We start from the raw sequence: 114,024 nt of genomic DNA, 5'->3' as shown, positions 1-114,024 counted from the left end.
GTCGTTGCCGGCCGGGCCAGCTTCTACTCGACCGCCTTCCATGGCCGCCGGACGGCATCGGGCGAGGCCTATCAGCACCAAGTCATCTCGGCGGCCAGCAACCGCTTTCCCCTCGGAACCGTGGTGGCAGTGCGGCGGGTTCCTTCCGCGCGTTGCGTCGTTGTCCGCATCAACGACCGCATGGGACACCGCAAGCGGGTCATCGACCTGTCGCGCGAGGCGGCGGTCGCTCTCGGCATGATCGACGCCGGTGTCGTCGATGTCGAAGTGACGCCGTTGCCGAAGTTCCTGATCGGCCACGAGAGCGCCTGCATGCTCGCTTTCCAGCCGCCGGCGCATCTGCAGGCTGAGGACGGTCCCGGACTGCGTGGTGCAGCGCGCTGAGGCGCGCTGCGGCAGCGGGAGGTCCGCGCCCGACGCGGGCGCCGGCAGATCGGCGCTGCGCGCGCGGGCAGCGCTGCAGTTGACCTGGCCCGGCAAAGTCAGGAATACTCGCGCGCACGGTCGGCGCGTGTTGGCGCGGCGACTGCGCGAAGGGGAGGGGGAAGACAATGAACGACGCGTTGCAGGCCGATATCCCCAGGACCAAGAAGTCGGTCGCCCTGTCGGGCGTGGTCGCCGGCAATACCGCCATCTGCTCGGTCGGACGCCGCGGCAACGACCTGCACTACCGTGGCTACGACGTCATCGCGCTCGCCGAGGATGCGGGTTTCGAGGAGGTCGCCTACCTTCTGCTTTACGGGCGCCTGCCCAGTCCGACGCAGCTCAGTCAGTACCGCAAGAAACTGAAGACCCTGCGCGGTCTGCCGGTGATGCTGCGGCCGATGCTCGAGAATCTGCCCGCCTCGGCGCATCCGATGGATGTCCTGCGCAGCGGCTGTTCGGCGCTGGGAACCATCCTGCCCGAAGCGCAGGACCACAATCCCGGGGCGGCGCGCGAGATTGCCAACCGACTGATCGCCGGCTTCGCCTCGATGCTGCTCTACTGGTATCACTGGTCGCACAACGGCCGGCGTATCGACACCGAGACCGACGACGACTCGATCGCCGCCCATTTCCTCCACCTCCTGCGCGGCAAGGCGCCGCCACCGTTGCATGCACGCAGCCTCGACAAGTCGCTGGTGCTGTACGCCGAGCACGAGTTCAACGCCTCGGCCTTCACCGCCCGCACCATCACCGGCACCGGCGCCGATCTGTATGCGGCGATCAGCGGCGCCATCGGCGCGCTCAGCGGCCGCCGGCACGGTGGCGCCAACGAGGTGGCCTTCGAGATCCAGAGTCGCTACGACGATGCGGCACAGGCCGAACACGATATCCGCCGCCGTCTCGAGAACCGGGAGATCATCACCGGCTTCGGTCATCCGCTCTACACCATTGCCGACCCACGCAGCAAGGTGATCCGTTCGGTTGCGCAGCAGCTGTGCATCGATGGGGACAACCTCGTCCTGTTCGACATCGCCAGCCGCATCGAGTCCGTGATGTGGGAGCAGAAGCGGATCTTTCCGAACGTCGACTGGTTTTCGGCAGTCGCCTACCACATGCTCGCCGTGCCGACGCCGATGTTCACGCCGCTCTTCGTGATCGCCCGCACCAGCGGCTGGGCGGCGCACGTCATCGAGCAGCGGATCGACGGCAAGCTCATCCGGCCGTCGGCCAACTACATCGGGCCGGAGGTGCAGGAATACGTCCCCCTTGCCCGGCGTTGCTGAGCCCGAGCAACCCTGAGCCAACGAAGCAAAGCGATGAGCACGCGAATTCCCGCCAGCCGCCCCGATCCCGACCGCGTCCTGGTCGACATCGCCGACTACGTCCTCGATTACCGGATCGACTCGCGTGCAGCGCTCGAGACGGCGCGCTACTGCCTGATCGATGCGCTCGGCTGCGCGCTCGAAGCGCTCGACTACGCGGCCTGCAGCAGCTTGCTCGGACCCATCGTTGCCGGCACCGGGGTGCCGCACGGTGCCTGCGTTCCCGGTACCGAGCACCGGCTCGATCCGGTGCGGGCGGCCTTCAACATCGGCACCATGATCCGCTGGCTCGACTTCAACGACACCTGGCTGGCCGCTGAATGGGGCCACCCATCCGACAACCTCGGCGGCATTCTCGCCACGGCCGACTGGCTGTCGCGGACGCGCGTCGCGCAGGGCGAGCAGCCGCTGCGCATGCAGCGGGTGCTCGAGGCGATGGTCAAGGCCTACGAGATCCAGGGCATCCTGGCGCTCGAGAACAGCTTCAATCGCGTCGGCCTCGATCACGTGCTGCTGGTCAAGGTCGCCACTGCGGCCGTCTGTACCTGGCTGCTCGGTGGCGATCGCGAACAGATCATCAATGCGCTCTCGCAGGCATTCGTCGATGGTCAGCCACTGCGCACCTACCGCCACGCGCCGAACACCGGCTCGCGCAAGTCCTGGGCGGCCGGTGACGCGACGGCGCGCGGCGTGCAGTTCGCCCTGCTGTCACGCCAGGCCGAGATGGGCTACCCGACGGTGCTGACGGCGCCGAACTGGGGTTTCTATGACGTGCTCTTTCGCGGTCAGGCGTTTCGCCTGCCACGCGCCTACGGCAGTTACGTCATCGAGAACATACTTTTCAAGATCAGCTTTCCGGCCGAGTTTCACGCACAGACAGCGGTCGAGTGCGCTCTCGAGCTGCAGCCGCAGGTCGCCGGGCGGTGGGAGGCGATCGAGCGCGTGTTCATCCGCACGCACGAGTCGGCGCTGCGCATCATCGACAAGCGGGGCCCACTGCACAATCCAGCAGACCGCGACCACTGCCTGCAGTACATGGTCGCCGTCGCGCTGCTGCGGGGCCGCCTGACGGCCGCCGATTACGAGGATGAGGCGGCGGCGGATGCACGCATCGACCTGTTGCGGTCCAGGATGGTGGTGAGCGAGGAGCCGAGGTTTTCGGCAGACTATCTCGACCCGGGCAAACGTTCGATCGCCAATGCGCTGCAGATCTTCTTCACCGACGGCAGCCGGACGCCGGAAGTGACGATCGAGTATCCGCTGGGTCACTGCCGGCGGCGCGCCGAAGGCATTCCGGTACTGGTCGACAAGTTCAGGACCAATCTCGCCCGCCGCTTTCCGCCCGCGCAGCAGGAGCGGATCCACGCATCGTCACGGGATGTCCGCCTGCTTGGGGAGATGGCGGTGCACACCTACCTCGATCAGTATGTACCCTGACCGGCGGCGCGCGTGTCGTCGGCGGGCGGGTCGCCCTGCCGCCATCCCGGCGGCGTCGGGATGGCCATCAGCGGAGAATGGAGAATGAGAGGCAACCTTGGCGCAATCGCATTGATCCTGATCGGTGTGCTGGCCCTGGCCATCAACCTGGGCCTGTTGCAGGTCGATTTCGCGCGCCTGCTGAGTACCTGGTGGCCATTGCTGTTGATCCTGCTGGGTATCGGCATGTTTCTCGCTCCGGGTACGGGCGACCGCGGCCGGGGGCAGCGCTAGTGGCGGCATGGGCGCAGGCCGACTGCTGCGCCGGCAGCGGGTTGCCGACGCCGCGGCCACCACAGCTCTCGCTGATCCGCCAGCCCGTGCCGGGATCGTCGCGAGCAGTCGCGGACGCAGGGCGCGGGCGAGCAACACCGCAGACTCGCCGCATGGCCGATCCCTTCACCACAGCTGAACCGCAGCCATGCAGCTTGCCGTCCGCGCCACCCTGACCTCCGCCATGCAGCGCCTGCGTGGCCGCCGCCGGATTCTGGGGATCGGCGGCCTGCCAGGTATCGCGCTGACAGCGGAAGACGTGCGCATCCTTGCCGGTCCGGCGGAGTTCCGCAGCACGCTGCTCGAGCAGATTGCCCAGGCGCGCAGGCGGATCGTCCTCGCCGCCCTCTACTTGCAGGACGATGCTGCCGGGCGTGAGGTGCTCGAGGCTCTGCATGCCGCCAAGGCTCGGCATCCCGGGTTGCAGATCGCCGTCTTCGTCGATTGGCACCGGGCGCAGCGCGGCCTGATCGGCAAGGCGGCCTGTACCGGCAATGCCGCCCTGTACACCGAGATGGCGCGTCGGCATGGGCCGGGGGTGCCGATCCGCGGTGTGCCGGTGCAGACGCGCGAGTGGATGGGCGTCATGCACCTCAAGGGCTTCGTCATCGACGACTGCGTTCTCTACAGCGGTGCCAGCCTCAATGACGTCTACCTGCATCGTGGCGATCGCTATCGGCTCGATCGTTACCATCTGATCAGCAGCCGCGCGCTGGCCGACAGCATGGCCGCCCTGATGACGCGCGTGCTCGGCAACAGCGCCGCGGTGTCGGCGCTGGATTGCGAGTCGCGGCAGAAGACTGCCGCGCTGCGTCCTGCCATCGGCCGCTTTCGCCGCCAACTGGCGACGGCTCGCTACGGCGCCCCGGCGACGGCGGGCGTGGGCGATTTGAGCATCACGCCGCTGCTCGGCTTCGGCGGCCGGGACAACGAACTCAATCGCGCCATCCTGCAACTCGTTCAGCGCGCGCGGCGGCACCTGCTCCTGTTCACTCCCTACTTCAATCTGCCGGGGCCGCTGCGGCGGGCGATCGAAGCGCGGATCAGGCAGGGCTGCCGGGTAACGATCATCGTCGGCGACAAGACGGCCAACGATTTCTACATCCCTGTCGACGAAGCTTTCACGACGATTGGTGCGCTGCCCTATCTCTACGAAGCCAACCTGCGTCGCTTCTGCAAGCAGCATCAGGACGCGGTCGATCGTGGTCTGCTCGACCTCTACCTCTGGCGGCACGAAAACCACAGCTATCACCTCAAGGGGCTGCTGGTCGACGACGACTACGCACTGCTGACCGGCAGCAACCTCAACCCTCGTGCTTGGCGCCTGGACCTTGAAAACGGCTTGCTGATCCACGACCCGCAGGGTCGGTTGGCCAGCCAGCACCGGGCCGAAGTCGATCGCATCCTGCAGCATTGCCGCCGCCTCGACCACCATCGCTCGCTCGAGTCGGTAGCCAGCTACCCCGAGCCGGTGCAGCGAATACTCAGGCGCCTGGCGCGTACCCGCGCCGACCGGCTGCTCAACCAGGTTCTCTGAACGGCTGGTTGCCGTTCATGCGCTCTTGGACAAGCGGCGGCGGCGCTGCCGCCGCGCCTGCCGTTCCACTCGCGTCGCCCTGGCCCGCCTGCCGTTGCCGGCCGCCGGCCATGCGGGCGCAGTCGCACCGTGGCGGCACGGCGGGTCAGCGCTGTCGCAGCGGATCGAGCAGCGCCGTCAGGCCGTTGTGGTCCAGCTCATGCAGCAGCGCCAGCAACTGGCCGAGCCGGCTTGGCGGGAAGCCGCGACGGGCGAACCAGTGCAGGTAGCGGCCGGGCAGGTCGGCGAGCGGCCGCCCGTGGTATTTGCCGTAGGGCATGCGGCAGCTCAGCAGCAACGGCAGATCGTCGCTGTTCATCGCCGCGGCACCGCGGTTACCGACGCCTCATCGGGTACGGCAGCGACGGCGGCGAGGATCGCCTGCAGCAGCCGCCAGCAATGGCCGACGGTGGCGATCTCGACGCGCTCGCCCGGCGCGTGTGCGCCGCGGATCGTCGGCCCGAAGGAAACCATGTCGACGCCCGGGTAACGGGCAGCGATCAGGCCGCATTCGAGGCCGGCGTGGATCACCTGCACCTTCGACTCGACGCCGAATTCGCGTGCGTAGACGGAGCGGCAGAGGGCGAGCAGCGGCGATTCGGGATTCGGTTCCCAGCCCGGATAATGGCCAGCCTTTTCGGCAACCGTTCCCGAGAGGGCGAAGAGGCTGACGATCTCGTCGGCCAGGGACTCGCTGCCGCTGGCGAGCAAGGAGCGCACCATGAAACTGCAAGAACCCCCGTCAGCGGTGATCGCCACCACGCCGAGGTTGTTCGACGTCTCGACGACTCCCGGCAGTTGCACGCTGTGCCGGCGCACGCCGTGCGGTGCGGCGTGCAGCGAGGCGAGCCAGATCGCCTGCTCTGCGGCGGACAGCGCGCGTTCGGCGGTGGCGGCCGTGCAGTCGATGCGCAGTCGATCATCGACGCCGAGCAACTCCTGCCGCAGCCGCGCCTGCCAGTCGCGCAGGCAGGCGGCCAGCGCAGCACCGTGGCCGACCGGCAGCGCCACCGTCGCCGCAGCCTCGCGCGGCAGCGCGTTGCGCGCCGAGCCGCCGGTCAGTTCGACCAGGCGCAGTGGCCAGCGACGCTCGAGGTCGCGCAGCACCTTCACCAGCAGCTTGACGGCATTGCCGTGCTGGGCATGGATGTCGACGCCCGAGTGCCCGCCGCGCAGGCCATGCAGTTCGATTCGCCACACTTCGCAGGCGGCCGGCAGTTCCTGTGCCGCACCCGGCCGGTGGACATTCACGTCGAGGCCGCCGGCGCAGCCGACGAAGAACTCGCCCCACTCCTCGGTGTCGAGGTTGAGCAGCAGTCGCCCCTGCAGGAGTCCGGGCTCCAGGCCATGCGCGCCACCCATGCCGGCCTCCTCATCGACGGTCAGCAGGGCTTCGAGTGGCCCGTGTGGCAGCGAGGAATCCGCCAGGGCGGCGAGGATCAGCGCGACGCCGATGCCGTTGTCGGCACCCAGCGTCGTCTCTTCGGCGACCAGCCAGCCGTCGCGGCGCTGCGGCCGGATCGGGTCGCGGGCAAAGTCGTGCGCGCTCGCGGGGATCTTCTGGCAGACCATGTCGAGGTGCGCCTGCAGCACGACTCCGGGTGCGCGCTCGCGGCCGCGGCAGGCCGCCTTGCGGATCAGCAGGTTGCCGGCCGCATCGACGATCGTTTCCAGACGGCGGTCGCTGGCCCAGCGCCGGAGTCCGTCGCGCAGCGGCCCCTCACGCTTTGGCTGGCGCGGGGTACGGCAAAGCGTCGCGAAGTGCTGCCAGACGGCAGCCGGCTCAAGCTCGGAGAGGTCGGGGTCGATGGCGGCAGGCATCATGCTCGGGTTTCGCTCGAAGGTGCCGGCAGCGGCAGGCTGCCGGGCGGCGGACAGGATACGCAAAAGGGCGCTTCGCTGCCAGCCCGGGCATTGAGGTCGCGCGACTGCAGACTTGCCGGCGTGCAGCGGTTGTCGCCTGGGGGCACTGCCGTGGCGCTTCGTCGAGGCCGGCATCGCCATGGCGCCGCGGTCTGTGGCAACATGCGTTGCCCGCAGCCGACGCCGGCGGCCGCTGGCAGTGGCTGCCACACCCGGTCGCACGTCCCTTGTCCCGGAGCCCGCCTTGCCCGCCAGCCTCTCGCTCAGCAGCAGCCCGTCGGCCAGTGCCATTCCGCGTCTGGTCTGGCAGCGGCTCTGTCCGGCCGGCGACCCGTTCCTCAACGCCGATTACCTGACGATCCTCGAAACGCACGGGGCGGCGGCTGCCGGAGCGGGCTGGACGCCGTGCCATCTGCTGGCGACCGCTGCCAACGGTGAGGTCGTCGGGCTGCTGCCGCTGTACGGCAAGCATCATTCGCACGGCGACTTCATCTACGATTGGGCGTGGGCCGCGGCCTGGCGTCAGCTCGGCCGTCCGTACTATCCGAAGCTGATGAGCTGCCTGCCGCACACGCCGGTCGGCGGGCCGCGGCTGCTGGTCGCCGACGGGGTGCCGGCAAGGGCCGTCCGGCAGGCACTGGTTGCCGGCGCGAAGGCGCTGGTCGGCCGGCTTGGTGCTTCATCATGGCATGTCGCCCTGCCGACCGACGACGAGGCCCAACTGCTGCAGGGCGAGGGCCTGTTGCTCAGCCACGATGTCCAGTTCCACTGGCTCGACCCGGGTTGTGGCGATTTCGACGGCCATCTGGCGACCTTCAGCGCCGCCAAGCGGCGCAAGGTTCGCGCCGAGCGCCGGCGCGTCGCCGAGAGCGGACTGACGATCGAGACGCGGCACGGCGACCAGGTCGACCCCGCCGAATGGCCGCTGCTGCACGCCCTTTACGCCAGTACCTTCGAGCGCTTCAACAATCACGCCGCCTTCTCGGCCGATTGCTTCGCCGATCTGGCGGTGGCGCTGGGCCGCCGGATGGTGGTCTTCATCGCTCGCGCGCAGCGTGCCCCGGTCGCGGTGGCGATCTGCTTTCGCAGCGATGAGGCCCTGTTCGGGCGTTACTGGGGCTGCCGCGGCAACCACCCCGGCCTGCACTTCGAACTCTGCTTCCATCAGGGAATCGACTACTGCCTGCGTCACGGGCTGCGCCGTTTCGAGCCCGGTGCCGGCGGCGAGCACAAGCTCGCGCGCGGCTTCCAGCCAACGCTCGTCCGTTCGGCGCACTGGATAGCCGATCCCGGCATGCGCCAGATGCTTGCCCGCCATCTGACGGCGCAGAAGGAATCGGTGGTCGGATACCGCGACGAGGCTGCCACCCACCTGCCGTTCCGCCGCGACGGTCCCCGCCGGGAAGACTGAAGGAGGCGTCGTCGCAGCTAAGGCCGCGCCGGAAAGCTGCAGTCGACCTGCCTGCCCGCGCCATCCAGGCGGCAGCGGCTGATCGTCCTGCCGTCGGCATCGATCAGCGTGCCCTCCCAGCCGTCGTTCGCATGTTCCAGCAGCAGGAAGCTGTAGCGGTTGAGGACGATGCCGCTGCTGGCGGCGATGCCATCATGGAGCCTGCCGTCGGGCTCTGTCTGCTCCCTGCTGCCGGGCGCTGCACCTTCGTACAGGGGCGACTGGGGATCGAAGGCTTCGAGCTGCGTGCCGCTGGCGCCGACGATGACCTGCGCGGGCCGCCCGGTGCTGCCGGCGAAGTTGAGCGTCGCGAAGGCGTGCTCGTGGCCCGAGAAGACGAACTGCAGGCTCGCCGGCAGGCCGCTGCGAGCCAGGCTCTGCAGCGCGTTCGGCGGCGCTGCCGCCGGCAGCAGGTCGTACCACAGTGGCTTGTGGATCAGCAGCCAGAGCGGCCGTCCGGCCGGCGCAGTCGTCAGCGCACGCAGCGTTCGCTGCAGGATGGCGAGATCGTCCGCTGCTGGTGCCAGCGGCAGGTAGTCGGCGAACGCGGCATTGTCGGCGACGACCAGCGTCAGTCGCTCCCCCAACTCGATGCGGTACGCGTCGGCAGTCAGGTTGTCGCCGAGCACCGACTGGCTGGCGGTCCGGTAGGCCTGGTTTGTGCATTGCTGGTAGGGCAGTGGTGACAGAAAACGCATCCACCCCTCACCGCCGCGGTCGCAGTTCTCGTGGTTGCCACGGACGACGATCCAGGGTGCGGCTGCCAGCAGCGGCTGTGACGGGGCGAGAAAGTCGGCCTGCCAGCCCGCCCAGCCGTAGCCGATGACGACACCCTGCGCGCGCAATGGCGCGCAGCGTGCCGGATCGTCGCAGTATTCACGGTAGTGATAGTCGCCGAGGTGAATCACCAGATCGGGCCGCGTCGCTGCCGCGGCGGCAGCCAGTCGCGGCCACGGCCAGTCGCTCGCACTGGCGCAATTCTGAATCGGATCCGCGGTGCCGCGGGCCGGCACCTGGATCCGACAGCCGGTGTCGCCGACAATGACGATGCGGCGTGGGTCGGCGGCAGGCATCGGTAGCGCATCGTTGCCGATACTCGCCTGGCGTGCAGCGGCCGGCAGCGTCGCCTCGCAGGCGGTGACGGCGAACTCCGGCCGGAAAGCCGGGTTGTCCGGCAGCTGCCTTGGCGCCTCGCTCGCCGTCGCGCCGGCGCGCACCTGCAACGGCACGCCGGCGCCGTCCACGATTGCCGTCGGGCAGTCGCCCGTGCCGTCGACGATGCTGCGCAGGCTGATGTGGCCGTCCGGCCCGAGCTGCGTCCAGCGGTGGAGGGTGGCTCCCTCGCCAGCGGGCCGCGCGGCGCAGCCGACAAGCAGGCAGAGCGTCGCCAGCAGCGTCGCGCTGCGGCAACCGGCACGATTGGCGGCAAGCGGCCGCGGCAGGTTGGGGAGCTTGGGCATGCGGCTTCCTTCCGGTGTTCGCCGTGGTGGGGTGGCATCGGGCGTTGCAGTCATTCAAGGCAGGCGGCGATGGCGCGCAGCCCGGCGAGGCCGCCGGCAGCGAGCGCCACTCCCTTGCCGGGTGGCAGTTGCGGCTCGCTCGGGTTGATGCGGATCAGCCTGCCGCGGCTCCGCTCACCGAGCAGGCGCACCGTCGGGATGTTCGTGCCGGCACCGATCTCGATCACGACCAGGCGGTTTACCTGGCGCAGCCAGTCGTGCAGGCGGGTTTCCTGGGCGTCGGTGCGTTCGGGCAGCCATCCGCAGTCGCCGAACATGAGGATGTTCGGCCGCGCGATTGCCCGGCAGCGCGGGCAGCGCGGAAAGTCCGAGCGGAGCAGGCATTCCTCCTCGTCCACCTGCGGCTGGTAGTCGTCGGCCGGCCAGATGCCGTCGTGACAGCCGTCAAGGCATTGCAGGTGATGGATCGATCCGTGACACTCGACGATCCGTTCGGCGGCGAAACCCGCCTTCTGGAACTGGCCGTCTACGTTGCTGGTGAACACGAAAGTGCCCTGCGGCAGGCCGTCGCCGATCCGGCGCAGGATGGCGAAGCCGGCGTGCGGCACGGTGCGTCGGTAGAGATTCAGGCGATGGCCGTAGAAACCCCAGGCGAGCGCCGGCCGGGCGGCGAAGGCGGCCGGATTGGCGATCTGCTCGAAGCCGATGCGGGCGCGGCCGAGTGCCGGGTAAACGCCCCAGAATCCCCCAGGTCCGCGAAAGTCCGGCAGGCCGGAATCGACGCCGATGCCGGCGCCGGCAGTGACCAGCAGCCCATCGGCCTGGCGGATCAGTTCGCCACAGGCAGCAGCGGTGTCCATCTACAGTCCGCGCGCCCACGCCGGCCGCAGCGGCGCTGCTGCCGGGTCGTCGATCGCCTGCCGCAACTGGCGCAGCAGGCGCGGCTTGTCGGTGTCGAGGGTGCCCTTGAGTACCAGCCAGTTCGATGCGTGGTCGCTGCGAAACACTGTCCGCTGAAGTTCCAGCCGCTCGAGAAAGCGCTCCATCTCGACGAACAGTTCGCGCTGGTCGAGTGGTCGCCACCCCGGGAAGGCGCCGCGGAAGCGTTCCTCGCCGAGTGGAAAGCTGACGACCAGCGTCGCCAGGTACTCGGGCTGTGTTGCGTTTGCCAGGCGCGCCGAGTTCTCGGCGTGGCGCAGCGAGAGCTGTGGGCCGGCGAGGCCGTTCAGGATCATCACCGAGCGCGTTATGCCCGCTTGGCCAAGCCGGTCGAGCGCGTCTGCCGTCGAGGCGAAGGTCTCGCCCTTGTGCACGCGCTCGAGGACCTCGTCGTCGCCCGATTCGGCGCCGACGTAGGCGATCGACAGCCCGGCGGCAGCCAGTTGGCACAATTCGTCGGTCGACTTGCGTCGCAAGTTGCGTGGCAGGCAGTAGCTCGAGACGCGCCGGACCGCCGGCAGATGGCTGCGGATGGCCTCGAGGACGCGCAGCAGTCGACGGGTCGGCAGCACCAGCGCATCGCCGTCGGCGAGGAAGACCCGCCGCACGGCATGGCCGCAGCGCTCGCCGGTGAGCCGGATGCTCTCCAGGACCTCCTCCTCGGCGCGGGCGCGGAACTGCTTCTGTGGCGCGGTGTACATCTCGCAGAAGGTGCAACGGTTCCACGAGCACCCGTCGGTCAGCGGCAGGATCAGCGACGCGGCTTCGCTCGGTGGTCTATAGACGGGTTCGACGTAGCGGATCGGGATCGGCGGCAGCATGGTCGGTGGGTCCGGAAAACGCGGCGACAGGCGAATACTAGCGCGCTTTCGCTGCCTGGCGAGGTGCCGCAGCGACGCCCGCCAGGGAATCCGTCTCTCAGTCCGCTGTCGGCGGCTTTGGCTGCGGCGCCGCCTCCGGTCCTGCGCGGACCAGCGCATAGTCGGTGCTGCGAACGCCGCGCAGCAGCATGCCGGTTTCGTCGGACGAGATGCCCAGCGCTTCGAGGCTCTCCGCCGCCAGGCGCAGGCTCGCTTCGAGCGTTTCCGGAAAGGCCAGGGTCACTCCCGCCTGCAGCAGTGCGTCGCAGGTGCTCAGGTCGCGCGCGCGGGCAACGATCTTCGTCGCCGGCGCGTGCACGCGGATCAGCGTCGCGGCGCGCAGCGCCGTGTGCTGATCGTCGATCGTCAGCACGAAGAGCTCGACCAGTTGCAGCGAGGCGTTCGCCAGCAGTTCCGGATTGCCGATGTCACCATAGAAGACAGGATGACCCTCGCTGCGCCACTTGGCGACGAGTACTGCGTCGGCGTCGAAAGCGAGGAAGGGGATGCCGAGCGACGACATGATCGTTCCCACCGTGTGGCCGACGCGGCCGTAGCCCGCGATCACCACCCGCGGCGGCGACTCGTCTCCGCCAGTTGGGTAGTCGGGCTGCTGGTCGACAGCGAGCGACCGGTCGTCCATCCGCTGCGCCAGCCGGTTGCCGATCTTGACCAGCACCGGCGTCAGCAGCATCGTCAGCGAGATGACCGCCACCGCCATGACGAACACCAGGTCGTCGATGACCCCGAGCGCCTTGGCCGCGCCGAAGACGACGAAGCCGAACTCGCCACCCTGGGCGAGCATGAAGGCGACCCGCACCGCGGTGCCGCGGCCGTTGCCGAACATGCGGCACAGTCCGTAGAGCACGACCACCTTCAGGCTGACGATCGCCAGCACGTGCAGGGCGAAGGTGAAGGGGTGCTGCGCGAGCGCCGCGAGGTCGACCGACATGCCGACGGCGACGAAGAAGAGGCTCATCAGCAACCCCTTGTGCGGTTCCAGTGTCGCCTCGATCTGCAGGCTGTAGCGCGAGGTCGACAGCATCATTCCCATCAGGAAGGCGCCGAGGGCCATCGACATGCCGGCGCGGTCCATCGCCATGGCGGCAGCGAAGACCGCCGCCATGGCGGCGAGAAAGAAGGCCTCGCGGTTGTTCTGCCGCGCCAGCCGGTCGAGCAGCCGGGGTACCAGGTAGCGCCCGGCGGTGATCACCAGGGCCACCATCGTCACCGCCACGGCGAGCTGCTTCCACAGAGCCATCTCGCCGGGCAGCGGTCCCGTGTCGGCGAGTACCGGTACCACGGCCAGCAGCGGCACCACCGCCAGATCCTGCATCAGCAGGATCGCGAAAGCGGTCTGCCCGTGGCGGCTCGCGAGTTCCCCCTGATCGCGCAACATCTGGATGACGAAGGCGGTCGAGGAGAGCGCGAAGCTGGCGCCGAGCAGCAGCGCCACCGACCAGCTTGCCATGAACTGGCTGAAGTAGGCGGCGATCACCAGCGCCGAGACGACGATCTGCAGCGATCCGAGCCCGAACAGCGTCCGCCGCAAATCCCACAGTCGCCGCGGTTTCATTTCGAGGCCGATCAGGAAGAGCAGCAGCACCACCCCGAGTTCGGTAAAGTGACGCACGTCCTCCACCTCGGTGGTGACGAACGGACCCGGCGTGTGCGGGCCGACGATGACGCCGGTCACCAGCAGCCCGAGAATCGACCCCAGACCGAAATGCCGGAAGACGGCGACGGCGATCGACGCGACGACCAGGAGGAGCACCGCGGAATAGACGAAAGATTTCGGGTCCATGCTTCAACCTCCTGTTTCGGGGACAGTACATTGATTGCGCCGTGTCCCCACGTTCTGCATTGCGGACGCGCCCGGGTGCCGATCCGCAACCTGTCCCGATGCTAGCATCCTCGTGCCACTGCACCAACACGAGGCAAGACGGCGAGAGTATCCTGGATTGCCGAATCCGGTGCCACGAGCGGGCGCCGGCAGGCGTTGGTTGCCAAGACCGGGGGACGACACTGCCGCCGGTCTCGGCCCCGGCAGGCGGGGGGGTAGCCGGACAGCGCATTGCGGGCGGACCGGACGACGGACGGTCCGGTCTTCCTTCAGACGTGCGGCCGGCGCGAGGGGCGGGCGAGGACGGCCACGGGCCAGAACGGCCGGCCCCGGGTACCGGGCGACGAGCCGCCGGGATTGAAACTTTGTTCTCCTTTCGCTAGTCTTAGTCGCGTAATCGCATTTCGACACTCAGGAGGAAGAACATGCAACCCCAGTATCAGATGAGCGCTCAGCAGACTGCGACCCTGTCGCTACAGCAGAACCGCGTGCTGCGCAACACCTTCATGCTGCTCGCACTGACCATGCTGCCGACGGTGGTTGGCGCACTGGTCGGCGTACAACTGCAATTCTCGTTCCTTGCCGGCAGTCCGCTCCTGTCGTTCCTGCTCTTTCTCGCGATCGCCTTCGGTTTCATGTGGGGCATCGAGCGAACCAAGAACAGTGGCATGGGGGTCGTGCTGCTGCTGGCTTTCACCTTCTTCATGGGGCTGATGCTGTCGCGCATCCTGCAGGTGGCGCTGGGCTTCAGCAATGGCGGTTCTCTGATCGCCATGGCGGCCGGTGGAACGGGCGTGATCTTCTTCTCCCTTGCCGGGATCGCGACGGTCACGAAGAAGGACTTCAGCTTCATGGGCAAGTTTCTCTTCATCGGCATGATCGTCGTCCTGCTGGCAGCGGTGGCCAACATCTTCTTCCAGATTCCGGCTCTGTCGCTGACCATTTCAGCGATCGCCGTGATGGTGTTCTCGGCCTACATCCTCTACGACATCAGCCGCATCGTCACCGGTGGCGAGGACAACTACATCTCGGCGACACTGGCGGTGTACCTCGACATCTACAATGTCTTCGTCAGTTTGCTGAACCTGCTGATGGCCCTCAGCGGCGACCGCGACTGAGCGACTGCGGCCGCAGGCGAGGGGGCGGCTGCGGCCGCCCTTTTCATTCGGGCGGCAGGAAAATCTTTCCCTGCACCATGCGCTGGCCGGGGCGTCCGGGGACGCCGGTGAAGACGACCTCATGCCGTGGCAGGGTGACGATGTTGCGCGAGCCGATCAACTCGCGCAGGGTCAACAGCTCATGGTCACGGGTTTTCCAGGCGATGAGGAGACGTTCGAACGCAGCGAGGAAACACATTCCCTCGAGTTCGGCGCGCAGCGTGAAGACGTGGTCGCCGGCGACGCGCGACGGCTCTTCAACCAATTGCTCGACCGCCTCTTCGACCGACGTCGAGCCGGTCGCCAGCAACTCGTCGATCGTCGGCAGCGTCGTCGGCAACTGCGGACAGAGGACGATCTCGCCGTCGATGACCGGGATGAACGGCGATGTCCCGCGGCAATCACTGGCGTAACAGAAGCCAAGGCGCTGCGTCAGGCGCAATGCATGGCGGTTCGTCCGCCAGCCGGGCGCGGCCCAGGCGTACGGCTGCTCGCCGAAGATGTCGCTGAATCGCCGGCAGGCCTGCGTCATCTCGGCCTCGATCCAGGCCTTGTCGGCGGTCGGCAGGCGGGTTTCCCAGCGCACGCGGTCCCATGCGTGCACCGCCACCTCGAAGCCGCAGTCGCGCGCCTGCCGCATGCTGTCGACGCAGCGCACGCCGATTCGCGGTGCCGGCAGCAGCAGGCCGTAGAGTCGCGACAGGCGATCGTGGTACTTCGCCGGCGACAGCCGCCGCGACTCGCGTCCGCCGCGGTCCGGACCGAAGGAGAAGAAGAAGCTGGCAGCCGCCCCCTGCCGCCGCAGCAGGTCGACCAGCGCCGGGACACCGTTGAGCGTACCGTGGTAGCTGCCGACATCGATCTTGAGGGCGATCCGCTTCATCGCCCGCCAGGGTCGGGCATGGGCTGCTCTGGGCCAGCCGGGCGCTGCGCGCGTTCAGGCAATGAGCAGGCCGGCGGCGACCCGACGTCCTTCGCCGACGAGGATATTGTAGGTACGGCAGGCTGCCGCCAGATCCATGACCTCGAGCCCCCGCTGTACATTGACGAGCGGTTGCAGCAGTTCGGGCCTGGGAAAGCGCAGCCGCTTGCCGGTACCGAGGAGAACGATGTCGGCGTCGAGACCGGCGAGCAGTTCGAAGTCGGCGAGGCTGAGCGTTTCGAAGTTGGCCAGCGTCCATTCCGGCAGCAGGCGGTCGGGCAGCACCGCCAGGTTGTACGCGTGGCGGACACCGTTCACGCTGACGTATCCGTCGCCGTAGGCGGTGAAGGTATTGAGGTGCTCTGCCCTGGTGCTCTGAAGCTTCATCGAAATTGCGGCGCAGCGGTCGTTGAAGTAGGATTATAGCTTTTTTGCCGATCGCGTTCGGCTTCGCCGGTTGCGGCGGCTGTCGGGCGCCGCCCCGTCGCTTGAACGGCACGGGCCGTTGTCGCCGATCACCTCCCGAGTCTCGACCATGAGAGAGTTCTCCCGCATCAAACGCCTGCCACCGTATGTCTTCAGTATCACCAGCGAGCTGAAGATGGCCGCCCGCCGCCGTGGCGAGGACATCATCGACATGAGCATGGGCAACCCGGACGGACCGACGCCGCAGCACATCACCGACAAGCTGGTGGAAGCGGCGCTGCGGGAGAACACGCACGGATACTCGATTTCGAAGGGGATCCCGCGTCTGCGGCGCGCGATCTGTGACTGGTACCAGCGGCGCTACGACGTCAGCTTCGACCCGGAAACCGAGGCGGTGGTGACGATCGGCTCGAAGGAGGGACTGGCGCACCTGATGCTGGCGACGCTTGACCGTGGCGATACCGTCCTGGTGCCCAATCCGTCCTACCCGATTCACATCTACGGTGCGATCATCGCCGGTGCCGACATCCGCTCGGTGCGGATGACGCCGGAGGTCGATTTCATCGAGGAAGTGCAGCGCGCGATCCGCGAGTCGATCCCGAAGCCGAAGATGATGATTCTCGGCTTTCCGAGCAACCCGACGGCGCGCTGTGTCGACCTGCAGTTCTTCGAGCGCATCGTCGCCCTCGCCAGGCAGCACGACATCCTGGTGGTGCACGACCTCGCCTATGCCGACATCGTCTTCGACGGTTACCAGGCGCCGTCGATCATGCAGGTCGACGGCGCGCGTGACGTCGCCGTCGAGTTCTTCACCATGTCGAAGAGTTACAACATGGCCGGCTGGCGGGTCGGTTACATGGTGGGCAACCAGGAACTGTGTCACGCGCTGGTGCGGATCAAGAGCTACCATGACTATGGCACCTTCACGCCGATACAGGTGGCGTCGGTGATCGCCCTCGACGGTCCGCAGCAATGTGTCGAGGAAGCCCGCCAGCTCTATCAGGGGCGTCGCAACGTGCTGGCCAAGGGACTGCACGAGGCCGGCTGGATGGTCGAGGTACCGCGCGCCTCGATGTACATCTGGGCGAGGATCCCGGAAGCCTATCGGCCGCTGGGTTCGCTGGAGTTTTCCAAGAAGCTGCTCGCCGAGGCACGGGTCGCGGTGTCGCCGGGCGTCGGTTTCGGCGAGTACGGCGATGATCACGTCCGCTTTGCGCTGATCGAGAACGAGGAGCGGACGCGCCAGGCGGTGCGCGGCATCAAGGACATGTTCAGGAAGGATGGCCAGCTCTGAGGCCGGGACGATGAAGACGGTATTGAAATCGAACAAGCTCGACAACGTCTGCTATGACATCCGTGGCGCCGTGCTGCAGCGGGCGAAACAGATGGAGGACGAAGGGCATCACATCATCAAGCTGAACATCGGCAACCTGGCCGCCTTCGGCTTTGACGCGCCGGAGGAAATCCAGCTCGACATGATCCGCAACCTGCCGGGCGCCGCCGGCTATGCGGATTCGAAGGGGATCTTCGCGGCACGCAAGGCGGTGATGCATTACACGCAGCAGAAACACATCAAGGGCGTGACGCTCGAAGACATCTACATCGGCAATGGCGTCTCCGAACTGATCGTGATGGCGATGAACGCCCTGCTCAACAGCGGTGACGAGGTTCTCGTGCCGGCGCCAGACTACCCGTTGTGGACGGCGGCGGTGAGCCTTTCGAGCGGTACGCCGCGGCACTACCTCTGCGACGAGGCAAACGGCTGGCTGCCGGATCTCGACGATCTGCGGGCGAAGATCACGCCGCGAACGCGGGCGCTCGTGGTCATCAACCCGAACAACCCGACCGGCGCCCTCTATCCCGAAAGCCTGTTGCGCGAGCTGGTGGCGATTGCCCGGGCACACGGCCTGATCATCTACACCGACGAGGTGTACGACAAGGTGCTGTACGACGGCGAAACGCATACGGCCATCGCTTCGCTGTCCGAGGATGTGCTGACCGTGACCTTCAACGGTCTCTCCAAGAACTATCGATCCTGCGGCTATCGGGCTGGCTGGATGGTCGTTTCCGGCGATCTGCGCAGCGCGCGCGATTACATCGAGGGCCTCGACATGCTGGCGTCGATGCGCCTGTGCGCCAACGTCCCGGCGCAGCACGCGATTCAGACCGCGCTTGGCGGTTACCAGAGCATCGACGACCTGGTGGCGCCGGGCGGTCGCATGTGCCGTCAGCGCGACCTCGCGCATGCGCTGATCACGGCCATTCCCGGCGTCGCCTGCGTCAAGCCGAAGGCGGCGCTGTACATGTTTCCCCGTCTCGATCCGGAGATCTATCCGATTGCCAACGACCAGGATTTCATCGCCGAGTTGCTGGCCGAGGAACGTGTCCTGCTGGTGCAGGGCAGCGGCTTCAACTGGCCGGCGCCGGACCACTTCCGCCTCGTCTTCCTGCCCTACGAAGACGACCTGCGCGAGGCCATTGGACGCATCGCCCGTTTCCTCGCGGGCTATCGCAAGCGGGCCGGAACGGCGGCATAGGAGGCGGCGCCTGCGCTGCCAGGAGTGGCGCCCGCAGGTTCTCGACAACCCTTACTTCTGACTGCTCCATGAAAGCTATCAACGTTGGATTAATTGGCATCGGCACCGTCGGCGGCGGGACGTTCTCGGTACTCCGCCGCAACGGCGAGGAGATCGCCCGCCGTGCTGGCCGACCGATTCGCATCACGGTCGTCGCCGACCGCAATCCGGACCGGGCGCGGGAGCTGACCGCCGGTGCCTGTCGGGTGACCGACGACGCCTTTGCCGTCGTCGGCGATCCCGAGGTGGACATCGTCGTCGAGCTGATCGGCGGCTATGATGTGGCCCGGGAACTTGTCCTGCAGGCCATCGCCAACGGCAAGCACGTGGTGACGGCCAACAAGGCGCTGCTAGCCAAACATGGTAACGAGATTTTCGCTGCCGCCCGCGACAAGGGGGTGATGGTGGCCTTCGAAGCGGCGGTTGCTGGTGGCATCCCGATCATCAAGGCGTTGCGCGAAGGCCTGACGGCGAACCGCATCGAATGGATCGCCGGCATCATCAACGGCACGACCAATTTCATCCTCTCCGAGATGCGCGACAAGGGGCTGTCGTTCGCAGCGGTATTGCAGGAGGCGCAGCGCCTCGGTTACGCCGAGGCCGATCCGACTTTCGATGTCGAGGGGGTGGATGCGGCGCACAAGCTCAGCATCATGTCGGCAATCGCCTTCGGCAACGCGATGAACTTCGACAAGGCGCACATCGAGGGCATCAGCCAGCTTGACGCGGCCGACATCCGCTACGCCGAACAGCTCGGTTACCGGATCAAGCTGCTCGGCATCACCAAGCGGACCGACGAGGGGGTCGAGCTGCGCGTGCACCCGACGCTGATTCCGGCCAGGCGACTGATCGCCAATGTCGAAGGGGCGATGAACGCGGTCCTGGTCAAGGGCGATGCGGTCGGCGCGACGCTCTACTACGGCAAGGGCGCCGGCGCCGAACCGACCGCTTCGGCAGTCATCGCCGACTTGGTCGACGTCACCCGCATGCACACCGCAGACCCCGAACACCGCGTACCGCACCTCGCGTTTCAGCCCGATGCCATGGTCGATCTGGCGATCCTGCCGATCTCCGCCGTGGTCAGCAGCTATTACCTGCGCCTGCGCGTCGAGGACCGGCCGGGGGTGTTGGCGGACGTGACGAGGCTTCTGGCGGACAACGGCATCTCGATCGTCGCCATGATCCAGCGCGAACCGGGCGCGGGCGAGGAGCAGACCGACATCATCATGCTGACCCACAAGACGCGCGAACGGCAGGTCGATACGGCGATTGCCGGCATCGAGTCACTGGCAGCGGTGCGTGGGCGCATCATCCGGCTGCGCCTGGAGGAACTGCTCTAGCCCAGTGATCGAGCGCAGTCCAGCTGGCGGCTGGCAGGGTCGCCGTCTCCTGCCGCTCGGCCTCGACGGCGGTTGTCTGCGGCCAAGTGGCGAGCCGAGCGGCGGACAGGCATGCTGAGTCGATTGGCGGTCGGGCTGCTCTGGCTGCTGCACTGGTTGCCGCTGCCTGTGCTGTCGCGCTGTGGCAACGCGCTGGGCAGCCTTTCCTTCCACCTCGGCCGACGCCGCCGCCACATCGTCCTGGTGAACCTCCGTCTGTGCTTTCCGGAACTCCCGGAAGAGCAGCGCAAGCAGCTGGCTCGCGCCCATTTCAGGGTGCTCGGACGCAGCATGCTCGAACGCAGCCTGCTCTGGTGGGCGAGCACCGAGCGTCTGTCGCGCCTGATCACAGTCGTCGGCGACGACCACCTGCGGACCCTGGTCGAAGCGGGGCGGCCGGTGCTGATGCTGACGCCGCACTTCGTCGGACTCGACGCCGGCGGTGCGGCGATCGCCATGCGTTTCGACTGTGCGAGCATCTACGCCGTGCAGTCGAATCGCGTCTTCGATCGCCTGTTGCTTCGTGGTCGCCAGCGTTTTGGTGACCAGTTGCTGCTGTCGCGGCAGGAGCCCGTGCGGGCCAGCGTCCGGGCGATGAAGGCCGGGCGGCCGCTCTACTACCTGCCGGACATGGATTTCGGGCGCCGAGACTCGATCTTCGTGCCCTTCTTTGGAGTGCAGACGGCGACCGTGCCCGGTCTGTCGCGGCTGGCGCGACTGGCGGGCGCCACCGTCGTTCCCTGTCTGACGCGCATCCTGCCCGGCGCCGCGGGCTACCTGGTGACGGTCGGCGAACCGTGGCAGGATTTCCCGAGTCGCGATGTCGAGGCGGACACGGCGCGCATGAATGCCTGGATCGAGGAGGCGATCCGCAGCATGCCGGAGCAGTACTACTGGGTGCACCGGCGCTTCAAGACGCGCCCGGAAGGCGAGCCACGTCCCTACTGAGGGTGACGCGGCAGCGCTTTTCGCGCCGCCGCGTTACGTCGGCGAACCGCAGGGCGGCCGCGGCGGGTATACTTGTGCGGCACGCAGACTGGTGCCGCGAGCTGCCTGGCCACCGGGCCGAAAACCTGATCCTCTGAGACCTCTCTATCTTGGCACTGACCCTACTCGGATTGTCCGGCGCGCTGACGCACGACCCGTCGGCAGCTCTCTACCGCGACGGCAGGTTGGTCGCTGCCGCGGAGGAGGAGCGTTTCGTTCGCGACAAGCACGCCAAGAACCGCATGCCCTACGAGGCGGCAAAGTTCTGCCTCGATTTCGCCGGCATCCGGCCGGTCGACGTGGACGCGGTTGCGATACCCTTTGCCCCGATCACCTTGTTTGGACGAGCGCGCTGGCACTATGCGCGGCGCTACTGGTACGCTCCGGATCGTGCGCTGGACGCGATCCTGACCGGCAACCGCCGTTTTCACCGTTATCGCCGGCGGATCGAGTGGTGTCTGCAGCAACTGGGTTTCGATCTGCGGAAGACCGACATCGTGCCGGTCGAGCACCACCTCGCGCATGCCGCGAGTGCCTACCATTGCGCCGGCTTTCAGGAGAAGACGGCGATCCTCGGCATCGACGGCAAGGGCGAGTACGCGACGACCTTTTTCGGCTATGGCGAAAACGGCAGGATCCACAAGATCAAGGAGTTCTACGATCCGGATTCGCTGGGGGGATTGTACGGTGCGTTGACCGAATACCTGGGTTTCGAGATGCTCGACGGCGAGTACAAGGTGATGGGAATGGCACCCTACGGCGATCCCGGACGGTACGATTTCTCGCGTCTTGCCCGCTTCGAGAACGGTGAACTGAAGATCAATACCCACTACGCCAACGTGATTGGCTTCCGCCGTTACAAGGAAGCCGGCAAGGGGTACTACTTCTCGCCACGGCTCGTCGACTGGCTGGGACCGAAGCGTGCGGGGGATGTCGCCGACGATCCCTACATTCATTACGCGGCGAGCATGCAGAAGCTGTTCGAGGATCTGTCGCTGCAGATGCTCGACCACTATCTGGGAGACATCCTGCGGGAGACGGGCCGCCTGGCCTTTTCCGGCGGCGGGGCGCTGAACGTCAAGCTCAATCAGAAGATCATTGCACGTCCGGACGTGCGCGAACTCTTTGTCCAGCCGGCCTCCGGTGACGCCGGCACGGCGGTTGGCGCGGCGGCCTACGTCTCGGTGCAGCGTGGCGTCGCGGTCGAGAAGATGGAGCACGTCTATCTCGGGCCGGCATACAGCAACGAGGACGTCATCGCCGCCTGCGCGCGTCATCCTGCCAGGCCGGCGTGGCAGCGGCTCGATGCGGTCCCGCTGCGGGTCGCGCGGCTGCTGACAGCCGGCCATCCGGTGGCCTGGTTCCAGGGCAGGATGGAGTTCGGACCGCGTGCGCTCGGTGGCCGGTCGATCCTTGGCTGCCCGAGCGTTGCCGGGGTCGCCGACCGGATCAACGCGCAGATCAAGTTTCGCGAGCGCTGGCGCCCGTTCTGTCCGAGCATGCTCGATACCGTCGCGCCGCAGGTGCTCGGCAGCACGCATCCGGCACCATTCATGACCTTCACTTTCGAGGTGGCGAAAGGCTGGAAGGAGAGGGTGCCCGAGGTCGTGCATGAGGATGGCACGTCGCGTGCGCAGGTGCTGCGGCGCGAGTTCAATCCACGCTACTATGACCTGATGCTGGAACTCGAGAGGCTCACCGGCAATGGTGTCGTGCTGAATACCTCTCTGAATCGCCGCGGTGAGCCGATGATCTGCTCACCGACCGATGCACTCAACATGTTCTTCGGCTCGGACCTGCAGTACCTGGTGATGGAGGATGTCCTGGTGGTCAAGGACGGAGCCGATCGACAGTTCATCGACACGCACGAAGAATGAAGAAGATCAAACTGCTCTACGCAAGGAACATCATCAGCAGGAAGTCGGCGCAACAGGAGCTGTCGTTCCTGCTGCTTGTGCACAACCTGGCCTTCGAGAAGACCGTGGAAGTGCGCTGGGCTGGCGAGGACGGGGTCTGGCACAGCCTGCCGGCGGCCTATCACGGCGCCATCGACGGCGAGAAGGAATACTGGCTGGCGACAACGGCCCTTGCGCTTGCCGACGATCAACCGCTGCCCGGCAATGTCGAGTTCGCAGTTCGCTACTGCGCTGCCGGCAGCGAGTACTGGGACAACAACGACGGCGGCAACCACAGCATCCAGGCCGACTCGGGGATCAAGCTCGGTGCCGACTGTGCCGTGCAGAACGTCGAGTTTGAAACGCGCCTGGCCGAGCAGCAGCGGCTCGTGCCGGTGGTCGTGGCCGTCAGCAGCGGCCTCGGTGTGCGCCGCGTCAGCATCGAATGGAGCACCGACGACTGGCGGAACACGCAGCAGTCGAATTGCCGCTACCGGCGCAACTATTGGGACAGCGAGTTTCTGAGCAACGCGCGCAACCCCAACCACTACGGTTGTCAGATCTGGCAGGCCGGGCTCAGGATCGGCGACGCCTTTCGCCTGCGCTACCGCATCAGCTGTGAAACCAGGCGACACGAAGTTCTCCAGGACGACGCCTGCGGCCATGATTACGTCGTCGAGCGGCGGCCACTGACGGTGATGATCCTCAACCTGCACTGTTGCCAGGAGGAGGAGCAGGACCGCAAGCTGTCGCAGATCGCGCGGGCGATCGATGAACTCGGGGTCGACATCGTCTGCTTGCAGGAGGTCGCCGAACTCTGGAATGACGGTCGCGGTGACTGGCAGACGAACACGGCGCGGATCATCAACGAGCGAATCGCTGCGCCGTATCAGTTGGTGACGGACTGGTCGCATCTCGGTTTCGGCCGTTATCGCGAGGGGGTGGCGGTACTCAGCCGCTACCCGGTCGAGAACCACCGGGCGCGTTACGTATCGTCCAGTACCGACCCCTACAGCATCCACTCGCGCAAGGTGGTCATGGCGCGCGTCCGGGTGCCGCGTTTTGGCCTGATCAACGTCTTTTCGTCACACCTGAGCTGGTGGGAGGACGGCTTTGCGGAGCAGTTCGGCAATCTCCGCCGCTGGGCGAGCGAAGAGCACGGCGACGGGATTGCGGCCAGCATGCTCTGTGGCGACTTCAACATCAAGGCCGGTGCACGGGGCTACCAGTTGGTCGTCGAGTCGCGTGAATATCACGATCAGTACCTGGCCGCGACCTCGCCGCTGGTGTTCGACAAGGTTTTCGCAGCCATGGAGTCCGGCTGGCCGCACTACCTCGACGACGATCAGCGGATCGATTATGTCTTCCTGCGCCAGGGCAGTCAGCTGCGCGTCACTTCCGCAAGGAGCGTCTTCTCCGACCAGGATTATGGAAGGGTGTCCGACCATCTGGGCTATCTGATGACCTTCGAACCAACATGAGCCGGACGAATTCTCAGGCTCGTCTCGCTGCCCCGGGTAGCGGGCGGCCATCACACACGACAGGCAGTCATTCTCGAAATGGATACGGCAGAGAACTACGCAGTACCGGTGCACGGAAACCTCGGCGGTTCCTTCGTGCGCAGCAACGACTTCAACGAGAAGTTCTATCTTCGTTGGGGCAAGATCATTTTCGATGTGTCCTTCGGCGCGCAGCTCAACCTCAAGGTGATCCTGAGGGTCTATCGGGACCACGGCATCTGCGAAACCTACATCGTCGATACCGATCCCTACGACATCCACTGGAACCAGCACAAGCGGCGAACGCGTGATTTCTACATACACCCGGAATCGCGCAGCTTCGGCCGGGTGAACTGCGTCAAGTTCGCTTTCGTCGTGCACCGCGACGAATACTCGCTGCCCTCGCGGCACGAGTACATCTTCATGGACTGGCAGCAGTTGCGCAGCGAGCAGCCGCAATACCGGAGAATCACCTCCGAGTGGGCAACGCACAACAGCTACCGCACCCATGAATGCAACGCCTGGCAGTTGCAGAGCGATGTCGACTGGTACAACCACCACTTCGACTCGCTGCACCTGATTCCCAAGTTCACCAAGGGGCAGCAGCACCATCCCTACCATCCGAAGCGCTTCATCCATGATCACATCGACAAGGTGATCAGCAGCAAGCACCGGCACCCGAAGCGTTTCTGCACAATCAAGGTGAGCGTGGACTGCATCGACGACCACGACTTCACGCGCCATCTGGTGCACGCCAGCGAGCAGGGTGTCTGGGTGCAGTGCATCGTCGACTGGCGGAAGATGACGCTGACCAACAGTGACAACTACGCCCGGCTCAAGCGTGCCGGCGTCGAGCTGCTGGGCGTCTTCTGCACGCCGCACCACCACCTGATCGAAGTCGATCCGGACATGCATACCAAGTTCATCATCTTCAACGACGAGGACTGCATTCTGGGTTCGTTCAACATCACCTTCGACCGCTGGTGGGCGAACTGGGAGTCGGGAATGACCTTCCACTCGCGCGGCGTCTGTCGTCTGCTCGACAATATCTTCCAGAGCGAACGCGGGGGCGTCAACCAGCGCTATGGCATCGACCCGCTGAGCCGGTTCAACCTGCTCTACACCTTTGGCCGACAGGCGCTGATGGAGGGCAGGTATTACCGCCCGCACCATGCCATCCTGGCGGAAATCCATCGGGCGAAGCGTTCAATCAAGCTGACGCTGTTTCTGATCGGCAATCTGCTGGGCGAGCACGGGGAAAGCGTCGTCGATGCCCTGATCCATGCCAGGAACCGCGGCGTGCACGTGCACATCCTGCTCAATGGTCATCTGGCGCGACAGGGCCGGGTGGGCATCGAACGATCGATGGCCGACGAGCTGAATCGCCCACTGCTTCCAGCAGTGCAGGGTTTGCGCACTGCCGGCATCGCCGTCGGGCTCGTCTACGGGCAGACCGATCACCCGGTTCCCTATTCGCCGATCCATTCCAAGTATTGCATCATCGACGAGGAGACGGTCATCGAGGGCAGTTTCAACTGGTACAACACTTCGGTGTTCTCGCACGACCTGCTCGTTCTCGCGACCGATCGTGAGGTGGCGAAGGCCTACCTGCACGAGTTCGAACAGATCCAGCAGCTGTTCAGGGTCTACTACTGAGCTCCCGTCTGGGCCATCTGACAACGGACAATTGACTCCAGGAGCGGCGCCAAGGATACTTCGTCTGCGTGGTTGAAACGCCTTCCCACAGGTTGCATTTTCTCAACGCGGTGGCCAAGCGGTGGCGGCACGACAGTCGTCCGACGGCCAATACGGAGACACCATGCCCTTTGCGATCCTGATTCCAGCCTTTCTCAACACCAACTCACTCTCGAGGAAATCATGTCCAAACTGTTCATCGAAGATCTCGCCCTCGAAGGCAAGCGCGCCTTGATCCGAGTCGATTTCAACGTTCCCCAGGATAAGGTCACCGGTGCCATCACCAATACCAAACGCATCGAAGCGGCGCTGCCAACGATCAGGTACGCTCTGGACAAGGGGGCTGCCGTCATCCTGATGTCGCACCTCGGCCGTCCGGACGGCAAGGCCAATCCGCAGTTCAGTCTGGCACCGGTGGCCGTCGCCCTCCAAGGCCTGCTCGGGCGGCCGGTCAAATTCCTGCCCGATTGCGTCGGCCCCGAAGTCGAGGCTGCCTGTGCTCAGATCAAGCCGGGCGAAGTCATCCTGCTCGAGAACCTGCGCTTCCACATCGAGGAGGAGGGCAAGGCCAGCGTCACCAATGCCGATGGCACCGTGACCAAACTGAAGGCCAATCCGGAAGACGTCAAGGCATTCCGCGCTTCGCTCACCAGGCTGGCCGACGTCTATATCAACGATGCCTTCGGTACCGCGCATCGCGACCACTCGTCGATGACCGGCGTGCAGCTCCCGGAGCGCGCCTCGGGTTACCTGATGAACAAGGAACTGGCCGCGTTCTCCGCCGTTCTCGAGTCGCCGCAGCGGCCGTTGCTGGCGATTCTCGGCGGTGCCAAGGTCGCCGACAAGATCCAGCTGATCAACAATTTGCTCGACAAGGCCGATCAGATCATCATCGGCGGTGGCATGGCGTTCACCTTCAAGAAAGTGCTCTCGGGAATGCCGATCGGCAACTCGCTGTTCGACGAAGAGGGCGCCAAGCTCGTTCGCGGACTGATGGACAAGGCGCGCGAGAAGGGCAAGGAGATCCTGTTGCCGGTCGATTTCGTCATCGGTGACAGGTTCGACGCCAATGCCAACACCGGCACCGCCAATGACGCAGACGGGATTCCGGATGGCTGGCTTGGACTCGACTGCGGCCCCGAGTCGACGCGCATCTTCAGCGACGCGATCAGGAAGGCCAGGACGATCATCTGGAATGGCCCGGCGGGCGTCTTCGAGTTCGACAAGTTCGAAGCCGGCACGCGCGCGATGGCGCAGGCGGTCGTCGAGGCGACTGCTGCGGGTGCCATCACGGTCATCGGCGGCGGGGATACGGCCACCGCCGCGAAGAAGTACGGTGCCGACAAGAAGGTCACGCACAGTTCCACCGGTGGCGGCGCCTCCCTGGAGTATCTCGAAGGCAAGATTCTTCCGGGCGTTGCCGCACTCTCCGAGAAGTGATGCCGACGGACCCGGCGAGGTCGGGTCCGACTGGCTTCTCCAGTCATCCCCCGCAATACAACATCGAGGAACAACATGCGCAAAATCGTAATCGCCGGCAACTGGAAGATGAACAAGACCGTTGCCGATTCAGTCAAGCTGGCTGCTGAAGTGGTCGCTGCCGCCAGGGACATCAAGCAGGTGGTCGTCGCGATCGCCCCGACCCATCTCGCTCTGGCGAAAGTGGCCGAAGTGCTGCAGGGGAGCAACGTCAAGCTCGCCGCGCAGGATGTGCACTGGGAAAACCAGGGCGCTTTCACCGGCAAGGTCAGCGCCGACATGCTGAAGGAGATCGGTGTCGACTACGTGATCGTTGGTCACTCCGAGCAGCGCAGCTACTTCGGCGAGACTGACGAAACGGTGAACAGGAAGGTCAGGAAGGTCCTGTCGTTGGCAATGAAGCCGATCATCTGCATTGGCGAGACACTCTCCGAGCGCCAGGAAGGCCGGCTTGAAAGTGTCCTGACGAAACAGGTCAACGGCGCCTACGCCGGCCTTTCAGCCGACGAAGCGCTGTCCACGGTGATCGCCTACGAACCGGTCTGGGCCATCGGCACCGGCGTCACCGCCAGCGACGACGAGGCACAGCAGGCGCACGCCTTCGTACGCGGCCTGCTGGCGACGCTTTACGGCGACAGCGTCGCCCAGTCGATCAGCATTCAGTACGGCGGTTCGATGAAACCCGAGAACGCTGCCGGTCTGCTGGCGCAGAAGGACATCGACGGCGGCCTGATCGGCGGCGCGGCACTGAAGGCGGACAGCTTCCTCGGCATTGTCCGCCCGGGTGAGGGAGTCAGCAAGTAGCCACCGGCCGCAACGCATGAGAGGCGGCAACTGCGACGCGGTTGCCGCCTCCCTGCCGGCGGTGCAGGGCCGACGATCCGTCGCGCGTGCGACGCGGGCCTTGCGCGGCGATGGGCGTGGTGCCGGGCCGCTCGCAGCTCGCCTCTCTAAGCCTGGCGGACGGTCAGCAGGCTCTCGTCCCACTTGGCGTGTTTCTCGAAACCAAGCAGGTTGGCGATCGTCGCGGCGATGTTTGACAGACCTGCGGAGGCGGTCTGCGCCAGACCGAGCCGGCCGCCACTCGCGTTGTCGTAGAGGATCAGTGGTACCGGGTTGAGCGTGTGCGAGGTCTTGCTCTTGAACGACCCGTCCGCATTCCTCGCGGGCTGTCCGGTCTTCTTGTCGATCTCGTACATCTCGTCCGCGTTGCCATGGTCGGCCGTGATCAGGGCAACGCCGCCCATGGCGTCGATGACGGGCAGAATGCGCGCCAGTTGCAGGTCGACCGCTTCGATGGCCATCGTTGCGGCTCGGAAGTGGCCGGTGTGGCCGACCATGTCGCCATTCGCGAAGTTGCAGCGCAGGGTGCGGTAACGCCCGCTCTTCAGGGCCGCGATCATCGCGTCGGCGATTTCCGCCGCTTTCATCCACGGCCGCTGCTCGAAGGGGACGACGTCGCTGAGGACCTCTTCGTAGGTCTCGCCATCGAACCTGTTCGAGCGGTTGCCGTTCCAGAAGTAGGTCACGTGCCCGAACTTCTGCGTTTCGGAACAGGCGAACTGGGTGATTCCGGACTTGGCAAACCACTCGCCCATGGTATCGAGAATCGCCGGCGGATCGACGAGGAAGCGCTTTGGCAGCTTGAGGTCGCCATCGTACTGCAGCATTCCGGCGTAGGTCACCTGCGGTACGCGGACGCGGTCGAACTTGTCGAAGTCCGCTTCCTCGAAGGCGCGCGTGATCTCGATCGCGCGGTCACCGCGGAAGTTGAAGAAGACGACCGAGTCACCATCCTCGATCGTGCCGACCGGGCGCCCGCCGCTGGCGATCACGAAAGGCGGCAGATCCTGATCGATCGTTGCCGGAAAGCGCGCACGCAGCGAACTGATCGCCTGCGATGCACTCTCGTGCTGCTCGCCTTCCCCACGGACGTGCGTCTGCCAGCCGCGCTCGACCATGTTCCAGTTGGCCTCGTAGCGGTCCATGGTGATGCTCATGCGGCCACCGCCGGAGGCGACGCGGGCGTCGAAGCCGGCGTCACTGATCTTTTCCAGGAAGGACTCGAACGGCAGGACATAGTCGAGGGCGCTGGTTTCCGGAACGTCGCGTCCGTCAAGCAGGATATGGATGCGGACAGCCGGCACGCCTTCCTCCTTGGCGCGCTGGATCATCGCGCGCAGGTGGTCGATGTGGCTGTGGACGTTGCCGTCCGAGAAGAGGCCGAGAAAGTGGATGACGCCGCGGCCGGCCCGCGCACCGGCGACGATCTGCTGCCAGGCTGCGCCTTGCCAGATCGAGCCCGCGGCGATGGCGTCGGCGACCAGCGCCGCGCCTTGGCTGTAGACCTGGCCGGCGCCGATGGCGTTGTGACCGACTTCGGAGTTGCCCATGTCCTCGTCGGAAGGCATTCCGACAGCCGTGCCATGGGCGCGCAGGGTGACGTTCGGACAGGTGGTGAGCAGGCGGTCCAGGGTGGGCTTCCTGGCTGCGGCGATGGCGCTGCCGACATCCGACTTGGCAATGCCGTAGCCATCCATGATGATCGTGACAATTGGGCCCTGAATTCCGGGGAAGGACGCAGATTTCTGCAACATGATGGATTCCTGGGGAAGTTGAGAGTGGGCAACGCAGGCCGCCGGGGATCTGAAAGCAGCGGCGTCGACACCAGTATACCGCAAGCCGCCGGCCGTGGCCGAACAAAGAATCCTGTTTGAAAACGGTAACTTGCGCGTCTCCCATGAAGCCGCTGGGAGGCAGCGGCGACGCCCGGGACGGCGCTGTCTCGACTACCGGGGTTGCTGCACACCGATCACCGGTTGCCGTTGCCGGATGCGGATGCGGACGCGCTTGCGGACCTTCTGCGGCCTCTCCGGTTGCCGGCTGACGGAACGTCTTCTGCGGCGCTGCTTCCGGGCACGTCGGCTGGCGATCAGCAGCGCGATCCGGGCAACGAGCAGCAGGAAGGCGAGGACCCAGACCAGCGGATAGGCGAGCACTTCTCGCAGGAGTTCGATGAACTGGAGCGGCGGACTGACATCGTGGCTGGCGGGAATCGCAGGCGCCAGGCGCGTCGCCGCAGCGGGTTGCCGGCGGTCGCCGGTGTGGTCGACGACGGACAGCGAGAGGTCACCGTGCCCGATCGAGGCCTGACCGTCGCGGGCGCTGTAGTGAAAGCCCTCGATGCCGGCGACAGAGAAACTGACGTCTCCGCCCGGGCCGACGCGCGCATTGGTGGTGTCGACGATCAGTTCGGCGACCGTGTGCTGCAGGTTGTTCAGTGTCGCCAGGATATCCTCCCCAGCCGGCACGAGGCCTGTGGTGGCAGCGATTGACGTCCCGCCTGGGACGGCTGCCGGGCCGGGCGTCACCTGCCTGCCAGGCCTTCGCAACAGCACGCGCGATGCCGTGGCGACGGGAGGGGTGAATTCGTCCTCATTCAGAGAGGGAACTGCCGGCAGCGGGGCCGGCGACAGCCATTGCGGCGCCGGTTCGTGCTCGCCGGGGGCGCTGGCAACCTCCGGCGAAGGCGGTGCGGCGGCGTTCGCCGGGTTGACCGGCAGCACTGCCGTGGCCAGCGGGAACGACATGTCGTCATCGGCGATGTTGTGGGCCCGTACATCAACGGCGAGCAGCAACAACGCTGCCACGCCGATCGGCGTCGGCCAGCGTACGCACTGTCGCGCCCCCGCTCTCGCTCCCGAGAGCCACCGCAGCCTGCCGTTCAAGATGGCGATGTCTGTCTCCAGGTTCCCCCTTTGCGCGAAGGCCGGCGCGGCCGCTCCGTGGAGTGGCACCGGCTGCCGGGGGGACGAATGCTAGAATACTACAGCAACGTTGGCGCGGGACGTTTCCGCGGGAGAATTCCCTTCCGATGAGCAAGTCATTGCTGCAGGATGTCGCCTGGCACTCGCTGCCGGCAGAGGAAGCGGCCGCGCGCCTGACGGCCAGCTTCGAACAGGGGCTCGACGACGCAGAAGCGGCCTGCCGCCGCTCGCAACACGGCGAGAACCGGCTGACGCCCGCCCCGAGCCGCGGACCGATACTGCGGTTCGCGCTGCAGTTCGTGCAGCCGTTGGTGCTGGTGCTGGTACTGGCCGGCGTGGTGACTGCCGTCCTCGGTGAATGGGTTGACGCGGCCGTGATTTTTGGCGTCACCGTGGTCAACGCGGTGATTGGCTTCATCCAGGAAGGCCGCGCCGAGAGCGCCCTGGCCGCGCTGGCCCGTTCGGTCACGAGCGAGGTCACGGTGCTGCGGGGGGGGTGCAAGCACCGCCTGTCATCGACCGAACTTGTACCTGGCGATGTCGTTCTGCTGGCGGCGGGTGACAAGGTGCCGGCCGACCTGCGGCTGTTCCGGGCCAGGGATCTGCAAGCCATCGAAGCGGCACTGACCGGCGAGTCGACGGCAGTTGCCAAGGGCGGCGACGCGTTGCCGGAGAGCACTCTGCTCGCCGAGCGCTGCAACATGGCCTACGCCGGTACCGTGATGATCAGCGGTCAGGGAGCCGGCGTCGTCGTCGCGACGGGCGACCATACCGAAACCGGCCGTATCTCGCGGCTGATCGCCGAGACCCCTGACCTGACGACGCCGCTGACCCGCCGCATGGCGGTCTTCAGCAACTGGCTGTTGGTCGCAATCGGCCTGCTTGCCGGGCTGACCTTTGCCGTCGGCATCGGCAGGGGAGAGTCGGTGTTCGCCATGTTCATGGCAGCTGTGGCACTGGCGGTTGGCGCGATTCCGGAAGGGCTGCCGGCGGCGATGACGATCACCCTGGCCATCGGCGTTTCCCGCATGGCCAAGCGACGGGCGATCATTCGCAAGCTGCCGGCGGTCGAGACCCTTGGCAGCACAACGGTGATCTGTTCGGACAAGACCGGCACCCTGACCGAGAACCAGATGACCGTGCGCGAGATTTACGCCGGTGGCGTACGGACTGCGGTCACCGGCAGCGGCTATTCGCCGACTGGCATGATCGGCGATGGTGGCGATGTTGCCGGCGCGTTGCGCGAGTGCCTGCTGGCCGGGGCGCTGTGCAACGATGCCGGCCTGAACCGGAGCAACCGCCATTGGGAGATCGTCGGTGACCCGACCGAGGGTGCGCTGCTCGTCGTTGCGCGCAAGGCGGGGCTCGACGAGCGGACGTTGCAGAAGTTGTTTCCGCGTCTGGACGAGATTCCCTTCGATTCGACACGGCAGTACATGGCAACCCTGCACGACATCGAGGGGGCGCGGGTTGCCTATTTCAAGGGGGCGCTCGAACAGCTGCTGTCGCGATCGCTGAGCATGCTCGACGGCAGCGGGCGGAATGTAGCGCTGCGCCGCGAGGAAATCGAGGGCGTTGCCGCGACGATGGCGGCGGCGGGTCTGCGGGTGCTGGCCGTGGCTCGCCTTGCCGCCGCTTCGGGCAGCTCACTGACCCCCAGCAGTGCCGACGCCGGCCTGGAGTTCGTCGGCTTGGTGGGGATGGTCGACCCGCCGCGACCGAAGGCGATTGCCGCCGTCAGAACCTGTCACGCAGCCGGCATCACGGTCAAGATGATCACCGGTGATCACGCCAACACGGCACTTTCGATTGCCCGGCAGATGGCGATCGCCAAGGCCGGCGAGACGGCGATCAGCGGCCGCGAGCTGGCGGCGCTCGATGATGAGGCATTGCGCGAAGTGGTGCGCCGGAGCAACGTCTTCGCGCGCGTCGAGCCGGCACAGAAGCTGCGGCTGGTACAGGCGCTGCAGGCCAATGGCGAGGTGGTGGCGATGACCGGCGACGGGGTGAACGACGCGCCAGCCCTGAAGCAGGCCGACATTGGCATCGCCATGGGCCTGGGCGGCACCGAAGTGGCCAAGGACGCCGCTGAAATGGTTCTGACCGATGACGATTTCGCCGCCATCGAGGCCGCCGTCGAGGAGGGGAGGGGTGTCTACGACAATCTGGTGAAGTTCATCACCTGGACACTGCCGACCAACTTCGGTGAGGGCCTGGTGATCGTGGCAGCGATCCTGGCCGGAGCGACACTGCCGATCACGCCGCTGCAGATTCTCTGGATCAACATGACCACGGCGGTTTTTCTCGGCCTCATGCTGGCCTTCGAGCCCATCGAGCATGCCGTCATGCGCCGCCCGCCGCGCCCGCCAGGAACACCGATCCTTGACGCAGCGCTCGTCTGGCGAATCGTCCTCGTCAGCCTGCTGCTGCTGGCCGGTTCCTTCGGGCTGTTCCTGCGCGAGTTGGCCCAGGGCCATTCGCTCGCCGAGGCACGAACCGTCGCCGTCAACGTCTTTGTCGTCGTCGAGGCAATGTACCTGTTCAACTGCCGCTCATTGAAGCTTTCCGCGGTGCGGCTGGGGCTCTTCTCCAACCCGGCGATCTGGTACGGCATCGTGGTGATGGCCCTGCTGCAGCTCGCACTGACCTACCTGCCGTTGATGAACCGCCTGTTTGCCACCGCGCCGATCGGCCGGCGGGAGTGGCTGGAGATTGGCGCTGTGGGCGTGGTCGCCTACGTCGTCGTGGGCGTCGAGAAGCGACTGCGCGCGCTGCGCTGACTGGTCGCGCTCGATGCCGCCTGTTTGCCGGTGCCGGTCGGGGTGCCGGGCAGGTGACAGGAATGTGTTCAGGACGGGCTGCCGGCCACTGCCGTCACCGCAGACATCCTTTTCTCGGCGTGGCCGCTGAACTTCGGCCATGCCATAATGACCAAGGGGCACCGGGGAAGACGGCAGGCAGCGTCCTCCGGTCCCTCCAACCCTCATTCCCGATCAGGATCCGACATGACAAGCACAGTGACTCTGGGCGGCAAGCCCTTTCAGCTCAGTGGCAGTTTCCCGCAGCCAGGACAGGTGGCGCCGGCGTTCTCGCTGGTCGGCAAGAACCTCGCCGACGTCACGTTGCAGAGCTTTGCTGGCCAGCGCAAGATTCTCAACATCTTCCCCAGCATCGACACGCCCACCTGCGCCACCTCGGTCCGCAAGTTCAACGAGGAGGCGAGTGCGCTGCCGGGAGTGGCCGTGCTGTGCATTTCGGCCGATCTGCCGTTCGCCCAGAGCCGTTTCTGCGGCGCCGAAGGGCTCGACAACGTGGTGACGCTATCGACCATGCGTGGACGGGAGTTTCTCACCGATTACGGCGTTGCCCTGAGCGAGGGGCCGCTGGCCGGCGTTGCCGCGCGTGCGGTGGTCGTTCTCGACGCCGATGATCGCGTCCTCTACAGCCAGCTCGTCGGCGAGATCAAGGACGAGCCGGACTACGCGGCGGCCCTGCAGGCGCTGGCCTGACGCGGTCGGCAGGGACGTGCCCGAAGCCGAGGTCAGCGATCCCGTCCGGCAGAGCCAGGGTATCCAGTCGGTCGAGATTGGTACCCGGCTGCTGCAGGCACTGGCGAGCAGTGGTCGCTCGATGCTGTTGCGCGACCTGTCGCGCAGCGCCGGCATGCCGGCAGCCAAGGCGCGTCGCTACCTGGTCAGCTTCATGCGCATGGGGCTCGTCGAACAGGACGCCAATACCGGGCGTTACGACCTTGGTGGCTTTGCCCTCGAACTGGGACTCGCCAGCCTGGCGCGGCTGGACCCGGTGCGGCTGGCGGGGCCGCTGCTCGAAGATCTCTGCGAGCGCAGCGGCGAGACCGTCGCCCTCGCGATGTGGGGCAATCGCGGTGCCACCTGCGTCCGCTGGCTGGAGGCCGGCGGGCCGGTGACCGTGACGCTGCGCACCGGTGTCGTGCTGCCGCTGATCTCGTCGGCGACCGGACTTGCCTTTGCCGCCTTCTATCGTTCGCCCTACTTGCGCCGGATGCTCGATGCGGAGATCGAGGCGGCGGCCGCGGCACGGCAGGCGGCGCCAGCAGCATTGCGCGCCGCGCTGGCGGTGCAGCTCGACGAGATCCGGCGGCACGGCATCGCACGCGCCGCCGGCAGCGTCACCCCCGGGGTCAACGGCTTCAGTGCGCCGGTCTTCAATCACGCGGGCCGTATGGTGGCGGCGATGACCCTGCTTGGCATCATCGGCAGTTTCGACATGGACTGGGACAGCCCGACGGCGCAGCTGACGAAGGAAACGGCGGCAGCCCTGTCACGTCGGCTTGGCCATGGTGGTTTCCAGGCAGCGGCGGGCGAAGCAGCGGCTGGCAACCGCGACGCAACGTCGCACGGCAGTGCCACGTCGCGCGGGTGACTGCCGCCCGGGCTGTGGCGCCTGCTGCATCGCGCCCTCGATCAGCACGCCGATGCCCGGGCACCCGCGCGGCAAGGCGGCCGGCGAGCGTTGCGCCAGCCTGGACGGCGATTACCGCTGCCGTCTGTGGGGCAGACCTGAGCGTCCTTGCTGCTGTGCCGGGCTGCAGCCCTCGGACGAGATGTGCGGGGACGATCGGCAACAGGCGATCACCTGGCTGACGGCGCTCGAACGGGCAACCCGCCCCTGAGTGCTAGAATGCTGGCTTTTTGAAAGTCTGCTGTGGATGCTCTGCTGCTGCTGAAAGCCCTGATTCTCGGTATCGTCGAAGGGATCACCGAATTCCTGCCGGTATCCTCGACCGGTCACCTGATTCTCGCCGGTGATCTGCTCGACTTCAACGACGAGCGCGGCAAGCTGTTCGAGATCGTCATCCAGTCGGGGGCGATGCTGGCGGTCTGCTGGGAGTACCGGGCGAAGATCGGCAGCGTCGTCCGCGGACTGCCGAATGAGCCTGCCGCGCAGCGCTTCGCGCTCAACATCCTGATCGCGTTCCTGCCGCTGGCGATCCTCGGTCTGCTGTTCGGCAAGGCGATCAAGGCGCACCTGTTCAATGCGCCGGTGGTGGCAGCGGCCTTCATCATCGGTGGCCTGGTGATTCTCTGGGCCGAGCGCCGGGAGCATTGCATCCGCATCGAATCGATCGACGATCTGTCGCCCGTCGATGCCCTCAAGCTCGGCCTGGCGCAGGCGCTGGCGCTGATTCCGGGCACCTCTCGTTCGGGGGCGACGATCATCGGTGGCCTGTTCTTCGGCCTGTCACGGCGGGCGGCGACCGAGTTCTCCTTTTTTCTGGCAATGCCGACCCTGATCGGCGCCAGCATCTACCAGCTCTACAAGGAACGTGCGCTGTTGTCCTTCGACGATCTGGGAATGTGGGCAGTTGGTTTCATCGCCTCGTTCATCTCGGCGTTCTGGGCGGTGCGAGGTCTGCTGCGCTACATCAGCACGCATGACTTTTCGATCTTCGCCTGGTACCGGATCGCTTTCGGCATCGTCGTCCTGCTCACCTGGCACTACGACATGATCGCCTGGACGGCTGGTTGAGATGGCTGCCGCATCGCGCATTCTCTACCTGCACGGATTCTGCTCGTCGCCGGCATCGTGGAAGGCGCGCCTGCTCGGCGATTTCCTCGCCGCGCGTGGCCTGGGTGATCGTTTCGCCTGTCCTGTCCTGCCGCCCGTCCCGCTGGCCGCAATCGCCAGTGCCGAGGCGGCGCTGTCTGGCGGTGCCGGCGAGACGACGCTGGTGGGCAGCTCGCTGGGCGGTTACTATGCTGCCTGGCTGGCGGAGAAGCACGACCTGCGAGCGGTCCTGGTCAATCCGGCTGTGATGGCGCCGGAGCTTCTCGCTGGGCTGGTCGGCAGGCACAGCAATTTTCACACTGGCGAATGCTTCGACTTTGCCGACGAGCACGTCACGCAACTGCGTCTGCTCGAAACACCGCAGGTCACGGCGGCGCGCTATCTGCTGCTGGTCGAGACCGGCGACGAGGTTCTTGACTACCGCCAGGCCCTCGCACGCTATGCCGGCAGCCGGCAGATCGTCATCGAGGGTGGCGACCACAGCTTCCTCAGCTTTCCCCGCCTGCTGCCGCAAATCCTTGAATTCTGCCGGTTATAATGACCCCGATGCATGTACTGTTCGAAGAAGACGGCGCTTTTCGTGCGGCCACCATCCTGGCCGACAACGACAGCTCGTTGCAGGTCGAGACAGCATCCGGGAAGCGCAGCAAGATCAAGGCTGCCAGCGTCCTGCTGCGTTACGACGAGCCGGCGCCGGGAGTGCTGCTCGAGCAGGCGGAACTGCTGCTGCCCGGCATCGAAGCCGACTTTTTGTGGGAGTGCGTCACTGACAGCGAATTCCATTTCGCCGATTTTGCTGACGAGTACTTCGGTCACCCTGCCAGTGCGGTCGAAGCGGCGGCGTTGCTCCTGGCGCTGCACGCAGCACCGGTGTATTTCCACCGCAAGGGCCGCGGGCGTTTCCGCAAGGCGCCGCCGGAAATTCTCCAGGCCGCTCTTGCCGGTCTCGAGAAGAAGCGTCAGCAGGCACTGACGATCGAGCGCATGGTGGCCCAGCTGACCTCGTTCAACCTGCCGCCCGAGTTCCCGCCGCTGCTCGGGCAACTGCTCTACAGGCCGGATCGCAATCGCGGCGAGACCAAGGCACTCGAGGCCGCGTGCAGCGAGACAGGCCTCTCCGTGGCACACCTGCTGCATCGCTGTGGCGCCATCCGCTCGCCGTACGACTATCATCTGCAGCGCTTCCTGCTCGAACAGTTTCCGCGCGGGACAGCCTTCCCGGCCGTCGAGCCGCCGCTGCTGCCGGTCGACCTGCCGCCTGCCGACGTCCAGGCCTTCTCGATCGACGACGCGACGACGACCGAGATCGACGATGCCTTTTCGCTGCAGTCGCTGCCCGGCGTCGGCTGGCGGGTCGGCATCCACATAGCGGCCCCGGCTCTCGGCATCGCTCGGGGCTCGCCGCTCGACGAAATTGCGCGCGCCCGGCTATCGACGGTCTACATGCCCGGCAGCAAGTTCACGATGCTGCCGGACGCGGTGGTGGAGCGCTACACACTGGCCAGCGGGCGCGCGCTCCCGGCCGTCTCGCTCTACCTCACGGTGACGCCGGAACTCGAGATTGTCGGCGACGAGTCACGGCTGGAAATGGTTCCCGTCGTCGCCAACCTGCGTCATCACGACATCGAACCGTTGTTCAACGAGCAGACGCTGGCTGCCGGGCTGGCGCAATTTCCCTTTCGCGACGAGTTGCTGACGCTCTGGCAACTGGCCAACGCCTGCGAGGGTCGGCGCGGCAAAGCATCGGCAACGCCTGACAACAAGGATTTCAACTTCCGCATCGAGGGTGATCTCGACGACGCGGAAAGCTGTCGCGTCGAGATTTCCGCGCGCCGCCGCGGCAGCCCGCTCGACAAGCTGGTTGCCGAACTGATGATCGTTGCCAACAGCACTTGGGGTGCACTGTTGGCCAGCCGTGGGGTGGCGGCGATCTACCGTGTGCAGGGTGGCGGCAAGGTGCGCATGAGCACCGCGCCGCAAGCGCACGAAGGACTTGGAGTCAAGCAGTATGCCTGGCTGTCGTCGCCCCTGCGACGCTACGTGGACCTGCTCAACCAGTGGCAATTGGTTGCCTGCCTCAAGGCCGACACGCCACCGTTTGCTGCCCGCTCGGATGCACTGTTCGCCGCGCTGCGCGATTTCGAGCTGACCTATGCGGCCTACGCCGAGTTTCAGCGCGGCATGGAGCGCTACTGGTGCCTGCGCTGGCTGCGGCAGCAGGGAATCGAGCGCATTGCGGCGACCATCGGCCGTGAGAACCTGGCGCGGCTCGATGACCTGCCGCTCGTACAGCGCGTGCCGTCGGCGCCGGAACTGAAGCCGGGGCAGCGGATCCTGCTGCAGATCGAATCGGTGGACTACCTGACCCTGGCGCTCGGCTGCCGCTACCTCGAGACCCTGCCGTTACCGACGACTCCTGCGGCGGTGATCGAAAAGTTACCGGAGGCTGTCGATTGAGGTGAGGCAGGGATCGTTGCATCGGTTCGATCGATGGTCGGCCAACCACCGGTTGGCGTTGGCGGTCGGGTTTTCCCTGCTGCTGCACGGTCTCCTGTTGTCACTGCATTTCAGCTTTCCCGACGCGTCGCGCAGCGTTCGGGAACGCGCGCTCGACGTCGTTCTGGTCAATCGTCGTTCGGCGCGGCCACCCGAGGAGGCGACGGTGCAGGCGCAGGCGAATCTCGACAGTGGTGGCAATACCGAGCACGAGCACCGGGCGAAGACGCCGATGCCGGCAGCACCCCGGCAGCAGCATGGTGACGAGCTCGAACACTCGCAGAAGCGGATCCAGGCCCTCGAAGCGCATCAGCAGCGGCTGGCGGCGCAGGCACAGAGCAGGGATTCGCTGTCACCGACCACTGCACAGGAGGCACAGCCGGATCCCGTGCCGAATCTCAGTGGTCGTGACCTCGCCCAGAGCGCGCTGGCGATGGCCCGTCTCGAGGGAGAAATTGCCAAGGAACTCGATGAATACAGCAAGCGGCCCCGCAAGCAGTTTCTCGGCAGCAGCGCGATGGAGTACCGGTTCGCGCAATACTTCGAGGAGTGGCGGCAGAAAGTCGAGCGGGTCGGGACCCTCAACTACCCGGCCGAGGCGCGCGGCAAGCTCTACGGCAGCCTCGTCCTGACGGTGACGGTCAGGAGCGATGGCTCGGTCGATGCAGTCGAGATCAACCGTTCGTCGGGCCACAAGGTGCTCGACGATGCGGCCCGCCGGATCGTCGTCATGGCATCACCGTTCGCCGCCTTCCCGCCGGCCATCCGGCACGATACGGACACCCTGGTGATAACCCGCACTTGGAACTTCACACAGCGTGATAGCCTGGAAACCAGGGCCGCCAAGCGATGAGCGACCGCTACGCCGTCTTCGGCAATCCGGTGAGCCACAGCAAGTCGCCAGCCATTCACGCCGCGTTCGCGGCGGCATGCAACCAGGATCTCGCTTACGAGGCGATCCTCGTCCCGCTGCATGGCTTTGCCGGCAGCGTTCGTGCCTTCGTCGCCGGCGGTGGTTGCGGTGCCAACGTCACGCTGCCGTTCAAACAGGAGGCCTGTCGGCTGGCAACGCGACTGACGCCGCGGGCCGGGCTCGCGGGGGCGGTCAACACGCTGTTCTTCGACGGGCCGGCGTGGCTCGGTGACAATACCGACGGCGCCGGTCTGCTGCGCGATTTGACACAGAATCTGGGTTGCCCGATCGTCGGCATGCGTGTCCTGCTGCTCGGTGCCGGTGGCGCCGCGCGCGGCGTTCTCGGCCCTCTGCTCGAGGCCGGACCGCGCCGGCTGGTGATCGCCAACCGGACCCAAGCCAGTGCGCATGAGCTGGCGGCACGGATGCCGGGCGCCGGTGCGGTCAGCGCCTGTTCTTACCCGCAACTCGCCGGGCAGAGCTTCGATCTCCTGATCAATGCCACGTCGGCCAGTCTTGCCGGCGCCTCGTTGCCCTTGCCGGACGGGCTCTTCGCTCGCGACAGCCTCGCCTACGACATGATGTACGGTGAGGACGAGACCCCGTTCCTGCGCCTTGCCGGCAGTCGCGGGGCGGCGCGCCTGGCAGACGGCCTAGGAATGCTGGTCGAGCAGGCGGCGGAGGCCTTCCAGCTCTGGCGTGGCGTCCGGCCAGCGACGGCGCCGGTGCTGGCAATGCTGCGCGCCGGCAGCCGGCAGACCGGGAGTCAATGAGGCTCCTGCTCTGGGCGAAGCGCGTGCTGCTTGCTGGCATGGCCCTGCTGGTCCTCTATCAGTTCTGGTTGTTCGGCTGGGTTCTCTGGTGGAACTGGGCGAACCCCGACGTCACGCGCTTCATGGCCATCCGTCTCGAGGAACTGCGTCGGCAGCAACCGGAAGCAGAACTGCGCAAGCAATGGGTGCCTTACGATCGCATATCGGTTCACCTCAAGCGCGCGGTCGTCGCTGCCGAGGACGCCCGCTTCGTCGATCACGAGGGTTTTGACTGGGACGGCATCCAGCAGGCGATCGAGAAGAACCAGAAGAAGGGCCGGGTCGTTGCCGGCGGCTCGACCATCTCGCAGCAGCTGGCCAAGAACCTCTTTCTGACTCCGGCGCGGACGCCATGGCGCAAGGCGGAAGAGGCCGTCATCACGCTGATGCTCGAAGGCGTGTGGAGCAAGGAGCGGATTCTCGAGGTCTACCTCAACGTCATCGAATGGGGCAATGGCGTTTTCGGAGCCGAAGCGGCCGCCCGTCACTATCATGGTGTCCCGGCGGCACAGCTTTCGCGCGAGCAGGCTGCGCGGCTGGCGGGAATGCTTCCCAGCCCGCGCTTCTACGACCGCAACCGCAACGCACCGGGGCTGGCAAGAAAGGCAGCGATCATCCTCGCCCGCATGCCGTCTGCCGACCTTCCCTGAACCGCCGCAATGTCCGCTGTCGGTCGCTGGCGCAGTGGCCGGTGTCGGCAAGCCTGCGATACTATCCGCCTGCTGCCGCTGCAATTGCCGTCGGTTCCGGATATCTCAAGGAGTCATCACTCTAATGAAGCTTCGTACCGTTTTTCTGCTGTTCGTCTTCACCCTCGTCGCCGCCTTCTCCGCGCTCAACTGGCACGCCTTCACGACACCGACGACGCTGTCACTGGGGTTGGCGCAGGTCGAAGCGCCGCTCGGCGTGATCATGCTCGGTGTCATCGCTTTCCTGGCCGCCTTCTTCCTGATCTTCGTCGTCTATGTGCAGGCCTCGGCGCTGTTCGATTCGCGCCGCCATGCGCAGGAACTGCAACTCAACCGCGAACTCGCGGACAAGGCCGAAGCCTCGCGCTTCACCGAACTGCGTTCCTTTCTCGAAGGCGAGTTGCAGAAGTTGTCTGGCCGCGGCGGTGCGACGCCGCTGGCGAGTGACGCGGCGATCCTGGAGCGGCTCGACCGGCTCGAGAAGGAACTCCTGACGGCGCTGGAGCAGTCGGCAAACAGCGTCGCCGCGTGCGTCGGTGAACTGGAGGACCGGCTCGACAGGAAAGGCGATGTGCTGCCGGAGCGTCGGCCGGGGCACTTCTGAGTGCCCTGGTCCTCTCAACGGCCGCTGGCGGAGTTCCTGCGGCCGGTGGCGCTGCCGCCCGTCTTGCCATGTACCGAATCGTGGCGAGCGGTGCGCGGCAGCCCGTCGCGCCAGTGCGCTGCCGGTTTGCCGACGCGCTTGTCGGCCTGTCCGGCTGGCTGCGCCGTGCGCTTGTCAGCCCCGTGCCATGGCCTGCCTTCCGGGCGAGGCTTGGCCGCCTGCGGACGGCGCGTCGGCTCGTGGCCGGCGACGACTTCGACCGGGATGCTTTGCCGCGTGAAACGCTCGATTCGCCTGACGTTGAATTGTTCCGCGTGATGAACGAGCGAAATCGCCAGGCCGCTGCGGCCAGCGCGCCCGGTGCGGCCGATGCGATGCACGTAATCCTCGGCAGCCTTCGGCAGGTCGTAGTTGAAGACGTGTGTGATCGTCGGCACGTCGATGCCGCGTGCGGCGACGTCGGTGGCGACCAGGATTCGCACCTGGCCACGCCGCATCGCGGCGAGCGTACGGTTGCGGGCACCCTGGTGCATGTCGCCGTGGAGCGCTGCAGCATTCAGGCCGGCGACGTTCAGGCGATCGGTGACGCTGTCCGCATCGCGCTTGGTCGCCGTGAAGACGAGTGCCTGGTCGATCGACGCATCGCGCAGCAGGTGGTCGAGCAGGCGGTTCTTGTGCGCCAGATCGTCGACGAAGTGCATGCGCTGCTCGATGTTCTCGTGTTTGGCGGACGGAGCGTCGACCTCGATGCGCAGCGCGTTGCGCGTGATGCGCTGTGCCATCACGCCGACCGTGCCGTCGAGTGTCGCCGAGAAGAGCATTGTCTGGCGCGAGGGCGGGGTTGCCGCGACGATCCGCTCGATGTCGTCGATGAATCCCATGTCGAGCATGCGGTCCGCTTCGTCGAGGACCAGCATCTGCAACTGCGCGAAGTCGATCTTGCCCGAACTCATGTGGTCGATAAGGCGGCCTGGCGTGGCAACGAGGATCTCCGGGTTGCGGCCGAGAAGTTCCATCTGTTTCGGGTAGGGCATGCCGCCGAGGATGGCGACAGCCCGCACCTGGTGCATGCGGCGACCGTACTTCTCGCTGGCGGCAGTGACCTGCAGCGCGAGCTCACGGGTCGGCGTGAGGACCAGCACGCGTGGCCGTGCCGGTTGCCAACGTTGCTGGTCGCGGCCACGCGGCGGCGTCCGGCCGCCTTCCCGGCCAGCACTGCGCGCGGCCGTTGCCGGCCGCTCCTGCAGAGCGAGGCGGTGCAGGAGCGGCAGCATGAAGGCAGCAGTCTTGCCGGAACCGGTTTGCGAGCAGGCAATGATGTCGCGGCCTTCGATGGCGGCGGGGACGACTTGTGCCTGCACCGGCGTCGGCACGTCGTAGCCTGAATCGGTGAGCGCTGCGAGGAGGGCGGGGTTGAGCCCGATTTCTACAAAATTCATGTTGTCTTTCGCATGGATGTGCAGCCCCTCGCCGCCAGCCGCGCGGGGGGGTGCGAATGAAGCAGGAAGGGCAACGCCAACCAACGAAAGGCTGCGAGACAGACTCTGTCGGATCAACAGGAGTCGGCACCCATTGGCACAGAAGCTTTGTGCCGGGAAGGCGCTGAAGTGATCGACACCAGAAGGCAGGGGGGCTTGAGACTTACGGCCAGGTTCGCGATGCTCGGGGCACGCAGCAGCTGCGCTGCAACGTGCGGCGCGCATTGTAGCACGGGCGCGGGTGCGGTGGCGCTTCCTGAGCGGCATTCAAGCGAGACAGCCCGGGCTCCGATGCACCGGCAACGTGCGCGTCGCAGTGGCGACGCACCATTCTCTTGCATCGAATCCCGACCGGCAGTACTGTGCCGCCAGCTGGCAGCGGCTGCTCCAGGGTGGCACAGTTCCTGCTTGAAGACGTCGAGACCTAATATCGCGGTGAGCCTCATGAGCGGAGCGTTCTATAACGAGATGTACGATTCGGATGCTGGCCTGCGGCCGCACTACCGTGCCTTTGCCGAATGGCTAGCCGGCATGCCGCCCGAGCGGCTCGAGCGCAAGCGGGCCGAAGCGGACACGGCGTTCCATCGCGTCGGCATCACATTCGCTGTCTACGGAGAAGAGGCGGGGACCGAAAGGCTGATCCCTTTCGACATCATTCCGCGGATCATCCCGGCGGCCGAGTGGGCGCAGCTCGAGGCCGGCCTGCGGCAGCGGGTGCAGGCGCTGAACGCGTTCCTGCATGACATCTATCACGAGCAGGCGATTCTCAAGGCCGGCTGCGTTCCCGTCGAGCAGGTGCTGAACAACGCACAGTTCCGTCGCGAGATGATCGGTATCGACGTTCCGTCCGGGATCTACGCGCATATCGCCGGCGTTGACATCGTCCGGGCAGGGGCTGGGGAATCGTACGTTCTGGAAGACAATCTGCGGGTGCCCTCGGGCGTGTCGTACATGATCGAGGACCGCAAGATGATGATGCGGCTCTTTCCCGAACTCTTCTCCCGCCACCTGATTGCGCCGGTGCAGCACTACCCCGACCTGTTGCTCGACAACCTGCGCACGGTGGCGCCCAAGGGCGTCGCCAATCCGACCGTCGTCCTGCTGACTCCGGGTGCCTACAACAGCGCCTATTTCGAGCACACCTTCCTGGCGCAGCAGATGGGAATCGAACTCGTCGAGGGCCGCGATCTGTTCGTCCGCAATGAAACGGTGTTCATGCGCACGACGCAGGGCCCGCAGCAGGTCGATGTGATCTATCGCCGCCTCGACGACGATTTTCTTGATCCGCTGGTGTTCAACAAGGACTCGATGCTCGGCGTGCCAGGCCTGCTGTCGGCCTACCGGGCCGGCCACGTGACACTGGCGAACGCGATCGGTACCGGTGTCGCCGATGACAAGTCGGTCTACCCATACGTTCCCGAGATGATCCGCTTCTATCTCGGTGAGGAGCCGAAGCTGAACAACGTCCCGACCTGGATGCTGCGCAAGCCCGAAGACCTGCGCTACGTCCTGGCGCACCTGCCCGAGTTGGTGGTCAAGGAGGTGCATGGTGCCGGTGGCTACGGCATGCTCGTCGGACCCGCCTCGAGCCGGGCGGAGATCGAGCAGTTTCGCGCCCGCATCATCGCCGCACCGGAGAAATACATCGCGCAGCCGACGCTGGCGCTGTCGAATTGCCCGACCTTCGTCGACTCCGGAATTGCTCCGCGCCACCTCGACCTGCGCCCGTTCGTCCTCTCCGGCAAGCGTGGCGTCGGCATGGTGCCGGGTGGGCTGACGCGCGTTGCGTTGCGAGCCGGTTCGCTGGTGGTCAACTCGTCGCAGGGCGGTGGAACGAAGGACACCTGGGTGCTGGAGAACTGAGATGGACGGAGGATCGAGATGCTGAGTCGCACGGCGGACCACTTGTACTGGCTGGCGCGCTATACCGAAAGGGCGGAGAACTTGGCGCGCCTGCTCGACGTGTCCTACCAGATGTCGCTGGTCCCCCAGTCGATCGCCGCACAGAACGAGAACTGGCGCGCCATTCTCGCTCTGAACAGCCTCGAGTCGGCTTTTGCCGAGACCTACAGCGGCGTCGATGTCGACAACGTGTTGCGGTTCATGGTTGCCGACGCGACGAATCCGTCATCGATCTACAGTTGCTTGCGTGCGGCGCGCGAGAACGCGCATGCTGTGCGCGGGACGCTGACCGCCGAAATGTGGGAGAGCATCAACGCCACCTGGATCGAACTGCGGCAGCAGACCTTCGAGCAGATTCTCGCACGGGGCATCAGCGAGTTCTTCGACTGGGTCAAGCTGCGCTCGGCGGTGACGCGCGGAGTGACTTTCGGCACCATGCTCAAGGACGATGCGCTGCACTTCATCCGCTTGGGTGGCCTGCTCGAACGGGGTGACAACACGGCGCGTATTCTCGACATGCAGTACCACATCCTGCGTCAGAGCGACGACGAGGGCGCCAGCGATTTCTACCGCTGGGGCGCGTTGTTGCGGTCGCTGTCGGCATTCCAGGTCTACCGCAAGGTCTACCGCGATGCGATCACTCCGGCGCGTGTTGCCGAACTCCTGATTCTGCGGATGGATCTGCCGCGATCCCTGCACGCCTGTGCCGACGGTATCGTCCGCATGCTGCAGCTGATTGCCAACGATGCTTCGGCCGAGACCCAGCGGCAGGCGGGCGTACTGCATGCCCGGCTCCATTTCGCCCGCATCGATGATGTCCTGGCGGGCGGTCTGCACGAATATCTGACCGATTTCATGGATCGCATCTACGAGCTTGGTGACGGCATCAGCCGCGACTTCCTGATCGCTGCCTGAAGGAATGGGGTGCTGACGCCCGCCACCAGCGGTCGTGCTCGCCCCCCGGTGTCGTCCCGCCAGGGCGGTTGGCGTGCTGTCGCATTGACCGGCAAAACGACTTGTGCTCTAATCGCCGCTTCGTCGCCGCCAGAGCGTTTCATCTGCAGCCGGGGGACGAGGCAGCCGCAGCAGGTCGCGCAGGGCGGCGGCCAAGTTGCCGGCGCCGGGCAGACAGCGGCGGTTCGGCGGAAGTCTCTGCAGCGCAGTCGGGCTGCGGGCAATTGGGCGATTAACTCAGCGGTAGAGTGCCACCTTCACACGGTGGAAGTCAGTGGTTCGAACCCACTATCGCCCACCATCCCGATGCGCCCGCCATTCGGCAACGACAGCCACGTGGTGCGCGATCGTTTCCTGCTGCTGCGAGTGGGCCGACGCTGTGGTGCATCCATGCGCCGGCAGAGCGTCGAACTTTCTGTTAGAATCGGCGACAGGGCCGTGCAGGCAGGCGGGCAACGCGCTACAGGAGCCTTTCCCGGTCCATTTCGCCACGACATCACCGAGACATGAGCACTACGCCGCATCCCTCCTTCATCATCGTCGGCTTGACCACTGGCGGCAGGAAGTTTCGTCCCAGCGACTGGGCCGAAAGGCTTTGTGGCGTTCTATCGGTCTTTGGTGCCGAGAAGAGGATGCGCTATTCGCCCTACGTCGGTCCGCGGACCTACAAGGGAGAGAAGGCGGTTCATGTCGATGGGCGATTGTACGAAGTCGAGCCGATGGCCTACCGTTTCGTCCTGCACTTCGCCGAGGACAACGACCTGCAACTGATCCACGACGTCGCGGCGCCTGGTACGCCGGTATAGGCTGCGGTGGCGACGGCCGGCGTCTTGCGCCGGGCATATCGTCAGACGACCCGTGTCGCGGCGGGGCCTGACGGTTCCGTTGCCGGTGGCGTCCGGCGACACGGTACGGTGGTCCTTGACGGTCGTCATTGACCGGTCAGACCAGTGACAACCCCTTGCCATCCAACGCCACCAGCGCCTTCGCCTGATGGAGGTCGGTGGCACGACCACAGGCGTACAGACAACAGGCGAGTTGATTGGCGATCGGCAGCGGCAGCGGCAACTCACCGAGAAAGACGCGGCGCATCCACTCGACCGTCGCCTGTGCAGCCGAGTTCGGAGGCAACTGCGGCAGGCTTCTGAGACTGTCGTGTTCTGCCTCGAAGAGGATGTCGCTCCTCCCCTCATGCACATGCTCGATCGCCGGCCGACGTTTCGGATTGGCGAACGGCTCACCCTCGGTGCCGCGCAGCAGCAGGGCGTTCGCGCCGACTGTGCCGAGCACGGCGCGCATGCTGTCGATGTAGTCGGGATGAGTCGCCGCTGCCAGGAGCAGCGAATCGCCATGAAAGGGATCAAGCATCTTGACCACGCTGTGGGCACTGTTGCGCAGCCCCAGCCGATCACGCAGAGCAAGTTGCGATGCCAGTCCGGGACAAAGGCGCGACAGCGGCAGGTAGGCGAGGCCGTTGTCGTCGATTCGCTGCTGCGCCTCATGTACTCCCTCACACGGTGCCACGCCGTACTCGCAGAACACCTGCTCGCTGGTGACGCGTCCGTAGTCCTGGCTCAGGCCGTGCACCAGAACCGGCACGCCATGCCGACGCAGCAGCAGCGCCAGCAGTGGTGTCAGGTTGGCACCCCGGCGGGCGCCGTTGTAGCTCGGGATGACGACCGGCCGGGCGCGGCCAGCGGGGCGCTGCAGAGTCGGCAGGCGCTCAGTGGTGGCCGTGAGAAAGCCGACCATCTCGTCGACCGACTCGGTCTTCATGCGCAGGGCGATGGCGATCGCTCCCAGTTCAAGATCCGCAACCATGCCGTCGAGCATCGCCCCATAGAGCTGCCGCGCCTCGCTGCTGGACAGGTCGCGCGCTCCGGTCGCGCCACGCCCGATCTCCCTGATCAAGAGCGCCAAGTCCATGATCCCTCCTCCCGTTGTCGTCACGGCGTGTCGCCGTCGCGCATCCCATTCCGCGGCACCGGCAGCCGCCGCCGCCCGGCGCGTTGCGATCGGCACCCGCCACGCCGCGCTGGCCGTCGATGGTCGCGCCAGCCAGCATCGTACATCACAGCCGATGGAAGCAGTCGTCGGGGCTGCTGTCTTCACCCCACCATTCACTGAATTCCAAGCAACGGCCGTGCCATCCATCGTGGCATGGTGGCGATCCGGGCACGCGGGAGGCAGGCAGCAGCGCCGGCGGCTCGCGCGTGCCCTCTCTGTCGGAGGAACCCTTGCGGAAGGGGTTGTCGGCGGCCGGCGGACCGCCACTGTACAATTGCCACTTCCGGTTGGCGTGCCCGGCAGCGCACGGCTTCAACACATGAAGGATTCGACGAGCAGATGACGAGACTCTACACGATCGCAGTTGCCCTGTTCTTCGGCTTGGTCGGCAGTATCCAGGCCGAGCGCACACCTTTCTGGGGAGCCACGGAGCCCGTGCCGTTCGAGACACCGGCCGACCAGTTGCGCAACGGGGAATTCACCTGGGCGCCGCAGCTCGCACCGGTTGGTCCGATTCTGGTGCTGGTCAGTCTCGAAGAGCAGCGTGCCTACACCTATCGCAATGGCCTGCTGATCGGCATCGCCTCAGTCAGTACCGGCAAGCCCGGCTACCAGACTCCCAGCGGCGTCTTCCAGACCTTCCTCAAGGACAAGGATCACCATTCCACAAAGTACCACAATGCCGCCATGCCCTACACGCAGAAGTTCACCCAGGATGGTGTGGCGCTGCATGCCGGTGGCGTTCCCGGATATCCGGAGTCGCACGGCTGCGTGCATCTGCCCAGCGAGTTTGCTCGCCTGCTGTTCGACGCCGCACCGAAGGGGATGACGGTGGTGATCGCCAAGGCCGGTTCGGCGCCGGCGGAGTTCCGGCATCCGGCATTCCTCAGTCCGGTCACCGACGCTGGGGGTCAGGCGGAGCATCGCCGCCTGCCGGCCACCACCGGCCATCGCTGGGAGCCGGAGAAGGCGCCGTGGGGCCCGCTGTCGATCCTCCTGAGCCGCTACGATGAGCGGATCCTGGTGTTGCGCAACGGCGTCGAGATCGGCCGCGCCAAGGCGGCTTTCCGCCGGCCGCAGCAGCCAGTTGGCAGCCACGTCTTCGTCGCCAAGGAAGGCGCGCAGCCCGGCGGGCTGTTGGAGCATCAATGGGTGGGCGTCGGGCTGGTCGGGCACATGGGCGATGCCGACACGCGGCCGGACGCGAAGGTGGTGAACGAGGTCACTATTCCGGCCGACTTCAGGGCGCTCCTGGCGGCCGAGATCCGGCCGGGAACGACGCTGATGGTGACCGATGCGCCTGTGCTCGAGCAGACGACCGGGCTCGACATGGCAGTCCTGAGTTCCTTCCCTGATCACTGACGTGGCTGCAGCGACGGTGCTTGCGCCCGCCGCTGCAGGCGACTGCCGCGCTCGACGGCAGTTCGCTCGCCACGCGCCGCAACTGCTGCCGACGTTCGGTCGCAGTTGTCCGTTTACCGATCGCGACCGACTCGCGGCTTGACTTCCCGTATCCGCCGCCTATCCTGAATAGTGCACTGCACCATGGCCCTGCTTTAACAGAACTCCTGGCGCCGAAGAAGTGTGCCGCACTCGGTCTGTGCGCGCTTCGCGCGGATCCGCCGGGCGCGTTGGCCTTCTCGCACGGCCTGCGGCAGGATCAGGCGTCATGGGTTTTCGAGGCGAAGACGAACGGGAGGAACATGATGTCACGGTATTCGATCAACAAGAGCAGGCCGCACTTTCTGACGACTGCTGCTGCAGCCATGCTGGCCGTCGTGCAGGGGGCGACTGCTGCACCGTTGCTGGATGATGTTGTGGCGGGCGTCAATATCGACCCGGACCAGATCTCGGTGTCCGGCATCTCGTCGGGTGGTTTCATGGCGCACCAATTTCATGTCGCCCATTCGGAGCACATCATGGGGGTTGGTGTTGTCGCCGGCGGTCCTTACTATTGCTCGGCGGGCAGCATCCTTGACGCGGTAACCAAGTGCAGCCAGTTCGTCATGCTCGAATGTCGCCAACTCGGGCTCGACGCGAAGTTGTGCGGCAAGACTGATCGGGCCCCGAAGAACGGGCAGGAAGCCCGGCGCGTGGCCGCAGCATCGTTCGCCGAGGCGAAGACGCAGGAAGCGGCTGGCCGCATCAGCAAGCTTGCCGGACTCAAGGGCGACCAGGTGTACCTGATCAGCGCCGAGTACGATGCCATCGTTCCGCACGGCGTGATGGATGCCGTCTTTCACTTCTATGCCGATGCCGACAAGGCTGCCATCGAGGCCGGCCACATCGCTTACAACCGGAGTTTTCCGGCCCGTCATACGATGGTCCGGGACGCCTTCAACAAGCCTGTGGGCGACGTGGTGGGCAACTGTGCGCTGCCGCCGGCAGCGCCGCCGCCCACCGAGCGGAACGCCTTCATTGATGATTGCGAGGCTGTGGCACGGCAGCGTCAGGCGCGGGATTAGTGCATCTGTCCGCCGGCGGCTGCCGCTGGCGCGCCGGCAGTCTGCCCGCCGGCCGGCAAGCAGGCGGCCTGCAAGGACCTGCAGGACGTCGATCTGGCAGGGGCCATTCTCAGGCGCATCTACGGTGTCGAGGCACTGAAGGGCGGCCGCGTGGCGGTTGCGGAACGCGAGGTCAAGGCCTTCGACCAGCGGTCGGTCTTCAGCAAGTTCTCCGACATTCCCTACAGCGAGCTGCAGAACGCATCGATGGCCAGGGAGGGATACGTCTTCATACCCAAGTCCTGCACGGATGGCCGCAAGTGCCGCCTGCACGTCGCCTTCCACGGTTGCCTGCAAGGCGGGCTGACCGACCGCAGGAGCGGTCAGTCGGGCAATCTCTTCGCCAAGTTCGCCGGCTACAACAAGTGGGCTCAAGCCAACGACATCGTCGTCTATCCGCAGGTGCAGGTGCGGAACGGCACCCTGGCGAGTCCACCGGTCAATCCTCAGGGATGCTGGGACTGGTGGGGACAGTATCACACGCACACGGGGTATCATACGCAGGCTGGCAAGCAGATTCGGGCGGTGGCCCAGATGACCGCACGCTTGCTGGCGAACGCCAGCTGCTGCCGGTGCTGGCCAGGTGAGGCTGGTGCGCCGGCAGGCATGAGGGCGAGAACTGCGGCTGCCGGTGACGAATCGGCAGCCGCTCTCTGGACAGTAACCTGAGCGGGAGAACGACGATGATGGACATGTCGAAACAGATGGGCGACTGGCTGCGGGCGCTGAGCAGCCTGGACCCGAGCAAGGGCAGCGAGCAGTTGCTGAACGCGCTAGCCAGCCTTCAGGTGCCGGGCGTCAACATGGACGCGCTGGTGGCGAGTCAGCGCGACAACCTCGAGGCGCTGAACGCCGCCAACCGCGCCGCGATGGAAGGGGTCAAGGCGGTCGGAGAGTGGCAGTTGAAGATCCTGCAGGAAACCATCCAGGGGATGACGACTGCTGTCGGCGGCCTTGCGAAAGCGGGCTCGCCGCAGCAACTCATGGCAGCCGAAACCGAGCTGACGAAGAAGGCGTTCGAGACGGCGGTCAGCAAGATGCGCGAACTTGCCGAGATCGTCGCCAAGGCCAATCGGCAGGCTACCGACGCGATCGTCAATCGCGTTCCCGCCAGCCTCGACGAAATCCGTGACGTGCTGAAGCTGCCACCGCCGCCGGCCGCCTGAATCGGCGTCCGCGGTGGTGCGGGCGGCCGTGCATCGGCCGCCCGGCGGGTTGTGTCTTGCCCGACTTGCGGCCCGCGTGTCGCGGCGCGTCGATGGATCTGCGCTCATGGCCGCGTTTCCCGATCGGCCAGCCGTGTGTGGCAGCCGCCACTTTCCGGCATCAGACAGGCGGTCCCGCCGTGCCCCGGTCGTCGGCGAACAGGACGATGCCGCCGCGGCGCTGGTCGCCGGCGCCGGCGAGTTGCCCGTCGATGCTCGCAACGCAGTTGACGCCACCAAAGAACATGCTTGCCGAGTCGAAGCGCGTGGCGCCCGGCCAGTGCGCCTGCAGGGCTTCGACGGCTCCGGCCGCCAGACCCGGGCTCTCGAACCACAGTTGCCGGCCTTCGATGTGCTGGCGGGAGGCATTCACCGCTTCGTCGAGCGGACGCCCATAGGCCAGCACGTTGAGCAGCGTCTGCAGGATGGCACTGCGGATGCGGTTCGACCCGCCGCTGCCGAGCGCCAGGCGAGGCCGGTCGCCAGCGAGCACGATCGTCGGCGCCATCATCGTGCTCATGCGGCTGCCTGCCGCCAGGCGGTGGAATCCGGCCGGGTTGATGTCGTCCTCGCCGAGGAAGTTGTTGAGGTGAATCCCCAGCCCCGGCAGGGCATGCCCGCAGCCCTCGCCGTTGCTGGTGGTCATCGCCGCTGCCATGCCTTCGGCATCGATCACCGAGACGTGCGTTGTCGCGCCGAGGTTGTTTTCGCTGCAGAGGGCGCGTGCGTGGCTGGCCCAGTGCGGCAGCCTGCCACCCGCGACGAGCTGCCGGATCGCCTCCGGGTCGGCGTGCAGGCGGTGATCGTAGCCGGCCCCTCGCACTTCCGACACGGTCGCCAGAATCTCCGCGATCGCCAGTTGATGCGCCCGCGAGAGGAATTCCTCGCGACCGAGGCCGAGTTCGTCGGCGACGCGCAGGCCGGCGCCGATCAACCCGCCGCCGGCCGACGGCGGTGGGTTCGTCAGGACCGTATGCGGCCCGAAGGGAATGCGCAGCGGTGCGCGCGTCACCGGAGCGTAGGCCGCGACATCTTCGGCGCTGATCAGCCCGCCGTGTTCCGGACCGAAATGCTCGAGGAGCGCGGCGCGGTAGGTGGCGACCTGCGCATCCGGGCTGCCATTGCCCAGTGCCTGCAGGAAATCTCCAAGCTCCGGGTTGGCCAGGCGGTCGCCTGCGCGGGGCAGCCGTTCCGCGGGCAGGAACAGGCGGCGCACCGTCGGTGAGTGGCTCACGATCGGCGCGATCAGGCCGGCAATCATGGCAATCTGCGGGCTGACGCGGAAACCGTCGCGCGCCCACGCCACTGCCGGCGCGACCACCTCGCGCAGCGGCAGGCGGCCGGCACGCCGATGCAGCGCGAGCAGGCCGACGAGTTCTCCCGGCACCGCAGCGGCGCCCTTGCCGATGTGGAAGACCTGGGTGGTCTCGCCGAAGTCGACCGTTATCGGTGCAAAATCGAGGATCGGCAAGGTGGTGAGTCCAAGTCCCGGTGCCGCGCCGAAGAAGTCGAGCACTTCGTAGCCATCGCGCGCGTCACCCCAGATGCAGGCGCCGCCGCCGCCGAGCGAGGTCAGCGGCAATTCGGTGACGGTTGCCGCGAGCTTGGCGGCGACGATCGCGTCGACCGCGTTGCCGCCGCGTTGCAGCAGGCGCACCCCGGCTGCCGCCGTGTGTGCCTCCGAAGCAGCGATCACGCCACGAATTCCCATCGGCGAAGGATACGCCATGCGGCGGCGGGCGGGAAGACTGCGCTCGCTGGCCATTGCGGCGATCCACGACCACGGCTGTCGCATGGTTCGAGTGACGCGGCGCTGCTCGCCGGTGGCGCATCGGCGGTCCGTCGGGCGGGCGCTTCCACTAGAATGGCCCCTTTTCCGAATGCGACCAGCGATCATGATCCGCACCCGCTTTGCTCCCTCGCCAACCGGCTTCCTGCATGTCGGCGGTGCGCGTACCGCACTCTTTTCGTGGGCCTACGCCCGTCGCCACGGCGGCAGCTTCATTCTGCGCATCGAGGACACCGATCTCGTCCGGTCGACTCCCGAGGCCGTGCAGGCGATTCTCGACGGCATGCAATGGCTCGGGCTCGCGCACGACGAGGGCCCCTTCTACCAGACGCAGCGCATGGCGCGTTATCGTGAGGTGATCGCCGAAATGCTCGCCGCGGGTACTGCCTACCATTGCTACATGCAGCCCGACGAACTCGACCGCCTGCGCGCGGAGCAGCGGGAACAGGGCCGCAAGCCGCGTTACGACGGTCGCTGGCGGCCGCAGCCGGACAAGCGGCTGCCGGCGCCGCCGGCCGGGGTCGAGCCGGTGGTGCGTTTCCGCAATCCGGTGGATGGCGTTGTCGCCTGGGACGACCTCGTCAAGGGCCGCATCGAAGTCGCCAACAGCGAGCTCGACGACCTGGTGATCGCCCGCGCCGACGGTTCGCCGACCTACAACTTCTGCGTCGTCGTCGATGACCGGGACATGGGCATCACGCACGTCATTCGCGGTGATGACCATGTCAACAATACGCCGCGGCAGATCAACATCCTGCAGGCGCTCGGCGCGCCGGTTCCGCTCTACGCCCATCTGTCGATGATCCTTGGCGACGACGGGCAGAAGCTGTCGAAACGCCATGGCGCGGTGAGCGTCATGCAGTACGACGATGCGGGCTACCTGCCGGAGGCGCTGCTCAATTACCTGGCCCGTCTAGGCTGGTCGCACGGCGACGATGAGATCTTCTCGATGCAGCAGTTCTGCGAGTGGTTCGATCTCGACCACATCACGCCGTCGGCGGCCCAGTTCAACAGCGAGAAGCTCAACTGGCTGAACGCGCATTACCTGCGGCGCAGCGACGCGGGCCGGCTGGCTGCCCTGGTTCGCCCGCGCCTGGCTGCGCGCGGCGTCGCCGTCAGCGAGGTGCCGTCGCTGGCGGCGATCATCGAGCTGCACCGCGAGCGCGTCAGCAACCTCAACGAACTGGCCGATTTCGCCGAGCTCTTCTACATCGACCTGCAGCCGCCGAGCGGACTGCTGGCCCGCCACCTGACGCCCGAGACGCTGCCGCTGGTGGAAGACTTCACTGCCGCGCTTGCCGAAGTGCCCTGGCAGGCGGCGGCGATCGGCGCGCTGATCAAGGAGTGCGTCGCGCGGCATGGCGTCAGGATGCCGAAGCTGGCGATGCCGGTGCGCGTCCTCCTGACCGGTGTCGAGCAGACCCCATCGGTCGATGCGCTGATCGCGCTTTTTCCGCGCGCCACCGCCCTCGAACGGCTCGCGCGCGCCGGTCGCGTCGCGTCGCCGTCGGCGCGCGGTGCGTGATGCCGCCCGGCTGGCGGCGCCGGCCGGGCAGGGTCGTCTTGCGACGGGCTTGGGGAGGGCCGCGATTCGCGCTTTACAGCAGAGGGCCGACTGCCTATAATCGCGGCTTCTTTCGGGCGGGGGTATAGCTCAGCTGGGAGAGCGCTTGCATGGCATGCAAGAGGTCCGCGGTTCGATCCCGCGTACCTCCACCACAAGCCGAGAGAAGTTCCGGGTCCCCATCGTCTAGAGGCCCAGGACACTACCCTTTCACGGTAGGTACCGGGGTTCGAATCCCCGTGGGGACGCCAGCCGATCGCCGCCTGTGCGAGCCGGCGGATGCGCAGCCAGCGATGGCGTCGGCACGGTGGCGTCGTGCAGCAATCCCTTATCCGATCTCCCGGGCATTCGCCGGTGTGCCGCCGGCGGCTGCAATCCGCGCCGGACACACGATGACCACACTCGCTCAGCTGCATCTGGAGATCGACTCGCGCGTGCAGGCGATCCGCGGCAGCCGGGCCGACTGGCAGTGCGCGAAGGGCTGCGACGGTTGCTGCCGGCGGCTCGCCGCAGAGCCGCGGCTGACGGCTGCGGAATGGGATCTGCTGCGCGAAGGGCTGTCCAGGCTGCCAGCGGAACGTTTGCGGCAGCTCGCCGCCGACATCGCCGCCATCGACGGTCGGCCGCAGGGCACGCTGGTCTGCCCGCTTCTCGACCTGGCTGCGGGAGCCTGCACGGTCTATGCTTGGCGGCCGGTGGCGTGCCGTACCTACGGCTTCTACGTCCAGCGCGAACTCGGGCTGTATTGCCACGACATCGAGGCACGCGTCGCCAATGGTGCCTTGGCCGATGTCGTCTGGGGCAACCACGACGCCATCGACCACTGGCTTGCCGGCCTGGGCGAAGCCCGTTCGCTGAGCGAGTGGTTCACGTGCTGGCAGGGTAGCGGACCTTGAGCCGCTGCGCAGCATGCCGGCTGCGCCACTGCCGCGCTGCTGCTGGTGACCGGCTGTCCTGTCCGGATGGTGACGCCCCTCCGCTGCGGCATCGCCCCGGCTCTCTTTCGTCGGCCCTGAGCAGGTTCCGCGGCGCCGCTGGCCGTCCGGATTCCCGTACGGGCGCGGTGCTACTCCGGCTGGCGCGAGTCGATCACGAGCGTCACCGGCCCGTCGTTCACCAGATGGACCTGCATGTCGGCGGCGAAGATGCCGGTCGGAACCGGGCGGCCCAGGGCACCCTCGAGGCGCGCGACGAAGCGTTCGAACAGCGGCTGCGCGACCGTCGGCGGTGCGGCACGCTGCCACGATGGCCGGTTCCCCTTGCGGGTCGAGGCGAAGAGCGTGAACTGGCTGACGGCCAGCACCTCACCGCCGATGTCGATGACGCTGCGGTTCATCATGCCGGCCGCGTCGGCGAAGATGCGCAGTCGGACCAGTTTGCCGGCCATCCGGTCGAGGTCGCCGTCGCCGTCGCTCTCCTCGAAGCCGGCGAAGACCAGCAGACCGGCCGCGATGGCGCCGACGGTTTCGCCGGCGACGTCGACACGCGCCTCGCCGACCCGTTGCACGACCACCCTCATTGCGGGCCGTCGGCGGTCAGTGTCCGCCGCATGCAGACTGCGGATGCGGGACACAGCTCGCGGAACTCGCTGCAGTGCGCGAGTTCGGGCGGCACCTGGCGGCGATCGAAGGGCTGAAAGCCGCGGGCGGCAAAAAAACCGGCGGCGCTCGTCGTGAGGAGGAAGATTTCGTGCTGCTTGCGGTTCCACGCGTGCTGCACGATTTCATCGACCAGTCGGCTTGCGAGTCCGCGCTGGCGGTAAGCTGTCGCCACCGCCAGCGACCGCAGCAGGGCTGCAGTGGCGTGACGCTCGAGGCCGACGCTGGCGACGATTCTCTCGCCGTCGCGGCAAACGAGGAAATCCGCAAGGTGTCGCTCGTCGAGGTCGGACGTCGGCAGGGCGCAACCCGCGAGCAGGGCCAGCAGATCGGGCAGATCGCCGGCCAGCGCCGGCTCCGGCCGCAGTTCGCTCATGACGGTCGCGCTGCGCCGGGCTGCCAACCGGCGGCGCGCGGCAGCCAGCGCACCGGCGTCGAGAGCGGTTCGGGCTGCAGCGTCACGTGCGTGATGCCGCTGGCGGCCAGAGCTTCCCGGCTGGCGGCCAGCACCGCCGGCCATTGCTCCAGCGAGTCGACGACGAGGTGCGCCGACAGCGCAATGCGACTGGAAGAGAGGGTCCAGATGTGCAGATCGTGGACCGAAGCGACGCCGGGAATCCCCGCCAGCACGTGCGCCACCTGTTCAGTCGACAGACTGGCCGGTACGCCTTCCATCAGCGCCTGCATCACCTCGCGCAGGAGTCGCAGGCTGGAGGCCAGCATCAGCGCACAGATCAGCAGCGAGAGAAGCGGGTCGGCGGTGGTCCAGCCGGTCCACATGACGACCGCACCGGAGACCAGCGCGGCGACCGAGCCGAGCAGGTCGCCGAGCACGTGCAGCAGCGCGCCGCGGGTGTTCATCGTCTGCTCGCCATGCATCAGCAGCCAGGCGACGGCGATGTTGAGGAGCAGCCCGAGGGCAGCCACCAGCGCCACGGTCTCGCCCTGGACGGCGACCGGCGTCAGGATGCGCTCGACGGCCGCCACCGAGATGCCGACGACGACGAGGACCATGAAGAGGACGTTGAGCAGCGCCGCCAGCGTCTCGACGCGACCGTAACCGTAGGTGTGGCGCTGCGTCGGCGGCCGCTGCGCGAGCCAGGCGGCAAAGGCGGCGAGGGCGAGCGAGGCACTGTCGGTGACCATGTGACCGGCGTCGCCGAGCAGGGCGAGCGAACCCGACCAGAAGCCGGCGGCAGCCTCGACGGCGGCGAAACCGAGCGTCAGCAGCAGGGCCCAGAGGAGGCGCGGGCCTGCGTCCGGCGCGTGTCGATGCGTGTGCTCGCCGTGTCGCTGGCCGTGTTCGTCGTGGTCGTGCGCGCAGTTCTCGTGCGCGTCGTGTCGCTGCAGGTGCGATCCGCTCATGGTGGGGGGATTCTAACCGACATCGCCGTTCGCTCCGGTTCAGGGATGTGGACGGAAGAGCCCGCCGCTGGCAACGCCGCGGATGGTTCCCGCCAGCGTCGCCAGCCAGACGGCGAGCAGGAGACACCAGCAGGCGATGCCGATCCACTCGACGCCCGCCAGTCCCGCGGCGCCGCCGAGCCGCAGGCTGGCGGCGGCGAAGGCACCGAGAGGAAAGGTGAACCCCCACCAGGACAGCGCGAATGGCAGCAGGCCGCGACGCTGCGCGGCGGCGGTCAACAGTGTCGCCATCAGCAGCCACCAGACCCCCGAACCCCAGAACAGCAGGCCGGCGAGGAGGAGCACACCCGGCGGCAGGGCGAACGGCAGTTGCTCGGCGAGATTGAGCAGGCTGACCGGGATGGCGCCGATCGGCGCCAGGTGGATCCAGACCGTCGGCGTCAGCATGCCGAAAGCTGGCTTGGCCAGGTACTTGCGCTGCAGGGTCAGCGCCAGCAGAGCCAGGTACAGCAGTGTCCCTGCGCCGAGGGCGACGATGTTGAGCAGCAGTGCGAGGTCGCGTGTCGCGCCCGTGAGCTGACCGACCAGCGGTGCGCCGGCGATGGGAATGACGACCAGGCCGACCGCCGGAATGAAGTTCGCCGGCGTCACGTGTTCGAGGCCGAGTTGCTCGCCGGCGAACGTCGTGTACAGCACCGCCAGGCCGAAGGCGAAGGTCAGCACCGCCCCCGTCCACCAGAACGCGAGCGCCAGGCCGACGTGCGGGCCGAAGGCGAGGAACTGCGCGGCGATGACCAGCATTGCGATCGGCAGGGTCGGATAGAAACTGGCCTGTACCGGATGCCGCAGCGTTGCCAGTGCGAGCTGCGGGTGCAGCAGGCAGCGCGCGAGCCAGGGAAGCAACAGCGTAGCGAAGAGTGCCAGATTGAAGTAGTGCAGTGCCCAGGCCGGCGCCTCGAGAACCGGCCAGCGCGAGGCGAGAGCCAGCGTGTCGAGGCTCAGTACGCCGCTGCCCATGACGGCAGCGAACCAGCCGGGAGCGAAGTAGCGCACGACTTCGGCAACGGTGATCGGTGGCGAGTGGGCGGCGGCCATGGCTCGAGTTTCCTGTCCGTCAGAGACTGCCGATTATCGCTCAGGATGGGTGCCGGCGCTCGGCTGCAGCCGCAGCCGGGCGCGCGTTCTGCCGTCTTGCGGGTGCACGCGTCCTGCTGCAGCGCTTCAGCATCGCCTAAGCTTTCGCGGCCATCATTCCTGCGTTAGACTATTGAATATCAATCCGAAAGCCGCCATGACAGTCTTCCCATCGCGCCACCAGATCGACCGTTTCTTCCTGCTCAGCTGGTTTTGGGTCGTGCTGCACGTCACCGCCTTCACGACGGCCAACGCCTACGGCACGCCCGGACTGGTTGCGTGGACACTGGCGACGACGATCAGCTATGCCTTTCTCTACCTGTTGCCGGCAGTCGTCCCGGGCTACCTCCTGCATCACTGGTTGCGTCGGCGCCCTGCCACCATTGGCGCACGACTGGCGCTCGCCGGCGTCCTGATCGGCCTGACGGGCATCGTCCAGGTGCTGCTGTTTGCCGACCGGGTGATCCATGAAATGTACGGATTCCACATCAACGGCTTCGTCATCGACCTCGTCTTCTCGCCCGGCGGCATCGATTCGCTCGGCGCCAGTCGCAGCACCGAGCTGACGGCGGCGCTGATCGTCCTCGCCTTGCTGGCCCTGCAGGCGGCGACCTGGTGGTGGACGACGCGGCAGGCAGAGCAGGCGCCGCCGCGCCGGCGCCTGCGTCGGCGCTGGGTGGTCCTGGCGATCCTCGGCTTTGCCCTCGGCGAGCGGCTGGCCTACGGTTACAGCGCCGCCACCAACTATCAGCCGATCCTCTTTGCCAGCGAGCGTTATCCCTTCTACGTGCCGACGACTTTCCGCAAACTGGCGGCCCGGCTCGGCGTCCAAGTGGGCGACGAAGCGGTCGAGGGGGTGCAGCTCAGGCACGGTGGCCTGAGTTACCCGCTCGTCCCGTTGCACGTCGAAGCGCCGGCGCGGCCGCCGAACATCGTCTGGATGGTCGCCGAGTCGCTGCGCTTCGACCTGCTCGACCCGGCGATCATGCCCAATCTGTGGCGGTTCTCGAACCAGGCCCTGCGTCTCGAGCAGCACTACAGTGGTGGCAACGGCACCCAGATGGGCATCTTCTCGATGTTCTACGGACTGTACGGCAACTACTGGTTCCCGATGATCAAGGCGGCCCGCTCGCCCTTGCTGATGGACGTGCTGCAGCAGCAGAACTACCAGTTCAGTCTGCATACCAGCACCGTATTCACCTACCCGCAGTTCGACAGGACGGTCTTCCTGAAGATGGAACCGGCCGACATGCAGCCGATCCCGGACGGCGCACCGCCCTGGGATCGGGACCGGATGAACATCGACCGCCTGCTCGGCTTCCTCGATCGCCGCGATCCGGGCAGGCCGTTCATGGCCTACATGTTCTTCGAGGGAACGCACGCCAACTACAACTTCCCGCCCGACTGCGCCATCGCCGAGCCCTACCTCGACGACTTCAACTATCTGTCGGCCGACTTCAAGGGGCAGATGAGCCTGATCAAGAACCGCTACCTCAATGCCGCGCATCATGTCGACCGCCAGATCGGCCGGGTCACCGCCTACCTCGCCGGGAAAGGACTGCTCGACAACACGATCGTCATCGTCCTCGGCGACCACGGCGAGGAGTTCATGGAGCGCAGCGAGCGCTGGGGGCACGCCGCCGAGTTCAACCGCTACCAGACGAGCACGGTGGCGGTGGTGCGGGTTCCGGGGGCGAAGCCGCAGGTGATCAGCGGCATCACGAGCCACCTCGACATCCCGGCGACGGTGATGCCGCTGCTCGGCGTGCGCAATCCTCCGCAGGACTACTCGCAGGGGCAGAACCTGCTGGCGCCCGACTTCCGGCGCGACTACGCCGTTGCAGCCGACTGGCATCGCGTTGCCTACATCGGCGAGAAGTACAAGGTGGCCTTTCCGACCAACGCCAGGGGGGCGGTCCGCATGGAGGTTCTCGATGCCGACGACCGGCCGGTGGTCGATCGCGAACAGGCGAAGGCCGAGATCCGGCAGGAGACGGTCGAGATGATGAACAACCTGACCCGCTTCAGCCGGCCGCGGGGCTGAACGGCAGGCGGCGAATGGCGGTCCACCGCGAGACCCGGGCCATCGGGCTGCCGGTGGACAGGCTGTTCGACGTCGTTGCCGATGTCGAGAGCTATCCCGACTTCGTGCCCCTGATCCGTGCCGCGCGCGTGCTGCGGCGTGGCGAAACGGCCTACGAAACCGAACAGACCCTGGCGGTCGGCTTGCTGCAGCATCGCTTCCGGACACTGACCGAACTGTCGCGGCCGCAGGCGATCAGCATCGTGTCGCAGGATCGCTCGTTCTGCCGCTTCGACATCCGCTGGAACTTCGCGCCGCTGGCGGACGATCGCTGCCGCGTGGACTTTGCTCTCGACTGCGAGTTGCGCTCGCTGTTCCTCATGCCCGTACTGCAGATGCTGATCCTGCCGATGGCGGGCGGCATGGTGAGCGCTTTCGAGCGACGGGCGCATCTGCTCGCGGCGCAGGCGGTGGCGCGTCCCGTGTTGCCGCCGGCCAGGTCCCTGCCCGAAGACGATCTGCGGCAGGAGTGAGCGGCAGCAGGAGCCGCGGACCACAGCTTGTAGAGATCTTGTGCTCGCAGGCGGGTAAAATGCCGCTCTTGTCGAACCGGGGGTTGCCACGTGAGCCAGGAGTCCAACAGCAGGGCGGCGAGTTCGTCCGCACTCGTCAGTACCAACTTCATCCGCAACATCATCGAGGCCGACCTCGCCGCCGGCACGCATGCACAGCGTCGCTGGTCGGGCCGGCCCGGGCCGGGAGCACAGCAGCTTTCCGGGCCGCTTGATCCGGCGCGCATCCGCACGCGTTTCCCGCCCGAGCCGAACGGTTACCTGCACTTCGGCCACGCCAAGTCGATCTGTCTCAACTTCGGGCTGGCGCAGGATTACGGCGGTCGTTGCCATCTTCGCTTCGATGACACCAATCCGGAAAGGGAGGAGCAGGAGTACGTCGATTCGATCATCGAATCGGTACGCTGGCTCGGTTTCTCCTGGGAGACGGGCGCGGACGAGGCGGCGCAGGCGGAATGCAACCTCTACTACGCATCGGATTACTTCGCGTGGATGATCGCCTTCGCCGAGTACCTGATCGACAGCGGGAATGCCTATGTCGACAGCCAGAGCGCGGAGGAGATGCGCGCCAGCCGCGGCACGCTGACCGATCCCGGCACGGACTCGCCCTATCGTCAGCGCAGCGTCGCCGAGAACAGGGATCTGTTCCGGCGCATGCAGCAGGGGGAATTTTCCGACGGCGCGCATGTCCTGCGGGCGCGCATCGACATGGCGTCGGCGAACATCAACCTGCGCGATCCGGCGATCTATCGCATTCGCCATGCGAGTCACCACAACACCGGCGACCGCTGGTGCGTCTATCCGATGTACACCTACGCGCACCCGATCGAGGATGCGCTCGAGAACATCACCCATTCCATCTGCACGCTCGAGTTCGCCGACCAGCGGCCGTTCTACGACTGGCTGCTCGAGCGTCTCGCCGAAGGCGGCCTGCTGCAGCGTCCGTTGCCGCAGCAGATCGAGTTTTCGCGCCTCAACCTGAGTTATATCGTCCTCTCCAAACGCAAGCTGATCCAGCTCGTCGACGAGGGGCACGTGGCGGGCTGGGATGATCCACGGTTGCCGACGCTCGTCGGCGCGCGCCGGCGCGGCTACCCCGCCGAGGGATTCCGGCGTTTCGCCGAACGGGTCGGTGCCTCGCGATCGGATTCGCTGATCGAGTACTCGCAACTCGAGGACACGATGCGTGAGGTGCTCAACGAGTCGGCCGAGCGGCGCATGGCGGTGCTCGATCCGTTGCGGCTGATCATCGACAACTATCCGGAGGGCGAGAGCGAGGAGTGCCTGGCGGCGAATCACCCGCAGCAGCCGGAGCGGGGCAAGCGCGTTCTGCCCTTCGGCCGCGAGTTGTGGATCGAGCGCGACGATTTCATGCTGCAGCCGAGCAAGGGCTACCATCGCCTCCATCCGGGCAGCCTGGTGCGCCTGCGCAATGCCTATGTCGTGCGCTGCACGGGTTGCGAGCACGACGCGAGCGGTGCCGTCAGCGCGGTGCATTGCGAGTACCTGCCGGATTCGCGCAGCGGCACGGCCGGTTCCGACAACTACAAGGTGAAGGGAAATCTGCACTGGGTGTCGATCGCCGCCGCCTGCCGCGCCGAGGTGCGGCTCTACGACCGGCTGTTCGCGGTTGCCGCTCCCGGCGCACGGCGTGAGGGCGATCCCGAGGGAGTCGAGCGCGACTTCCGCGACGACATCAATCCGGCCAGCATGCGCGTCATCGAGGCATGGGTCGAGCCCTCGCTGCGCGACACCTGCGCCGAGGAGTCCTTCCAGTTCGAAAGGCACGGCTACTTCGTCGCCGACAGGGTCGACTCGAAGCCGGGGGCACTGGTCTTCAACCGCACGGTGACGCTGCGCGATTCGTGGACGGCGCAGGCAGGGCCGCGTCGCTGATAGGGTGGCGAACAGTGGGTGCCCGTGTGACGTCGGTGGCCACGAGGGCTGCGCGCGACAGGTCCGGCGCTCACTCCGCCTGCAGCAGTTCGAGGACCTTTTCCGGCGGGCGGCCGACGATGGCCCGATCGCCACGGACGACGATCGGACGTTCGATCAGGATCGGGTGGGCGACCAGCGCGTCGAGCCACTCTTCCTCGCCCAACGCCCGACCGGCGTAGAGCTGCCGGAAGACGGCTTCACCGCGGCGCACCAGGTCGGCTGCCGGCATGCCGAGCTGGCGCAGCAGCACGCGCAGTTCGTCGCGGCTCGGCGGCGTTTCCAGGTAGTCGATGATCTCGGCGGGAAGGCCGCTTTGCGCAACCAGCTGGCAGGCGGCGCGGCTCTTCGAGCAGCGCCGGTTGTGATAGATGCGCACGGGGGTCTGGCTCATTGGCGTCGTCCTCGGGAGGTTGGGGTGGAGAGTCGCTCGCTGGCAGCGGCTGCGCCGGGGCTAACGCCAGAGGCTCAGCGGCGGGTCGCTGATGACTGCGCGCAGCACGTCGCCGCGCGATACGAAACCGACCAGCGCGTCGCGGTCATTGACGATCGGCACGCCATCGACTCCGTGCTCGAGCATCACCTGCGCAATGCGCCGGATGTCGGTGACCGGATCGGCGCTGACGACGGGAGTGGTCATCACGTCGCCGACCTGACGCGCCATGATGTCGCGCGGGCCATCCGGACCGAGGTTGAGCGCGGTCAGCAGATCACGTTCGCTGACGATGCCGACCAGCCGGTAGCCGGCATCGAGCACCGGCGCCTGATGAATGCGCCGTTCGAGCAGCAGGCGCCAGGCGTGTTCGACGGCGTCCTCGCTGGACAGCGAAACGACCGGTCGCTGCATGATCTGGTAGGCATGGTAGAGGGGGCCGCGATCGCCATCCGGGCGCAGGATCTGGCGGTAGGCTCTGATCGCCTGCGCGCTTGGTGTGCCGAACGGGGCGCGTGGCTCTTCGCCGGCGATCGGTTGCACCGCGCGACTGCGCGTGACCGCTGCCACCTCGCCGAGTCTCTCGAAGGTGCCGCGGAAGATGGGGCCGCTCAGGCCGTAGACCGCAAACACGCTGCCGTCACCTCCGCGGTGGGGAAAAAGACACGGGGCGCGGTCGCCGGTCGTCGCGGCGGGCGGCGACCGCAGCGCAGCAGGCAACCTGCGCTCGTGGCCCCGTCCCGGCTCCTGCGGTCCTCCACCCTTGGTCCCTCCTCCGGTGAAAAAGCGTCGAAGACCAGCCGGGAAAATGGCCGGCCACGCTCGCGTGGCCGGCCGAGCCAACTGCAGCGTACTGCGGCAGTGCTCTGGATCTTGTAGTTTCCTCGACAGAAAGCACGAATCGTACCAGAAAGTGGAGCGTCCTGATTTAGTACGCAACCGCGCCTTGGCGGCGGGCCTTGCGACAGCCAGGTGTAAAGGATTTTGACAGCGCGCGAGATCGCCCAGCCGCCCGTGGATCACTCGCTGCGCAACGCATCGACGGCGTTCAGCCAGGCAGCACGCCGTGCCGGCAGAACCCCTGCCAGCAGCCCGATGACGATGGTCAGCGCTTCGGCCAGGACAGCGAAGCTGAAAGGGGTGTGTACCGGCAGCGCGGGTAGCAGCAGGTGAAGGAGTTGCGCGAGGCCGATGCCGAGCAGCAGGCCGAGCAGTCCGCCGAATGCCGACAGGGCGACCGCCTCGCCGAGAAAGAGGCCGAGGATGCTGCGCCTCGGGGCGCCGAGAGCGACCAGCAGGCCGATTTCCCCGGTTCGCTCGGCGACGGCGATGGTCATGATCGTGGCGATGCCGACGGCACCGACGAGCAGCGAGATGCTGCCCAGCGCACCGACGGCCATGGTCAGGACATCGAGGATGTTCGACAGTGTGCGCAGCATGTCTTCCTGCGTCGTGATGGTGAAATCTTCGCGTCCGTGGCGGGCCTTCAGCGTTGCCGTGACCAGCGCACTGACGGCGGCGGCCGGCACGCCTTCCTCGTACGACAGGTCGATCTTCATGATGCCATCGCGGTTGTAGAGTTCGAGTGCGCGCGCGGTCGGGATGTAGGCCGCGTCGTCGAGGTCGATGCCGAGTATCTGCCCCTTCGCCTCGAGGACGCCGATGACGCGAAACTGCATGCCGCCGACGCGCACCTTCGCACCCAGCGGATTCGCCGGCCCGAACAGTTCCTCCTTCAGGCGTGCGCCGAGGACAACGAAGGCGCGGGCGGAGTCGGCTTCATCGGCTGGCAGGAACTGGCCGCTGCGAACATCGATGCTGAACACCCGCAGCATCGCCGCGCTGACGCCGTTGACCGTCGTTCGCCGCAGGCGGCCGTTGGCAGCGACCTCGGTGTTGCCCCAGACGGTGGCGGTCATCCCCGTCACGTGCGGCAGGCGTTCGAGCGCACGTGCATCGTCGAGCGTCAGCGGTCGTACCGAGGTCGGGATGCCGGTCGGCGCCGGCCCGGAGGTCTTGATCCGGCCGGGTGCGACACTGATCACGTTGGTGCCGAACTGGGTGAACTCGGCGAGGACGAAGCGGTGGATCCCCTCGCCGATCGAGGTCAGCAGGATCACCGCCGCAATCCCGACGGCGATGCCGAGCAGGGTCAGGAAGCTGCGCAGCCGGTGTGCCCGCAGCGCGCGCACGGCGAACTGGAGCATGTCCTGGCTGCGGATCATCGCCTCGTTCCCGTTCGCCCGCTTCAGCGCCTGGCCAGCGACTGCACGGGATCGAGAAGCGCCGCGCGGCGCGCCGGCAGGACGCCAAAGGCGAGGCCGGTGACGAGCGCGGTGGCCACTCCGGCGAGCACCGCCCAATCCGGTGGCTGCGCTGGAAAGGCCGGGTACACTTGACGGATCACGGTGGCCGCGGCGTGCCCGAGGGCGAAGCCGAGCAGGGCGCCGGCCAGCGAGAGCATCGCCGCCTCGGTCAGGAAGGCGTTGCGGATCGTCGCCCGCGTTGCGCCAAGCGCTTTCAGCAGGCCGATTTCGGCCGTTCGCTGGGTGACCGAGACCAGCATCACGTTCATCACCAGGATGCCTGCGACTGCCAGGCTGATCGCGGCGATGCCGGCGACGGCGACGGTCAGCGTGCCGAGGAGGCGGTCGAAGGTGGCCAGTACGGCATCCTGGGTGATGACCGTCACGTCCTCTTCGCCTTCGTGGCGCAACCTGATGATCTCGCTGACCTGTGCCTTCGCCGGCGCGATCGCTTCGCGGCTGTTCGCCTCGACGAGGATGCGGAACAGCGTGTTGCTGTTGAACATCGCCTGCGCCAGCGCGACCGGAACGATGACCAGTTCGTCGGTATTCATGCCCAGCCCCTGGCCGGTCGCTGCGAGGACGCCGACGATGCGGAAGCGGCGATCGCCGACACGCACGAGTTGCCCGAGCGCCTCATCGCGGCCGAACAGCTCGTTGCGGATGCGCGCGCCGATGACTGCCTCCGACGCCCCGCGGCGCCAGTCTCCGGGCGGCAGGAAGCGGCCCTGGGCGAGCGTGAGGCGGCGTACGGCGATGAAGTCGGCAGTGGTGCCGGCGACCATCACCTCGCGCAGTCTGCCGCCGACGCTGATCTCCGAGGTGCCGACGGCCAGGGGCGCCACCCGGTGTACGGCGCTGGCGCGGAGCAGCGCCTGCGCGTCGTCGATCGTCAGGTCGCGCGGGGTACTGGTGATGGCGTTGCCCGGGTTGAAGCCGCCGGTCTGCGAGCGCCCGGGGAGAACGATCACCAGATTGCTGCCGATCGCCGAGAACTGGTTGAGGACATAACGCCGGGCGCCGTCGGCGAGCGCCGTCAGGACGACGACGGCAGCGACGCCGATCGCCATGGCGAGGACCAGCAGGCCAGTGCGCAGGGGGTTGCCGGTTGCCGCGTCGCGCGCGAAACGGATCAGGTCGGCAGTGCGCATGTTTCGCTCCGCGTGCCGCCGCTGCGCGGGCGATCCTGCTGCAGGCTGCCGTCCGCCATCAGCAGTTGCCGGCGCGCGCGCGCGCCAAGGGCGCCGTCGTGGGTGACGACGATCAGGGTGACGCCGCCGCGGTTGAGTTCTTCGAGCAGACGCATGACCTCCTCGCCGGTCGTCCGGTCGAGGTTGCCGGTGGGCTCGTCGGCGAGGACCAGCGCCGGCTGCATGATCGTTGCGCGGGCGATCGCCACGCGCTGGCGCTGTCCGCCCGAGAGCTGGTCGGGTCGGTGGTCGGCCCGGTTCTCCAGCCCATAGTCGCGCAGCGCCTGCCGCAGGCGTTCGCCACGTTGCGCCGGCGGGATGCCGGCGAGCACCATCGGCAGCGCGATGTTCTCGGCCGCGGTCAACCGTGGAACGAGGTGAAAACTCTGGAAGACGAAGCCGATCCGCTCGCTGCGCACGCGCGCCTGCTCGTCGGCGGAGAGTGTGGTGACGTCGCGGCCGGCGAGGCGGTAGCTGCCGCTGTCGGGGCGGTCGAGCAGGCCGAGCAGGTTGAGCAGCGTCGACTTGCCCGAACCCGACGGCCCCATCACCGCCACATACTCGCCGGCGGCAATGCAGAGGTCGATCGACCGCAGGGCGTGTACCTGGCTGTCACCGAGATGAAAGACCCTTTCGATGCGCGACAGCTCGATCAGCGGCGCCGTCATCGCTCACTTGCCGCCAGCCGCAGATGCACGCTCGGCAATGTAGGGCGCTCCCGCCTTGACCCCCGCCCGTTCGAGCGAGGTTACGACCCGCTCGCCTGCCTGCAGCCCTTCGCTGACCTCGGTGAACTCCCAGTTCGCGAGCCCGGTCCTGATCCTGCGTTCGGCGAGCAGGCCATCGGGCTGTGCCACCAGCACCCGGTTGCCCTCGAGCAGCGCCGATGTCGGCACGCGCAGGACAGAGTCGCGGACTGCCAGGATCACCTCGACATCGGCGCTGTAACCGACCAGCAGTCTGCCCGCAGCCGCCGGGTCGTTGAAGGTGGCCTCGATGTCGACGGTGCGTGCCTGCTTCTCGACTGCCGAAACGTAGGGCGCGACGCGCCTTACCGTCCCCGGGAACGAGCGCCCGGGCAGGGCGTCCAGGCTGATTCGCACCGACTGTCCGGCGCTGATCTTCGGCGCGTCCACTTCGTCCATCGGCGCCTTGATGTAGAGGCAGGAGTCGTCGATGAGGTCGATTGCCGGCGGCGTCGGCACGCCGGGAGGTGAGGGTGTCGAGTATTCGCCGACCTCACCGACGATCTTGGCGATGGTACCGGCGAACGGTGCGTAAAGGACGGTCCGTCCCTGCTCGACCCGGCTCAGCCTGACCCTCGCTTCCGTCTGCCTGAGATCCGCCTGCGCCGCCTGGCAGCCGGCGTGGCGGGCGAGCGCCTCGGTGCGCGCTCCTTCCTCGCGTGCTCCGGAGACGAAACCCTGCGCCCGCAGCGCTGTCTGCCGCGCCGCCTCACGCTCGGCGTTGGCGGCCGTGACGCAGGCTTCGTCGACGCGCCGTCGGGCGGTCGCGACCTGCGTGAGAAGCCAGGCGCTCTGCGCCTGCTGGTCGTCGTTCCAGAGCTTCATCAGCAACTGGCCCTGGCGCACGCGGTCTCCTTCCTTCACCGCCAGGACTTCGATGCGGCCGCCGGTGATCGTCGACAGGCGGGTGCGCTGACAGGCCTCGACCGTTCCCGCGCGGGTATTCGCGATGGTGGATTCGACCAAGCCACGGTCGATCTCCCGCAGCACGACGGTGACTGGCTGCGGCCTGCCTAGCCACCAGATGCCGCCAGCGATCAGCGCTGCGACAAGGAGGGCCGCGAGCAGGCGGCGGAGCAGGGGCGATGGCATGCGCGTTCTCTGCGATGGGGCTGGGACGGCTTCAGTGTCGGTGATCGGCTGCGGACCAGGTGGCTGCGCTGGCCGCCCCGCGAAAGCCTGCCATCAGGACGTGCTGTGGCGGGTCGCCGGCCGCAGTCGCGAGTTCACGGTCACTGCCGCCATTCTGCTCATCACCGGTTGCTCCGGGCGGACTGCTGCGCGGCCCTCAGCGGATGGCGCCCGGCGACGGTGCGACATTCAACTCGCGCAGGCGGGCCTGCTTGGCCTGCATCCCCTTGTTGCCCGGATCGAGTCGCAGCGCTTCATCATAGGACTGGCTGGCCAATCGCAGCAGGACGTCGCCGAGGTTCTCGCGCGCAAGCGCGTAACCCGGGTGCGTCCGGATCGCCATCTCCAGCAGCATGCGCGCGCGCTCCAACTGCTGTTGCCGGGCGTAGAGAACCGCCAGGTTGTTGTAGGGCTCGGGCAACTCGGGGTAGTCGTCGCTGATCTGCGTGAACACGGTGATGGCCTCGCTCGGGCGATTCATCTCCATCAGGATCAGCCCCTTGAGGAAGCGGCCCTGCAGTTCGCGCGGCTTGCCTGCCACGTAGGTCTCGACCTTCGCCAGCGCCTGCGGTGCCTGGCCCTGCTTCAACAGGCGCTCGGCTTCCGCCAGTTCGCTGGCGACGGCGCTGGGGATGGGGAAAGCGAAGAACAGGACGAGGACCATTGCCGGCACGGTTGCCGGCAAGAGCCTGCGAAGGATCGGGCGCATAGGGTAGGCTTTCCTGGCCAGGCAGCGGATGTCTGTCGCGTGAGGGTCGAATTCTAGCAAGAAGTGGGTATGAACCAAAGCCAGGACGTGTTCGCCGGCCGTCCCGCCAGCGCTCAGCCGGCAGAAGCGTGCCCGATCCGCTGCCGCCGCCACCTGCGGTAGACGTGTCGCGGTCCGCGGCTGGTTGCTGCGGATTGAAATTGCAGTCTGTGGAACGATGTGTTACAAGAGTGGTTTGTTGCCACTGGATCAGCCGCTCGTAGCCAGCCATGGTTTTTTCGTTCTTCAAGAAGCAGCCGGACAAGAAGATGGGGACCCGGCCAGCCGCCACTCCGCGCAGTGCCGACGAGCGTGGCACGGTTGCCGGTGCACCGGCGGAGGACAGGGTCCGGCATGCGCCGGCGGCTCCGATCGGCTTGAACCGGGCTGACCTGCCATTCGCGACACCGGTGACGAAGAGCGATGCGCCACCGCTCGATCTGAGTGAGTTCGTGTTCAGCGCCATGGAGCCGAACTTCCAGCCCGAGGTCGAGCTTGACCCGATCGATGCCGAGGCGGAAGAAGCCGCAATGCTCTACGCCAACGGCCAGGATGCTGCCGTGCGCTCGCGACTCGAGCACGCGACCCGCCTGTACCGCAGCGGCACCGGCGAGCGGCTCTGGCTGATGCTTTTCGACCTCTTTCGCGTCAGCGGGCAGAAAGGCCCTTTCGAAGCACTCGGCATCGAGTACGCGCAGGCCTTCGAGAAGTCGCCGCCGGGCTGGCAGGAGGCGGTGCGGGCCGCGCCCGTGCTGATCAAGGCCGGTACTGTCCTGTTCAAGGGCGATCTGACGGGCGACAACGAGGCCGCCTTCGCCAGCGTGCGGCAGGCGCTTGCGACCAACCAGCACCTGCGTCTCGATCTTGCCAAGGTGCGCCGGCTCGACGATGCCGGTTGCGAGCGCCTTCTATGTCTGCTGCAGCAGGCGCACAAGAGTCGGCACGAAATCGAATTGCTCAACCGCGACCACGTCGCCAGCCTGCTTGACAGTCGCGTCGTGCCGGGTCTACCGAGTGACCGTGCCTGCTGGTTGCTGCAACTCGAGTTCTGTCAGTTGTATGGTCAGCAGGAGGTGTTCGAAGAACTGGCCATCCAGTACGCAGTGAATTTCGAGATTTCACCTCCTTCGTGGGAAGCGCAGCGGGTGGCCGCCACCGGGCCGGCTCCGTTGGTGCTGGCGGCAGCCGACGACCTGATGGCCGAGGCATACGTCATCAAGGGCGAGGTCAAGTCGTCGCGCTTTGGCGATCTGCTCGCCTACTCGGCGGCGAATGATCCGGTGCTGATCGATTGTTCGCGGGTGACGAGAATGGACTTTCTCAGCGCCGGCGCCTTGCTCAACGTACTGACGACGATCAAGGGAACCGGCCGGCAGATCGTCTTTCGCCACCCGAACCATCTGGTGGCCGAGTTGTTCCGTGTCGTTGGCCTCAGGGCCGTGGCCGAGGTCGTTCTCGCGCGGAACTAGAACCCCCCCGAAGGAGCCAGTATATGGAACAGTACCACGGCACGACGATCCTGTCCGTACGCCGCGGCGACAGCGTTGCCATGGGTGGGGACGGGCAGGTGACGCTGGGCAACATCGTCGTCAAGGCGAGTGCGCGCAAGGTTCGGCGGATTCACCAAGGAAAGATTCTTGCCGGGTTTGCCGGCGGCACTGCCGACGCCTTCACCCTCTTCGAACGCTTCGAGGCAAAGCTCGACAAGCACCAGGGCAACCTCCTGCGTTCGGCGGTGGAACTGGCAAAGGACTGGCGCAGCGACCGTGCGCTGCGCCGGCTGGACGCGATGCTGGCAGTGGCGAACCGCGAGGCATCGCTGATCATCACCGGCAACGGTGATGTCCTCGAGCCCGAGTACGGCATCGTGGCGATTGGTTCCGGCGGCGCCTTTGCCCACTCGGCGGCGCGGGCCCTGGTGGAGAACAGCGCTCTCACGGCGGCGGAAGTGGTCCGCAAGTCGTTGCAGATCGCCGGCGATCTGTGCATCTACACCAATCAGAACTTCACCATCGAGGTGCTGGAGTAACCATGTCGTCGATGACGCCACAGGAAATCGTTCACGAACTCGACAAGCACATCGTCGGTCAGGGGAAGGCGAAGAAGGCGGTGGCCATCGCCCTGCGCAATCGCTGGCGTCGGGCGCAGGTGGCCGAGCCGCTGCGGCAGGAGATCACGCCGAAGAACATCCTGATGATCGGTCCGACCGGTGTCGGCAAGACGGAAATCGCTCGCCGCCTGGCACGCCTGGCGAGCGCGCCGTTCATCAAGGTCGAGGCAACCAAGTTCACCGAAGTCGGCTACGTCGGCCGCGACGTCGAGACGATCATTCGCGACCTCGTCGAGATCGCCGTCAAGAGTGGTCGCGAAAGGGCGATGAAGGGTGTCAGGCTGCGCGCCGAGGACGCTGCCGAGGATCGCCTGCTCGACGCACTGCTGCCGCCGGCCCGCGCCAGTTTCTACAATGATGCGCAGGCAGGCGACGAAGGTGCCACGCGGCAGAAGTTTCGCAAGAAGCTGCGTGAGGGGGAACTCGACGAGAAGGAGGTTGAGGTGGACGTCGCGGCGCCATCGATGCAGGCGGAAATCTTCGCCCCGCCCGGCATGGAGGAGTTGACGGCGCAGATTCAGGGCATGTTCCAGAACATCGGCGGCGGCCGGAGGAAAGCGCGCAAGCTCAAGATTTGCGAGGCGCGCCGGCTGCTGATCGACGAGGAAGCAGCCAAGCTGGTCAATGACGAGGAAGTCAAGCTGGACGCGGTGCGCAATGTCGAGCAGAATGGCATCGTCTTTCTCGACGAGATCGACAAGATCGCGTCGCGCAGCGACGCGCATGGTGTGGACGTGTCGCGCCAGGGGGTGCAGCGTGACCTGTTGCCGCTGGTCGAAGGGACGACGGTGTCGACCAAGTACGGGATGATCCGCACCGATCACATCCTGTTCATTGCCAGCGGAGCCTTTCATCTTGCCAAGCCATCGGACCTGATCCCCGAATTGCAGGGCCGGCTGCCGATCCGCGTTGAGCTCGAATCGCTGTCGGTGGCCGACTTCGAGTGCATCCTGACGCAGACCGACGCCTGCCTGACCAAGCAGTATCAGGCGCTGCTGGCGACCGAAGGGGTGGCGCTCGACTTTTCTGCCGACGGCATCAGGCGCCTGGCCGAGATTGCCTGGTCGGTCAACGAGCGGACGGAAAACATCGGTGCCCGCCGCCTGTACACGGTCATGGAGCGTCTGCTCGAGGAGATCTCATTCACCGCCGGCAAGGGAACTGGTGAACATCTTGCCATCGACGCCACTTACGTCGACGATCGCCTCGCCGAACTGGCACGAAACGAGGATCTGTCGCGCTACGTTCTCTGAGCAGGCAGGGAAGCCGGCGCGGTTGCGCCGAACTACTTGACGACGACCACCGGCAGGTCGGTGAGATGGATCACGCGCTGCGTCACCGATCCGAGAAGCAGACCGGCCACGCTTCCGAGGCCGCGTGCTCCCATGATGATCAGCCCGCAGTCGTTTTCGCGTGCGAAATCGACGATCGTCGGTGCGACCTCACCGACCAGGACGTGCTCGGCATGGCCGATTCCGGCCGCGTGAAGTCGGGCGCGGGCAGAGGCCAGCGCGGCGTCGCCCGTTTCGCGATGATAATCATGGACGACGTCGGTGCTGACGAAGCGGCTGATATCGGACGGCAGCGGGTGCTGCACGTTCAGCAGCAGGACCTCCAGTTCTTGCGGCGTGGCAAGCGCCTCGGCGATGACATGATCGACTGCGCGCAACGCCGGCAGCGACCCGTCGACGGGCAGCAACCATCGTGTGTTCAAGTGGGATCTCCTCGGTCAACGGTCGCCGCCTTGGCGGTGGCCAGTCCATCATGGGCAACCCGGGCATGCCGTCGCTGGGCCAGCCACTTGCCGGCCACGACCACCAGCAGGGCGCCAGCGCCGGATGCGATGGAGGTGCTGTGCGGGACGACGTCTCGCCAGTGCACGGGGAATCCGGGGTCTGTGAGCAGCATGCCGCCGCCGATCCAGCCGAGCAGGCCGCCGCCGGCGGTGATCACGACCGGAAAGCGATCCATGAGGGTCAGCACCAGCTTGCTGCCCCAGACGACCACCGGGATCGAGACGGCGATGCCGAAGACGACCAGGACGATCGATCCGTGTGCTGCGCCGGCGACGGCGATGACGTTGTCCACGCTCATGACGGCGTCGGCGACGATGATCGTCCTGATCGCTCCCAGCAGCGTGCTGCTGCTCTGCACGTTGCCGTGCGCGTCCTCGTGCTCGGGCAGGATCAGTTTGATGCCGATCCAGAACAGCAGCAAGCCGCCGACGATCTTCAGGTAAGGGACGGCGAGCAGCTGCAGGGCGAAATAGATCAGGACGACGCGCAGGGCAATGGCGCCGAAGACGCCCCAGAAGATGCCCTTGTTGCGTTGCGCCTCCGGCAGCCGGCGGCAGGCGAGGGCGATGACCACCGCATTGTCGCCGCCGAGCAGGATGTCGATGGCGATGATCTGCAGGACGGCAATCCAGAAAGCGGGCGAGGCGAGGTCGGGCATTGCGGGACTCTCCTGTCAGAGCAGTTCAAGCGGTGGCGAGCCGCCGCCGGCATGGGCCGACGCACGGCCCTGAACCGCCGTCTGCCCCAGTTTCGCGAGCACCTTGTTGGCCTCGCGGAGGCGTTCGAGGAGCTTGACGAGCAGCACCTTGTTGAAGCGCTCGCGCACTTCGTCCGAACTGAGGCCGAGGGCCGAGCTGTTGATCTCCAGGAAGCGGGTGGCCTCGAGGGTGACCACCGTTGCCCGGCGGTGGTCGTCTGTCGGGTGCAGGAAGGCCATTTCGCCGACGACCTCGCCGGGGCCGAGGCGGCAGATCACCCGGCCGTTGGCAGAAACCTCGACAAACCCGTCGACGATGACGCCGAACTTGCGATGGTTTTCGCCTTCGCGTATCAGCGTCACCTTTTCCGAGAGTTCACGCCAGACACTGATGCGCAGGACCTCCCACAACTCGATGTCCTCGAACTCGGCGAAAAAGTCGACTTTGCGCAAACGGTCGAAGTGCGCCAAATCCTGCTGCGTCTGATCCTCTTCCTGCATCTGGTAACGCACCGCTGACAGATCCTTGGCGAACTCGGCGCCGTTGCGATAGCGGCTGTACAGATCCTTCTCGAGCGCCTTGCGGATGATCGGATCGAGGCCCGGCGGCAGATTGGGGTTCAGCGCACAGACCGACGGGGCGTCCATGTTGACGATCTTGTACACCAGCGTCGCCGGGTTGTTGGCGCGAAAGGGCAGCCGCCCCGTCAGCAACTGGAACAGCAGGACGCCGAGCGAGTAGAGGTCGGTCTTGTGGTTGAGCGGGTAGTTCTTGACCTGTTCCGGCGACATGTAGGCCGGCGAGCCGACGCCCATGACGAAGGTCGAGTCCTGGCTCATGTCCTTGAGGAGATTGAGGCCGAGTCCGAAATCGGTGATCTTCGGATTGTCGTTGGCGTCGATGAGGATGTTTGCCGGCTTGATGTCACGATGGACCACACCTTGGTGGAGTGCGTGGTCGAGGGCCAGGCAGCACTTGAAGATGATGCCGATGACCCGATGCATCGGCAGCAGTTTGTTGATCGTGCAGAACCTGTCGAGCGCGACGCCATCGACGAACTCCATCACCAGATAGGCCTGGTCGGGTTCGACCACGGCGTCGAAGATCTTGACGATGTTGGGATGATTGAGCCGGCGACCGATCGAATCCTCGGTCTGGAACAGCTTGCGCAGGCGACGCGACATGGCTGCGTTGTCGTCGTCGAAGCGAATCAGCTTGATGGCGACATGCCGGTCAAGGCGAGGATCACGCGCCAGATAGACGACGGCGGTTGCCCCTTTGCCCAGCGAGCGAATGACCTCGTACTTTCCTATCTTCTGCAGCATACGGAGCCCGGCGACCGACAAAAGCGGAATGCTAGCAGCAGAAGCGCTCCTTGCAGCAAAAAAATCCTGGCCCGTTGCCTGTTGCTGCCGGAATGCGGCGCCACAAGGCTTGAAATTCGACGGCACGCCCCCAGATAGCAGTTCGTTTTCCCGGAGATGAGCATCCATGCACACCAACGACGCAGTACCTGAGGAACCAACCGTTGCCGCAGCGGCCGCCGCGGCAGAGGCGCCTGCGGTCAGCGAAGCGCCCGCTGCCGAGCTGCCGCAGGCAGAAGATGATGGCGCCGTCCTGCAGGAGGAATTGCAGCAGGCGCGCCAGAAGGCAGACGAGTACCAGGATTTGTGGCTGCGCGCCAAGGCGGAAACCGAGAACGTGCGGCGGCGAGCGCAGGAGGATATCGCCAAGGCGGCGAAGTTCGCGATCGATCGTTTCGCTCGCGAGTTGTTGCCGGTGAAGGACAGTCTCGAAGCGGCGCTGGCGACTGAAGCGGCAACGGTCGAGAGCCTGCGCGCCGGCAGTGAGTTGACCCTGAAACAACTGGTCGCGGCGTTCGAGAAATCGTCTCTGACCGAGATCAACCCGGTTGGCGAGAAATTCGACCCGAACCGGCATCAGGCCATCAGTGTCGTCGAGTCCGCCCAGGAAGCGAACACGGTGGTCACCGTTCTGCAGAAGGGCTATCTGCTCGCCGAGCGCGTGTTGCGTCCGGCGCTGGTCATTGTCGCCAAGGCGGCGTCTTGAAATACGCCGGGTGACCCCCACCTGAGAAGGCATCTCGGGCATTTCGTCTGCGGGCGACGGTGCAATCAGGAAACAAGAGCATACTGAAAGGATTCAAGAATGGGAAAGGTAATCGGCATCGATCTCGGGACGACCAACTCGTGCGTCGCCGTGATGGAGAATGGCAAGCCGAAGGTGATCGAAAACTCGGAAGGCGCGCGCACGACACCGTCGATCGTCGCCTACGCCGAGGATGACGAGGTCCTGTGCGGTGCGCCTGCCAAGCGGCAGGCAGTAACGAACCCGAAGAACACCCTGTACGCGATCAAGCGCCTGATCGGCCGGCGCTTCGAGGAGAAGGAGGTACAGAAGGACATCTCGCTGATGCCGTTCCGCATTCTCAAGGCCGACAATGGTGACGCCTGGGTCGAGGTGCGCGGCAAGAAGATTGCGCCGCCGCAGGTCTCGGCGGAGGTCTTGCGCAAGATGAAGAAGACCGCCGAGGACTATCTTGGCGAGGAGGTGAGCGAGGCGGTGATCACCGTTCCCGCCTACTTCAACGACAGCCAGCGGCAGGCAACCAAGGATGCCGGGCGGATCGCCGGGCTCGAGGTGAAGCGGATCATCAACGAGCCGACGGCCGCTGCCCTTGCCTTCGGCATGGACAAGAAGCAGGGCGACAAGAAGATTGCCGTCTATGACCTCGGTGGTGGCACGTTCGACATCTCGATCATCGAGATTGCCGAGGTCGAAGGCGAGCACCAGTTCGAAGTCCTGTCGACCAACGGCGATACCTTCCTCGGTGGCGAGGATTTCGACCAGAGGCTGATCGACTACATCATCGAAGAGTTCAAGAAGGAGACCGGAGTCAACCTCAAGGCCGACGTGCTGGCGCTGCAGCGTCTCAAGGATGCAGCGGAAAAGGCCAAGATCGAACTGTCGTCCGGGCAGCAGACCGAGATCAACCTGCCGTACATCACTGCCGACGCATCGGGTCCGAAGCACCTGACGCAGAAGATCACGCGCGCCAAGTTCGAGTCGCTGGTCGATGATCTCGTCGAGCGGACCATCGAGCCCTGCCGCATTGCGCTGAAGGACGCCGGCTGCCGCATCGGCGACATCAACGACGTGATTCTGGTCGGTGGCCAGACGCGGATGCCGAAGGTCCAGGACAAGGTCAAGGAATTCTTTGGCCGCGAGCCGCGGCGTGACGTCAACGCCGACGAGGCGGTGGCGGTCGGTGCGGCGATCCAGGGTGGTGTCCTGCAGGGTGAGGTCAAGGACGTTCTGCTGCTCGATGTGACGCCGCTGTCACTCGGCATCGAGACGCTTGGTGGCGTGATGACCAAGCTGATCAAGAAGAACACGACGATTCCGACCAAGGCGACACAGGTCTTCTCGACCGCCGACGACAACCAGTCCGCAGTCACCATCCACGTCCTGCAGGGTGAGCGCGAGATGGCTGGCGGCAACAAGAGTCTGGGCCAGTTCAATCTGTCGGACATCCCGCCGGCACCGCGTGGCATGCCGCAGATCGAGGTCACCTTCGACATCGATGCCAACGGGATCCTGCATGTGTCGGCGAAGGACAAGGCGACTGGCAAGGAGAACAAGATCAAGATTCAGGCCTCTTCCGGGCTCAGCGAGGATGAGGTGCAGCGCATGGTGCGCGACGCCGAACTGCACGCCGAAGAAGACCGCAAGGCACACGAGCTGGCGGAAGCACGCAACCAGTGTGACGCCATGATCCACACCGTCAAGAAGTCTCTTGCCGAATATGGCAAGGAGCTTGCCGACAGTGAGAAGGCGACGATCGAGAAGGCGATCAAGGATGCGGAAGAGGCGATTCGCGGCAACGACATCGACGCCATCAGGGCGAAGAGCGAGTCCCTCGGAACGGCTGCCCAGAAGCTTGGCGAGAAGATGTACGCCAAACAGCAGGAGCAAGCGGCTGGAGCGGGTGGCACGGGCGGCGCGGCAGGTGCGACCGGCGAAGCGAGAAAGGACGACAGCGACGTCGTTGATGCCGAGTTCACCGAAGTCAAGGACCGGAAGTAGGCTGTAGTCTGCAGGGGGGGGGCGTATAATCGCGCCTCCCTTCGCCCGCCCCCCAAAGTGCTCACGAACCAATGGCAAAACGCGACTATTACGACATTCTGGGCGTCAACCGTGACGCCGCCGATGAGGACATCAAGAAGGCCTACCGCAAGCTGGCGATGAAGTTCCATCCGGATCGCAATCCGGACAATCCCAAGGCTGAGGAACACTTCAAGGAAGCAAAGGAAGCCTACGAGATCCTCTCCGATCCCGACAAGAGGGCTGCCTACGACCAGTACGGCCATGCCGGAGTGGACCCGCAGGCGGGGATGGGCGCGGCCGGTGCCGGCGGTTTCTCCGATGCCTTCGGCGGCATCTTCGACGAGATCTTCGGTGGGCGGCGTGGCGGTGGCGGACGTTCGAACGTCTATCGTGGTGCCGACCTGCGCTACAACCTGGAGATCAGCCTCGAGCAGGCGGCCTTCGGGACGGAAACCAAGATTCGCATCCCGACCATGGAGGCCTGCGAAGCCTGTCACGGCAGCGGTGCCAAGGCGGGAACGCAGCCGAAGACCTGCCCGACGTGCCAGGGCAGCGGCCAGGTTCGCCTGCAGCAGGGATTCTTCTCGATTCAGCAGACCTGCCCCAAGTGTCATGGTACCGGCCGCTACATCGCCGACCCCTGTGGCGCTTGCCATGGGGCCGGTCGGGTCAAGCAACACAAGACGCTGGCGGTGAAGATACCGGCCGGCGTCGATGAGGGCGACCGGATTCGGTTGTCGGGTGAGGGTGAGCACGGCATCAATGGCGGTCCTGCGGGAGACCTGTACGTCCAGATTCACCTCAAGCCGCACGCCGTCTTTCAGCGCGAGCAGAACGATCTGCACTGCGAGATGCCGATCAGCTTCACGACGGCAGCTCTCGGCGGCGAAATCGACATCCCGACTCTCGACGGCGCGGCGAAGATCCGCGTTCCTGCCGAGACACAGTCGGGAAAGGTGTTCCGGCTGCGTGGCAAGGGGATCAAGGGCGTGCGCAGCAACGCGCATGGCGATCTGCTTTGCCACGTGGTCGTCGAGACGCCGGTTCATCTCACCGAGCGACAGAAGGAACTCCTGCGCGAACTCGAGGATTCCAGTCGGGACAACGCCGGTCATCACAACCCGCGCGCCAAGTCGTGGATGGATCGCGTGCGCGACTTCTTTGCCGCGACCTGATCGGTCGTCAACAAGTCCTGGCGCGCAGGCAAGGATGCTGGGCGCCAGCGAGCGCACGGCGCGATCGCACGCGCATCGGTACGAGCAGTGGCCCACGCCTGACATCGCGTGCCGCCCACCGTCACCTGGGTGTCCGACTGCCGATGGGCGGCAGCGGATGAGCGAAGCCGCACGATCGGCTGGCCGTCGCTTCTTCCACACACTCCGGACTCGGCGCGCGCGCCTTGTGTCGCAAGGCGATTTGGCGCGTGTAAGCACGGTGTCAGTTTGTATCGCCATTCTCCGCGCGTGGCCGGGGTCGTCGCTGCGCGGTTGCGGCCAGCGCGTCACGCGGGGAGGACGGCATGAAACTCGTCAGAGCACTGTTGTTGGTTGTCCTGAGCTGGGCCGGTTGGGTTGCAGCGGGCGAGGTCGGGGTCACCGACAAGAGCATCCTGATCGGCATGACGGCGCCGTTTTCCGGTCCCAGCGGCCCTTACGGGCTGGACATGAAGATGGTCATCAACGCCTATTTTCGCCAGCTCAACGAAGCCGGCGGCGTGCACGGCAGGAGGCTCGACCTGCGCAGTCTCGATGACGGCTACGAGACCGAGCGGACAGTCGCCAACACCAGAGCGCTGATTGCCCAGGAGCAGGTCTTCGCGCTGCTGGCGTTCTACGGCTCGAGCCCGACCACGGCGGCAATGGACGAAGTCTTCGGCGCCGCCAGGGTGCCACTGGTGGGAACGATCTCCGGAGCAGACTCGCTGCGCCAGTCGCCGCGTGACCATCCCAACAATCGCTACATGTTCAACGTCCGCGCGAGCTACGCCAACGAGACCGAGGCGATCGTCAACCAACTCGTCTCGCTCGGTTTCAAGAGCATCGCCGTCTTCTACCAGAACGATGGCTTCGGCAAGTCGGGGCTCGAGGGAGTGCTGGCGGCGCTCAGGAAGCACAACCAGATGCCGTCGGCGGTGGCCACGGTCGAGCGCAATTCCGCCGATGTCAGCGGCGCCGTGCAGACGATCGCCAGGGCGAATCCACAGGCGGTGATCATGGTGACCCTCTACAAGGCCAGTGCCGCCTTCGTCCGCGAGATGAGGAAGGCGAAACAGAATCCGCAGTTCATGACCCTGTCCCCGGTAGGCGCCGACCTGCTGGTGGAGGAACTGGGGAACGAGGCGCGTGGCATCGGCATCTCGCAGGTGATGCCTTACCCATGGAACGACACGCTGCCGATGGTGCGCGAGTACCAGAAACTCCTGGGCAAGCAGGGAAAACCGTCGTACTACGGGATCGAAGCCTACGCCATGGCGAAAGTGCTCGTCGAGGCGCTGCGCAAGGCGGGCAAGGAGCCGACGCGAGAGAAACTCGTCGCAGCGCTGGAGGGCATGCAGAATCACGACCTTGGCGGCTACCGCGTCAGCTATTCGCCGACCGACCGGACCGGTTCACGCTTCGTCGACCTGACGGTCATTGGCAGCGGTGGGCGGGTGCTGCGCTGACTCGATGAACTCGGCGTCGGGCGGAAGCGCTTGCTGAGCGCAGGGCGCTTGGCGCCGCCCTGGCCCCGGGTCAGGCGCGGCGCCAGCTCGTTCCCTTGGCGCCGTCCTCGAGGACCACTCCGGCAGTCAGCAGTTCGGAGCGTATGCGATCCGCCTCGGCGAAGTCCCGACGCTTCTTGGCGGCAGCACGTTCGGCGATCAATGCTTCGATCGCCTCGACCGTTGTCTCGGTGCCGTGCGCCGGGGATGCCTGCAGGAAGTCCTGCGGTTCACGGCCGAGCAGTCCGAGCAGTCCCGCGAGTGCGCGCAACTGGCTGGCGAGCGGCGCCGACCGGCTGCGATTCACCTCTGCCGCGAGGTCGAACAGCACTGCACAGGCTTCCGGAGTGTTGAAGTCGTCGTTCATTGCCGCCGCGAAACGCGCTGCGTGCGGCTCGTTCCAGTCCACTGCCGCCGCCGCTGCCACAGGCACCGCCTTCAGTGCGGTATAGAGTCTGCTCAGCGCGTGCCGGGCATCGTCGAGGTGCGCGTCCGAGTAGTTCAGCGGGCTGCGATAGTGTGCCCGCAGGATGAAGAAGCGCAGGACTTCGGCATCGTATTGGCGCAGGATTTCGCGGATGGTGAAGAAGTTGCCGAGCGACTTCGACATCTTCTCGTCATCGACGCGGACGAAACCGTTGTGCATCCAGTAGTTGACGAAACGGCAGCCGTGCGCCCCCTCGGACTGGGCGATCTCGTTCTCGTGATGCGGGAACTGCAGATCCTGCCCGCCGCCGTGGATGTCGAAGTGCGCCCCGAGCAGGTGCGAACTCATCGCCGAGCACTCGATGTGCCAGCCCGGGCGGCCGTCTCCCCACGGCGAGGCCCAGCAGGGTTCGCCTTCACGGGCGTGTTTCCAGAGCACGAAGTCGAGCGGATCCTCCTTCGCGCCGTCGATGTCGACGCGCTCGCCGGCACGCAGGTCGTCGAGCGACTTGCCCGAGAGCTTGCCGTAGCCGGGGAAGCGGCGCACCGAGAAATTGACGTCACCGGCCGGCGCACGATACGCCAGACCGTTCTTTTCGAGTCGCTGGATCAGGCTCAGCATCTGCGGTACGTACTCGGTGGCGCGCGGTTCGTGGTCCGGCTTGGAGACGCCGAGCGCGGCCGCGTCCTCATCCATGAAGCGGATGAAGCGGGCGGTCAGCTCGCCGATGGTTTCGCCGTTTTCCATGGCCCGGCGGATGATCTTGTCGTCGATGTCGGTGATGTTGCGCACGTAGCAGACCTGCAGCCCGCTCGCCCGCAGCCAGCGCTGCACCATGTCGAAGACCACCAGCACGCGCGCGTGACCCAGGTGACAGTAGTCGTAGACGGTCATGCCGCAGACGTACATCCGCACCTCGCCCGCAACGATGGGGACGAATTCCTGCTTGTCTCTGGTCAGCGAGTTGTAGATTTTCAGCATCTTCGGGTCTGCGGGAGGGTGCCGTGGGTGGCTGGCAGCGGCGGAGGATTTTGGTTTGGCCGGACTTCTTGCTAGAATCGTCCGGTTTCCTGCCTTCCGACCGAGCGTGGCCCAGTATACCATATCGATGCGTCCGAGCCTTCTGCCAGCCATCCGCTCCCTGTTGCTCGCCTGGGCGCTCGCCGGGGTCGTCCCGGCTGCTCTCGCGGACGACCTCGCCGAGGCGCAGCGACTGCTGAAGGAGGGGCAGCAGGCGGCGGCACTGGAACGGATCGAGGACCACCTGGCGAGCAATCCGGGCGATGCCCGCGGACGTTTCAGCAAGGGCCTGATTCTCGTCGAAATGGGGCGTCCCGCCGACGCGATGACCGTCTTCAGCAAGCTGATCGAGGACTATCCCGAGTTGCCGGAGCCGTACAACAACCTGGCTGTCCTCTACGCCCAGCAGAAGCAGTACGACAAGGCGCGAACGGCGCTCGAGATGGCGATCCGGATCCAGCCGAACTACGCCACCGCCTACGAGAATCTCGGCGACATCCATGCGCGGCTCGCCGGTCAGGCCTACGAGAAGGCGTTGCAGATCGACCCGGCGAGGAAAGCCGCGCGGCTGAAGCTGTCGCGCATGCGCGAAGCCGGCAGTGGCAGCCTCGGCGATGCCGGCCCGGGTGCTTCGCGGCTGTCGGACGCAGCGGTCGCCGGCAAGGCAGACCGGGTGCCCGCGGTGGCCGGCGACGCTGACGAGAAGGAAGTGGCGAGGACGATCGAGGCCTGGGCCAGGGCCTGGTCACGCAAGGACGCGAAAGCGTACTTCGCACACTACGCTGCCGACTTCCGCGCGCCGCGCGGCATGACGCGCAAGAGCTGGGAAGAGGGGCGCCTGCGGCCGATGCGCAAACCCGGCCGACTGCAGGTCGAGGTCGAGGACATCCGGGTGGCTTTCGCTGACGGCAAGGCCACCGTGCGTTTCCGGCAGACCTTCTCTTCGCCGGCGCTGACCTCGACGGTGGCCAAGACTCTGGTGCTCGTCAGGTCGGGCGGACGCTGGCTGATCCAGGAGGAGCGTGTCGGCTGATCGCGGTGCGCTGCGCCGACCGTCCGGCACCGCGTCCGACCATGTCGTTTTCGCTGGCAGCAGTGGCGGCTACCGGCCGACGCCTGCATGCTGCCGCCCGCTGCCCGTCGCCCGGCAGCCGGGAATCGCTTGCCAAGGAGTTGTCTGATGTTGAGAAAAATCGCTTTTGCGCTCGCCGGCGCCCTGCTGTCGGTCGCGGTCGTGGCGGCGCCCAGCGTCGAGATGCAGACCAGCATGGGGCGCATCGTCATCGAACTGGATTCCGACAAGGCGCCCAGGACCGTCCGCAACTTCCTCCAGTACGTGAACGAGGGCTTCTACAACGGCACCGTGTTTCACCGCGTCATTCCCGGCTTCATGATCCAGGGCGGTGGCTTCACGGTCGAGCTGGAACAGAAGCCGGCGCCACGCAAGGTGGAGAACGAGGCGAAGAACGGACTCAGGAACGATCGTGGGACGATTGCCATGGCGCGCACCGCCGATCCGCATTCCGCGAGTTCGCAGTTCTTCATCAATCATCGCGACAACGGGTCGCTCAACCATCCTTCGCCCGATGGCTGGGGCTACACCGTCTTCGGCAGGGTGACGCAGGGGATCGAGGTGGTGGACAGGATCGCCGGCGTGCCGACCGGAAACCGCGCGATGCATCAGAACGTTCCTCTTGAGCCGGTCACCATCCAGTCGGTCAGGATCATCTCCGAGAAAGGAAAACCATGATCAAGCTGCATACCAACTTCGGCGTCATCGCCATCGAGGTCGACACCGAGAAGGCGCCGCTGTCGGCACAGAACTTCATCGACTATGCCGCCGCCGGCCACTACGACAACACGATCTTTCATCGTGTGATTCCCGGCTTCATGGTCCAGGGCGGAGGATTCGAGCCGGGAATGAAGCAGAAGCCCTGCCGGCCGCCGATCAGGAACGAGGCCGACAATGGACTGAAGAACGAGGCCTACACGGTCGCGATGGCGCGCACGGCGGAGCCACACTCGGCGACGGCGCAGTTCTTCATCAACGTCGTCAACAACGATTTCCTCAACTTCCGTGCACCGAACGCGCAGGGCTGGGGCTACTGTGTCTTCGGCAAGGTGGTCGAGGGGCAGGACGTGGTCGACCGGATCAGGGCCGTCCGTACCGGAACCTCGGGTTTCCATTCCGACGTGCCGCTCGAGGACGTCCTGATCGAGCGGACCGAAGTCTGCTGATGCCGCGCCCGTAGGCGACTGCTGCAGGCAAGGGCTTGCGTCCGATCCTGTTCATTTCCGATCTGCACCTGGCGCCACAGGCGCCCGGGGTGACGCGCATCTTCCTCGACTTTCTGCGCGGGCGGGCGCGGGCGGCCGAGAGCCTGTTCATCCTCGGCGACCTCTTCGAAGCCTGGCCGGGCGACGACTGCCTGGACGACCCGGCAGACCGTCTGGCAGCCGAAGTCGTCACTGCCCTGCGCGAGTTGGTTGCCACCGGTGTCGGGCTGTCGGTGATGCACGGCAATCGTGATTTCCTGCTCGGCGAGCGTTTTGCCGCTGCCAGCGGCGCGCGCCTGCTGCCCGACCCGTGGCTGCTGGCCTTGCCCGGCGGCGAGTTCGTGCTGGCGCATGGAGACTCGCTGTGCACGGATGACCGCGAGTACCAGTCGTTCCGTTCGCTGGTTCGCCGTCCCGACTGGCAGCAGGCCTTTCTCGCCCGGCCGCTGAGCGAGCGCAAGGCAGTCGCCGCGGCTCTGCGGCAGCAGAGCGAAACCGCCAAGCGCGACAAGGCGCAGTACCTGATGGATGTCAACCCGGCCGAGACCGACGATTTCCTGCGCGCCCACGGTTACGTCGGCCTGATCCACGGCCACACGCATCGGCCGGCGACACACGATCACATCGTCGACGGGATCCATGTCCAGCGGTGGGTGCTGGCCGATTGGCACGCGAGCCGTGGCGAGTGTCTCTGCTGGGATGGCGAGCGTCTGGCCCGTGAGTGCCTGAGCTGACCGGCGACATCACGATGGGCCGGCGGTACCTCAGTCGTCCGACGGCTGCCGCGTGCCCCGCGTGCCGCTGGCATCGCCCGTTGGCTGGCGGGGCATCGCGGCAGGGCCTTGGGCAATGAGTGCCGCTGCGCGTGAGGTCCTGTCCCGGGTCTTCGGTTATCCTTCCTTCCGTGGGCAGCAGGAGGATGTCGTCGACCAGCTCGTTGCCGGTGGCGACGCGCTGGTCCTGATGCCGACCGGTGGCGGCAAGTCGCTCTGCTATCAGATTCCGGCGCTGCTGCGCAGCGGCGTCGGTATCGTCGTCTCGCCGCTGATCGCGCTCATGCAGGACCAGGTCGACGCCTTGCGCCAGGTCGGCGTCAGCGCCGCCTTCCTCAACTCGTCGATGGATTTCCGTTCGCTGGCCGACACCGAACGCCGACTCATGGCCGGTGCGCTCGATCTGGTCTACGTCGCCCCCGAGCGGCTGCTCGGCGAGCGCTTCATGGGTATCCTCGCGGAACTGGTCGCCCGTCGGCGAGTCGCCCTGTTCGCCATCGACGAGGCGCATTGCGTGTCGCAATGGGGGCATGACTTTCGCCCGGAGTACATCCAGCTCTCCGAGCTGCATCAGCGCTTCCCGGAGGTGCCGCGCATCGCGCTGACGGCGACTGCCGACCAGCTGACGCGACAGGAGATCATCACCCGCCTGCATCTCGAGCAGGCACGATTGTTCGTCTCGAGCTTCGACCGCGCGAACATTCGCTACCTCATCGTCGAGCGCGACAATCCACGCAAGCAGTTGCTGGGCTTCCTCGGCCACCATCGCGGCGAGGCCGGAATCGTCTACTGCCTGTCGCGACGCAAGGTCGACGAGACGGCGGCCTGGCTGGTCGCGCAGGGGATCAGCGCCCTGCCGTATCACGCCGGCCTCGACGCTGGCGACCGGCAGCGGCACCAGCAGAGCTTTCTGCGCGACGATGGCGTCGTGATGGTGGCGACGATCGCATTCGGCATGGGCATCGACAAGCCGGATGTTCGTTTCGTTGCCCATCTCGACCTGCCGAAGAGCATCGAGGCCTACTACCAGGAAACGGGTCGTGCCGGGCGTGACGGCGATGCCGCCGAGGCGTGGATGACCTACGGGCTGAACGATGTCGTGATCCACCGCCAGATGATCGAGAACTCGGCGGCGCCGATTGAACAGAAGCGGGTCGAAAGACAGAAGCTCGACAGCATGCTCGCCTACTGCGAATCGGCGACCTGCCGCCGCGTCATCCTGCTCAACTACTTCGGCGAGGATGCGCTTCCCTGCGGCAACTGCGACGTCTGTCTCGAGCCGCCGCAGGTGTGGGATGGCACCGTGGCGGCGCAAAAGGTCCTTTCGGCTGCCCTGCGCACCGGTCAGCGCTTCGGGGCCGGCCACCTGATCGACATCCTGCGCGGCAAGGATACCGACAAGGTGCGGCAGTTCGGTCATGATCGCCTGCCGACCTTCGGCGTCGGTGCCGAGCTCGACGACATGGGCTGGCGCTCCGTCTTGCGACAGTTGCTCGCCGCTGGACTGCTCGAAGCCGATGCCGCCGCCTATGGAGCTCTGAAGCTGACCGACAGCGCCCGCCCGGTTCTGCGCGGCGAAGCGCCGCTCATGCTGCGCCGGCGGCTCGAACCCGCCAGGAGCGGTGCCGTCCGTGGCAGGGGCGCAGTCCGTAGCGCCGCCGATCAGGAGCGGCCGCGCCTGCAGCAGGAGTCCCCCCTGGTGGCCAGGCTGCGCCAGTGGCGCAGCGCGAAGGCGCGCGAGCAGGGCGTTCCCGCCTACGTGATCCTGCACGACCGGACGTTGCTGGAGATCGCAGCACTGTTGCCGGGGTCACCGCAGGCGCTGCTCGCGGTACCCGGGATCGGCCTCGCCAAGGTGCAGCGCTACGGTGACGAGCTGCTGACCCTTGTCGCCGGCGACGAGTGATCGCCTACGCCGCGTCCACCGGCGGCGGGTGGTTGGCGTCGCGGCCGCTTCTGCAGTCGGAGGCGGCAGCCCGAAGCAGCCCGGCAAGCGCCGGCGATGGCGTGGCCACTGCTAGCGCGGACCGCTGCCGGCGACCGGTGCTGCGGCAGCGCGCGCCGCGTGTTCCAGCCGCAGTGCCTGCGCCAACTGGAAGACCGACATCGCGTAGAAGCTCGAGCGGTTGTAGCGGGTGATGACGTAGAAGTTGTTGAAGCCAAGCCAATACTCGGTCGCTGCGCCGGGTGTGACGAGGTCGATCAGGGCGGCCGCGCGGTCGCCGTCGGCCACCGCCGAAACCCCCTGCGCGGCGAGTTCGCTGACGGTGAGCGTCGGCTTGATGCCGATGGCGAGGAGGGCGGTGGGATCGCCGCTGACCGTCGCCGGCACGGCGACCGGCTCGCCGGTCTGCCAGCCGTGCTGCTGCAGGAAGCGGGCAACGCTGCCGATCGCATCGGGATAGCTCTGCCGCAGGTCGATGCGGTCATCGCCGTCGAAATCGACGGCAAAACGGCGCTGGCTGCTGGGCATGAATTGCGGGATGCCGATGGCACCGGCGTAGGAGCCCTTGACGCTGAGCGGGCTGATGCCGTTCTCGCGTGCGAGGAGCAGGAACTGCTCGAGTTCGCCGCGGAAGAACTCGGCGCGCGGCGGGTAGAAGAAAGCGAGCGATGCCAGCGCCTCGAGGACGCCGAAGCTGCCCATGTGCTGGCCGTAGATGGTTTCGACGCCAATGATGGCGACGATCACCTCGGCCGGCACGCCATGGATCGCCTCGGCGCGCTGCAGGGTCGCGGCATGCGCCTGCCAGAACGACAGTCCTCCCGCCAGCCGCTGCTCATTGACGAAACGAGCCCGATAGCGCTCCCATGATCGCTGCTTCTCCGGCGTGGCCGGCGGGCGGATCGCCTTCAGGACCGCCGCATTCGGCCGCAGGACGGCGAACTGGCGCGTCAGGTGCGCGACATCGAAGCCGTGCTGCGCGTGCATGCTGGCGATGAACGCCTGGACTTCAGGGTTCTGGGTCAAGCCGGGACCCTCTTGGGCGCTTGTCGGTAGCGCCACCAAGCTGAGCGGCAGGGCGATGAGCAGGCTGCTGACGAGGTGTTTCAAGCGCTCTTTCTCCATCTTGCGGGTAGTCGGTGCACACATTCCTGCAGCACGAGCAACTGCTCGCTGTCGCCCCGGCCATAGCGCAGTGCCGCATAACAGCGTGCCGCCTCGCTGGTGACCTCCGCGAGCTGCGGCCTTTCCACGGCGACGCGAACGGCGAACGCCAGCGGTCCCTCCCACGCGGCACGCGGCACGCCGCGCCGGGCGAGCGCGGCGCAGTACTTCTGCCACGCCCGCTGTGCTGGATCGACGCGACGGCGACGTGGCAGCGTCCACACGGTGACCAGCAGCAGCACCACTCCGCAGAGCACGGCCAGCGCCGTGCTCATGCTTCGCCAGTCCGGGTTGGGCATGCCGAAGCGGGAAAGGATGTCGCGCTGGCGCTGCGGATTGTAACCGAGGACCCACTGGTTCCAGGCGTTGTTCGCTGCCTCCCAGCGGTAACGCAGCTGGCGCAGCCAGTCGGCGTCGAGGCCGACGATGGCGGGCAGCGGTTCTCCCTCCGGCAGGGCGGCGACGATTCCCTGTTCGATCCGGGACGGCGCGACCGCTGCCGTCGGGTCGTAACGCACCCAGCCCTCGCCGGCGAGCCAGACTTCGGCCCAGGCGTGGGCATCCGACTGGCGGACGATGAGGTAGCCATCGACAGGGTTCACCTCGCCGCCCTGGTAACCGGCAACCACCCGTGCCGGCACGCCGGCAGCACGCAGCAGGAAGACGAAGGCCGAGGCATAGTGCTCGCAGAAGCCGCGGCGCGTACCGAAGAGGAACTCGTCCACGGCATCGGCACCAAGCAGCGGCGGGCGCAGGGTGTAATGGAAGTCCTCGTTGCGGAACATGCCCAGGACCGCATCGGCGATGCGCGCCGGTGGTCGCGATTTCCACCGCTCGGCCAGCGCGCGCGCGCGCGGATTGATCGCTGCCGGCAGCGAGAGTGCCTGCTGCAGGACGGCCGCGCTTTCGGCACGGTTGGCCCGGTAGTCGACCGACGAGGCGAACGAGAAGCGGGAGCGCGCGCGCAGCGGCTCGCGTGCCAGCACTTCCAGCGTCGGTGCCTGCAGCGTTCCGGCGGGGAGGCTGGTCGCCACGTCGAGGGCGAGCAGCCAGCGCTGATTGTGCGCCTCGATGATGCTGGTGTAGCTGTACTGCGCCCCCCGGCTTTCCACTACCGGTGCCATCCGTGGCAGGCCGGCCGCGGGCGTGCTGGCGCGCCATGTCAGACCGTCGTAGGCGTCGAGCACCGGCCCACGCCAGTAAAGGTCCGCCTTTTCGGGTATCTCACCGGCGAAGTGGCTACGAAAGGCGATCGCGCCCGAGAGAATCAGGTTGCTGATCGACCCTGGTGCCATCTCGCTGGAAAGGCCGCTGCGTCCGGCGTGGGCGTCCTGCGGCAGGCCCCAGAGGGGGCCGGAGACGCGCGGAAAGAGCAGATAGAGGATGAGCATGAAAGGCATTGCCTGCAACAGCAGCAGGCCGGCCTGGCGGACGATGGCGGCGAGCGGCTGCGCACCGCCGTGCAGGCGGATCAGCGCTGCCGTCAGCAGCGTGCAGCTGGCCAGCAGCCAGAGGCCGGTGGGAATGCTCTGCGAATAGAAGTAGTGCGTCAGCAGGAGAAAGAAACCGAGCAGGACGACCACCAGTGCGTCGCGTCGGGTTTTCATCTCGAGCGGTTTGAGTGCCATGAAGAGGACCAGCATGGCGACCCCGGAGTCCCTGCCGAGCAGGCTGCGATACTGCCAGGCGATGGCCGCCAGCGCGCCGAGAACCAGTAGTGCGAGACACCAGCGTGGTGGCAGCGGCCGTCGCTGCCGCCACAACCAGAGACGCCAGAGCAGGGCAGCGCCGAACAGCAGGCTCAGCCAAGGCGGCAGGTGCTCGGCATGCGGACTAGCGGTTGCCAGGGCGACCGCCAGCAGCCAGGGGACTGCCCCCTGCTCGATCGCTTGCGGCGGTCTAGACCGCATCGCCGATCTCTCCCGGCTCGTACAGGGCGAGTGCCTGCAGGCAGCTTGCCCTTTGGGCACTGCCGGTGGCAGGCGCAACCTGCTGTCCCGGCAGCCGCAGTCCATAGCAGGCCTGTCCCTCGTCAGCGAGCATGATCCAGCCGGCGAGGATCGACAGCCGCTCCTCGCTGTCGCGGTCGGGTGGCGTCAGCGACCAGTCCAGCCACAGCTCGTCGCTCGCACCACCGGCGAACTGCTTGACCAGCAGCGCCTGTTCGTCGGAGCGGCGGGCAACCGCCTTCCAGGCAATGTGTCGGGTCGGGTCGCTGAGCTGGCGCGGGCGAAGGCCGGCGAAGTCCTCCTGGCCGCTGTCTCCCTGGCGATGGTCGGCGGTGATGGCCGGCGAAGTCGGTGGCAGGGGCGTGCGCAGCGGTTTCGGATAGACGATGCACGACCAGGACGGATGGATGTAGCTCCAGGCACGGAACAGTCCGAGCGGGTAACGGGTGGCGAGCGTCACGCGGCCGGGATCGAGTCGGCCACGACGTTGTGCCCGGCAGGGCAGGGCAATCGTCACGCCGCCTTCGGCCGGCAGATCGACGGCCACCACCGGCTGCCCGCTGAACGACAGTTCGAGGGCCCGCCGCTGCCGCCGGCGCGGGTTCTCGAGTTGCAGCGGAAAGCGCGCCAGATCGCCAACGAAAGCGGCATCGGCACGTCCGGGCGTCAGGCGCAGCCCAAAGAGGTTGTGAAAGCTGTGTACCATCGCCACCAGACCGAGGCCGGCGAGGAGAAAGATCAGTGCATGTCCGAGGCTGAGGTCGTAGTTGATGGCACCGATCAGCATCACCAGCAGGACCAGCGCGAAGAGCATCCCGGCCGCCGTCGGGACGATGAAGATGCGCCGCTGGCCGAGGACGAGCGGCCATTGCTGGTCGCGACGGCGGCCGAAGAACCATTGGTGCGGGCTCGGCAGCCGGCGCATCAGGGCAGCGCGACCGATCGCATCAATGCGGCGATGTCTTCGGCGTCGGCATGGCTGCCGCTGACGAGGCGCAGGCGGTGGCGGGCAACTGCCGGCAGCACGGCCTGCACATCCTCCGGCAGGACCATCTCGCGGCCGTCGGTGAATGCCCAGGCACGGGCGGCGGCGAGCAGGGCGAGGGCAGCGCGCGGGCTCAGGCCGTGCACGAAGCGCTGATCCCGCCGACTGGCTTCGATCAGCAGTTGCAGGTAGTCGAGCAGCGCCGCCGACGCGTGGACTGCGGCCGCCTGGCGCTGCAGCGATGCGAACTCTCCGTCGGCAAGGCAGGCTGCAAGCGTCGGCAGTTGCTCCCGGCTGCCGCCACTCTCGAGCAATGCGCGTTCGGCGTCGCGGTCCGGGTAGCCGAGGTCGAGACGCAGGAGAAAGCGGTCGAGCTGCGATTCCGGCAAGGGGAAGGTGCCGATCTGATTCGATGGATTCTGCGTGGCGATGACGAAAAATGGTTCCGGCAGCGGTCGCGTTTCGCCTTCGGTGGTCACCTGTCCCTCTTCCATCGCTTCGAGCAACGCGCTCTGGGTTCGTGGCGTCGCCCGGTTGATCTCGTCGGCCAGCAGCACCTGCGAGAACACCGGTCCGGGCAGGAACCTGAAGCCGCTCCGCTCGCGGTCGAATATCGAGACGCCGAGAATGTCCGCCGGCAGCATGTCGCTGGTGAACTGGATGCGCGCGAACTGCAGACCGAGCAGGCGGGCCAGCGTATGTGCCAGTGTCGTCTTGCCGACTCCGGGCAGATCCTCGATCAGCAGATGGCCTTTAGCCAGCAGGCAGCAGAGCGCGAGTCGGGTCTGGTTGCCCTTGCCGAGGATGACCGAGTTGGCGGCGGCAAGGATTCGACTGACCGGGGAGGGGTTGTTGGCGGCTGGCATGGCTTGTCGTCGGGAAGCGATTGGGATGATAATAAACCATCAGTCCCCAACCCGTTCCAGCGCCGGACAGGGGCGCCGTTGCCGGCGCCCCTGTCGCGACAGAAAGACTACAGTGAGTGTCACGGCTTTCATCACCCATCGCGATTGCCATCTTCACGACATGGGTTCATACCATCCCGAGGCACCCGAGCGTCTGAGCGCGATCAGTGATCACCTGATCGCGCAGGGCCTGGATGCCTACTTCACGTACCACGACGCGCCGCTGGCCACCTTTCAGCAACTGAAGCGGGTGCACACGGCGGCGCATCTCGAGCGGCTGAAGCGCGCCTCGCCCGATCTCGGGATCGTTCACCTCGACCCCGATACGGCGATGAACCGTCATACCTGGCAGGCGGCGATGCGTGCCGCCGGGGCGGGCGTCCTGGCGGTCGATTTGGTGCTTTCCGGGCAGGCCGCAAACGCCTTCTGCGCCGTGCGACCGCCCGGCCATCACGCCGAACGGGCCTCGGCGATGGGTTTCTGTTTCTTCAACAACATCGCCGTTGCGGCGGCGCACGCACTGGCGGCCCACAACCTGGCGCGTGTTGCCGTGATCGACTTCGACGTCCATCATGGCAACGGCACCGAGGATTGCTTCCGCGGCGACCAGCGGGTCCTGATGGTCAGCACGTTCCAGCATCCCTTCTACCCCTACAGCGGCACCGAGAGCCCGGCGGCAAACATGGTCAACGTACCGCTGCCGCGCGGCACCGACGGTGAGGAATTCCGGCGCGTGGTGAGTGATCTCTGGATGCCGAGACTGCGCGAGTTCCAGCCGGAAATGCTGTTCATCTCAGCCGGCTTCGACGCCCACTACGAGGACGAGATGGGTGGTCTGCGGCTGCTCGAGCAGGACTACGCCTGGGTGACCGGGCAACTCAAGGAACTCGCCGACGACTGTGCGCACGGGCGGATCGTGTCGATACTCGAGGGTGGGTACTCGCTGTCGGCTTTGGCGCGCAGCGTAGCCGCGCATATCCGCGTCCTTGCCGAACTCTGATGCCCGCTGCCGGGCGCTAGGCGGTCGCGGCGGTCGTTGGCCGCGTTTTTCGTCGCCAAGGCGGGCGCCTTCGGTTAGAATTCGTGTTTCGGATTTCCCCGCTCAGGATCACTCCGGGGCGTTGACTGGCGTGCGCGCATACTCATGATTACTGGCTCGATCGTAGCGATTGTCACCCCGATGCAGGCAGACGGCAGCCTCGACCTGCCCGCCCTGCGCGGCCTCGTCGATTTCCACGTGCAGCAGGGCACTGACGCCATCGTCGTCGTCGGCACGACCGGCGAGTCGCCGACGGTCAACCTCGCCGAGCATTGCGAACTGATCCGGGTTGTCGTCGAGCAGGCAGCCGGTCGCCTGCCGGTGATTGCCGGTACGGGCGCCAACTCGACGGCCGAGGCGATCGAGCTGACCCGCTTCGCTCGCCAGGCGGGGGCGACTGCGGCGCTGTCGGTCGTCCCCTATTACAACAAGCCGGGGCAGGAGGGGCTATACCGCCATTTTCGCGCGATCGCCGAGGCGGTCGACATCCCGGTGATCCTCTACAATGTCCCGGGGCGCACGGTCGCCGACCTGGGCAACGAGACGGCACTGCGCTTGGCCGAGGTGCCGAACATCGTCGGCATCAAGGACGCGACCGGCAACATGGACCGCGGCATCGAGTTGATCGTGCGTGCGCCCGCAGGCTTCGCCGTCTATAGCGGTGACGACGCCAGCGCCTGCGCGTTGATGCTGATGGGCGCCAAGGGAGACATTTCGGTGGTTGCCAACGTCGCGCCACGCCTGATGCATGAAATGTGCAGCGCCGCGGTGGCTGGCAATGCGGCCGAGGCGCGGGCGCTGAATGCCCGGCTGATCGGCCTGCATCGGCAACTCTTCTGCGAGGCCAACCCGATCCCGGTCAAGTGGGCGTGTCACCAGTTGGGTCTCATCGGCGACGGACTGCGCCTGCCCCTGACGCCACTGTCAACCGAGAATCACGCCCGCGTCCGCGCCGCGCTGTCGCAGGCCGGCGTGCTCGTCTAGAGTCGTTGGGTCAGCCGCCGATGGGTCCTGTCGCCACGCGCCTGCAGATCGTCGCACTGCTGCTGCTCGCCGGCTGCACCGGTTCGCTCCTCGAACCGAAGAGAATCGAATACAAGACCGCCGGGTCGAGCAGCGTGCCGCCCCTCGAGATCCCGCCAGACCTCACCTCGCCGACGCGCGACGACCGTTATGCGGTTCCTGATGTCGCTGGCAAGGGTACCGCGACCTACTCGCAGTACGCCGCCGAGCGCTCGCCGCAGGCGCGGGCGCAGCAGAAGAGCGAGGTCTTGCCGGAGGTCGACCAGGGGCGCATCGAACGTTCAGGGACGCAGCGCTGGCTGGTCGCGGTGGGGACTCCGGACAAGCTCTGGGGGACGGTCAAGGAGTTCTGGCAGGAATCCGGCTTCCTGATCAAGCTCGATCTGCCCGATGCCGGTGTGATGGAGACGGACTGGGCGGAGAACCGCGCCAAGATCCCGCAGGACTTCATTCGCAACGTCCTCGGCAAGGTGATCGATTCGCTTTACTCCACAGCCGAACGGGACAAGTTCCGCACGCGCATGGAGCCGGGCAGCACGCCGGGGACGACCGACATCTTCATCAGTCACCGCGGCATGTACGAGATTTTCGTCTCCGAAGGCAAGGACCAGACGAAGTGGCAACCGCGTCCGGCGGATCCCGAACTCGAAGCCGAAATGCTGCGCCGCCTGATGATTCATCTGGGCAGTGAAGAGAAGCGCGCGAGCGCGGCGCTCAAGGCGGCGCAGGAGAAGCCTTTTGAACGGGCGCGGCTGACGCGCGGTGCCGATGGTGCCGGCGCCCTGGAAGTCGAGGAATCCTTCGACCGTGCCTGGCGGCGGGTGGGCCTGGCTCTCGACCGTGTTGCCTTCACCGTCGAGGATCGCGACCGGGCACGCGGGCTGTATTTCGTTCGCTACGTCGACCCGGAAACCGACAACGAGAAGAAGGAGGAGGGCTTCCTCTCGAAGCTCAATCCCTTCAAGGGAAGTTCTGCTGCCAAGCCACAGACGCAGTACCGCATTCTCGTGCGTGCGACGAGCAGCACCCGGTCGACCGTGCAGGTGGTCCTGTCTGAAGGCAGCGTCGACCAGTCGGAGACGGCGAAGAAGATCCTCAACCTGCTCTACGATCAGTTGAAGTGATCCGTTTCGCCTCGCTCGGCAGCGGCAGTCAGGGTAACGCGCTGATTGTCGAGGCGGGCGGAACCAGGCTGCTGCTCGACTGCGGCTTTTCAAGCCGCGAGGTGACGGCACGCCTGGCGCGCGTCGGCATCGATCCCGGCGGACTGGCGGCGATCCTGGTGACCCACGAACATGCCGACCACGTTGGCGGCGTCTTCGCTTTTGCACGCCGCCACCAGTTGGCCGTCTATCTGACCCACGGCACGCACAGGGCGGCCGCGCGCGGCAGGGCCGCCTTGCCCGATTGCCGCCTGATCGACGGACATACGGTCTTTGCCATCGACGGCATCGAGGTTCGCCCCTATCCGGTACCGCACGACGCCCGCGAGCCGGTGCAGTACGCTTTCAGCGATGGCGATCGCTGTCTTGGCGTGCTCACCGACAGCGGTTCGATCACCTCGCATATCGTCGACGTGCTGCGTCTCTGCGACGGACTCGTTCTGGAGTGCAATCATGACCAGGAATTGCTCGCGGCGTCGCGCTATCCGGCACAGCTCAAGCGACGTATCGGCGGGCGCTTTGGCCATCTGGAGAACGGGCAGGCGGCGGCGCTGTTGCGGCAGGTCGACACGCGCCGCCTGCAGCATGTGGTTGCTGCCCACTTGAGCCAGGAGAACAACCGGCCGCATCTGGCGGCGCGTGCGCTGGCGCTGGCGCTCGATTGCGCTGAGGAGTGGATCGGTGTCGCCGATCAGGAGAGTGGTTTCGGCTGGCGCCAACTGGGCTGAGAGGTTGTGCGAATGGCCGCCAGCAGGCCAATGGTGTCCGCTGTGCACGAGCACTGCTGTCGACCGGCAGGCCTCGCAGCCAGCCGGCGGCGCGAGGCGGGGCGTGCGAGGCAGCGCGCAAAGAAAAAAGCCGGCTTGCGCCGGCTTCTTCCTGTCGCCGTACCAAGTTTACTTCTTGGCGGCATCAGCAGCCGCACCCGCGGCCTTGGCGGCGTCGGCAGCGGCACCAGCGGCGGCACCAGCTGCCGCCGCTGCGTCGGCCGGCTTGGCAGCGTCGGCGGCCGGGGCGGCTGCCGGAGCCGCGGCCGGAGCTGCGGCCGGGGCGGCTGCCGGAGCAGCAGCGGCCGGGGCGGCTGCGGGAGCGGCGGCCGGCTTGGCTTCTTCCTTCTTGCCACAGGCGGTAACGGCCAGAGCGAGCAGCGCAGCAACGAGGAGGGATTTGTTCATGGTGGGGTTTCCTTATGGACGGTAAAAAATGACTACAACGAGCCAGAAGCTTGGAGGTTGACCGGCAAGCGTCGATCAACTCGAAATTCTAGCACTTTATCGCCGCGAGGAACCCCGGGCAGACGGAAAGGAGCGATCTGCCGGGGCGACTCCGGGTGCCCCTCGTGGTAGTCATTGTGGCGCGATCCAGCCGAGAGCCAGCGCCAGGAACAACAGAATGCCCAACAGGATGAGCAGCGAGGTGATCCCTCCGAGGATCACGGTGCCATTGCAGCGTTGTCGTGCCTTGCGGTTCAGGCCGAGGTAGTCGGCGATCGACAGCGAGCGCTCCTGGCCGGCTGGCCGTGGTTCCGCGGCGATGAAACGGTTGCCGCAGGCCGAGCAACGATATGGGGCCAGTTTCTTGCGACGCAGGGCCCAGCCTTCCTTCAGGCCGCGGCGGCGTGAGCGGTGGAGGTTTTCCGAGTGGCACTTGGGACATTTCATGGCGGCGCCAGAACTCCATTCGATTCGATAGCCGGGCCATATGCTTCGGTCGGCTGACAGTGATGGACCGGAAAGACTCTACACCTGGCGGGGCGATGCTGTGTGCAACTTCTCACGCTGCCGCGGGAATCGCCCGCTCGCCGTTCGCGTTGCCGGCGGCTGTGGGCCTCTGACGGTGGGCAATGCTGTCGCTGGTGGTTGGCCTGTGCCGCGACCGACACGCTGCGGCCCGGCAAGGCACGGGCGGCGATTGCCACTGGGCTGCCAGCCGACCACAGGTGCTACACTTCCTCTGATGCGAACCCGTTCCCTGCTTGCTGCCGCGTTGCTGAGCGTGACGGCTGCGGCCACAGCGACAACCGTCGGCGTTGGTGGCGAATGGGGCGCTGGCGTCTGGCCCGCTCCCTACGGGCCATGGCTGGCGCCTTATGGATATCCTTTGCCAGCGCCGGGTGCCTTCGAGGGCTTCGGCCGTTGCTTCGCTCCCCGGAACTGTGCGGATTATGAACAAATGCGGCGTTTTCTCGATCGTTACCAACGCAACTACGGCGCACGTTTCGCTCCCGATGCACCGTCACCCGCACCGCCATGGCCACAGCGCGAGGTTCCGCCAACTGCTGCGGACCAGATTCAGCCGGCGTACCGCAATGCCAGCCAGATTCGTCCCGAGTTCTCGCCCGGCAGGGTGCCGGCCAAGCCGCCGGCAGCGAGTCGCTAGCGGACGAGCGCGGGTTGCCGCCTGGTCATTGCCCCGCTCGGTGGCTGTGAGCGGCAGCCACCGAACGATCCCTGCCTCGCGCAGCCCCTCCGTGCGCACCAGGCGGCCACACGGACGGCACGGGGGAGCCTCTTGAATCCGCTGCTGCAGGCCGCCATCGGTTACCTGTTGCTGCTCGTCCTGGCCTGGGTGCTGTCGCGACAGCGGTCAGCGGTCCAGTGGCGCACCGTATGCGGCGGAATCCTGTTGCAGGGGCTGCTGGCGCTGCTGATCTTTCGCCTGCCGGGGGCGCGCGCTTTCTTTGCGGCTTGTAACGATGCCCTGCTGGCGGTCGCCGCGGCGACGCGCGCGGGCACGGCGCTGGTCTTCGGTTTCATTGGCGGAGCACCGTTGCCATACGATGAGATCGCTCCGGGGAGCAGCTTCGTCCTTGCGTTTCAGGCCTTGCCGGTGGTGCTGGTGATGAGTGCCCTGTCGGCGCTGCTCTACCACTGGCGTGTGCTGCCCCTGCTGGTGCGCAGCTTTTCACTGCTGCTCGAGAAGACCCTCGGTGTCGGCGGTGCGGTCGGCATGTCCAGCGCGGCGAATGTCTTCGTCGGCATGATCGAGGCACCACTGTTGATCCGGCCCTACCTGGCAGCGGTCAGTCGCGGCGAATTGTTCATCATCATGAGCAGCGGCATGGCTGGTGTCGCGGGTACGGTGATGGCGCTCTACGCCGGCATCCTGGGGCCGGTTGTCCCGGATGCGCTGGGCCACATCCTGGCCGCCTCGTTCATCAGCGCTCCTGCCGCAATCGTCTTTGCGGTCATCCTCGTGCCGCCGGCAGGGTCTCCCAGCGGACGCCATCTGGCGCTGCCGCCGACCGACAGCAGCAGCATGGAGGCGATCACCCGCGGTACGGGCGAAGGGGCGAGGCTGCTGATCGACATCGCCGCCATGCTGATCGTTCTGGTGGCTCTGGTGAGCCTGGCCAATCAGCTTCTGGGCATGCTGCCGAGCGTCGCCGGTGCAGCCGTCTCGCTGCAGCGTCTGCTTGGCTGGGTGATGGCACCGCTCGCCTGGATGGCCGGCGTCCCTTGGTCGGAGGCGGCGGTTGCCGGGGAACTGCTGGGGACAAAGACGGTGCTGAACGAACTGCTCGCCTATCTTGACCTGGCACGCCTGCCGCCGGAGTCCTTGTCGGCACGCAGCCGGATCATCATGACCTACGCCCTGTGTGGCTTCGCCAATCTTGGCAGTCTGGGGATTCTCCTCGGCGGCATGTCGTCGATGGTGCCCGAGCGACGCGCCGAGATCGTCCAGCTTGGCCCTTGGACGCTGCTTTCGGGCACCCTGGCGACGCTTTCCTGCGGCAGCATCGTCGCCATGCTGCTGTGATCGGTCGCCGCACGCGTGCTCGACGAGGACGGCGCTGCTGCTGGCGCAACCATGAGCAGCCCGCTGTGTCCGCCAAGGACCTCGTAAGCTGGCTCTCAGAGATGTTCGCTGACGCCGGCGCTGGCAAAGCTCGCCATCTCGTTGACGAAAGCGGCAGCCGCGCGGACCAGTGGCCAAGCCAGCGCGGCGCCGGTCCCTTCGCCGAGGCGCAGGCGGAGATCGAGAAGTGGCTCGGCGGCGAGGGCGCGCAGCTGTGCCTGATGGCCGGTTTCGGCAGAGCGATGGCAGAAGACGCAGTAATCGCGAACGGCCGCTGCGTGGCGCACGGCGACCAGAAGGGCCGCGGTGACGATGAAGCCGTCGATCAGCAGCAACATGCGGCGGGCAGCCGCTGCAAGCATGGCGCCGCTCAGCATGGCGATTTCGAAACCGCCGAACTCGGCCAGCACGTCGAGCGCATCGGCGCCGGGCGGCAGGTTGGCCCGGCTCGCCGCCTGCGCCAACAGTGCCTGCTTGCGGGCCAGGCCGGCATCGTCGAGGCCGGTGCCGCGACCGACGCACTCGGTGAGTGGCGTGCCGGTGAGCTGGTGTGTGAGCAGCGCGGCCGACGCGGTATTGCCGATTCCCATTTCGCCGAAAGCGATCACCCGGCAGCCCTCGTCGGCGAGTCCATCGACGATCGCGGCGCCGCGGGCCAGTGCCTGGTCGCGCTGCGCATGGCTCATTGCTGGCTGCACAAGATAGTTGCGGGTACCGCTGGCGATCTTGGCATCGATCAGTCCCCTCCGGGCGCCGAAGTCGTGCGCCACGCCGGCGTCGACGACCTGCAACCGCAGACCGTTGTGGCGCGCGAAGACGTTGATGGCGGCTCCCCCGCCAAGGAAGTTCTCAACCATCTGCCAGGTCACTTCCTGCGGGTAGGCGGAGACGCCGGCAAGTGCGGCCCCGTGGTCGCCGGCGAACACCAGCAGTTGCGGTTGGCCGAGGTCCGGCGTCAGTGACTGCTGGATCATGCCGATCTGCAGTGCCAGACGTTCGAGTTCGCCGAGCGATCCCGGCGGCTTGGTCTTGCCGTCGATCCTCGCCTGCAGCCCGGGGATGGGGGTGATCGCTTCGATCGTGAAGTTCATGGGGACGAATGGCGGCCGCGAAGCTGCGGATTATACTCGTCGCCGGCCCATGATAAGCTCGCCGCCATGCGAGAACTGATCCTGGGTGGCGCCCGTTCGGGCAAGAGTCTGCTGGCCGAGCGGCGGGCAGGCGAGTGCGGTCTGCAGGTGGTCTATGTCGCGACGGCACTGGCGCTCGACGCCGAGATGTCCCGCCGCATCGAGCACCACAAGGCGCGACGCAGTCCGGAGTGGGGACTGGTCGTGGAGCCGCTCGACCTGGCGGTGGCGCTGCGGCGGCATGCGGCGCCGGGGGTCTGCCTGCTGGTCGACTGCCTGACGCTGTGGTTGTCGAACCTGCTGTTTGCCGGTGATGCAGCGGGCCAGGCCGAAGCTGGCGAGGCCATACGCTGCCAGCGTCTTGCTGGCGCGACGCAGGCTCTGGTCGAACTGCTGCCGGAGTTGCCGGGGCGGATCATCCTGGTTTCCAACGAGGTCGGCTGCGGCGTCGTGCCGATGGTGCCCGTGTCGCGGCTGTTCGCCGACGAGCAGGGCCGCCTGAACCAGCGCGTGGCGGCGGTCTGCGAGCGGGTGACGCTGGTTGCCGCGGGTCTGCCGCTGACGCTCAAGTAGGATCTGCTGTTGGCGATCCATCGGTGTTATTGTTCCGCTTGTAAGACAACCTTGCCGAACGAGGAAGCGCGACTATGTACAAGAGAATCATGGTAGCCGTTGACCAGAGTTTCATGACCAGCCAAGTCATGCGGGCGGCGATCGCGCTGGCGCGGGCGAGCGACGCACGGCTGGCGATCTGCCATGCGGTCGACGAGACCCTGCTGGCGCAGCGCGAGGTGGCGATGATGTTGCCCAACAGTGTCGGCAAGACCGAGGCGCGCATGCGTCTCGGCGCCCAGGGCTTCCTGGCTGGCCTGCAGGAGGAGGCCCGTGCCGCCGGCATCGACGCCGAGACCAGGCTCGTCGAGTCGGAGGAGAAGCACGTTTCCGACATGCTGATCGAAGCGTCGGGAGAGTGGCAGGCGGACCTGCTGGTCGTCGGCACGCACGGGCGGCGGGGGATCGAGCGTTTCTTTGTCGGCAGTGTCGCCGAGCGGCTGGTGCGCAAGGGACAGACCTCCCTGCTGCTGGTGCGCGGCGAGGATCCGGAGGCCTAGAGCGGCAGCCATTCGGCCAGGCGCTGCAGATCGATGTTCTGCTCGACGGCGTCGGCGAGCCGCTCGATGTCGCTCTCCCGCCGCTGTCGCGCGTCGAATTGCTGTGCCGGTCGATGGCCCGACCAGGCGAGCAGCGCAGCCAGGGCTGACGGCGAGTCGAAGAGGCCGTGGCAGTAGGTGCCGAGCACTTGGCCGTCTTCCGACAGCGCGCCGTCAGGGCGGCCGTCGAGCATCGTCGCCGGGCGTTGCAGGGCCTCGCCGCTGGTGACCCCCATGTGGATGCGATATCCGCTCAACGGCGGCGAGCCGGAACCGGGCAGCAGAAGACTGCCGCTGACATTCTCGAGCGTCTTCTCGGCGGCCAGCGTCGTCTCGTATTGCAGCCAGCCAAGCCCCGGAGTGCTGCCGGCTGGGCCCTCGAGCCCAAGTGGGTCGTGCAGTTGGCGGCCGAGCATCTGCAGGCCGCCACAGATGCCAATGACCTTGCCGCCGTAGCGCAGGTGCCGGCGAACCGCCTCTTCCCAGCCTTGGGCGCGCAGCCAGGCGAGGTCGGACTGCACCGCCTTCGATCCGGGCAGGACGATCAGGTCACAGGGTGGCGGCCGCTCGTTCGCCGCGACGAAGCGGAAATCGACCTCCGGGTGAAAGCGCAGCGGGTCGAGATCGTTGTGGTTCGAGATCCGCGGGTAGGCCGGCGCGATGACGCGTAGCGCGGGCGCAACCTTGCGTTCGGCTAGGCGCGGCACGGCATCCTCGGCGTCGAGATAGAGGCCGTGGAGATAGGGCAGAACACCGAGCACCGGCTTGCCGGTGCGCCGTTCGAGCCAGCGCAGGCCGCTCTCGAGGAGGCCGATGTCGCCGCGGAAGCGGTTGATGACAAAGCCCTTGACGCGCGCCTGCTCGGACTCGGAGAGCAGGTCGAGCGTTCCGCATAGGTGGGCAAAGACGCCGCCGCGGTCGATGTCGGCGATCAGGATCACCGGGCAGTCGACCGCTTCGGCGAAGCCCATGTTGGCGATGTCGCGATCGCGCAGATTGATTTCCGCTGGGCTGCCAGCACCCTCGACCAGCAGGCACTCGTACTGCCGACACAGGCGTTGCCAGGACGCGAGAACGGCCTGCATCGCCAGCGGCTTGTAGGCGTGGTAGTCGCGTGCATCGAGGTCGCGCATGGCCTTGCCGTGAACGATCACCTGCGCCCGCCTGTCGGTCGCCGGCTTGAGCAGCACCGGGTTGAAGTCGGTGTGCGCCGGCACCCCGGCGGCGAGCGCCTGCAGCGCCTGCGCGCGGCCGATCTCGCCGCCATCTACGGTCACGGCCGAGTTGAGCGCCATGTTCTGAGGCTTGAAGGGTGCGACGCGGACGCCACGGCGGTGGAGGACGCGGCAGAGCGCCGTCACCAGGACGCTCTTGCCGGCGTCGGAAGTGCATCCCTGCACCATCAGGCAGGGGGTTCGCTGGTCGTTCATGCTGGAAGCTCGGATTGGGCGTCGAGATTGTCGCACGTCTGTGATGCGAACTTGTGTTGACGGATGTCGCCGCCATCGGCATTCTTGCTCGGTGGCCGCTGGCGGCTGCTGGCGCTGGCGGCGGCAGACTCCCCAGGCGCGGCATCCGCCATCGGTCAATGGATCCGGGTCAACAGCAACGATAACCAAGGAGGAAGGCGATGGATTTCGATTACGAGGAATGTTCAGGCAAGGCCCACCGCAGCGGCGAGCTCTACCAGATCAAGGTTTCCGAGCTGCATCCGACGCAGTGCGCCGTCGGCCTAGACGAGGTCTATGCGCGGGTGGAGTCGATGCGCAGGAAGAGCCACGATGATCTGACCGCCTACCTGCTCACGCGGCCGGTACCGGTCGTCATCGGCCGCGACAACAAATTTTGTCTCACCGACCATCACCATCTGGCGCGTGCGGTGTGGGAAACGGCGAAGGGAAAGAACGACGCCGGCATCACGACGGACAATGCGCGGGTGGTCGTCGAGGTGCTCTACAACTGGAGTGTGCTCAAGGAGTACAATTTCTGGAAAGCCATGCACGACGCCGCCTGGGTCTACCTTTTCGATCAAAATGGTGGCGGGCCACTGCAACCAGCGCAGTTGCCGACGCACATCAAGGATCTGCGCAACGACCCCTATCGCGGGCTGGCCTGGTACGTGCGGTCGAATTTCGGCTATTCCAAGAGACCGACCGACTTCGCCGAATTCCGCTGGGCGCAGTACTTCCGCATGCGCATGGTTCTCGACAACGACATCCTGCGCAACGAGACCAGGACGACCGACGTGCTGCTCTCCGAGATGAAGGAGGAAGACCGCAAGCGGATCGTCGAGCAGGCCATCGCCTTTGCGAGGTCGCCCGAGGCTGCCGGTCTGCCCGGCTATTCGGGTTTCGTCAGCGGCGCCTGAAGCGCCGGCAGCGGCGGCGCGGCGTGACTGCCGGCACTGCCAGCCGGAAGCGCTTCGTCTGCAGGGATCAACTGGCCGATGAGGGAGCACGAGAATGGAAAGCACGCTGGTCGACCGCCGCTACACCGTTGACCGAGGACAACTGATCCGGCGCCTGCGCGCGGTCCTGCCGGCCAGCGCCCTGCTGGCCGAGGAGGAGGAGATGCGGCCGTACGACTGCGATGGTCTGACCGCCTTTCGCCAGTTGCCGTTGCTGGTCGCGCTGCCGGAGAGCGAGGCACAGGCGCAGGCGATCCTGCGCATTTGCCATGACTTGCGAGCGCCGGTCGTGCCGCGCGGCGCAGCGACCGGCCTCTCGGGTGGTGCGACGCCGCATCCGGACGGGGTGCTGGTGTCGCTGGCGAAGCTGAAGAGGATCATCGCCGTCGATCCGCTGGCGCGCACCGCCATCGTCCAGCCTGGCGTGCGCAACCTGGCGGTCTCCGAGGCTGCGGCGCCGCATGGCCTGTACTACGCGCCCGACCCGTCATCGCAGATCGCGTGCACGATCGGTGGCAATGTCGCCGAGAACGCCGGCGGCGTGCACTGCCTGAAGTATGGCCTGACGGTACACAACGTGCTGCGCGTGCGCGGACTGACGATTGCCGGCGACATCGTCGAGTTTGGCAACGCGGCTCTCGATGCGCCGGGTTACGATCTGCTGGCGCTGCTCAACGGGTCGGAAGGGCTGTTGGCGATGATCACCGAGGTCACCGTCAGGCTGACGCCGAAGCCTGAACTGGCACAGGTCGTGATCGCTTCCTTTGACGATGTCCGCAAGGCTGGCGACGCCGTTGCCAGCATCATCGCTGCCGGCATCATCCCGGCCGGGCTCGAGATGATGGACAAGAAGGCGACGCATGCCGTCGAACCCTACGTCAACGCCGGCTATGACCTGCAGGCGGAGGCGATCCTGCTGTGCGAATCAGACGGCACGCCGGAGGAGGTGGCCGAGGAGATCGGCCGCATGCAGGCGGTGATCGGGAAAAGCGGCGCCGCAGGCATCCGCGTGTCGCAGAACGAGGCCGAGCGGCTGCGCTTCTGGGCCGGGCGCAAGGCGGCCTTTCCTGCGGTCGGCCGCCTGACTCCGGACTACCTGTGCATGGACGGCACGATTCCGCGACGACGGCTGGCGGAAATGCTGGAAGCGATCAACGCGCTGTCCGCGAAGTACGCGCTGCGCTGCGCCAACGTCTTCCACGCCGGTGATGGCAACCTGCACCCGCTGATCATGTACGACGCCAACCAACCGGGAGAACTCGATCGGGCGACTGCCTTTGGGGCGGAGATCCTCGAACTCTCCGTTCGTTTCGGTGGCACCATCACCGGCGAGCATGGTGTCGGCGTCGAGAAGATCATGCTCATGGCCGAGCAGTTCAGCCTGGCGGAGATCGATACCTTTCATCGGCTCAAGGCGGCTTTCGACGAGCATGGCCTGCTCAATCCGGGGAAGGGCGTGCCGACTCTGGCGCGCTGCCGTGAGTACACCCAGGCGCGTGCCGGTACCGCTGCCGCGTCGTCGAGGCCGTGATGGACGCGCTGCTCGACGACTGGGTTGGCCGGGTCAGGGAGACGGCCGCTCGCGGTGGCAAATTGGCGATCCGCGGCGGTGGCAGCAAGTCGTTCTACGGCGGCGCCGAAAGCGGCGAGCCCTTCGCGGCCGGCGACTACCGGGGTATTGTGGCTTATGAGCCGACCGAGCTGGTGGTGACCGCTCGTGCCGGCACCCGCCTCGCCGATCTGGCGGCAACGCTGGCCGAGAGAGGTCAGTGGCTGCCCTTCGAGCCGCCGCTCTTCGGCCCGCAGGCGACCGTTGGCGGCATGCTGGCGTGTGGACTGTCGGGCCCGCGGCGGCAGGCGATGGGCGCCGTGCGCGACTTCGTCCTCGGTGTCCGCTTGCTCGACGGGCGCGGCGAGATGCTTTCATTCGGTGGCCAGGTGATGAAGAATGTTGCCGGCTACGATGTGCCGCGCCTGCTCGCTGGCAGCCTGGGCACCCTCGGCGTCATCCTCGAGGTGTCGCTGAAGGTGCTGCCGCGGCCGGTCGCCGAGTGCAGCCTCCGCCTGGCCATCGACGAGGCGGCGGCGCTGCGGGAGCTCAATCGGTGGGGTGGCCGACCGTTGCCGATTTCCGCTTCGGCCTGGCACGATGGCGTCCTGACGCTGCGTCTTTCGGGCGCGGCGGCGGCGGTCGCGGCGGCGCAGCGGACGCTGGGCGGCGAGCCGCTCGACGATTCCGTCGCAGTTGCCTTCTGGCAGTCGCTGCGCGAGCAGGAGCACGCCTTTTTCGCCGGCGAGGGGCCGCTGTGGCGTCTCGGCCTGCCGTCGGTGGCACCGCCGCAGGGACTGGGGCCAACGCTGATCGAATGGGGTGGCGCGCAACGCTGGCTGCGCGGCGGCGAAGCCGCCGCCATCCGGGCGGCAGCCGCGAGTGCCGGGGGGCATGCCACCCTGTTCCGTGGTGACGCGACGCTGAAGGCCGCCGTCGGAGTGTTCCAGCCGCTGTCCGAACCGCTGGCGAGGATTCATCGCAACCTGAAGCAGGCCTTCGATCCGCTGGCGATCTTCAATCCCGGACGGATGTATCCGGACTTTTGAGAGTTCGCCCATCATGCAGACCAATCTAGCCGATTTCATCCGCGACACACCGGCTGGCCGTGAGGCCGATGCCATTCTGCGCAGTTGCGTTCATTGCGGCTTCTGCACGGCGACCTGCCCGACCTTCCAGTTGCTGGGCGACGAACTCGACGGGCCGCGCGGCCGCATCTATCTGATCAAGCAGATGCTCGAGGGTGAGCCGGTCAGCAAGACGACGCAGGTGCACCTCGACCGCTGCCTCAGCTGTCGTTCCTGCGAGACCACCTGTCCGTCGGGCGTCCGCTATCACCGACTGCTCGAGATCGGGCGCGAAGTCGTCGAGCAGAAGGTGCCGCGTTCGCTGGCGGCGCGGGCGACGCGCTTCCTGCTCTGCGAGGCGCTGCCGCGCAACTGGATCTTCCGGCCGGCGGTGCGTGTTGGCCAGATGATGCGGCCGCTGCTGCCGCGCGTGTTGGCCGAAAAGGTGCCGCCGGCCGCCCCCGGCGGTGCCCGACCATGGCCGCGAGCGGCTGGGCACCGGCGACGGATGATCGCGCTGGCCGGCTGCGTGCAGCCGACGCTGACTCCCAACACCAATGCCGCGACGGCACGCGTTCTCGACCGCCTTGGCATCGAGCTGGTCGAGATGCCCGCTGCCGCCTGCTGTGGCGCCTTGCGCTACCACCTGCATGCCCAGGAGAAGGCGCTTGACGACATGCGGCAGGTCATCGATGCCTGGTGGCCGGAGGTCGAAAGCGGCCGCGTCGAGGCCTTCGTGATGACCGCGTCGGGCTGCGGCGAGCACGTACGCGCCTACGGCGAGCTGCTGCAGCACGACCCGGCCTATGCGGCGAAAGCGGCGCGTATCGCGCGGATGACGCGTGACGCCTCGGAGGTCCTTGCCGGCGAGCGCGAACGCCTCGTCGAGTTGCTGCGCGCGGCCGGTGGCGGCGGCGATCAGCGGGTCGCCTTCCATTCGCCGTGCACGCTGCAGCACGCACAGAAGATCCGCGGCGTCGTCGAGAGCCTGCTCGCCGCCGCCGGTTTCCAGTTGTCAGCGGTGGCCGATCCGCACCTGTGCTGCGGTTCAGCGGGCACCTATTCGATCAGCCAGCCGGTACTGGCGACACAGCTGCGGGACAACAAGCTGGCGGCGATGAACGCCGGTGGGCCGGCATTTCTGGTGACTGCCAACATCGGCTGTCAGACGCACCTGCAGAGTGGCAGCGCGCTGCCGGTACGGCACTGGATCGAACTCATCGACGAATGCCTGGGCACGGCTTCCTGAGAGCCGGTGCGAGGCGCCGAAGGGCGAACGGCTGATGGCGAGCGACAACGAGACCGACGATTACCACGAGCTCTGCCGGAGCTTTCGCTGGCGGCTTCCCGAGTACTTCAACATTGCCGGCGACGTCTGCGGTCGCTGGGCGGGCGATCGCCGCCGTTTCGCGCTGTACTACGAGGATGCGAGCGGCTTCACCTCGGCACACAGCTTCTGGGACATCCAGCGCGAGGCCAATCGCCTGTCCAACGTCCTCGCGGCACTGGCGACGGTCGCCGGCGACCGCGTTGCCATCGTCCTGCCGCAACGCCCGGAAGCTGCCATCGCTCTGGTCGCCATCCTGCAGATGGGCGCCATTGCGGTGCCGCTCGCGCATCGGCTGGGGCCCGATGCGCTTGCACACCGTTTGGGCGATTCCGCAGCATACCTCGCCATCGTCGATGAGACGATGCTGCCGATCCTGGCGCAGATCCGCCACCGGCTGCCGGCATTGCGGCATGTGGTCGGCGTCGGCGCCGCCGTCGGCAAGGCAGTCAAACCCTGGGGCGAAGTGGTCGAGCACGCTTCACCGCGCTACACGCCGGCGATCACGGCAGCCGGCGACGCGGCGCTGATCCTCTACTCAGGCACCTCTTCCGGCAGGGCGCCGGGGGTCGTCATGGCGCACCGGACGCTGCTGGGCAACCTGGATGCCTACGTCAGCGCGCACGAGGGCTTCCCGCAGGCGGGTGATCTCTTCTGGTCAGCCCTCGACTGGGCCGACAGCGGCGGTCTCTGGCAGGGCCTTCTGGCGACTTGGCATTTTGGCCAGCCACTGCTGGCCTACAACGGGCCTTTCGACGCCGGCAAGGCTTTTGTCCTGCTGCAACGCTACGCGGTGCAGAACTGCCTGCTCGCGCCGTTGGCGTTGCAGATCATGCAGCAGACACTGCCCGAGCCGCGGGCGACCTGCGACCTCGACCTGCGCACGCTGGCGAGCAGTGGCCCGCCGCTGGCCGAGTCGGTCCGCAACTGGTCGCAGGAGAAGCTCGGCGTGACGATCAGCGAGCCCTGGTGTGGCAGCGGGACGAGCGGCATTCTGGGCCACTGTGCCGCGCGCTGGCCGAGCAGCGCGGGTTCGCTCGGGCGGCCGTATCCCGGTCACCGGGTGGCGATCGTTGACCGTCAGGGCCGGGTACTCGGGTCGGATGAGGTCGGCGAGCTGGCGGTGAACCGGCAGTGCAACGGCGAGGACGATCCGGCGCTGCTGCTCGGCTTCTGGCGGAGTCCCGCAGAGACCGCCGCCAGCCTGGTCGGCGATGGCTGGGTGTTGACCGGCGATCTGGCGACAGTTGACGCAAAGGGCGATTTCTGGCACCGCGGTCGCGCCGGTGATCTCTGACTCCGGACCCACTTCGCCGCCCCTGCCGTTCGCCGAAAGCGATAGAATTCGTTGTCACGATGACGGCAGGGCACGATCGCCGCGATCTTGCGGCGGGCGCCGCGTGAGCGGCTGCATCGGCGGGGCCGGCGGCCCGGGAGGAGCACGCGAATGGACGAAGCAGAGGCTGGATCGCCAGCCCGAAAAGGCGACGAGCGGCGGCACAGGCTGCGCCTGCGCCTATTGTTCGATGGGGCCTACGCGATGATCGAGCCGTTCTTCGATCCCGACCAGGGCTGGGCTGGCCAGCCACTCGAGCACCTCGCGTATCGCATCGTGCGTGAGAACTTCCCCGAGCTGAACGCCGAGGAGGTGCATCTGCTCGTCGTCGCTGCGCATCGCGTGTACATCGAGCGCAATCCGGATCGCAGTGGCCATCTGCCACGGCCGGAGGAACTGCGACGGGTGGTGTTCCGCTGCTAGCGGGGCAGGTCGGCAAGAAGCCCTGCGTCCAGACCGCTGCGGGATGGGTACCCGTGGTGCGGATCGCGCAGCGGTTGTCAGGATCAGCAAGAGACGAGGGACATGGGGATTTCAGTTGATGCCTGCGTTGCCCAGCATCAGGGTGATCGCCGCGAACAGCAGGACCGCGCCGCCATCGTGCCGCATCCGCGTGGTGGCGGGGTCGTCCTCGCGGTGGTGGCGGACGGCATGGGCGGCCACACCGGCGGGGTGATCGCTGCCAAGCAGGTGATCCACACCGCACGCAACAACCTCGAGGGCTTTTCGGCACGTACCGATTCGGCCCGGGTGCTGCTCGAGTCGAGCTTCAACGAGGCGCACATGCTGATCAAGGCATCGCGTTTCATCAACGAGAAGGACCCGCACAGCACGGCGGTCATGCTGCTCCTGCAGCCGGGCAAGGTGAGCTGGGCGCACTGCGGCGACAGCCGTCTCTACCACTTCCGCGGCGACAGCCTGGTCTTTCGCAGCACCGATCATTCCTATGTCGAGCAACTCGTGGTGCAGGGTCGCCTGACACCGGAACAGGCGCTGGTGCATCCCAACCGCAACATCCTGCTGACTTCACTCGGTGGCATCGAGCTGCCGAAGATCGCCTTTGGCGAAAGCGCGAGCCTGCAGGCCGGAGACACCTTCCTGCTCTGCTCCGACGGCCTCTGGGCCCATTTCAGCGATCAGGAGCTCGGGTGGGTGATCAACGGCTCCGCGTCGGCGCGTGAGGCGTCGGAGCTGCTGATCGGGCGCGCGCGCTCTCTCGGCAATGGCGACGGCGACAACATCTCGCTGGCCATCCTGAAAGTCTTCGATGCGGCGACAGCAGAGCAGGCAGTCAGGCCGGCAGCCGAACTGGCGTCACTTGCGGCCCAGTCCGCCCAGTAGGGCAGCGACCGGACGGCGGGTCTTGTGCGGGTGTTCGCCGTGTGCCGGGAGCCTGGCGCCTTCACCGGCAGCGGTGGTCGCGACCGGATGCGGTACGGCGCTCTCGTAGGGCTTGCTGAAGTCGAAATCGTCGGTGGCGACTGGTTGCGGACGCGCGCCGCCGCGCCCGTCACGTCCGTCACGTCCATCGCGACGCTCGCTGGCGCGGCCTGACGAGCGCTGCTCGTCGCGTACGCCTGCCGTGGCCGCGGCCGGCGGCGGCGACGCCGGCCGCCGCGGGTGCCCGCGCTTGCCGGTCGGTGGATAGCAGTAATCGTACTCCGGCTCGAATCCGGGAACGACCACCTGCTCCACCTGCAGCCGGATCAGCTTCTCGATGTCGGCAAGGTACTGCACTTCGCTGGCCGAGACCAGCGAGACCGCGGTTCCCGGCTTGCCGGCCCGGCCGGTGCGGCCAATACGATGGATGTAGTCCTCGGGCGTGTGCGGCAGCTCGTAGTTGATCACGTGCGGCAGTTCGTCGATATCGAGTCCGCGGGCGGCAACGTCGGTCGCGACGAGGACGAGAATCGATCCATCCTTGAACGCCTCGAGCGCCTTCAGCCGGTCCTGCTGGCTCTTGTCGCCATGGATCGAGTCGGCGGCGATGCCGGCCCGTTGCAGGTCGCGCGCCAGCCGGTTGGTCTCGATCTTGGTGCGGGTGAACACCAGCACCTGATTGAAATCGGCCGACTTCAGCAGTTTCACCAGCAGCGCCCGCTTCGCCACCGCAGCAACCGGGTGCACACGGTGGGTGATGGTTTCCGATACCGTGTTGCGCCTGGCGACCTCGATCAGCACCGGTGACTTCAGCATGCGGTCGGCGAGTTTCTTGATCTCCTCGGAGAAGGTTGCCGAGAAGAGCAGGCTCTGCCGTTGTGTCGGCAGCAGGTTGATGATGCGCGTGACGTCAGGGATGAAGCCCATGTCGAGCATGCGGTCGGCTTCGTCGAGCACGAGGGCCTGGACGCTGCCAAAATTGAGGCATTTCTGCTCGAAGAGGTCGAGCAGGCGGCCTGGGGTCGCCACCAGAACCTCGACGCCGCAGCGGATCTCGGCGAGCTGCGGCTTGATGTCTACGCCGCCATAAACGCAGGCGCTGCGGATCGCAACGTACCGGCTGTAGGTTCTGACCGATTCGTGCACCTGGATCGCCAGCTCTCGCGTCGGTGCCAGCATCAGCACCCGCACCGGATGGCGAGCCGGCGACGGGCTCGCGCTGGCAAAGCCCAGGATGCGCTGCAACAGTGGCAGGGTGAAGGCTGCCGTCTTGCCGGTGCCGGTTTGTGCACCGCCCATCAGATCGCGGCCGGCGAGGACGAGCGGAATGGCTTGCGCCTGAATCGGCGTTGGTTCGGCGTAGCCCTGATCGGCAACCGCTCGCAACAGATCAGGGTGCAATCCGAGTTCATCGAAACGCATGGGCGAAGCCTCTGAAGTGGGTCATAATCAGTCTCATATAAGACTGATTATACATGGCCGGCCGCCGTGTACCCGGCTCCGTGGCGCTGACTGCGGGGCGGGGGTCCGGCTCAACCACCACTCAGACGGCGAAGGGCTCGTTCGGCGGCAGCGTCAAAGAGGCCGATGCGTGACACGATTCGCGCCTCGCCGGTGGCCATCTGCCGGGCGACGACCGAGCGATGCGTTGCCACTGCCCAGCTCCAGTCCGGGTTGAACAGCAGGACCGTCGCCCCGGCCGGGTCCTGCCAGCAACACAGGCCGCACAGTGGCCCGGCGTCCGGCAGGCTGAAGCGCAGCCATTCCCCGACCTGCCAGCTCGCCGCGGCGGCCTTCTGTGCGGTGCGCTCGCCGACCGTGTTGCCAAGGTAGCGTACCTGCCGTCCATCGCTCGCGA

103 protein-coding genes and 3 tRNA genes (2 of these 106 running past the window's edge) are annotated in these 114,024 nt (G+C 66.5%); 68 read left to right on the top strand and 38 right to left on the bottom strand.

The window, feature by feature from the left end; all coding sequences use genetic code 11:
• From HT579_19020 to pssA, 5 genes are all read left to right on the top strand, one after another.
• On the top strand, positions 1-384 hold the 3' portion of the coding sequence (locus tag HT579_19020) for a septal ring lytic transglycosylase RlpA family protein (GenBank protein ID QKS30826.1). It extends 111 nt beyond the left edge of the window; 384 of the gene's 495 nt are visible here — the last part of the coding sequence; its start codon lies off the left edge, out of view; it ends in the stop codon at positions 382-384.
• 167 nt (positions 385-551) lie between these two features.
• Positions 552-1,709 carry a 2-methylcitrate synthase gene (prpC, locus tag HT579_19015; GenBank protein QKS30825.1) on the top strand — a complete coding sequence of 386 codons (1,158 nt, stop codon included), beginning with the start codon at positions 552-554 and terminating at the stop codon, positions 1,707-1,709.
• Between the two features lie 33 nt (positions 1,710-1,742).
• Entirely contained in the window at positions 1,743-3,185 is a 1,443-nt protein-coding gene (locus tag HT579_19010; protein QKS30824.1) for a bifunctional 2-methylcitrate dehydratase/aconitate hydratase, read from the top strand.
• Between the two features lie 84 nt (positions 3,186-3,269).
• Positions 3,270-3,458 carry a hypothetical protein gene (locus HT579_19005; GenBank protein QKS30823.1) on the top strand — a complete coding sequence of 63 codons (189 nt, stop codon included), beginning with the start codon at positions 3,270-3,272 and terminating at the stop codon, positions 3,456-3,458.
• Between the two features lie 223 nt (positions 3,459-3,681).
• Entirely contained in the window at positions 3,682-5,034 is a 1,353-nt protein-coding gene (gene pssA, locus HT579_19000) for a CDP-diacylglycerol--serine O-phosphatidyltransferase (GenBank protein ID QKS31720.1), read from the top strand.
• A gap of 145 nt (positions 5,035-5,179) precedes the next feature.
• On the opposite strand, the gene HT579_18995 is transcribed toward pssA, so the two are convergent.
• Entirely contained in the window at positions 5,180-5,392 is a 213-nt protein-coding gene (locus HT579_18995; GenBank protein ID QKS30822.1) for a DUF3820 family protein, read from the bottom strand.
• On the bottom strand, positions 5,389-6,894 hold the full coding sequence (locus HT579_18990; GenBank protein QKS31719.1) for an aminoacyl-histidine dipeptidase: 1,506 nt from the start codon (positions 6,892-6,894) through the stop codon (positions 5,389-5,391). Before HT579_18990 ends, HT579_18995 begins: the two co-directional genes overlap by 4 nt.
• Before the next feature lie 286 nt (positions 6,895-7,180).
• On the opposite strand from HT579_18990, the gene HT579_18985 reads away from it, so the two are divergent.
• On the top strand, positions 7,181-8,347 hold the full coding sequence (locus tag HT579_18985) for a GNAT family N-acetyltransferase (protein ID QKS30821.1): 1,167 nt from the start codon (positions 7,181-7,183) through the stop codon (positions 8,345-8,347).
• 17 nt (positions 8,348-8,364) lie between these two features.
• On the opposite strand, the gene HT579_18980 is transcribed toward HT579_18985, so the two are convergent.
• From HT579_18980 to HT579_18965, 4 genes are all read right to left on the bottom strand, one after another.
• A complete protein-coding gene (locus HT579_18980) occupies positions 8,365-9,846 on the bottom strand; it encodes a metallophosphoesterase (protein QKS30820.1) in 1,482 nt (493 codons plus the stop codon).
• 50 nt (positions 9,847-9,896) lie between these two features.
• Positions 9,897-10,706 (bottom strand): NAD-dependent deacetylase, encoded by an 810-nt coding sequence (locus tag HT579_18975; protein QKS30819.1) that lies wholly within the window; start codon positions 10,704-10,706, stop codon positions 9,897-9,899.
• A complete protein-coding gene (locus HT579_18970; GenBank protein QKS30818.1) occupies positions 10,707-11,606 on the bottom strand; it encodes a radical SAM protein in 900 nt (299 codons plus the stop codon).
• Positions 11,607-11,703: 97 nt separating this feature from the next.
• A complete protein-coding gene (locus HT579_18965) occupies positions 11,704-13,449 on the bottom strand; it encodes a cation:proton antiporter (GenBank protein QKS30817.1) in 1,746 nt (581 codons plus the stop codon).
• A 464-nt stretch (positions 13,450-13,913) separates the two neighbouring features.
• On the opposite strand from HT579_18965, the gene HT579_18960 reads away from it, so the two are divergent.
• A complete protein-coding gene (locus HT579_18960) occupies positions 13,914-14,606 on the top strand; it encodes a Bax inhibitor-1/YccA family protein (protein QKS30816.1) in 693 nt (230 codons plus the stop codon).
• Positions 14,607-14,649: 43 nt separating this feature from the next.
• On the opposite strand, the gene HT579_18955 is transcribed toward HT579_18960, so the two are convergent.
• A complete protein-coding gene (locus tag HT579_18955; GenBank protein QKS30815.1) occupies positions 14,650-15,528 on the bottom strand; it encodes a polysaccharide deacetylase family protein in 879 nt (292 codons plus the stop codon).
• A 54-nt stretch (positions 15,529-15,582) separates the two neighbouring features.
• On the bottom strand, positions 15,583-15,954 hold the full coding sequence (locus tag HT579_18950; GenBank protein ID QKS30814.1) for an Xcc1710-like domain-containing protein: 372 nt from the start codon (positions 15,952-15,954) through the stop codon (positions 15,583-15,585).
• Between the two features lie 148 nt (positions 15,955-16,102).
• Here HT579_18950 and alaC point away from each other — a divergent pair, with 148 nt between their 5' ends.
• From alaC to HT579_18905, 9 genes are all read left to right on the top strand, one after another.
• Positions 16,103-17,287, top strand: a complete 1,185-nt coding sequence (alaC, locus tag HT579_18945; GenBank protein ID QKS30813.1) for an alanine transaminase — start codon at positions 16,103-16,105, stop codon at positions 17,285-17,287.
• Positions 17,288-17,297: 10 nt separating this feature from the next.
• Entirely contained in the window at positions 17,298-18,530 is a 1,233-nt protein-coding gene (locus HT579_18940; protein ID QKS31718.1) for a pyridoxal phosphate-dependent aminotransferase, read from the top strand.
• A 68-nt stretch (positions 18,531-18,598) separates the two neighbouring features.
• Positions 18,599-19,909, top strand: a complete 1,311-nt coding sequence (locus tag HT579_18935) for a homoserine dehydrogenase (GenBank protein ID QKS30812.1) — start codon at positions 18,599-18,601, stop codon at positions 19,907-19,909.
• Between the two features lie 114 nt (positions 19,910-20,023).
• Entirely contained in the window at positions 20,024-20,896 is an 873-nt protein-coding gene (locus HT579_18930) for a lipid A biosynthesis acyltransferase (GenBank protein QKS31717.1), read from the top strand.
• 149 nt (positions 20,897-21,045) lie between these two features.
• Positions 21,046-22,812, top strand: coding sequence for a carbamoyltransferase (locus tag HT579_18925; protein ID QKS30811.1), 1,767 nt, complete (start codon positions 21,046-21,048; stop codon positions 22,810-22,812).
• The gene (locus tag HT579_18920) at positions 22,809-24,311 is read left to right on the top strand and encodes an endonuclease/exonuclease/phosphatase family protein (protein ID QKS30810.1); all 1,503 of its coding nucleotides are present in this window, start codon (positions 22,809-22,811) and stop codon (positions 24,309-24,311) included. Before HT579_18925 ends, HT579_18920 begins: the two co-directional genes overlap by 4 nt.
• 78 nt (positions 24,312-24,389) lie before the next feature.
• Positions 24,390-25,985 carry a phosphatidylserine/phosphatidylglycerophosphate/cardiolipin synthase family protein gene (locus HT579_18915; GenBank protein QKS30809.1) on the top strand — a complete coding sequence of 532 codons (1,596 nt, stop codon included), beginning with the start codon at positions 24,390-24,392 and terminating at the stop codon, positions 25,983-25,985.
• 222 nt (positions 25,986-26,207) lie between these two features.
• The gene (gene pgk / locus HT579_18910) at positions 26,208-27,464 is read left to right on the top strand and encodes a phosphoglycerate kinase (GenBank protein ID QKS30808.1); all 1,257 of its coding nucleotides are present in this window, start codon (positions 26,208-26,210) and stop codon (positions 27,462-27,464) included.
• A 75-nt stretch (positions 27,465-27,539) separates the two neighbouring features.
• Positions 27,540-28,307, top strand: coding sequence for a triose-phosphate isomerase (locus tag HT579_18905; protein QKS30807.1), 768 nt, complete (start codon positions 27,540-27,542; stop codon positions 28,305-28,307).
• Positions 28,308-28,453: 146 nt separating this feature from the next.
• Here the strand turns inward: HT579_18905 and HT579_18900 are convergent, their stop codons facing one another.
• Together HT579_18900 and HT579_18895 are read right to left on the bottom strand one after the other, a co-directional pair.
• Complete coding sequence (locus tag HT579_18900; protein ID QKS30806.1) at positions 28,454-30,100, bottom strand: 2,3-bisphosphoglycerate-independent phosphoglycerate mutase; 1,647 nt, start codon at positions 30,098-30,100, stop codon at positions 28,454-28,456.
• Between the two features lie 192 nt (positions 30,101-30,292).
• The gene (locus HT579_18895) at positions 30,293-31,231 is read right to left on the bottom strand and encodes a hypothetical protein (GenBank protein QKS30805.1); all 939 of its coding nucleotides are present in this window, start codon (positions 31,229-31,231) and stop codon (positions 30,293-30,295) included.
• Between the two features lie 146 nt (positions 31,232-31,377).
• On the opposite strand from HT579_18895, the gene HT579_18890 reads away from it, so the two are divergent.
• The 10 genes from HT579_18890 to HT579_18845 all read left to right on the top strand — a co-directional run bounded on the left by HT579_18890 (position 31,378) and on the right by HT579_18845 (position 42,334).
• On the top strand, positions 31,378-34,050 hold the full coding sequence (locus HT579_18890; protein QKS30804.1) for an HAD-IC family P-type ATPase: 2,673 nt from the start codon (positions 31,378-31,380) through the stop codon (positions 34,048-34,050).
• 225 nt (positions 34,051-34,275) lie between these two features.
• Complete coding sequence (gene tpx, locus HT579_18885) at positions 34,276-34,779, top strand: thiol peroxidase (GenBank protein ID QKS30803.1); 504 nt, start codon at positions 34,276-34,278, stop codon at positions 34,777-34,779.
• Positions 34,697-35,674, top strand: a complete 978-nt coding sequence (locus HT579_18880; protein QKS30802.1) for an IclR family transcriptional regulator — start codon at positions 34,697-34,699, stop codon at positions 35,672-35,674. The genes tpx and HT579_18880 overlap by 83 nt, the downstream gene beginning before the upstream one ends.
• Before the next feature lie 282 nt (positions 35,675-35,956).
• A complete protein-coding gene (locus HT579_18875; protein QKS30801.1) occupies positions 35,957-36,781 on the top strand; it encodes an undecaprenyl-diphosphate phosphatase in 825 nt (274 codons plus the stop codon).
• A 1-nt stretch (position 36,782) separates the two neighbouring features.
• Positions 36,783-37,358: an esterase gene (locus HT579_18870; GenBank protein ID QKS30800.1), complete on the top strand. Its 576-nt coding sequence runs from the start codon at positions 36,783-36,785 to the stop codon at positions 37,356-37,358.
• 8 nt (positions 37,359-37,366) lie between these two features.
• Positions 37,367-39,277, top strand: a complete 1,911-nt coding sequence (locus tag HT579_18865) for an RNB domain-containing ribonuclease (protein ID QKS30799.1) — start codon at positions 37,367-37,369, stop codon at positions 39,275-39,277.
• 1 nt (position 39,278) lies between these two features.
• Positions 39,279-40,169 (top strand): energy transducer TonB, encoded by an 891-nt coding sequence (locus HT579_18860; GenBank protein QKS30798.1) that lies wholly within the window; start codon positions 39,279-39,281, stop codon positions 40,167-40,169.
• Positions 40,166-41,002 (top strand): shikimate dehydrogenase, encoded by an 837-nt coding sequence (aroE, locus tag HT579_18855; GenBank protein ID QKS30797.1) that lies wholly within the window; start codon positions 40,166-40,168, stop codon positions 41,000-41,002. Before HT579_18860 ends, aroE begins: the two co-directional genes overlap by 4 nt.
• Positions 40,999-41,691 carry a monofunctional biosynthetic peptidoglycan transglycosylase gene (gene mtgA / locus HT579_18850; protein QKS30796.1) on the top strand — a complete coding sequence of 231 codons (693 nt, stop codon included), beginning with the start codon at positions 40,999-41,001 and terminating at the stop codon, positions 41,689-41,691. Before aroE ends, mtgA begins: the two co-directional genes overlap by 4 nt.
• Before the next feature lie 124 nt (positions 41,692-41,815).
• Positions 41,816-42,334, top strand: coding sequence for a LapA family protein (locus tag HT579_18845; GenBank protein ID QKS30795.1), 519 nt, complete (start codon positions 41,816-41,818; stop codon positions 42,332-42,334).
• Between the two features lie 14 nt (positions 42,335-42,348).
• On the opposite strand, the gene HT579_18840 is transcribed toward HT579_18845, so the two are convergent.
• Complete coding sequence (locus HT579_18840; protein ID QKS30794.1) at positions 42,349-43,773, bottom strand: DEAD/DEAH box helicase; 1,425 nt, start codon at positions 43,771-43,773, stop codon at positions 42,349-42,351.
• A gap of 483 nt (positions 43,774-44,256) precedes the next feature.
• Between HT579_18840 and HT579_18835 the strand changes: the two genes are divergently transcribed.
• The 4 genes from HT579_18835 (at position 44,257) to HT579_18820 (ending at position 47,474) form a co-directional block, all read left to right on the top strand.
• Entirely contained in the window at positions 44,257-45,675 is a 1,419-nt protein-coding gene (locus HT579_18835) for a circularly permuted type 2 ATP-grasp protein (protein QKS30793.1), read from the top strand.
• A gap of 18 nt (positions 45,676-45,693) precedes the next feature.
• Positions 45,694-46,629, top strand: a complete 936-nt coding sequence (locus HT579_18830) for an alpha-E domain-containing protein (GenBank protein QKS30792.1) — start codon at positions 45,694-45,696, stop codon at positions 46,627-46,629.
• Positions 46,630-46,894: 265 nt separating this feature from the next.
• Positions 46,895-46,969: transfer RNA gene (locus tag HT579_18825), tRNA-Val, on the top strand.
• A gap of 205 nt (positions 46,970-47,174) precedes the next feature.
• Positions 47,175-47,474: a DUF3579 domain-containing protein gene (locus HT579_18820; GenBank protein QKS30791.1), complete on the top strand. Its 300-nt coding sequence runs from the start codon at positions 47,175-47,177 to the stop codon at positions 47,472-47,474.
• A gap of 136 nt (positions 47,475-47,610) precedes the next feature.
• Here HT579_18820 and ybiB read toward each other — a convergent pair whose 3' ends face one another.
• Positions 47,611-48,594 (bottom strand): DNA-binding protein YbiB, encoded by a 984-nt coding sequence (gene ybiB, locus HT579_18815; GenBank protein QKS30790.1) that lies wholly within the window; start codon positions 48,592-48,594, stop codon positions 47,611-47,613.
• A gap of 420 nt (positions 48,595-49,014) precedes the next feature.
• Between ybiB and HT579_18810 the strand changes: the two genes are divergently transcribed.
• From HT579_18810 to HT579_18795, 4 genes are all read left to right on the top strand, one after another.
• The gene (locus HT579_18810; protein QKS30789.1) at positions 49,015-50,037 is read left to right on the top strand and encodes a L,D-transpeptidase; all 1,023 of its coding nucleotides are present in this window, start codon (positions 49,015-49,017) and stop codon (positions 50,035-50,037) included.
• Between the two features lie 20 nt (positions 50,038-50,057).
• Positions 50,058-51,140 carry a hypothetical protein gene (locus HT579_18805; protein QKS30788.1) on the top strand — a complete coding sequence of 361 codons (1,083 nt, stop codon included), beginning with the start codon at positions 50,058-50,060 and terminating at the stop codon, positions 51,138-51,140.
• Between the two features lie 150 nt (positions 51,141-51,290).
• Positions 51,291-51,848 carry a hypothetical protein gene (locus HT579_18800; GenBank protein QKS30787.1) on the top strand — a complete coding sequence of 186 codons (558 nt, stop codon included), beginning with the start codon at positions 51,291-51,293 and terminating at the stop codon, positions 51,846-51,848.
• A gap of 14 nt (positions 51,849-51,862) precedes the next feature.
• Positions 51,863-52,345, top strand: a complete 483-nt coding sequence (locus tag HT579_18795) for a phasin family protein (protein ID QKS30786.1) — start codon at positions 51,863-51,865, stop codon at positions 52,343-52,345.
• Positions 52,346-52,505: 160 nt separating this feature from the next.
• Here the strand turns inward: HT579_18795 and HT579_18790 are convergent, their stop codons facing one another.
• On the bottom strand, positions 52,506-54,290 hold the full coding sequence (locus HT579_18790; protein ID QKS30785.1) for a gamma-glutamyltransferase: 1,785 nt from the start codon (positions 54,288-54,290) through the stop codon (positions 52,506-52,508).
• Here HT579_18790 and gltX point away from each other — a divergent pair.
• The 4 genes from gltX to HT579_18770 all read left to right on the top strand — a co-directional run bounded on the left by gltX (position 54,280) and on the right by HT579_18770 (position 56,633).
• Positions 54,280-55,698 (top strand): glutamate--tRNA ligase, encoded by a 1,419-nt coding sequence (gene gltX, locus HT579_18785; GenBank protein ID QKS30784.1) that lies wholly within the window; start codon positions 54,280-54,282, stop codon positions 55,696-55,698. The genes HT579_18790 and gltX overlap by 11 nt on opposite strands.
• Before the next feature lie 118 nt (positions 55,699-55,816).
• A tRNA-Ala gene (locus HT579_18780) sits at positions 55,817-55,892 on the top strand.
• A gap of 20 nt (positions 55,893-55,912) precedes the next feature.
• Positions 55,913-55,988, top strand: a tRNA-Glu gene (locus HT579_18775).
• A 141-nt stretch (positions 55,989-56,129) separates the two neighbouring features.
• Complete coding sequence (locus HT579_18770) at positions 56,130-56,633, top strand: YkgJ family cysteine cluster protein (GenBank protein QKS30783.1); 504 nt, start codon at positions 56,130-56,132, stop codon at positions 56,631-56,633.
• Between the two features lie 170 nt (positions 56,634-56,803).
• Here HT579_18770 and HT579_18765 read toward each other — a convergent pair whose 3' ends face one another.
• The 4 genes from HT579_18765 to HT579_18750 are packed head-to-tail and all read right to left on the bottom strand — an operon-like array spanning position 56,804 to position 59,795.
• Positions 56,804-57,256, bottom strand: a complete 453-nt coding sequence (locus tag HT579_18765) for a D-tyrosyl-tRNA(Tyr) deacylase (GenBank protein QKS30782.1) — start codon at positions 57,254-57,256, stop codon at positions 56,804-56,806.
• The gene (locus HT579_18760) at positions 57,253-57,711 is read right to left on the bottom strand and encodes a GNAT family N-acetyltransferase (protein QKS30781.1); all 459 of its coding nucleotides are present in this window, start codon (positions 57,709-57,711) and stop codon (positions 57,253-57,255) included. Before HT579_18760 ends, HT579_18765 begins: the two co-directional genes overlap by 4 nt.
• Complete coding sequence (locus HT579_18755; GenBank protein QKS30780.1) at positions 57,708-58,700, bottom strand: cation transporter; 993 nt, start codon at positions 58,698-58,700, stop codon at positions 57,708-57,710. The genes HT579_18760 and HT579_18755 overlap by 4 nt, the downstream gene beginning before the upstream one ends.
• 39 nt (positions 58,701-58,739) lie before the next feature.
• The gene (locus tag HT579_18750) at positions 58,740-59,795 is read right to left on the bottom strand and encodes a C4-dicarboxylate ABC transporter (protein ID QKS30779.1); all 1,056 of its coding nucleotides are present in this window, start codon (positions 59,793-59,795) and stop codon (positions 58,740-58,742) included.
• A 196-nt stretch (positions 59,796-59,991) separates the two neighbouring features.
• Between HT579_18750 and HT579_18745 the strand changes: the two genes are divergently transcribed.
• From HT579_18745 to HT579_18735, 3 genes are all read left to right on the top strand, one after another.
• Positions 59,992-61,878 (top strand): sulfatase-like hydrolase/transferase, encoded by a 1,887-nt coding sequence (locus HT579_18745; protein QKS30778.1) that lies wholly within the window; start codon positions 59,992-59,994, stop codon positions 61,876-61,878.
• A gap of 14 nt (positions 61,879-61,892) precedes the next feature.
• On the top strand, positions 61,893-62,390 hold the full coding sequence (locus HT579_18740; GenBank protein ID QKS30777.1) for a type II toxin-antitoxin system RatA family toxin: 498 nt from the start codon (positions 61,893-61,895) through the stop codon (positions 62,388-62,390).
• A 90-nt stretch (positions 62,391-62,480) separates the two neighbouring features.
• The gene (locus HT579_18735; GenBank protein ID QKS30776.1) at positions 62,481-64,325 is read left to right on the top strand and encodes a glutamine--tRNA ligase/YqeY domain fusion protein; all 1,845 of its coding nucleotides are present in this window, start codon (positions 62,481-62,483) and stop codon (positions 64,323-64,325) included.
• Positions 64,326-64,395: 70 nt separating this feature from the next.
• On the opposite strand, the gene arsC is transcribed toward HT579_18735, so the two are convergent.
• The 7 genes from arsC to HT579_18700 all read right to left on the bottom strand — a co-directional run bounded on the left by arsC (position 64,396) and on the right by HT579_18700 (position 70,879).
• Positions 64,396-64,758, bottom strand: coding sequence for an arsenate reductase (glutaredoxin) (gene arsC, locus HT579_18730; GenBank protein QKS30775.1), 363 nt, complete (start codon positions 64,756-64,758; stop codon positions 64,396-64,398).
• 60 nt (positions 64,759-64,818) lie between these two features.
• Positions 64,819-65,430, bottom strand: a complete 612-nt coding sequence (locus HT579_18725; GenBank protein QKS30774.1) for a CBS domain-containing protein — start codon at positions 65,428-65,430, stop codon at positions 64,819-64,821.
• A 386-nt stretch (positions 65,431-65,816) separates the two neighbouring features.
• On the bottom strand, positions 65,817-67,022 hold the full coding sequence (locus HT579_18720) for an ABC transporter permease (protein ID QKS30773.1): 1,206 nt from the start codon (positions 67,020-67,022) through the stop codon (positions 65,817-65,819).
• A 23-nt stretch (positions 67,023-67,045) separates the two neighbouring features.
• Positions 67,046-68,254 (bottom strand): ABC transporter permease, encoded by a 1,209-nt coding sequence (locus HT579_18715; GenBank protein ID QKS30772.1) that lies wholly within the window; start codon positions 68,252-68,254, stop codon positions 67,046-67,048.
• Positions 68,236-68,961: an ABC transporter ATP-binding protein gene (locus HT579_18710; protein ID QKS30771.1), complete on the bottom strand. Its 726-nt coding sequence runs from the start codon at positions 68,959-68,961 to the stop codon at positions 68,236-68,238. The genes HT579_18715 and HT579_18710 overlap by 19 nt, the downstream gene beginning before the upstream one ends.
• 3 nt (positions 68,962-68,964) lie before the next feature.
• Positions 68,965-70,131, bottom strand: a complete 1,167-nt coding sequence (locus HT579_18705) for an efflux RND transporter periplasmic adaptor subunit (GenBank protein QKS30770.1) — start codon at positions 70,129-70,131, stop codon at positions 68,965-68,967.
• A gap of 196 nt (positions 70,132-70,327) precedes the next feature.
• Complete coding sequence (locus HT579_18700; protein QKS30769.1) at positions 70,328-70,879, bottom strand: tetratricopeptide repeat protein; 552 nt, start codon at positions 70,877-70,879, stop codon at positions 70,328-70,330.
• 269 nt (positions 70,880-71,148) lie between these two features.
• Between HT579_18700 and HT579_18695 the strand changes: the two genes are divergently transcribed.
• Genes HT579_18695 through hslU form a run of 3 tightly spaced genes read left to right on the top strand, consistent with a single transcriptional unit; the run spans position 71,149 to position 74,281 of the window.
• The gene (locus HT579_18695) at positions 71,149-72,387 is read left to right on the top strand and encodes an STAS domain-containing protein (protein QKS30768.1); all 1,239 of its coding nucleotides are present in this window, start codon (positions 71,149-71,151) and stop codon (positions 72,385-72,387) included.
• A 23-nt stretch (positions 72,388-72,410) separates the two neighbouring features.
• Positions 72,411-72,947, top strand: coding sequence for an ATP-dependent protease subunit HslV (hslV, locus tag HT579_18690; GenBank protein QKS30767.1), 537 nt, complete (start codon positions 72,411-72,413; stop codon positions 72,945-72,947).
• Positions 72,948-72,949: 2 nt separating this feature from the next.
• Entirely contained in the window at positions 72,950-74,281 is a 1,332-nt protein-coding gene (gene hslU, locus HT579_18685; GenBank protein QKS30766.1) for an ATP-dependent protease ATPase subunit HslU, read from the top strand.
• A 32-nt stretch (positions 74,282-74,313) separates the two neighbouring features.
• On the opposite strand, the gene HT579_18680 is transcribed toward hslU, so the two are convergent.
• From HT579_18680 to HT579_18670, 3 genes are read right to left on the bottom strand one after another with little or no spacing between them, the layout of a single operon-like run.
• Complete coding sequence (locus HT579_18680) at positions 74,314-74,742, bottom strand: universal stress protein (protein QKS30765.1); 429 nt, start codon at positions 74,740-74,742, stop codon at positions 74,314-74,316.
• A complete protein-coding gene (locus HT579_18675) occupies positions 74,739-75,482 on the bottom strand; it encodes a TerC family protein (protein ID QKS30764.1) in 744 nt (247 codons plus the stop codon). Before HT579_18675 ends, HT579_18680 begins: the two co-directional genes overlap by 4 nt.
• 15 nt (positions 75,483-75,497) lie before the next feature.
• Positions 75,498-76,847, bottom strand: a complete 1,350-nt coding sequence (locus HT579_18670; GenBank protein QKS30763.1) for a protein kinase — start codon at positions 76,845-76,847, stop codon at positions 75,498-75,500.
• Positions 76,848-77,013: 166 nt separating this feature from the next.
• Here HT579_18670 and grpE point away from each other — a divergent pair, with 166 nt between their 5' ends.
• The 4 genes from grpE (at position 77,014) to HT579_18650 (ending at position 82,312) form a co-directional block, all read left to right on the top strand.
• A complete protein-coding gene (gene grpE / locus HT579_18665; GenBank protein QKS30762.1) occupies positions 77,014-77,592 on the top strand; it encodes a nucleotide exchange factor GrpE in 579 nt (192 codons plus the stop codon).
• A 99-nt stretch (positions 77,593-77,691) separates the two neighbouring features.
• Positions 77,692-79,629 carry a molecular chaperone DnaK gene (dnaK, locus tag HT579_18660; GenBank protein QKS30761.1) on the top strand — a complete coding sequence of 646 codons (1,938 nt, stop codon included), beginning with the start codon at positions 77,692-77,694 and terminating at the stop codon, positions 79,627-79,629.
• A 71-nt stretch (positions 79,630-79,700) separates the two neighbouring features.
• Positions 79,701-80,825: a molecular chaperone DnaJ gene (gene dnaJ, locus HT579_18655; protein ID QKS30760.1), complete on the top strand. Its 1,125-nt coding sequence runs from the start codon at positions 79,701-79,703 to the stop codon at positions 80,823-80,825.
• A gap of 344 nt (positions 80,826-81,169) precedes the next feature.
• Positions 81,170-82,312, top strand: a complete 1,143-nt coding sequence (locus tag HT579_18650) for an ABC transporter substrate-binding protein (protein QKS30759.1) — start codon at positions 81,170-81,172, stop codon at positions 82,310-82,312.
• 70 nt (positions 82,313-82,382) lie between these two features.
• On the opposite strand, the gene HT579_18645 is transcribed toward HT579_18650, so the two are convergent.
• Positions 82,383-83,759, bottom strand: a complete 1,377-nt coding sequence (locus HT579_18645; protein ID QKS30758.1) for a cysteine--tRNA ligase — start codon at positions 83,757-83,759, stop codon at positions 82,383-82,385.
• A 127-nt stretch (positions 83,760-83,886) separates the two neighbouring features.
• On the opposite strand from HT579_18645, the gene HT579_18640 reads away from it, so the two are divergent.
• The 5 genes from HT579_18640 to recQ all read left to right on the top strand — a co-directional run bounded on the left by HT579_18640 (position 83,887) and on the right by recQ (position 88,754).
• The gene (locus HT579_18640; GenBank protein ID QKS30757.1) at positions 83,887-84,831 is read left to right on the top strand and encodes a tetratricopeptide repeat protein; all 945 of its coding nucleotides are present in this window, start codon (positions 83,887-83,889) and stop codon (positions 84,829-84,831) included.
• Between the two features lie 147 nt (positions 84,832-84,978).
• Positions 84,979-85,548: a peptidyl-prolyl cis-trans isomerase gene (locus HT579_18635; GenBank protein ID QKS30756.1), complete on the top strand. Its 570-nt coding sequence runs from the start codon at positions 84,979-84,981 to the stop codon at positions 85,546-85,548.
• Entirely contained in the window at positions 85,545-86,036 is a 492-nt protein-coding gene (locus HT579_18630) for a peptidylprolyl isomerase (GenBank protein ID QKS30755.1), read from the top strand. The genes HT579_18635 and HT579_18630 overlap by 4 nt, the downstream gene beginning before the upstream one ends.
• 44 nt (positions 86,037-86,080) lie before the next feature.
• Positions 86,081-86,809: a UDP-2,3-diacylglucosamine diphosphatase gene (locus HT579_18625; protein ID QKS31716.1), complete on the top strand. Its 729-nt coding sequence runs from the start codon at positions 86,081-86,083 to the stop codon at positions 86,807-86,809.
• A gap of 115 nt (positions 86,810-86,924) precedes the next feature.
• Entirely contained in the window at positions 86,925-88,754 is a 1,830-nt protein-coding gene (gene recQ, locus HT579_18620) for a DNA helicase RecQ (protein QKS30754.1), read from the top strand.
• A 111-nt stretch (positions 88,755-88,865) separates the two neighbouring features.
• Here the strand turns inward: recQ and mltB are convergent, their stop codons facing one another.
• The 4 genes from mltB to HT579_18600 are packed head-to-tail and all read right to left on the bottom strand — an operon-like array spanning position 88,866 to position 93,757.
• Positions 88,866-89,918 carry a lytic murein transglycosylase B gene (gene mltB, locus HT579_18615; protein ID QKS31715.1) on the bottom strand — a complete coding sequence of 351 codons (1,053 nt, stop codon included), beginning with the start codon at positions 89,916-89,918 and terminating at the stop codon, positions 88,866-88,868.
• Positions 89,900-91,867 (bottom strand): DUF3488 domain-containing protein, encoded by a 1,968-nt coding sequence (locus HT579_18610; GenBank protein QKS30753.1) that lies wholly within the window; start codon positions 91,865-91,867, stop codon positions 89,900-89,902. Before HT579_18610 ends, mltB begins: the two co-directional genes overlap by 19 nt.
• The gene (locus HT579_18605) at positions 91,857-92,831 is read right to left on the bottom strand and encodes a DUF58 domain-containing protein (protein QKS30752.1); all 975 of its coding nucleotides are present in this window, start codon (positions 92,829-92,831) and stop codon (positions 91,857-91,859) included. The genes HT579_18610 and HT579_18605 overlap by 11 nt, the downstream gene beginning before the upstream one ends.
• Complete coding sequence (locus tag HT579_18600; protein QKS30751.1) at positions 92,831-93,757, bottom strand: AAA family ATPase; 927 nt, start codon at positions 93,755-93,757, stop codon at positions 92,831-92,833. The genes HT579_18605 and HT579_18600 overlap by 1 nt, the downstream gene beginning before the upstream one ends.
• Positions 93,758-93,869: 112 nt before the next feature.
• Between HT579_18600 and HT579_18595 the strand changes: the two genes are divergently transcribed.
• The 4 genes from HT579_18595 to HT579_18580 all read left to right on the top strand — a co-directional run bounded on the left by HT579_18595 (position 93,870) and on the right by HT579_18580 (position 97,749).
• On the top strand, positions 93,870-94,796 hold the full coding sequence (locus tag HT579_18595) for a histone deacetylase family protein (protein QKS30750.1): 927 nt from the start codon (positions 93,870-93,872) through the stop codon (positions 94,794-94,796).
• 144 nt (positions 94,797-94,940) lie between these two features.
• Positions 94,941-95,819, top strand: coding sequence for a 4-hydroxy-tetrahydrodipicolinate synthase (locus HT579_18590; protein QKS30749.1), 879 nt, complete (start codon positions 94,941-94,943; stop codon positions 95,817-95,819).
• Positions 95,820-95,839: 20 nt separating this feature from the next.
• Positions 95,840-96,982, top strand: coding sequence for an outer membrane protein assembly factor BamC (bamC, locus tag HT579_18585; protein QKS30748.1), 1,143 nt, complete (start codon positions 95,840-95,842; stop codon positions 96,980-96,982).
• Complete coding sequence (locus HT579_18580) at positions 96,982-97,749, top strand: MBL fold metallo-hydrolase (protein ID QKS31714.1); 768 nt, start codon at positions 96,982-96,984, stop codon at positions 97,747-97,749. The genes bamC and HT579_18580 overlap by 1 nt, the downstream gene beginning before the upstream one ends.
• A 168-nt stretch (positions 97,750-97,917) precedes the next feature.
• On the opposite strand, the gene HT579_18575 is transcribed toward HT579_18580, so the two are convergent.
• Together HT579_18575 and HT579_18570 are read right to left on the bottom strand one after the other, a co-directional pair.
• Entirely contained in the window at positions 97,918-98,196 is a 279-nt protein-coding gene (locus HT579_18575; GenBank protein ID QKS30747.1) for a hypothetical protein, read from the bottom strand.
• Positions 98,197-98,367: 171 nt separating this feature from the next.
• Entirely contained in the window at positions 98,368-98,682 is a 315-nt protein-coding gene (locus tag HT579_18570) for a hypothetical protein (protein QKS30746.1), read from the bottom strand.
• Positions 98,683-99,193: 511 nt separating this feature from the next.
• Here HT579_18570 and HT579_18565 point away from each other — a divergent pair.
• Together HT579_18565 and HT579_18560 are read left to right on the top strand one after the other, a co-directional pair.
• Entirely contained in the window at positions 99,194-99,400 is a 207-nt protein-coding gene (locus HT579_18565) for a hypothetical protein (GenBank protein ID QKS30745.1), read from the top strand.
• A 141-nt stretch (positions 99,401-99,541) separates the two neighbouring features.
• Positions 99,542-100,780, top strand: a complete 1,239-nt coding sequence (locus HT579_18560) for a nucleoside:proton symporter (GenBank protein QKS31713.1) — start codon at positions 99,542-99,544, stop codon at positions 100,778-100,780.
• 95 nt (positions 100,781-100,875) lie between these two features.
• Here HT579_18560 and cobT read toward each other — a convergent pair whose 3' ends face one another.
• The gene (gene cobT, locus HT579_18555) at positions 100,876-101,910 is read right to left on the bottom strand and encodes a nicotinate-nucleotide--dimethylbenzimidazole phosphoribosyltransferase (GenBank protein QKS30744.1); all 1,035 of its coding nucleotides are present in this window, start codon (positions 101,908-101,910) and stop codon (positions 100,876-100,878) included.
• A gap of 66 nt (positions 101,911-101,976) precedes the next feature.
• Here cobT and cobU point away from each other — a divergent pair, with 66 nt between their 5' ends.
• Positions 101,977-102,522, top strand: a complete 546-nt coding sequence (cobU, locus tag HT579_18550) for a bifunctional adenosylcobinamide kinase/adenosylcobinamide-phosphate guanylyltransferase (GenBank protein ID QKS30743.1) — start codon at positions 101,977-101,979, stop codon at positions 102,520-102,522.
• 74 nt (positions 102,523-102,596) lie between these two features.
• Positions 102,597-103,061: a universal stress protein gene (locus tag HT579_18545; GenBank protein ID QKS30742.1), complete on the top strand. Its 465-nt coding sequence runs from the start codon at positions 102,597-102,599 to the stop codon at positions 103,059-103,061.
• Here the strand turns inward: HT579_18545 and HT579_18540 are convergent.
• The gene (locus HT579_18540; protein QKS31712.1) at positions 103,058-104,503 is read right to left on the bottom strand and encodes a cobyric acid synthase; all 1,446 of its coding nucleotides are present in this window, start codon (positions 104,501-104,503) and stop codon (positions 103,058-103,060) included. The genes HT579_18545 and HT579_18540 overlap by 4 nt on opposite strands.
• Positions 104,504-104,730: 227 nt before the next feature.
• Between HT579_18540 and HT579_18535 the strand changes: the two genes are divergently transcribed.
• The 7 genes from HT579_18535 (at position 104,731) to HT579_18505 (ending at position 112,127) form a co-directional block, all read left to right on the top strand.
• Positions 104,731-105,468 carry a hypothetical protein gene (locus tag HT579_18535; GenBank protein QKS30741.1) on the top strand — a complete coding sequence of 246 codons (738 nt, stop codon included), beginning with the start codon at positions 104,731-104,733 and terminating at the stop codon, positions 105,466-105,468.
• A 94-nt stretch (positions 105,469-105,562) separates the two neighbouring features.
• Positions 105,563-107,038: an FAD-binding protein gene (locus tag HT579_18530; protein ID QKS30740.1), complete on the top strand. Its 1,476-nt coding sequence runs from the start codon at positions 105,563-105,565 to the stop codon at positions 107,036-107,038.
• Positions 107,038-108,105: a glycolate oxidase subunit GlcE gene (glcE, locus tag HT579_18525; protein QKS30739.1), complete on the top strand. Its 1,068-nt coding sequence runs from the start codon at positions 107,038-107,040 to the stop codon at positions 108,103-108,105. Before HT579_18530 ends, glcE begins: the two co-directional genes overlap by 1 nt.
• Before the next feature lie 13 nt (positions 108,106-108,118).
• Positions 108,119-109,372 (top strand): glycolate oxidase subunit GlcF, encoded by a 1,254-nt coding sequence (gene glcF / locus HT579_18520; GenBank protein ID QKS30738.1) that lies wholly within the window; start codon positions 108,119-108,121, stop codon positions 109,370-109,372.
• 34 nt (positions 109,373-109,406) lie between these two features.
• Positions 109,407-110,747 carry an AMP-binding protein gene (locus HT579_18515; GenBank protein ID QKS30737.1) on the top strand — a complete coding sequence of 447 codons (1,341 nt, stop codon included), beginning with the start codon at positions 109,407-109,409 and terminating at the stop codon, positions 110,745-110,747.
• A gap of 150 nt (positions 110,748-110,897) precedes the next feature.
• Entirely contained in the window at positions 110,898-111,209 is a 312-nt protein-coding gene (locus tag HT579_18510) for a hypothetical protein (protein ID QKS30736.1), read from the top strand.
• Between the two features lie 102 nt (positions 111,210-111,311).
• The gene (locus HT579_18505; GenBank protein ID QKS30735.1) at positions 111,312-112,127 is read left to right on the top strand and encodes a serine/threonine-protein phosphatase; all 816 of its coding nucleotides are present in this window, start codon (positions 111,312-111,314) and stop codon (positions 112,125-112,127) included.
• On the opposite strand, the gene HT579_18500 is transcribed toward HT579_18505, so the two are convergent.
• Positions 112,101-113,588, bottom strand: coding sequence for a DEAD/DEAH box helicase (locus HT579_18500; GenBank protein ID QKS30734.1), 1,488 nt, complete (start codon positions 113,586-113,588; stop codon positions 112,101-112,103). The genes HT579_18505 and HT579_18500 overlap by 27 nt on opposite strands.
• Before the next feature lie 110 nt (positions 113,589-113,698).
• Positions 113,699-114,024: the 3' portion of a DUF1631 family protein gene (locus HT579_18495; GenBank protein ID QKS30733.1), read on the bottom strand. The gene runs 1,765 nt beyond the window's last position; 326 of the gene's 2,091 nt are visible here — the last part of the coding sequence; its start codon lies off the right edge, out of view — the gene reads right to left on this strand; its stop codon occupies positions 113,699-113,701.

This window comes from Candidatus Accumulibacter similis, assembly GCA_013347225.1.
Taxonomy (GTDB): Bacteria; Pseudomonadota; Gammaproteobacteria; order Burkholderiales; family Rhodocyclaceae; genus Accumulibacter; species Accumulibacter similis.
Note: the sequence above shows the minus strand (reverse complement) of the source record. Positions and strands in the feature narration are given on the sequence as shown.

What these genes read in the sequence shown, in the direction of transcription:
- prpC (QKS30825.1), top strand. Translation starts at nt 552, where the DNA reads ATGAACGACGCGTTGCAGGCCGATATCCCCAGGACCAAGAAGTCGGTC.
- HT579_19010 (QKS30824.1), top strand. Translation starts at nt 1,743, where the DNA reads ATGAGCACGCGAATTCCCGCCAGCCGCCCCGATCCCGACCGCGTCCTG.
- HT579_19005 (QKS30823.1), top strand. Translation starts at nt 3,270, where the DNA reads ATGAGAGGCAACCTTGGCGCAATCGCATTGATCCTGATCGGTGTGCTG.
- pssA (QKS31720.1), top strand. Translation starts at nt 3,682, where the DNA reads ATGCAGCGCCTGCGTGGCCGCCGCCGGATTCTGGGGATCGGCGGCCTG.
- HT579_18995 (QKS30822.1), bottom strand. Translation starts at nt 5,392, where the DNA reads ATGAACAGCGACGATCTGCCGTTGCTGCTGAGCTGCCGCATGCCCTAC.
- HT579_18990 (QKS31719.1), bottom strand. Translation starts at nt 6,894, where the DNA reads ATGCCTGCCGCCATCGACCCCGACCTCTCCGAGCTTGAGCCGGCTGCC.
- HT579_18980 (QKS30820.1), bottom strand. Translation starts at nt 9,846, where the DNA reads ATGCCCAAGCTCCCCAACCTGCCGCGGCCGCTTGCCGCCAATCGTGCC.
- HT579_18975 (QKS30819.1), bottom strand. Translation starts at nt 10,706, where the DNA reads ATGGACACCGCTGCTGCCTGTGGCGAACTGATCCGCCAGGCCGATGGG.
- HT579_18970 (QKS30818.1), bottom strand. Translation starts at nt 11,606, where the DNA reads ATGCTGCCGCCGATCCCGATCCGCTACGTCGAACCCGTCTATAGACCA.
- HT579_18965 (QKS30817.1), bottom strand. Translation starts at nt 13,449, where the DNA reads ATGGACCCGAAATCTTTCGTCTATTCCGCGGTGCTCCTCCTGGTCGTC.
- HT579_18960 (QKS30816.1), top strand. Translation starts at nt 13,914, where the DNA reads ATGCAACCCCAGTATCAGATGAGCGCTCAGCAGACTGCGACCCTGTCG.
- HT579_18955 (QKS30815.1), bottom strand. Translation starts at nt 15,528, where the DNA reads ATGAAGCGGATCGCCCTCAAGATCGATGTCGGCAGCTACCACGGTACG.
- HT579_18950 (QKS30814.1), bottom strand. Translation starts at nt 15,954, where the DNA reads ATGAAGCTTCAGAGCACCAGGGCAGAGCACCTCAATACCTTCACCGCC.
- alaC (QKS30813.1), top strand. Translation starts at nt 16,103, where the DNA reads ATGAGAGAGTTCTCCCGCATCAAACGCCTGCCACCGTATGTCTTCAGT.
- HT579_18940 (QKS31718.1), top strand. Translation starts at nt 17,298, where the DNA reads ATGAAGACGGTATTGAAATCGAACAAGCTCGACAACGTCTGCTATGAC.
- HT579_18935 (QKS30812.1), top strand. Translation starts at nt 18,599, where the DNA reads ATGAAAGCTATCAACGTTGGATTAATTGGCATCGGCACCGTCGGCGGC.
- HT579_18920 (QKS30810.1), top strand. Translation starts at nt 22,809, where the DNA reads ATGAAGAAGATCAAACTGCTCTACGCAAGGAACATCATCAGCAGGAAG.
- HT579_18915 (QKS30809.1), top strand. Translation starts at nt 24,390, where the DNA reads ATGGATACGGCAGAGAACTACGCAGTACCGGTGCACGGAAACCTCGGC.
- pgk (QKS30808.1), top strand. Translation starts at nt 26,208, where the DNA reads ATGTCCAAACTGTTCATCGAAGATCTCGCCCTCGAAGGCAAGCGCGCC.
- HT579_18905 (QKS30807.1), top strand. Translation starts at nt 27,540, where the DNA reads ATGCGCAAAATCGTAATCGCCGGCAACTGGAAGATGAACAAGACCGTT.
- HT579_18900 (QKS30806.1), bottom strand. Translation starts at nt 30,100, where the DNA reads ATGTTGCAGAAATCTGCGTCCTTCCCCGGAATTCAGGGCCCAATTGTC.
- HT579_18890 (QKS30804.1), top strand. Translation starts at nt 31,378, where the DNA reads ATGAGCAAGTCATTGCTGCAGGATGTCGCCTGGCACTCGCTGCCGGCA.
- tpx (QKS30803.1), top strand. Translation starts at nt 34,276, where the DNA reads ATGACAAGCACAGTGACTCTGGGCGGCAAGCCCTTTCAGCTCAGTGGC.
- HT579_18880 (QKS30802.1), top strand. Translation starts at nt 34,697, where the DNA reads ATGATCGCGTCCTCTACAGCCAGCTCGTCGGCGAGATCAAGGACGAGC.
- HT579_18870 (QKS30800.1), top strand. Translation starts at nt 36,783, where the DNA reads ATGGCTGCCGCATCGCGCATTCTCTACCTGCACGGATTCTGCTCGTCG.
- HT579_18865 (QKS30799.1), top strand. Translation starts at nt 37,367, where the DNA reads ATGCATGTACTGTTCGAAGAAGACGGCGCTTTTCGTGCGGCCACCATC.
- aroE (QKS30797.1), top strand. Translation starts at nt 40,166, where the DNA reads ATGAGCGACCGCTACGCCGTCTTCGGCAATCCGGTGAGCCACAGCAAG.
- mtgA (QKS30796.1), top strand. Translation starts at nt 40,999, where the DNA reads ATGAGGCTCCTGCTCTGGGCGAAGCGCGTGCTGCTTGCTGGCATGGCC.
- HT579_18845 (QKS30795.1), top strand. Translation starts at nt 41,816, where the DNA reads ATGAAGCTTCGTACCGTTTTTCTGCTGTTCGTCTTCACCCTCGTCGCC.
- HT579_18840 (QKS30794.1), bottom strand. Translation starts at nt 43,773, where the DNA reads ATGAATTTTGTAGAAATCGGGCTCAACCCCGCCCTCCTCGCAGCGCTC.
- HT579_18835 (QKS30793.1), top strand. Translation starts at nt 44,257, where the DNA reads ATGAGCGGAGCGTTCTATAACGAGATGTACGATTCGGATGCTGGCCTG.
- HT579_18830 (QKS30792.1), top strand. Translation starts at nt 45,694, where the DNA reads ATGCTGAGTCGCACGGCGGACCACTTGTACTGGCTGGCGCGCTATACC.
- HT579_18820 (QKS30791.1), top strand. Translation starts at nt 47,175, where the DNA reads ATGAGCACTACGCCGCATCCCTCCTTCATCATCGTCGGCTTGACCACT.
- ybiB (QKS30790.1), bottom strand. Translation starts at nt 48,594, where the DNA reads ATGGACTTGGCGCTCTTGATCAGGGAGATCGGGCGTGGCGCGACCGGA.
- HT579_18810 (QKS30789.1), top strand. Translation starts at nt 49,015, where the DNA reads ATGACGAGACTCTACACGATCGCAGTTGCCCTGTTCTTCGGCTTGGTC.
- HT579_18795 (QKS30786.1), top strand. Translation starts at nt 51,863, where the DNA reads ATGATGGACATGTCGAAACAGATGGGCGACTGGCTGCGGGCGCTGAGC.
- gltX (QKS30784.1), top strand. Translation starts at nt 54,280, where the DNA reads ATGATCCGCACCCGCTTTGCTCCCTCGCCAACCGGCTTCCTGCATGTC.
- HT579_18770 (QKS30783.1), top strand. Translation starts at nt 56,130, where the DNA reads ATGACCACACTCGCTCAGCTGCATCTGGAGATCGACTCGCGCGTGCAG.
- HT579_18765 (QKS30782.1), bottom strand. Translation starts at nt 57,256, where the DNA reads ATGAGGGTGGTCGTGCAACGGGTCGGCGAGGCGCGTGTCGACGTCGCC.
- HT579_18760 (QKS30781.1), bottom strand. Translation starts at nt 57,711, where the DNA reads ATGAGCGAACTGCGGCCGGAGCCGGCGCTGGCCGGCGATCTGCCCGAT.
- HT579_18755 (QKS30780.1), bottom strand. Translation starts at nt 58,700, where the DNA reads ATGAGCGGATCGCACCTGCAGCGACACGACGCGCACGAGAACTGCGCG.
- HT579_18750 (QKS30779.1), bottom strand. Translation starts at nt 59,795, where the DNA reads ATGGCCGCCGCCCACTCGCCACCGATCACCGTTGCCGAAGTCGTGCGC.
- HT579_18745 (QKS30778.1), top strand. Translation starts at nt 59,992, where the DNA reads ATGACAGTCTTCCCATCGCGCCACCAGATCGACCGTTTCTTCCTGCTC.
- HT579_18740 (QKS30777.1), top strand. Translation starts at nt 61,893, where the DNA reads ATGGCGGTCCACCGCGAGACCCGGGCCATCGGGCTGCCGGTGGACAGG.
- arsC (QKS30775.1), bottom strand. Translation starts at nt 64,758, where the DNA reads ATGAGCCAGACCCCCGTGCGCATCTATCACAACCGGCGCTGCTCGAAG.
- HT579_18720 (QKS30773.1), bottom strand. Translation starts at nt 67,022, where the DNA reads ATGATCCGCAGCCAGGACATGCTCCAGTTCGCCGTGCGCGCGCTGCGG.
- HT579_18715 (QKS30772.1), bottom strand. Translation starts at nt 68,254, where the DNA reads ATGCGCACTGCCGACCTGATCCGTTTCGCGCGCGACGCGGCAACCGGC.
- HT579_18710 (QKS30771.1), bottom strand. Translation starts at nt 68,961, where the DNA reads ATGACGGCGCCGCTGATCGAGCTGTCGCGCATCGAAAGGGTCTTTCAT.
- HT579_18705 (QKS30770.1), bottom strand. Translation starts at nt 70,131, where the DNA reads ATGCCATCGCCCCTGCTCCGCCGCCTGCTCGCGGCCCTCCTTGTCGCA.
- HT579_18700 (QKS30769.1), bottom strand. Translation starts at nt 70,879, where the DNA reads ATGCGCCCGATCCTTCGCAGGCTCTTGCCGGCAACCGTGCCGGCAATG.
- HT579_18695 (QKS30768.1), top strand. Translation starts at nt 71,149, where the DNA reads ATGGTTTTTTCGTTCTTCAAGAAGCAGCCGGACAAGAAGATGGGGACC.
- hslV (QKS30767.1), top strand. Translation starts at nt 72,411, where the DNA reads ATGGAACAGTACCACGGCACGACGATCCTGTCCGTACGCCGCGGCGAC.
- hslU (QKS30766.1), top strand. Translation starts at nt 72,950, where the DNA reads ATGTCGTCGATGACGCCACAGGAAATCGTTCACGAACTCGACAAGCAC.
- HT579_18675 (QKS30764.1), bottom strand. Translation starts at nt 75,482, where the DNA reads ATGCCCGACCTCGCCTCGCCCGCTTTCTGGATTGCCGTCCTGCAGATC.
- HT579_18670 (QKS30763.1), bottom strand. Translation starts at nt 76,847, where the DNA reads ATGCTGCAGAAGATAGGAAAGTACGAGGTCATTCGCTCGCTGGGCAAA.
- grpE (QKS30762.1), top strand. Translation starts at nt 77,014, where the DNA reads ATGCACACCAACGACGCAGTACCTGAGGAACCAACCGTTGCCGCAGCG.
- dnaK (QKS30761.1), top strand. Translation starts at nt 77,692, where the DNA reads ATGGGAAAGGTAATCGGCATCGATCTCGGGACGACCAACTCGTGCGTC.
- dnaJ (QKS30760.1), top strand. Translation starts at nt 79,701, where the DNA reads ATGGCAAAACGCGACTATTACGACATTCTGGGCGTCAACCGTGACGCC.
- HT579_18650 (QKS30759.1), top strand. Translation starts at nt 81,170, where the DNA reads ATGAAACTCGTCAGAGCACTGTTGTTGGTTGTCCTGAGCTGGGCCGGT.
- HT579_18645 (QKS30758.1), bottom strand. Translation starts at nt 83,759, where the DNA reads ATGCTGAAAATCTACAACTCGCTGACCAGAGACAAGCAGGAATTCGTC.
- HT579_18640 (QKS30757.1), top strand. Translation starts at nt 83,887, where the DNA reads ATGCGTCCGAGCCTTCTGCCAGCCATCCGCTCCCTGTTGCTCGCCTGG.
- HT579_18635 (QKS30756.1), top strand. Translation starts at nt 84,979, where the DNA reads ATGTTGAGAAAAATCGCTTTTGCGCTCGCCGGCGCCCTGCTGTCGGTC.
- HT579_18630 (QKS30755.1), top strand. Translation starts at nt 85,545, where the DNA reads ATGATCAAGCTGCATACCAACTTCGGCGTCATCGCCATCGAGGTCGAC.
- recQ (QKS30754.1), top strand. Translation starts at nt 86,925, where the DNA reads ATGAGTGCCGCTGCGCGTGAGGTCCTGTCCCGGGTCTTCGGTTATCCT.
- mltB (QKS31715.1), bottom strand. Translation starts at nt 89,918, where the DNA reads ATGGAGAAAGAGCGCTTGAAACACCTCGTCAGCAGCCTGCTCATCGCC.
- HT579_18610 (QKS30753.1), bottom strand. Translation starts at nt 91,867, where the DNA reads ATGCGGTCTAGACCGCCGCAAGCGATCGAGCAGGGGGCAGTCCCCTGG.
- HT579_18605 (QKS30752.1), bottom strand. Translation starts at nt 92,831, where the DNA reads ATGCGCCGGCTGCCGAGCCCGCACCAATGGTTCTTCGGCCGCCGTCGC.
- HT579_18600 (QKS30751.1), bottom strand. Translation starts at nt 93,757, where the DNA reads ATGCCAGCCGCCAACAACCCCTCCCCGGTCAGTCGAATCCTTGCCGCC.
- HT579_18590 (QKS30749.1), top strand. Translation starts at nt 94,941, where the DNA reads ATGATTACTGGCTCGATCGTAGCGATTGTCACCCCGATGCAGGCAGAC.
- bamC (QKS30748.1), top strand. Translation starts at nt 95,840, where the DNA reads ATGGGTCCTGTCGCCACGCGCCTGCAGATCGTCGCACTGCTGCTGCTC.
- HT579_18575 (QKS30747.1), bottom strand. Translation starts at nt 98,196, where the DNA reads ATGAACAAATCCCTCCTCGTTGCTGCGCTGCTCGCTCTGGCCGTTACC.
- HT579_18570 (QKS30746.1), bottom strand. Translation starts at nt 98,682, where the DNA reads ATGAAATGTCCCAAGTGCCACTCGGAAAACCTCCACCGCTCACGCCGC.
- HT579_18565 (QKS30745.1), top strand. Translation starts at nt 99,194, where the DNA reads ATGCGGCGTTTTCTCGATCGTTACCAACGCAACTACGGCGCACGTTTC.
- cobT (QKS30744.1), bottom strand. Translation starts at nt 101,910, where the DNA reads ATGAACTTCACGATCGAAGCGATCACCCCCATCCCCGGGCTGCAGGCG.
- cobU (QKS30743.1), top strand. Translation starts at nt 101,977, where the DNA reads ATGCGAGAACTGATCCTGGGTGGCGCCCGTTCGGGCAAGAGTCTGCTG.
- HT579_18545 (QKS30742.1), top strand. Translation starts at nt 102,597, where the DNA reads ATGTACAAGAGAATCATGGTAGCCGTTGACCAGAGTTTCATGACCAGC.
- HT579_18540 (QKS31712.1), bottom strand. Translation starts at nt 104,503, where the DNA reads ATGGTGCAGGGATGCACTTCCGACGCCGGCAAGAGCGTCCTGGTGACG.
- HT579_18535 (QKS30741.1), top strand. Translation starts at nt 104,731, where the DNA reads ATGGATTTCGATTACGAGGAATGTTCAGGCAAGGCCCACCGCAGCGGC.
- HT579_18530 (QKS30740.1), top strand. Translation starts at nt 105,563, where the DNA reads ATGGAAAGCACGCTGGTCGACCGCCGCTACACCGTTGACCGAGGACAA.
- glcE (QKS30739.1), top strand. Translation starts at nt 107,038, where the DNA reads ATGGACGCGCTGCTCGACGACTGGGTTGGCCGGGTCAGGGAGACGGCC.
- glcF (QKS30738.1), top strand. Translation starts at nt 108,119, where the DNA reads ATGCAGACCAATCTAGCCGATTTCATCCGCGACACACCGGCTGGCCGT.
- HT579_18515 (QKS30737.1), top strand. Translation starts at nt 109,407, where the DNA reads ATGGCGAGCGACAACGAGACCGACGATTACCACGAGCTCTGCCGGAGC.
- HT579_18510 (QKS30736.1), top strand. Translation starts at nt 110,898, where the DNA reads ATGGACGAAGCAGAGGCTGGATCGCCAGCCCGAAAAGGCGACGAGCGG.
- HT579_18505 (QKS30735.1), top strand. Translation starts at nt 111,312, where the DNA reads ATGGGGATTTCAGTTGATGCCTGCGTTGCCCAGCATCAGGGTGATCGC.
- HT579_18500 (QKS30734.1), bottom strand. Translation starts at nt 113,588, where the DNA reads ATGCGTTTCGATGAACTCGGATTGCACCCTGATCTGTTGCGAGCGGTT.